This is a genomic window from Streptomyces sp. NPDC030814, assembly GCF_055572155.1.
Window position 1 is genome coordinate 7271 of the sequence record NZ_JBVIDX010000018.1, and the last position, 113881, is coordinate 121151.

94 protein-coding genes and 4 pseudogenes (1 of these 98 only partly in view) are annotated in these 113881 nt (G+C 70.9%); 55 read left to right on the forward strand and 43 right to left on the reverse strand.

Annotation, left to right across the window (positions count from 1 at the left end; genetic code table 11):
- Nucleotides 1–192 precede the first annotated feature (192 nt).
- From ACZ43N_RS30220 to ACZ43N_RS30240, 5 genes are all read right to left on the reverse strand, one after another.
- On the reverse strand, nt 193–1335 hold the full coding sequence (locus tag ACZ43N_RS30220) for a DUF475 domain-containing protein (protein WP_468102094.1): 1143 nt from the start codon (nt 1333–1335) through the stop codon (nt 193–195).
- 152 nt (nt 1336–1487) lie between these two features.
- On the reverse strand, nt 1488–2063 hold the full coding sequence (locus tag ACZ43N_RS30225) for a TerD family protein (RefSeq protein WP_468102095.1): 576 nt from the start codon (nt 2061–2063) through the stop codon (nt 1488–1490).
- A 127-nt stretch (nt 2064–2190) separates the two neighbouring features.
- A complete protein-coding gene (locus tag ACZ43N_RS30230) occupies nt 2191–2766 on the reverse strand; it encodes a calcium homeostasis/redox stress adaptation protein (protein ID WP_159767118.1) in 576 nt (191 codons plus the stop codon).
- Between the two features lie 113 nt (nt 2767–2879).
- On the reverse strand, nt 2880–3338 hold the full coding sequence (locus tag ACZ43N_RS30235) for a peroxiredoxin (protein ID WP_468075654.1): 459 nt from the start codon (nt 3336–3338) through the stop codon (nt 2880–2882).
- A gap of 188 nt (nt 3339–3526) precedes the next feature.
- The gene (locus ACZ43N_RS30240) at nt 3527–3967 is read right to left on the reverse strand and encodes a DUF3052 domain-containing protein (protein WP_468102096.1); all 441 of its coding nucleotides are present in this window, start codon (nt 3965–3967) and stop codon (nt 3527–3529) included.
- A 401-nt stretch (nt 3968–4368) separates the two neighbouring features.
- On the opposite strand from ACZ43N_RS30240, the gene aceE reads away from it, so the two are divergent.
- A complete protein-coding gene (aceE, locus tag ACZ43N_RS30245; protein WP_468102098.1) occupies nt 4369–7116 on the forward strand; it encodes a pyruvate dehydrogenase (acetyl-transferring), homodimeric type in 2748 nt (915 codons plus the stop codon).
- 71 nt (nt 7117–7187) lie between these two features.
- Nucleotides 7188–7943 (forward strand): potassium channel family protein, encoded by a 756-nt coding sequence (locus tag ACZ43N_RS30250; RefSeq protein WP_468102100.1) that lies wholly within the window; start codon nt 7188–7190, stop codon nt 7941–7943.
- A 497-nt stretch (nt 7944–8440) separates the two neighbouring features.
- Here the strand turns inward: ACZ43N_RS30250 and ACZ43N_RS30255 are convergent, their stop codons facing one another.
- On the reverse strand, nt 8441–8746 hold the full coding sequence (locus tag ACZ43N_RS30255; RefSeq protein WP_468102101.1) for a small hydrophobic protein: 306 nt from the start codon (nt 8744–8746) through the stop codon (nt 8441–8443).
- 280 nt (nt 8747–9026) lie between these two features.
- Complete coding sequence (locus ACZ43N_RS30260; protein ID WP_468102102.1) at nt 9027–10652, reverse strand: MFS transporter; 1626 nt, start codon at nt 10650–10652, stop codon at nt 9027–9029.
- A 101-nt stretch (nt 10653–10753) separates the two neighbouring features.
- On the opposite strand from ACZ43N_RS30260, the gene ACZ43N_RS30265 reads away from it, so the two are divergent.
- The 3 genes from ACZ43N_RS30265 to ACZ43N_RS30275 all read left to right on the forward strand — a co-directional run bounded on the left by ACZ43N_RS30265 (nt 10754) and on the right by ACZ43N_RS30275 (nt 13673).
- The gene (locus ACZ43N_RS30265) at nt 10754–11413 is read left to right on the forward strand and encodes a TetR family transcriptional regulator (protein WP_468102103.1); all 660 of its coding nucleotides are present in this window, start codon (nt 10754–10756) and stop codon (nt 11411–11413) included.
- A 124-nt stretch (nt 11414–11537) separates the two neighbouring features.
- Entirely contained in the window at nt 11538–12746 is a 1209-nt protein-coding gene (locus ACZ43N_RS30270) for an alpha/beta hydrolase (protein WP_468102104.1), read from the forward strand.
- A gap of 75 nt (nt 12747–12821) precedes the next feature.
- Nucleotides 12822–13673, forward strand: coding sequence for a DUF4429 domain-containing protein (locus tag ACZ43N_RS30275; protein WP_468102106.1), 852 nt, complete (start codon nt 12822–12824; stop codon nt 13671–13673).
- A 35-nt stretch (nt 13674–13708) separates the two neighbouring features.
- Here the strand turns inward: ACZ43N_RS30275 and ACZ43N_RS30280 are convergent, their stop codons facing one another.
- Together ACZ43N_RS30280 and ACZ43N_RS30285 are read right to left on the reverse strand one after the other, a co-directional pair.
- Nucleotides 13709–14722, reverse strand: coding sequence for an aldo/keto reductase (locus tag ACZ43N_RS30280; protein ID WP_468102108.1), 1014 nt, complete (start codon nt 14720–14722; stop codon nt 13709–13711).
- A complete protein-coding gene (locus ACZ43N_RS30285; RefSeq protein WP_055539661.1) occupies nt 14719–15195 on the reverse strand; it encodes a MerR family transcriptional regulator in 477 nt (158 codons plus the stop codon). The genes ACZ43N_RS30280 and ACZ43N_RS30285 overlap by 4 nt, the downstream gene beginning before the upstream one ends.
- A gap of 149 nt (nt 15196–15344) precedes the next feature.
- Here ACZ43N_RS30285 and ACZ43N_RS30290 point away from each other — a divergent pair, with 149 nt between their 5' ends.
- The 4 genes from ACZ43N_RS30290 to ACZ43N_RS30305 all read left to right on the forward strand — a co-directional run bounded on the left by ACZ43N_RS30290 (nt 15345) and on the right by ACZ43N_RS30305 (nt 19221).
- A complete protein-coding gene (locus tag ACZ43N_RS30290) occupies nt 15345–16166 on the forward strand; it encodes a serine hydrolase domain-containing protein (RefSeq protein ID WP_468102111.1) in 822 nt (273 codons plus the stop codon).
- Nucleotides 16167–16288: 122 nt separating this feature from the next.
- On the forward strand, nt 16289–17137 hold the full coding sequence (locus tag ACZ43N_RS30295) for a helix-turn-helix domain-containing protein (protein ID WP_468102112.1): 849 nt from the start codon (nt 16289–16291) through the stop codon (nt 17135–17137).
- On the forward strand, nt 17097–17294 hold the full coding sequence (locus tag ACZ43N_RS30300; protein WP_468102114.1) for a DUF397 domain-containing protein: 198 nt from the start codon (nt 17097–17099) through the stop codon (nt 17292–17294). The genes ACZ43N_RS30295 and ACZ43N_RS30300 overlap by 41 nt, the downstream gene beginning before the upstream one ends.
- Before the next feature lie 127 nt (nt 17295–17421).
- On the forward strand, nt 17422–19221 hold the full coding sequence (locus tag ACZ43N_RS30305; RefSeq protein WP_468102116.1) for a serine/threonine-protein kinase: 1800 nt from the start codon (nt 17422–17424) through the stop codon (nt 19219–19221).
- A gap of 7 nt (nt 19222–19228) precedes the next feature.
- Here the strand turns inward: ACZ43N_RS30305 and ACZ43N_RS30310 are convergent, their stop codons facing one another.
- Nucleotides 19229–19891 carry a pirin family protein gene (locus ACZ43N_RS30310; protein ID WP_468102117.1) on the reverse strand — a complete coding sequence of 221 codons (663 nt, stop codon included), beginning with the start codon at nt 19889–19891 and terminating at the stop codon, nt 19229–19231.
- A 121-nt stretch (nt 19892–20012) separates the two neighbouring features.
- Here ACZ43N_RS30310 and fasR point away from each other — a divergent pair, with 121 nt between their 5' ends.
- The 5 genes from fasR (at nt 20013) to fabF (ending at nt 25030) form a co-directional block, all read left to right on the forward strand.
- On the forward strand, nt 20013–21215 hold the full coding sequence (fasR, locus tag ACZ43N_RS30315) for a fatty acid biosynthesis transcriptional regulator FasR (RefSeq protein WP_468102118.1): 1203 nt from the start codon (nt 20013–20015) through the stop codon (nt 21213–21215).
- An 89-nt stretch (nt 21216–21304) separates the two neighbouring features.
- Nucleotides 21305–22243, forward strand: a complete 939-nt coding sequence (locus ACZ43N_RS30320; protein WP_468102120.1) for an ACP S-malonyltransferase — start codon at nt 21305–21307, stop codon at nt 22241–22243.
- A gap of 21 nt (nt 22244–22264) precedes the next feature.
- The gene (locus ACZ43N_RS30325) at nt 22265–23296 is read left to right on the forward strand and encodes a beta-ketoacyl-ACP synthase 3 (RefSeq protein ID WP_468102121.1); all 1032 of its coding nucleotides are present in this window, start codon (nt 22265–22267) and stop codon (nt 23294–23296) included.
- A 99-nt stretch (nt 23297–23395) separates the two neighbouring features.
- Nucleotides 23396–23644, forward strand: a complete 249-nt coding sequence (locus tag ACZ43N_RS30330) for an acyl carrier protein (RefSeq protein WP_007381745.1) — start codon at nt 23396–23398, stop codon at nt 23642–23644.
- Nucleotides 23645–23758: 114 nt separating this feature from the next.
- Complete coding sequence (gene fabF, locus ACZ43N_RS30335) at nt 23759–25030, forward strand: beta-ketoacyl-ACP synthase II (protein ID WP_468102123.1); 1272 nt, start codon at nt 23759–23761, stop codon at nt 25028–25030.
- A 158-nt stretch (nt 25031–25188) separates the two neighbouring features.
- Here the strand turns inward: fabF and ACZ43N_RS30340 are convergent, their stop codons facing one another.
- A complete protein-coding gene (locus ACZ43N_RS30340) occupies nt 25189–25683 on the reverse strand; it encodes a DUF3145 domain-containing protein (protein ID WP_468102125.1) in 495 nt (164 codons plus the stop codon).
- A gap of 345 nt (nt 25684–26028) precedes the next feature.
- On the opposite strand from ACZ43N_RS30340, the gene ACZ43N_RS30345 reads away from it, so the two are divergent.
- Nucleotides 26029–26928: an SGNH/GDSL hydrolase family protein gene (locus ACZ43N_RS30345; protein ID WP_468102126.1), complete on the forward strand. Its 900-nt coding sequence runs from the start codon at nt 26029–26031 to the stop codon at nt 26926–26928.
- On the opposite strand, the pseudogene ACZ43N_RS30350 reads toward ACZ43N_RS30345, so the two are convergent.
- A pseudogene (locus ACZ43N_RS30350) lies at nt 26918–27353 on the reverse strand (glycosyl hydrolase); the annotation flags it as partial. The gene ACZ43N_RS30345 and the pseudogene ACZ43N_RS30350 sit on opposite strands and share 11 nt — an antisense overlap.
- On the opposite strand from ACZ43N_RS30350, the pseudogene ACZ43N_RS30355 reads away from it, so the two are divergent.
- Both ACZ43N_RS30355 and ACZ43N_RS30360 read left to right on the forward strand, forming a co-directional pair.
- Nucleotides 27343–27463, forward strand: a pseudogene (locus tag ACZ43N_RS30355) (TetR family transcriptional regulator); the annotation flags it as partial. The pseudogenes ACZ43N_RS30350 and ACZ43N_RS30355 sit on opposite strands and share 11 nt — an antisense overlap.
- 218 nt (nt 27464–27681) lie before the next feature.
- Nucleotides 27682–28953 carry a pyroglutamyl-peptidase I gene (locus ACZ43N_RS30360; RefSeq protein WP_468102128.1) on the forward strand — a complete coding sequence of 424 codons (1272 nt, stop codon included), beginning with the start codon at nt 27682–27684 and terminating at the stop codon, nt 28951–28953.
- Between the two features lie 577 nt (nt 28954–29530).
- Here the strand turns inward: ACZ43N_RS30360 and ACZ43N_RS30365 are convergent.
- The 4 genes from ACZ43N_RS30365 to ACZ43N_RS30380 all read right to left on the reverse strand — a co-directional run bounded on the left by ACZ43N_RS30365 (nt 29531) and on the right by ACZ43N_RS30380 (nt 32818).
- A complete protein-coding gene (locus ACZ43N_RS30365) occupies nt 29531–30400 on the reverse strand; it encodes an EI24 domain-containing protein (RefSeq protein WP_468102129.1) in 870 nt (289 codons plus the stop codon).
- A gap of 159 nt (nt 30401–30559) precedes the next feature.
- Complete coding sequence (locus ACZ43N_RS30370) at nt 30560–30775, reverse strand: hypothetical protein (protein ID WP_468102131.1); 216 nt, start codon at nt 30773–30775, stop codon at nt 30560–30562.
- Between the two features lie 275 nt (nt 30776–31050).
- Complete coding sequence (locus ACZ43N_RS30375; RefSeq protein ID WP_468102133.1) at nt 31051–32226, reverse strand: GDSL-type esterase/lipase family protein; 1176 nt, start codon at nt 32224–32226, stop codon at nt 31051–31053.
- Between the two features lie 13 nt (nt 32227–32239).
- The gene (locus ACZ43N_RS30380) at nt 32240–32818 is read right to left on the reverse strand and encodes a TetR/AcrR family transcriptional regulator (RefSeq protein WP_468102135.1); all 579 of its coding nucleotides are present in this window, start codon (nt 32816–32818) and stop codon (nt 32240–32242) included.
- 242 nt (nt 32819–33060) lie between these two features.
- Between ACZ43N_RS30380 and ACZ43N_RS30385 the strand changes: the two genes are divergently transcribed.
- Both ACZ43N_RS30385 and ACZ43N_RS30390 read left to right on the forward strand, forming a co-directional pair.
- Complete coding sequence (locus ACZ43N_RS30385) at nt 33061–35613, forward strand: M14 family zinc carboxypeptidase (protein WP_468102137.1); 2553 nt, start codon at nt 33061–33063, stop codon at nt 35611–35613.
- A 180-nt stretch (nt 35614–35793) separates the two neighbouring features.
- A complete protein-coding gene (locus ACZ43N_RS30390) occupies nt 35794–36036 on the forward strand; it encodes a hypothetical protein (protein WP_468102139.1) in 243 nt (80 codons plus the stop codon).
- Between the two features lie 101 nt (nt 36037–36137).
- Here ACZ43N_RS30390 and ACZ43N_RS30395 read toward each other — a convergent pair whose 3' ends face one another.
- Nucleotides 36138–37160 (reverse strand): NADP-dependent oxidoreductase, encoded by a 1023-nt coding sequence (locus ACZ43N_RS30395; RefSeq protein ID WP_468102140.1) that lies wholly within the window; start codon nt 37158–37160, stop codon nt 36138–36140.
- Between the two features lie 136 nt (nt 37161–37296).
- Between ACZ43N_RS30395 and ACZ43N_RS30400 the strand changes: the two genes are divergently transcribed.
- Both ACZ43N_RS30400 and ACZ43N_RS30405 read left to right on the forward strand, forming a co-directional pair.
- Nucleotides 37297–37734 carry a MarR family winged helix-turn-helix transcriptional regulator gene (locus tag ACZ43N_RS30400; RefSeq protein ID WP_468102141.1) on the forward strand — a complete coding sequence of 146 codons (438 nt, stop codon included), beginning with the start codon at nt 37297–37299 and terminating at the stop codon, nt 37732–37734.
- A 206-nt stretch (nt 37735–37940) separates the two neighbouring features.
- A pseudogene (locus ACZ43N_RS30405) lies at nt 37941–38432 on the forward strand (hypothetical protein); the annotation flags it as partial.
- 41 nt (nt 38433–38473) lie between these two features.
- On the opposite strand, the gene yjfF reads toward ACZ43N_RS30405, so the two are convergent.
- The 6 genes from yjfF to ACZ43N_RS30435 form a co-directional block, all read right to left on the reverse strand.
- Nucleotides 38474–39502 (reverse strand): galactofuranose ABC transporter, permease protein YjfF, encoded by a 1029-nt coding sequence (gene yjfF / locus ACZ43N_RS30410; protein ID WP_468102143.1) that lies wholly within the window; start codon nt 39500–39502, stop codon nt 38474–38476.
- On the reverse strand, nt 39502–40626 hold the full coding sequence (locus ACZ43N_RS30415; RefSeq protein ID WP_468102144.1) for an ABC transporter permease: 1125 nt from the start codon (nt 40624–40626) through the stop codon (nt 39502–39504). Before ACZ43N_RS30415 ends, yjfF begins: the two co-directional genes overlap by 1 nt.
- Entirely contained in the window at nt 40623–42161 is a 1539-nt protein-coding gene (locus tag ACZ43N_RS30420) for a sugar ABC transporter ATP-binding protein (protein ID WP_468102145.1), read from the reverse strand. The genes ACZ43N_RS30415 and ACZ43N_RS30420 overlap by 4 nt, the downstream gene beginning before the upstream one ends.
- 92 nt (nt 42162–42253) lie before the next feature.
- Nucleotides 42254–43264: an ABC transporter substrate-binding protein gene (locus ACZ43N_RS30425; protein WP_468102147.1), complete on the reverse strand. Its 1011-nt coding sequence runs from the start codon at nt 43262–43264 to the stop codon at nt 42254–42256.
- 147 nt (nt 43265–43411) lie between these two features.
- Nucleotides 43412–44458, reverse strand: coding sequence for a LacI family DNA-binding transcriptional regulator (locus ACZ43N_RS30430; RefSeq protein WP_468102149.1), 1047 nt, complete (start codon nt 44456–44458; stop codon nt 43412–43414).
- Nucleotides 44459–45314: 856 nt separating this feature from the next.
- A complete protein-coding gene (locus ACZ43N_RS30435) occupies nt 45315–46034 on the reverse strand; it encodes an SCO2400 family protein (RefSeq protein ID WP_468102150.1) in 720 nt (239 codons plus the stop codon).
- A 247-nt stretch (nt 46035–46281) separates the two neighbouring features.
- On the opposite strand from ACZ43N_RS30435, the gene ACZ43N_RS30440 reads away from it, so the two are divergent.
- The 3 genes from ACZ43N_RS30440 to ACZ43N_RS30450 all read left to right on the forward strand — a co-directional run bounded on the left by ACZ43N_RS30440 (nt 46282) and on the right by ACZ43N_RS30450 (nt 49554).
- Nucleotides 46282–47445: a mandelate racemase/muconate lactonizing enzyme family protein gene (locus tag ACZ43N_RS30440; protein ID WP_468102152.1), complete on the forward strand. Its 1164-nt coding sequence runs from the start codon at nt 46282–46284 to the stop codon at nt 47443–47445.
- Nucleotides 47442–48464 carry a zinc-dependent alcohol dehydrogenase gene (locus ACZ43N_RS30445; RefSeq protein ID WP_468102153.1) on the forward strand — a complete coding sequence of 341 codons (1023 nt, stop codon included), beginning with the start codon at nt 47442–47444 and terminating at the stop codon, nt 48462–48464. The genes ACZ43N_RS30440 and ACZ43N_RS30445 overlap by 4 nt, the downstream gene beginning before the upstream one ends.
- 121 nt (nt 48465–48585) lie before the next feature.
- Nucleotides 48586–49554, forward strand: coding sequence for a hypothetical protein (locus ACZ43N_RS30450; RefSeq protein ID WP_468102155.1), 969 nt, complete (start codon nt 48586–48588; stop codon nt 49552–49554).
- Between the two features lie 18 nt (nt 49555–49572).
- Here the strand turns inward: ACZ43N_RS30450 and ACZ43N_RS30455 are convergent, their stop codons facing one another.
- Entirely contained in the window at nt 49573–49707 is a 135-nt protein-coding gene (locus ACZ43N_RS30455) for a hypothetical protein (protein ID WP_468102298.1), read from the reverse strand.
- Here ACZ43N_RS30455 and chvE point away from each other — a divergent pair.
- The 5 genes and pseudogenes from chvE (at nt 49700) to ACZ43N_RS30480 (ending at nt 56614) form a co-directional block, all read left to right on the forward strand.
- Nucleotides 49700–50815, forward strand: coding sequence for a multiple monosaccharide ABC transporter substrate-binding protein (gene chvE, locus ACZ43N_RS30460; RefSeq protein ID WP_468102287.1), 1116 nt, complete (start codon nt 49700–49702; stop codon nt 50813–50815). The two genes, ACZ43N_RS30455 and chvE, sit on opposite strands and share 8 nt — an antisense overlap.
- Nucleotides 50816–50853: 38 nt before the next feature.
- Entirely contained in the window at nt 50854–52404 is a 1551-nt protein-coding gene (gene mmsA, locus ACZ43N_RS30465) for a multiple monosaccharide ABC transporter ATP-binding protein (RefSeq protein WP_468102157.1), read from the forward strand.
- Complete coding sequence (mmsB, locus tag ACZ43N_RS30470; protein WP_468102159.1) at nt 52401–53645, forward strand: multiple monosaccharide ABC transporter permease; 1245 nt, start codon at nt 52401–52403, stop codon at nt 53643–53645. The genes mmsA and mmsB overlap by 4 nt, the downstream gene beginning before the upstream one ends.
- A gap of 60 nt (nt 53646–53705) precedes the next feature.
- Nucleotides 53706–54755 (forward strand): annotated as a pseudogene (locus ACZ43N_RS30475) (aldose epimerase family protein); the annotation flags it as partial.
- A gap of 164 nt (nt 54756–54919) precedes the next feature.
- Entirely contained in the window at nt 54920–56614 is a 1695-nt protein-coding gene (locus ACZ43N_RS30480; RefSeq protein ID WP_468102161.1) for a pyridoxal phosphate-dependent aminotransferase, read from the forward strand.
- A gap of 210 nt (nt 56615–56824) precedes the next feature.
- Here ACZ43N_RS30480 and ACZ43N_RS30485 read toward each other — a convergent pair whose 3' ends face one another.
- Nucleotides 56825–57682, reverse strand: coding sequence for a calcium-binding protein (locus ACZ43N_RS30485; protein WP_468102162.1), 858 nt, complete (start codon nt 57680–57682; stop codon nt 56825–56827).
- Between the two features lie 439 nt (nt 57683–58121).
- Between ACZ43N_RS30485 and ACZ43N_RS30490 the strand changes: the two genes are divergently transcribed.
- The 4 genes from ACZ43N_RS30490 (at nt 58122) to ACZ43N_RS30505 (ending at nt 64107) form a co-directional block, all read left to right on the forward strand.
- Nucleotides 58122–59381, forward strand: a complete 1260-nt coding sequence (locus tag ACZ43N_RS30490; protein WP_468102163.1) for an extracellular solute-binding protein — start codon at nt 58122–58124, stop codon at nt 59379–59381.
- A gap of 570 nt (nt 59382–59951) precedes the next feature.
- Complete coding sequence (locus ACZ43N_RS30495; protein ID WP_468102288.1) at nt 59952–60425, forward strand: ATP-binding protein; 474 nt, start codon at nt 59952–59954, stop codon at nt 60423–60425.
- 446 nt (nt 60426–60871) lie between these two features.
- On the forward strand, nt 60872–62149 hold the full coding sequence (locus tag ACZ43N_RS30500; protein WP_468102165.1) for an MFS transporter: 1278 nt from the start codon (nt 60872–60874) through the stop codon (nt 62147–62149).
- A 113-nt stretch (nt 62150–62262) separates the two neighbouring features.
- The gene (locus ACZ43N_RS30505; RefSeq protein ID WP_468102167.1) at nt 62263–64107 is read left to right on the forward strand and encodes a glycoside hydrolase family 15 protein; all 1845 of its coding nucleotides are present in this window, start codon (nt 62263–62265) and stop codon (nt 64105–64107) included.
- Here the strand turns inward: ACZ43N_RS30505 and ACZ43N_RS30510 are convergent.
- The 4 genes from ACZ43N_RS30510 to ACZ43N_RS30525 all read right to left on the reverse strand — a co-directional run bounded on the left by ACZ43N_RS30510 (nt 64061) and on the right by ACZ43N_RS30525 (nt 71420).
- Nucleotides 64061–64852, reverse strand: coding sequence for a methyltransferase domain-containing protein (locus ACZ43N_RS30510; RefSeq protein ID WP_468102168.1), 792 nt, complete (start codon nt 64850–64852; stop codon nt 64061–64063). The two genes, ACZ43N_RS30505 and ACZ43N_RS30510, sit on opposite strands and share 47 nt — an antisense overlap.
- Nucleotides 64853–64859: 7 nt before the next feature.
- On the reverse strand, nt 64860–69359 hold the full coding sequence (locus ACZ43N_RS30515) for an aminotransferase class I/II-fold pyridoxal phosphate-dependent enzyme (RefSeq protein ID WP_468102170.1): 4500 nt from the start codon (nt 69357–69359) through the stop codon (nt 64860–64862).
- Nucleotides 69360–69735: 376 nt separating this feature from the next.
- Nucleotides 69736–70461, reverse strand: coding sequence for a TetR/AcrR family transcriptional regulator (locus ACZ43N_RS30520; protein ID WP_468102172.1), 726 nt, complete (start codon nt 70459–70461; stop codon nt 69736–69738).
- A 146-nt stretch (nt 70462–70607) separates the two neighbouring features.
- Nucleotides 70608–71420, reverse strand: coding sequence for an alkaline phosphatase family protein (locus tag ACZ43N_RS30525; protein ID WP_468102173.1), 813 nt, complete (start codon nt 71418–71420; stop codon nt 70608–70610).
- Between the two features lie 493 nt (nt 71421–71913).
- Between ACZ43N_RS30525 and ACZ43N_RS30530 the strand changes: the two genes are divergently transcribed.
- The 7 genes from ACZ43N_RS30530 to ACZ43N_RS30560 all read left to right on the forward strand — a co-directional run bounded on the left by ACZ43N_RS30530 (nt 71914) and on the right by ACZ43N_RS30560 (nt 79589).
- The gene (locus ACZ43N_RS30530) at nt 71914–73743 is read left to right on the forward strand and encodes a glycosyltransferase (RefSeq protein ID WP_468102174.1); all 1830 of its coding nucleotides are present in this window, start codon (nt 71914–71916) and stop codon (nt 73741–73743) included.
- On the forward strand, nt 73740–74168 hold the full coding sequence (locus ACZ43N_RS30535; RefSeq protein WP_468102176.1) for a hypothetical protein: 429 nt from the start codon (nt 73740–73742) through the stop codon (nt 74166–74168). The genes ACZ43N_RS30530 and ACZ43N_RS30535 overlap by 4 nt, the downstream gene beginning before the upstream one ends.
- 217 nt (nt 74169–74385) lie before the next feature.
- Nucleotides 74386–75138, forward strand: a complete 753-nt coding sequence (locus ACZ43N_RS30540) for a glycosyltransferase family 2 protein (RefSeq protein ID WP_468102177.1) — start codon at nt 74386–74388, stop codon at nt 75136–75138.
- Nucleotides 75135–76433: a glycosyltransferase family 2 protein gene (locus ACZ43N_RS30545; RefSeq protein ID WP_468102179.1), complete on the forward strand. Its 1299-nt coding sequence runs from the start codon at nt 75135–75137 to the stop codon at nt 76431–76433. Before ACZ43N_RS30540 ends, ACZ43N_RS30545 begins: the two co-directional genes overlap by 4 nt.
- Nucleotides 76434–76453: 20 nt before the next feature.
- The gene (locus ACZ43N_RS30550; RefSeq protein ID WP_468102181.1) at nt 76454–77785 is read left to right on the forward strand and encodes a lipopolysaccharide biosynthesis protein; all 1332 of its coding nucleotides are present in this window, start codon (nt 76454–76456) and stop codon (nt 77783–77785) included.
- A gap of 35 nt (nt 77786–77820) precedes the next feature.
- Nucleotides 77821–78777 carry a glycosyltransferase family 2 protein gene (locus ACZ43N_RS30555; RefSeq protein ID WP_468102182.1) on the forward strand — a complete coding sequence of 319 codons (957 nt, stop codon included), beginning with the start codon at nt 77821–77823 and terminating at the stop codon, nt 78775–78777.
- Complete coding sequence (locus tag ACZ43N_RS30560) at nt 78774–79589, forward strand: polysaccharide deacetylase family protein (RefSeq protein WP_468102184.1); 816 nt, start codon at nt 78774–78776, stop codon at nt 79587–79589. The genes ACZ43N_RS30555 and ACZ43N_RS30560 overlap by 4 nt, the downstream gene beginning before the upstream one ends.
- Before the next feature lie 35 nt (nt 79590–79624).
- Here the strand turns inward: ACZ43N_RS30560 and ACZ43N_RS30565 are convergent, their stop codons facing one another.
- The 3 genes from ACZ43N_RS30565 to ACZ43N_RS30575 form a co-directional block, all read right to left on the reverse strand.
- On the reverse strand, nt 79625–80443 hold the full coding sequence (locus tag ACZ43N_RS30565; RefSeq protein WP_468102186.1) for a glycoside hydrolase family 16 protein: 819 nt from the start codon (nt 80441–80443) through the stop codon (nt 79625–79627).
- Complete coding sequence (locus tag ACZ43N_RS30570) at nt 80440–81723, reverse strand: NAD(P)-binding domain-containing protein (protein ID WP_468102187.1); 1284 nt, start codon at nt 81721–81723, stop codon at nt 80440–80442. The genes ACZ43N_RS30565 and ACZ43N_RS30570 overlap by 4 nt, the downstream gene beginning before the upstream one ends.
- 105 nt (nt 81724–81828) lie before the next feature.
- Nucleotides 81829–82878, reverse strand: a complete 1050-nt coding sequence (locus ACZ43N_RS30575; protein ID WP_468102189.1) for an aminoglycoside phosphotransferase family protein — start codon at nt 82876–82878, stop codon at nt 81829–81831.
- Nucleotides 82879–83048: 170 nt separating this feature from the next.
- Here ACZ43N_RS30575 and ACZ43N_RS30580 point away from each other — a divergent pair, with 170 nt between their 5' ends.
- The gene (locus ACZ43N_RS30580) at nt 83049–84275 is read left to right on the forward strand and encodes a carboxylate--amine ligase (RefSeq protein WP_468102191.1); all 1227 of its coding nucleotides are present in this window, start codon (nt 83049–83051) and stop codon (nt 84273–84275) included.
- Here ACZ43N_RS30580 and ACZ43N_RS30585 read toward each other — a convergent pair.
- The 7 genes from ACZ43N_RS30585 to arfA form a co-directional block, all read right to left on the reverse strand.
- Entirely contained in the window at nt 84265–84438 is a 174-nt protein-coding gene (locus ACZ43N_RS30585) for a hypothetical protein (protein ID WP_468102193.1), read from the reverse strand. The genes ACZ43N_RS30580 and ACZ43N_RS30585 overlap by 11 nt on opposite strands.
- Nucleotides 84438–85052: a hypothetical protein gene (locus ACZ43N_RS30590; protein WP_468102194.1), complete on the reverse strand. Its 615-nt coding sequence runs from the start codon at nt 85050–85052 to the stop codon at nt 84438–84440. The genes ACZ43N_RS30585 and ACZ43N_RS30590 overlap by 1 nt, the downstream gene beginning before the upstream one ends.
- 24 nt (nt 85053–85076) lie before the next feature.
- Nucleotides 85077–88172, reverse strand: coding sequence for a putative bifunctional diguanylate cyclase/phosphodiesterase (locus tag ACZ43N_RS30595; protein WP_468102196.1), 3096 nt, complete (start codon nt 88170–88172; stop codon nt 85077–85079).
- A gap of 104 nt (nt 88173–88276) precedes the next feature.
- Nucleotides 88277–89335: a UDP-glucose 4-epimerase GalE gene (gene galE, locus ACZ43N_RS30600; protein ID WP_468102197.1), complete on the reverse strand. Its 1059-nt coding sequence runs from the start codon at nt 89333–89335 to the stop codon at nt 88277–88279.
- A gap of 114 nt (nt 89336–89449) precedes the next feature.
- Complete coding sequence (locus ACZ43N_RS30605; protein WP_468102199.1) at nt 89450–90781, reverse strand: UDP-glucose dehydrogenase family protein; 1332 nt, start codon at nt 90779–90781, stop codon at nt 89450–89452.
- Nucleotides 90782–90811: 30 nt separating this feature from the next.
- Nucleotides 90812–91840, reverse strand: a complete 1029-nt coding sequence (gene galE / locus ACZ43N_RS30610) for a UDP-glucose 4-epimerase GalE (RefSeq protein ID WP_468102200.1) — start codon at nt 91838–91840, stop codon at nt 90812–90814.
- Nucleotides 91841–92463: 623 nt separating this feature from the next.
- Nucleotides 92464–93978: an arabinosylfuranosidase ArfA gene (arfA, locus tag ACZ43N_RS30615; protein ID WP_468102202.1), complete on the reverse strand. Its 1515-nt coding sequence runs from the start codon at nt 93976–93978 to the stop codon at nt 92464–92466.
- A gap of 208 nt (nt 93979–94186) precedes the next feature.
- Here arfA and ACZ43N_RS30620 point away from each other — a divergent pair, with 208 nt between their 5' ends.
- From ACZ43N_RS30620 to ACZ43N_RS30630, 3 genes are read left to right on the forward strand one after another with little or no spacing between them, the layout of a single operon-like run.
- A complete protein-coding gene (locus ACZ43N_RS30620) occupies nt 94187–94819 on the forward strand; it encodes a transcriptional regulator (RefSeq protein WP_468102203.1) in 633 nt (210 codons plus the stop codon).
- Nucleotides 94816–95502 carry a toxin-antitoxin system, toxin component gene (locus ACZ43N_RS30625; protein ID WP_468102205.1) on the forward strand — a complete coding sequence of 229 codons (687 nt, stop codon included), beginning with the start codon at nt 94816–94818 and terminating at the stop codon, nt 95500–95502. Before ACZ43N_RS30620 ends, ACZ43N_RS30625 begins: the two co-directional genes overlap by 4 nt.
- Nucleotides 95499–96854 carry an MAB_1171c family putative transporter gene (locus tag ACZ43N_RS30630; RefSeq protein WP_468102206.1) on the forward strand — a complete coding sequence of 452 codons (1356 nt, stop codon included), beginning with the start codon at nt 95499–95501 and terminating at the stop codon, nt 96852–96854. The genes ACZ43N_RS30625 and ACZ43N_RS30630 overlap by 4 nt, the downstream gene beginning before the upstream one ends.
- 67 nt (nt 96855–96921) lie before the next feature.
- Here ACZ43N_RS30630 and ACZ43N_RS30635 read toward each other — a convergent pair whose 3' ends face one another.
- On the reverse strand, nt 96922–97779 hold the full coding sequence (locus ACZ43N_RS30635; protein WP_468102207.1) for an SMP-30/gluconolactonase/LRE family protein: 858 nt from the start codon (nt 97777–97779) through the stop codon (nt 96922–96924).
- A complete protein-coding gene (locus ACZ43N_RS30640; RefSeq protein ID WP_468102209.1) occupies nt 97776–98549 on the reverse strand; it encodes an IclR family transcriptional regulator in 774 nt (257 codons plus the stop codon). Before ACZ43N_RS30640 ends, ACZ43N_RS30635 begins: the two co-directional genes overlap by 4 nt.
- A 646-nt stretch (nt 98550–99195) precedes the next feature.
- Between ACZ43N_RS30640 and ACZ43N_RS30645 the strand changes: the two genes are divergently transcribed.
- Nucleotides 99196–99840, forward strand: coding sequence for a dihydrofolate reductase family protein (locus tag ACZ43N_RS30645; protein WP_468102211.1), 645 nt, complete (start codon nt 99196–99198; stop codon nt 99838–99840).
- A gap of 133 nt (nt 99841–99973) precedes the next feature.
- Here the strand turns inward: ACZ43N_RS30645 and ACZ43N_RS30650 are convergent, their stop codons facing one another.
- Nucleotides 99974–101215, reverse strand: coding sequence for a PucR-like N-terminal domain-containing protein (locus ACZ43N_RS30650; protein ID WP_468102212.1), 1242 nt, complete (start codon nt 101213–101215; stop codon nt 99974–99976).
- Between the two features lie 3 nt (nt 101216–101218).
- Nucleotides 101219–101413, reverse strand: coding sequence for a hypothetical protein (locus tag ACZ43N_RS30655; RefSeq protein WP_468102299.1), 195 nt, complete (start codon nt 101411–101413; stop codon nt 101219–101221).
- 289 nt (nt 101414–101702) lie between these two features.
- On the opposite strand from ACZ43N_RS30655, the gene pgfA reads away from it, so the two are divergent.
- The 10 genes from pgfA to ACZ43N_RS30705 all read left to right on the forward strand — a co-directional run.
- Complete coding sequence (gene pgfA, locus ACZ43N_RS30660; protein ID WP_468102213.1) at nt 101703–102680, forward strand: cell envelope lipid trafficking protein PgfA; 978 nt, start codon at nt 101703–101705, stop codon at nt 102678–102680.
- 287 nt (nt 102681–102967) lie between these two features.
- A complete protein-coding gene (locus tag ACZ43N_RS30665) occupies nt 102968–104119 on the forward strand; it encodes a glycosyltransferase family 4 protein (protein WP_468102214.1) in 1152 nt (383 codons plus the stop codon).
- 65 nt (nt 104120–104184) lie between these two features.
- A complete protein-coding gene (locus ACZ43N_RS30670) occupies nt 104185–104862 on the forward strand; it encodes a class I SAM-dependent methyltransferase (protein WP_468102289.1) in 678 nt (225 codons plus the stop codon).
- The gene (locus tag ACZ43N_RS30675) at nt 104859–109307 is read left to right on the forward strand and encodes an alpha-(1->3)-arabinofuranosyltransferase domain-containing protein (protein WP_468102290.1); all 4449 of its coding nucleotides are present in this window, start codon (nt 104859–104861) and stop codon (nt 109305–109307) included. Before ACZ43N_RS30670 ends, ACZ43N_RS30675 begins: the two co-directional genes overlap by 4 nt.
- The gene (locus ACZ43N_RS30680; protein WP_468102215.1) at nt 109304–110710 is read left to right on the forward strand and encodes a condensation protein; all 1407 of its coding nucleotides are present in this window, start codon (nt 109304–109306) and stop codon (nt 110708–110710) included. Before ACZ43N_RS30675 ends, ACZ43N_RS30680 begins: the two co-directional genes overlap by 4 nt.
- On the forward strand, nt 110710–111519 hold the full coding sequence (locus ACZ43N_RS30685) for a class I SAM-dependent methyltransferase (protein ID WP_468102217.1): 810 nt from the start codon (nt 110710–110712) through the stop codon (nt 111517–111519). Before ACZ43N_RS30680 ends, ACZ43N_RS30685 begins: the two co-directional genes overlap by 1 nt.
- A gap of 2 nt (nt 111520–111521) precedes the next feature.
- Nucleotides 111522–112448: a hypothetical protein gene (locus tag ACZ43N_RS30690; RefSeq protein ID WP_468102291.1), complete on the forward strand. Its 927-nt coding sequence runs from the start codon at nt 111522–111524 to the stop codon at nt 112446–112448.
- Nucleotides 112445–112684, forward strand: a complete 240-nt coding sequence (locus ACZ43N_RS30695; RefSeq protein WP_468102219.1) for a Trm112 family protein — start codon at nt 112445–112447, stop codon at nt 112682–112684. The genes ACZ43N_RS30690 and ACZ43N_RS30695 overlap by 4 nt, the downstream gene beginning before the upstream one ends.
- Entirely contained in the window at nt 112681–113499 is an 819-nt protein-coding gene (locus ACZ43N_RS30700; RefSeq protein WP_468102221.1) for an FkbM family methyltransferase, read from the forward strand. The genes ACZ43N_RS30695 and ACZ43N_RS30700 overlap by 4 nt, the downstream gene beginning before the upstream one ends.
- A protein-coding gene (locus ACZ43N_RS30705; protein WP_468102222.1) for a hypothetical protein crosses the window boundary here: on the forward strand, nt 113474–113881 show its 5' portion. The gene runs 189 nt beyond the window's last position; only the first 408 of its 597 coding nucleotides appear in the window; the start codon lies at nt 113474–113476; the stop codon falls past the right edge of the window. The genes ACZ43N_RS30700 and ACZ43N_RS30705 overlap by 26 nt, the downstream gene beginning before the upstream one ends.

Sequence of the window (113881 nt, forward strand, 5' to 3'; positions counted from 1 at the left end):
CGATGGGTGTGCGGAAACAACCCCCTCCCCCCCAACCGCCTCTTTGTCTACGCAACAACAGCCGGGGGGGCGGCGGGGGAGGCTCTTTCCTCCCCCCCCGCCCCGCTCAGAGCGTTCCCTCACCTGGAGGGCCGTCACACTCCGGAACCGGTCACACCGGCCCCGGCTTCCGGGTCGGACCCGTCCCCGGGGTCAGACGCCGGACGCCACCTCCTCCTTGGAGGACTCAGCTTTTCCCTCCGCGGCCGCCAGCGCCTTGTTGCGGCGGACCGAGGACCAGAAGGACCAGGCGATCAGGACGACACCGATGAGGCCGGTGATGATCTCGTTGATCTCGTACTGGATGGTGACGAGGAGGATCACGGCGAGGGCGCCGATCGCGTAGTGCGCGCCGTGCTCCAGGTAGACGTAGTCGTCGAGGGTGCCCTGGCGGACCAGGTAGACGGTGAGCGACCGGACGTACATCGCGCCGATGCCCAGACCGAGGGCCATCAGGACGATGTCGTTGGTGATGGCGAACGCGCCGATCACGCCGTCGAAGGAGAAGGACGCGTCCAGGACCTCCAGGTAGAGGAACATGAAGAACGCGGCCTTGCCGGCGAGGGCGACAGCCGAACGCGGCTTGCCGGTGCGCTCCGCCTCCTCCTCCGCCTCGTGCTCACGCTCCTCCTCTTCCTCCAGCCGGTTCTCGAAGAAGCTGGAGAGACCGCCGACGATGAGATAGGTGATGAGGCCCGCGAGACCGGAGATCAGTACGGTCTGCGCCTTGTCGACATGGGTGCCGCCGTGCTGGTGGGCGTGGGTCGCGAAGGTCATCGAGGTGATCAGCAGGACGATCATCGCGATGCAGGCGGACAGCATGTCGATCTTGCCGAGCTTGGCCAGCGGGCGCTCCAGCCAGGCCAGCCACTGGATGTCCCGGTCCTCGAAGATGAAGTCGAGGAAGATCATCAACAGGAACATACCGCCGAAGGCCGCGATCGACGGGTGGGCGTCGGTCACGTACTGCTGGTACTGGTCCTTGTCGGTGAGCGCCAGGTCGACCGCCTCGAGCGGGCCCAGCTTGGCGCTGATCGCGACGATCACGACAGGGAAGACCAGGCGCATACCGAAGACGGCGATGAGGATGCCGACGGTGAGGAAGATCTTCTGCCAGAAGGCATTCATCTTCTTCAGGATCCCGGCGTTGACCACCGCGTTGTCGAACGACAACGAGATCTCCAGGATGGACAGGATGGCGACCAGCCCGAGCGCCGTCCATCCGTCGTAGAGAACCGCTGCAACCAAGCCGAGCGCGGTGACCGCGAACGACCAGCCGAAGGTTTTCAGAACCACTGGCTACCCAATCGTGTGTGTACGGGGTTCCCCCGCGCCGCGCGCGGCTTTACCAAACATTGACTCCGAAGCCGAAGTCTAGTCGGGCACCCCTGGTCCCCCACCAGGCCCCAGGTTTTGCGCATATAGCGCCGGGACCCCTCAGAAGGTCGCTAGGAGACGTTCACCCCGAAATCCAGGGCGATTCCGCGCAGACCCGACGCGTACCCCTGCCCGACCGCGCGGAACTTCCATTCCCCGCCATAGCGGTAGACCTCACCGAAGATCATCGCGGTCTCCGTGGAGGCGTCCTCCGAGAGGTCGTAGCGGGCCAGTTCCTGGCCGTCGAGCTGGTTGACGACACGGATGAAGGCGTTGCTGACCTGTCCGAAGGACTGGCCGCGGTTGTCCGCGTCATGGATGGAGACCGGAAACACGATCTTGTCGACGTTCGCGGGCACTCGGGAGAGGTCGACGATGATCGACTCGTCGTCGCCGTCCCCCTCGCCGGTGAGGTTGTCACCGGTGTGCTTCACCGAGCCGTCGGGGCTCGTCAGGTTGTTGTAGAAGACGAACCACTCGTCCCCCAGCACCCGGCCCCCCTGGCACAGCAGCGCACTGGCGTCGAGGTCGAAAGGGGCTCCGGTGGTGGTCCGGACGTCCCAGCCGAGTCCGACGGTCACCTGAGTGAGGTTCGGCGCGGCCTTGGAGAGGGAGACATTGCCTCCCTTGGCGAGCGTGACGCCCATGGTGCTGGTCCTCCCCGATGTCGAGCTTCGCAGTTGTTCGGTTGTGGTGGTACGAGCGCGTCCGGCGCCGCGGTCGATGATGACTGCGGCGCCGGACCAGTGAGCCGGGTGGTTCTTCCCCGGTGGCTCAGACGTTCACACCGAAGTCCTGGGCGATACCGCGCAGGCCCGAGGCATAGCCCTGGCCGATGGCGCGGAACTTCCACTCGGCGCCGTGCCGGTACAGCTCGCCGAAGACCATGGCGGTCTCGGTGGACGCGTCCTCGGACAGGTCGTAACGGGCGATCTCCGCCTCGCCGGCCTGGTTCACCACGCGGATGAAGGCGTTGCGGACCTGACCGAAGGACTGCTGGCGGTTCTCGGCGTCGTAGATCGAGACCGGGAAGACGATCTTCTCGATCTCGGCCGGGACGGCCGCGAGGTTGACCTTGATCTGCTCGTCGTCGCCCTCGCCCTCACCGGTGAGGTTGTCACCGGTGTGCTCGACCGAGCCGTCGGGGCTCTTCAGGTTGTTGAAGAAGACGAAGTTGGCGTCGCTGCTGACCTTGCCCGACGCGTCCAGCAGCAGCGCGCTGGCGTCCAGGTCGAAGTCCGTGCCGGTGGTGGTGCGGATGTCCCACCCCAGACCGACGATGACCGCGGTCAGGCCGGGGGCCTCCTTGGTCAGCGATACGTTGCCGCCCTTGCTGAGGCTGACTCCCACGAAGTCCTCCCATAGATGTCAGGGGCGGGGAGCCCCGTCGTGCGTTGGTATCGGATCAACGTGTCGATCCTAGTGAGGGGTTCCCGAGAACCGCAGGCCCTGGAGCCGATGAATCACAGGGTGTCGAGAGCGGCGACGTACTCGTTCAGGTCACGGGCGTCCGGCAGGGCGTTGACGACCGTCCAGCGGACGACGCCCTCCTTGTCGATGATGAACGTCCCGCGCACCGCGCAGCCCTTGTCCGCGTCGAAGACGCCGTACGCGCGGGAGACCTCGCCGTGCGGCCAGAAGTCCGACAGCAGCGGGTACTCCAGCCGTTCCTGGTCGGCGAAGACCCGCAGGGTGTGGATGGAGTCGTTCGACACGGCCAGCAGCTGGACGTCGTCGTTGACGAACTTCGGCAGGTTGTCCCGCAGCTCGCACAGCTCGCCCGTGCACACGCCGGTGAAGGCGAACGGGTAGAAGAGCAGCACCACGTTCTTCTCGCCGCGGAAGTCCGAGAGCTTCACCGTGGCGCCGTGGTTGTCCTTGAGCTCGAAGTCGGGTGCCTTGTCGCCGACCTGGATCGCCATGATTTCCTGCGTCCCTTCATGGGGCTGTTCGGGTGGTCCAGCCTACGCAGGGGCCGTCCGGGGAAAGCGGCGCGCCCCTGGACGGGCCCCGAAGGGGCGCCCGTCCAGGGGCGCGGGGAAACTGCGCGGCCGGCCGCGACGACGCCGCGGTGGCGGCGACGCGGAACCGCCGAGTCTCGGGCGAGCCGTTATTTCTTGCCGGACTTCGCCGCCTTCGGCGTCACCAGACGGCTCCCGCTCCAGTCCTTGCCGACGCTGACGCTCTTCGACGCGGACAACCCCGCGGTCGTCGCGGCTTCCGAGATGTCACTGGGCTCCACATAGCCGTCCCGCCCTGTCTTGGGCGTCAGCAGCAGGATCGAGCCACCTTCCTCGATGTACGTGGTGGCGTCCACCAGCACATCCGTCAGGTCGCCGTCGTCGTCACGGAACCACAGCACGACGGCATCGGCCACGTCGTCGTAGTCCTCGTCGACGAGATCGCTGCCGATGACTTCCTCGATGGCCTCGCGGAGCTCCTGGTCGACATCGTCGTCGTAGCCGATCTCCTGGACCACCTGCTCGGGCTGGAACCCCAGCCTCGCGGCAGGGTTCGTCCGCTCCTCCGCGTGGTCCGCGGTCGCGCTCACGGGTTGCCTCCTGATCATGTTTCGGGTGGGGTCGCCCCCGGGGAATCAGCCACGCGCGTACGCGAAGCGTTGGCCGTAGTCCACACGTGCGGGACGGATCGCGCAAGTACCCAGCCTGCGAGACCGCCGAAACGGTGACGATCCGGGCCGTGTCACCGCAACTCCAGGCACCGATTCCGAGCACCACGTGACACACACCACACCATTGTGTCCGTTTTGCGCATTCGGCAACCGTCCGGGGGTACGAGAGCCGCACGTGCTTCCTACTGTGACAGAGCAACCGCCCAGCTTGGTTACCTCTCGGTAGAGATGACGTTTGCGCCCTCGAGGTACACGATGGGGGGCGGTGCAGGCACCCACAAGACCCATGAAGAGTGGCCCTCTGACAGCTAAGGAACAGCGTGGCTTCCGGATCCGATCGCAATCCGATCATCATTGGCGGCCTTCCGAGTCAGGTCCCTGACTTCGATCCCGAGGAGACCCAGGAGTGGCTCGACTCGCTCGACGCCGCCGTGGACCAGCGCGGGCGTGAGCGCGCGCGCTACCTGATGCTCCGGCTCATCGAGCGGGCCCGCGAGAAGCGCGTGGCCGTGCCCGAGATGCGCAGCACGGACTACGTCAACACCATCGCCACCAAGGACGAGCCGTTCTTCCCGGGCAACGAGGAGATCGAGCGGAAGATCCTCAACGCCACCCGGTGGAACGCCGCCGTGATGGTGTCCAGGGCCCAGCGCCCGGGCATCGGCGTGGGTGGCCACATCGCCACCTTCGCGTCGTCCGCCTCCCTCTACGACGTGGGCTTCAACCACTTCTTCCGGGGCAAGGACGAGGGCGACGGCGGCGACCAGATCTTCTTCCAGGGGCATGCCTCCCCCGGTATCTACGCCCGCGCGTTCCTGCTGGACCGGCTCGGCGACCAGCAGCTCGACGCGTTCCGCCAGGAGAAGTCGAAGGCGCCGTACGGCCTGTCCAGCTATCCGCACCCGCGGCTGATGCCGGACTTCTGGGAGTTCCCGACCGTCTCCATGGGCCTCGGCCCGCTGGGCGCGATCTTCCAGGCGCGGATGAACCGCTACATGGAGGCGCGCGGGATCGCGGACACCTCCAAGTCCCACGTCTGGGCGTTCCTCGGCGACGGCGAGATGGACGAGCCGGAGTCACTCGGCCAGCTCACGCTCGCCGCCCGTGAGGGCCTCGACAACCTGACCTTCGTCGTCAACTGCAACCTCCAGCGCCTCGACGGCCCGGTGCGCGGCAACGGCAAGGTCATCCAGGAGCTGGAGTCGGTCTTCCGGGGCGCCGGCTGGAACGTGATCAAGCTGGTCTGGGACCGCACCTGGGACCCGCTGCTCGCCCAGGACCGCGACGGTGTGCTGGTCAACAAGATGAACACCACGCCGGACGGCCAGTTCCAGACGTACGCGACCGAGACCGGCGCGTACATCCGGGACCACTTCTTCGGCGGCGACCACCGGCTGCGCGCCATGGTCGAGAACATGACCGACGACCAGATCCTGCACCTGGGCCGCGGCGGCCACGACCACCGCAAGATCTACGCGGCCTACAAGGCGGCCCACGAGCACAAGGGCCAGCCGACGGTCATCCTGGCCAAGACCATCAAGGGCTGGACGCTGGGGCCGAACTTCGAGGGCCGCAACGCCACGCACCAGATGAAGAAGCTGACGGTCGCCGACCTCAAGGGCTTCCGCGACCGCCTGCACCTGCCGATCTCCGACAAGGAACTGGAGAGCGGACTTCCGCCGTACTACCACCCCGGGCGGAACTCCGAGGAGATCCAGTACATGCACGACCGCCGCAAGGGGCTCGGCGGTTACGTCCCCACGCGTGTGGTGCGCGCCAAGCCGCTGCCACTGCCGGAAGACAAGACGTACGCGAGTGTGAAGAAGGGTTCCGGTCAGCAGTCGATCGCCACCACCATGGCGTTTGTACGGCTGTTGAAGGACCTCATGCGGGACAAGGAGATCGGGAAGCGGTTCGTGCTGATCGCGCCCGACGAGTACCGCACCTTCGGCATGGACTCGTTCTTCCCGAGCGCGAAGATCTACAACCCGCTCGGGCAGCAGTACGAGGCGGTCGACCGTGATCTGCTGCTCGCGTACAAGGAGTCGCCGACGGGGCAGATGCTGCACGACGGCATCTCCGAGGCGGGCTGCACGGCGTCGCTGATCGCGGCCGGTTCGGCGTACGCGACGCACGGCGAGCCGCTGATCCCGGTGTACGTCTTCTACTCGATGTTCGGCTTCCAGCGCACCGGCGACCAGTTCTGGCAGATGTCCGACCAGCTGGCGCGTGGCTTCGTCCTCGGGGCGACCGCGGGGCGCACGACGCTGACCGGTGAGGGCCTGCAGCACGCGGACGGGCACTCGCAGCTGCTGGCGTCCACCAACCCGGGCTGTGTCGCCTACGACCCGGCGTTCGGCTTCGAGATCGCGCACATCGTGAAGGACGGTCTGCGCCGGATGTACGGCGAGACCGCCGACGGCAGGCCCGGTGAGGACGTCTTCTACTACCTCACGGTCTACAACGAGCCGATCCAGCACCCGGCCGAGCCCGCCGATGTCGACGTGGACGGCATCATCAAGGGCGTCCACCGCTTCAAGGCCGGCGAGTCGGGTACCGTCCCGGCGCAGATCATCGCCTCCGGTGTCGCGGTGCCGTGGGCGGTCGAGGCACAGCAGATCCTCGCCGCCGAGTGGGACGTGAAGGCGGACGTCTGGTCGGCGACCTCCTGGAACGAGCTGCGCCGCGAGGCGATCGAGGTGGAGCGGCACAATCTGCTGCACCCCGAGGAGGAGCAGCAGGTCCCGTATGTGACACGGAAGCTGAGCGGCGCCGAGGGTCCGTTCGTGGCCGTCTCCGACTGGATGCGGTCGGTTCCGGACCAGATCGCGCGGTGGGTGCCGGGCACGTACCAGTCGCTCGGCGCGGACGGCTTCGGCTTCGCGGACACGCGGGGCGCGGCCCGGCGGTACTTCCACATCGACGCCCAGTCGATCGTGGTCGCGGTGCTGACCGAGCTGGCGCGTGAGGGCAAGGTCGACCGCTCGGTCCTCAAGCAGGCGATCGACCGCTACCAGCTGCTGGACGTGGCCGCGGCCGACCCGGGGGCCGCCGGCGGCGACGCGTAGCACGGGGCAAACCGTCAAGGGGTGGTGAACCTGCGGGTTCACCACCCCTTCACGTTTCCTACGATGCGCTCATGAAGGAGCGAGTCACCTCGGCGCAGGTCCGTTGGGAACAGAAGACGCAGCGGCCGCTGTTCGGCCTGGCCGCGCTGTTCGCCGTCGCGTACGCCGTGCCGATCGTCCGGCCGGACGCGAGCGCGGACGTGAGGTGGTGGTGCGAGATCGTCGAGTGGGGCGTGTGGGCGGCCTTCGCGTTCGACTACGTGATACGGCTCGGACTCGCCGAGCAGCGGTGGGAGTTCGTGCGGTCGCGCTGGCTGGACCTGTGCGCGGTGCTGCTGCCGATGATCCAGCCGCTGCGGCTGCTGCGGCTGGTGGCGACCCTGCTGCTGGTGGGGCAGCGGGCGCGGATGGCCTCACAGATACGGCTCACGACGTATGTCGGCGGGTCGGTCATCGGGCTGTTGATGTTCGGGTCGCTGGCGGTGCTGTCGGTGGAGCGGGATTCTCCGAACGGGAACATCGACACCCTGGGTGACGCGGTGTGGTGGTCGTTCACGACGATGACGACCGTGGGGTACGGGGACCACGCGCCGACGACCGGGCTCGGGCGGGTGCTGGCCGTCGGGTTGATGCTCTCGGGGATCGCGCTGCTGGGTGTGGTGACCGCGAACATCGCCGCGTGGTTCATAGCGCGGTTCGAGAAGGACGACGCGGAGGAGCGGCGGCAGACCGCGGCGATAGCGGAGCTGACCGAGGAGGTTCGGTTGTTGCGGGCGGAGGTCGTGGCGTTGCGGTCGGGGCAGACGGTGCCGGAGCAGCGGCGCTGAGCGGGGCGCCGGGGCCGTGGGAGCGCCGGGGGCCGTGGGAGCGCCCGGGGCCGTAGGGGCGCCTGTGCGTGGGCGGGTGCGGGTGGGTTGTGGCTGTTCGCGCAGTTCCCCGCGCCCCCAAGGCTCGCTGAGCTTCCCGGGATCGGGAAAGGGGCCCTCGGCCTTCCTCGCCACCCAGGCCGCCGGGCGCCATAGGAGTGCCTGTGCGTGGGCGAGTGCGGGTGCGTCGTGGCTGGTCGCGCAGTTCCCCGCGCCCCCGAAGGCTCCCCCAGCTTCCCGGAATCGGGAAAGGGGCCCTCGGCCTTCCTCGCCACCCAGGCCGCCGGCGGCCGTAAGGGTGCCTGTGCGTGGGCGAGTGCGGGTGGGTTCTGGCTGGTCGCGCAGTTCCCCGCGCCCCAAGGCTCGCTGAACTTGCCGGTGTCAGGAAAAAGGGACCCTCGGCTCGTGGTGCCGAGGGTCCCTGCCCTTTTCCCCTCACTCCTGCGGGAGCGTCCGGATCAGAAGAGTCCGGTGCCGGGAGTGGTGGTGCCGGCCAGCCAGAGGATGGCCAGGAGTGTGTCTATGGCACCCAGAACCACGGCGACGAGGGCGGGGACGGGGCGGGCGCCGGACCAGGTGCGGTTCATGGCCAGCCAGCCGCACACGATCGCGACAGGTCCGAGGATGATCCCCAGGACGAAGAATCCCGCGATCGCGCAGATGAGACCGATGATTCCGAGGGTCGCGCGATCCAGCCCGGTCCGTGACCACGTCCGGCCACGTGAGCGGGGGTGCCTGCGCGTACTGTGTCCGAAACCCGCCATCGTCGACAACTCCTCGAACCTCGCCGTCAGTTCGGGTACGAAGTGGCGAGTAACCCCCCGATGAGGGTTGAAACCGCGAAGTGTTGACGGGCGAGCCTGTGCGCGCTGCCCCCTCCGGCAGCGCGCCGCAGACACCTCGTCCCCTCCGTCGAACATCCATGCCGTGCGGAGGACTTGACTTACTGTGACCTGCGGCGCGTACCAGGTGGAAGCGATCTTCAGTCTTGTCACCCTGATGGGCGAACGCGCGCGGAAACCCGCGCAGGAAGCTCCAGGGCCGTCAGATGTGCGCCGCCCCGGCGCCCGCCTCCGCGTTCTCACCCCGCTTGGTCAGGAACGCGACCAGGACGGCCACGGCGGCCACACCGGCGGCCACGAGGGACGCGAGACCCATGCCGGACATGAACGTGTCGTGCGCGACCGTCGCGATCTTCGCGGCGATCTCCGGCGGGGTGCCCTCGGCGACCGGGGGCACCCCGACCTGGACGGCCTCGGAGGCCTTGTCGAGCTGGGCGCCGGTGAGCGGCGGGAGACCGGCGTCGGCCCAGTTGCCCGGCAGGTCGCCGTCGACCTTGGAGGCCATCACGGCGCCCAGGACAGCCGTACCGAGGCTGCCGCCGATCTGCATGGCGGCCTGCTGGAGGCCGCCGGCGACACCGGACAGCTCCAGGGGCGCGTTGCCGACGATGACCTCGGTGGCGCCGACCATCACCGGGGCGAGGCCGAGGCCGAGGAGCGCGAACCACAGGGACATCACGGCGCTGCCGGTGTCGGTCTCCAGCGTCGACATGCCGTACATGGCGACGGCGGTGCAAGCCATGCCACCGGCCAGCGGGATACGCGGTCCGGCCTTGGTGATCAGTGCGCCGGCCAGGGGCGAGCCGACGATCATCATGCCGGTGAGCGGCAGCAGGTGCAGACCGGCGTCGATGGGGCTCATCCCGTGCACGTTCTGGAGATAGAACGTCACGAAGAACAGGCCGCCCATGAAGGCGATGGCCATCAGGACCATCAGGACCACGCCCGCGGACAGCGGTACGGAACGGAAGAGCCCGAGCGGGATGAGCGGCTCCTTCACCTTCGTCTCCCAGAAGGCGAACAGGGCGAACCCGACGAGGGACGCCGCGACGAACGTCCAGGTCGTGCCGGAGCCCCAGCCCCACTCGGGGGCCTTGATGAGCGCCCAGACGAGGCAGAACATGGCTCCGGAGAGCAGGGCTATGCCGAGGATGTCGAAGGAGCGCGGGGCGTTCTCCGCGCGGTGGTCGAGGAGGATCCCCACGCCCAGCGCGACGGCGAGGACGCCGACGGGAACGTTGATCCAGAACACGGACTGCCAGCTGACGTTCTCGACGAGGAAGCCGCCGAGGATCGGGCCGCCCGCGGTGGAGGCGCCGATGACCATGCCCCAGATACCGATCGCCATGTTGAGCTTCTCGGCCGGGAAGGTGGCCCGGAGCAGACCGAGCGCGGCCGGCATGAGCAGCGCGCCGAACAGACCCTGGAAGACCCGGAACGTCACCACGAAGGCGACCGAGTTCGACAGGCCGATGGCACCGGAGGCCGCGGCGAAGCCGACGACACCGATGAGGAAGGTCTGGCGGTGGCCGAAGCGGTCGCCCAGCTTGCCCGCGGTGATGAGGGTGACCGCCAGCGCGAGGAAGTACGCGTTGGTGATCCACTGCACCTCGGCGAAGCTCGCCTTGAGGTCGTCCGCGATGGCCGGGTTGGCGATGGCGACGATGGTGCCGTCGAGGGCGACCATCATGACGCCCACGGCCACGGTGAGCAGGGTGAACCACGGGTGGCCGCGCAGGCCCCGCCTCTGGCCCGGTGTCGGGTCCGACGGGGCTGCTGGCGCCTTGTCCCCCGGTCCCGTCTTGTCGACAGTGGTCTGACTAGTCATGCCTGCGAGGCTAATGACAGCCACTGACAGTTGACAAACGAGTTCACAAGTCGGTAACTGTCACGTCACTCGGAGCACGGACCGGGTGGAGAAGAGGGTTCATGGAGACGGTGACGGATGCGACGGCGGCGGAACGGCCGGGGCTGCGTGAGCGGAAGAAGCAGCGCACCCACGACGCGCTGCTGCGGGCCGCCCTGGAGTTGTTCACGGCCCAGGGGTACGAGGCGACGACGGTCGATGAGATCGCCGAGGCCGTGGACGTCTCGCAGCGCACCTTCTTCCGCTACTTCGCCGGCAAGGAGGAGGCCGCCCTCGCGGTCCTGGGCCTCACCCAGGAGCACTTCGTCGCGGCGCTGCGGGCCCGGCCCGCCCACGAGGCGCCGCTGGAGGCCCTGCGCAACGCCGTCCTGGAGGGTTGGGACGCCATCGGCGAGGCCGTCGAACAGGTCGTCCCCGTCGACCTCTACCTACGGTGCTACGGGATGATCGAGTCGACGCCCGCGCTGCTCGCCGCGCATCTGCGCCGCTCGGACGAGGTGGCCCGCGAGATCGAGGCGGTCGTCGCCGAACGCGAGGGGCTCGATGTGCGCACCGACCCCCGGCCGCGGGTGGCGGTGGCGGTCTTCGCCGGGGTCATGCGGGTCACCGAGCGCCTGTGGGCCATGGGCGGCGACCTCAGCATGGACGCCATGCGGGAACTGACCGCCGCTCATCTGGACGTCCTGCGGCCCTCCCTGGCCGATAAGTGGCGTACCGACTGAAAACCCCTCATAACGGCATCGCCGGGATGTTCTTTACGCAGTGCACGGAACAGGCGCACCCGAAACGTGATCCCTCTCACTCGGTTAACGCGAGACCCTTCCGTTCTCTTAGTGTGTCCTTCCAGTGACTTCCTTCGACTCCTCCCCGCAACTGAACGTCTGGCGCGCACTACTGGCGCTGGCCGTGGTTTTCGTGATGCTGGCGACCACCGGCTGGACGGCGATCCGCAGCCATCGAGGGGAGTCGCCGCTCCAGGCGTCGCTCTCCGCGTGGCGGCACGGTCAGCTCGACGGGCGTGAGCTGCCCGACGCCGCGTCGGCCCCCCACCGGCTGACGGCCTTCTTCGCCTCGCTCACCGTGCCGCAGCAGCGACGGCTCGCCCACCGCTATCCGCTCGCGGTCGGCAACATGAACGGCGCCCCCGTCGAACTGCGCTACCGGGCCAACCGCATCGCGCTGCGACAGCAGAGCAAGCGCGAGCGGGCCCTGACGCGCGACGAGCGGCTCTCCCCGACCGGCCAGCAGCAGGCGGACCGGCGGATGCACCGCTTCGCCGCGCTGGCCGGGACGGACCGGCAGATCCTCGCCTTCGACCCCGAGGGCAGCGGCCGGGTCGCCGAGGTCTTCGGCGACCTCGCCAAGGCGGAGCGCGTCTCGGTCGTCGTCCCCGGCGTCGACACCAACATCATCAACTTCCAGCGCACCAACCGCAGGTACACGGCGCCCGTCGGCATGGCCGCGGCGCTGTACCAGGCGGAGCGGACGGCGAGCCCCCGGACACGTACGGCCGTGATCGCCTGGGCCGACTACACCGCGCCCGACGGCCTCGGGCTCGACTCGGCCACCGCGCTCCGCGCCGAGCAGGGCGCCGTCCGGCTGAACAAGCTGGTCAGGGCGCTTCCCGGAAGCGCCACCGTCGCGCTGGTGTGCCACAGCTACGGCTCGGTGGTGTGCGGGGTCGCCGCGCACTCGCTGCCGTCGCGGGTGACCGACATCGCCGTCGCGGGCAGCCCGGGCATGCGCACCGAGAAGGTCTCCGCGCTGCGCACCTCGGCGCGGGTGTGGGCCATGCGGGATGCCGACGACTGGGTCCAGGACGTGCCGTATCTGGAGGTCGGCGGGCTCGGTCACGGCGCCGACCCGATGTCGGCGGAGTTCGGGGCGCGCCTGTTGTCGGCGTCCAACGCCGAGGGGCACAGCGGCTACTTCGAGCCCGGGACCGTGAGCCTGTACAACTTCGCGGAGATCGGGATCGGCGCCTACCACCTGGTGGAGTGCGCCCGCAAGAACGAGGGGTGCCGGGCGGGTCTGCCGGACACCACTGCGGCCTGACGCGCGTAGAGGCCGCAAGAGCGCGGTTCGCCATGTGTCGGGACTTCGCCGCGTCGCCCGCATACGATGAGCCGCATGGGTGACGTACTGGCCGGATTTCATGCTGCCTGGGAGTTCGAGTCCGACTCCGTGCTCATCCGCTTCGAACGGGGGATCCGTACGCCGAAGCTGTTCCAGGCACTCGGGGAGCGACGCGTCCCCCTGGAGGCGATTGCGGAGGTGACGCTGACACCCGGGAAGCGGGGCACCGTCGTACTGCGTGCCGTGCCGCGGCCGGGCGCCGACCCCCTGATGGAGGCGGCGGCCGAGCAGCTCAAGGAGGGCTGCGATCCGTACCGGCTGGTGCTGCCGGCCGAGCGGGACGCTCTCGCCGAGTACTACGCGGACGAGCTGCGGGCGCGACTGACCGGGTCCGGCCCGGCCGAGCGGTTTCTGGTGGCGGCGCCGGACGTGCCGTTGCAGTTCAAGGCGTACGACGGGAAGGCGTCGTTCGACGGGCGGTCGGTGTCGTTCCGGTGGTCCTGGACGGGTGCCTCCTCGGCGAAGTGGAAGGCCGGGGACCAGAGCTTTCCGGTGAGTGCGCTGAGCGGGATCGAGTGGCGGTCGCCGGAGGTCTTCGAGGGGTATCTGCGGTTGCTGCGGCGTGACGCCGCCGATGAGCAGCCGCCTCAGCCGGATCATGATCCGGCCTCCGTCGTGTTCGGCCTGGGGTACGGGCCGGTGCACGAGTCGCTGCCGTTCGCCGCGGCGGTATTGGCGGCGGTGCGGGCCGCCGGGCCCGCGGAGGCGCTGCCGGCGGCGGCGCCGCGCCGGGATCCGGCCGACATCGCCGACCGGATCCGGCATCTGGGGGAGTTGCACCAGGCGGGGCTGGTCACGGACGAGGAGTTCAGCGTGAAGAAGGCGGAGTTGCTGGCCGAGTTGTAGGTGCGCGCACGCGCCCGCCCCCCGACTCCGCTGCCCTACTCCCTGCCTGCCGACGTGAACCTCATGTCCGCGTAGCGGTCGCCCGCCACCTTGGCCGCTATCGGCTCCAGTACGGCCATGTCGTCCTCGGTCAGGGCGAGCCCGGTGGCCGCCACGTTCTCCTCGACCCGGCCCGGCCTGCGGGTGCCCGGGATGGGGATCACCGGGAGGTCGTGCACGGACGCCTGGTGGTGGACCCAGGCGAGGGCGACCTGGCCCAGGGAGGCGCCGTGGGCCTCGGCGACCTGGCGGATCGGGTCCAGCAGGGCCACGTTCGCGGCGGCGTTGTCGCCGGTGAAGCGGGGCTGCTGGCGGCGGAAGTCGTCCGGGGTGAGGTCCTCGGCCTTGGCGAAGGAACCGGTGAGGAAGCCCCGGCCGAGCGGGGAGTAGGCCACGAGCGCCACGTCGAGTTCACGGGCCGCGGGGACCACGGTGGCCTCGATGTCACGGCTGAAGAGGGACCACTCGGACTGGAGGGCGGCGATGGGGTGCACGGCGTGCGCGGCACGGAGTTCTCCGGCCGTGACCTCGCTGAGGCCCAGGTGCTTCACCTTGCCCTCGCGGACCAGCTCGGCCATGACGCCGACGGTCTCCTCGATGGGGACGCTCACGTCCCGGCGGTGCATGTAGTAGAGGTCGATCGCCTCGACGTCGAGCCGGCGCAGGCTGCCCTCGACGGACTCGCGGATGTGAGGGGCGTCGTTGCGGATGATCCGCTTGGTCGGGTCGTCCGGGTGCACCGCCAGACCGAACTTGGTGGCGATGACGACGTCGTCACGGTGCGCCTTGAGGAACGGGGACAGGAACCTCTCGTTCTCCCCCGCGCCGTACGCGTGCGCCGTGTCGTAAAGGGTGACGCCCAGTTCCAGCGCCCGCTCCAGGGTGGCCCGGGACTCCGCCGCGTCCGAGGGGCCGTACGCGAAGCTCATGCCCATGCAGCCGAGGCCCTGCACCCCGACCTCGGGGCCGTTCGCTCCCAGTCGTGCCTTCGTGATCGCGCCGTTTGTCATGAGGCCCTCTCCGACGCCAGGGCCTGCCCGGCGTCCGCATAGAAATTGATCTTCCGGTCGAGCACGGCCAGGGTGTCCTGGAGCTCGGCGATCCGGGACAGGACGTCGTCCCGGGTCGACTTCAGCAGGTCGAAGCGCTCGGCGTAGGTGTGGTCGCCCTCGCGCACCAGCTCCGCGTACCGGACCATGTCGGCGACCGGCATCCCGGTGAGCCGCAGCTTGCCCACGAGGTCGAGCCAGTCGAGGTCGCGGTTGCGGTAGCGGCGCTGACCGGTGTGCGAACGGTCGATGTGCGGCATCAGCCCGATCCGCTCGTACCAGCGCAGGGTGTGCGCCGTCAGACCGGTGAGGGTGACGACCTCGCTGATCGTGTACTTGTCCTGCCCGTCCGGCCGCCGGGGCTGCCGCGGCGGTCCGGCGCAACTGTCGGCACTGGCAGTGCTGGTGGTACTCGTGGTCTCCATCACCGTCATGCCCACCACGCTAAAACCTTGGAGTGCGCTCCAAGCAAGCGAATACGGTGAGAAAACCGCTCGCGGCCGTCGTCCGTCCCCGTGCGGCCCCCGGCGTCCGGGGACCCCCTCGGCGCAGGTGGTCCTCCGCCCCGCTTAGGCTCGTCCGCATGTCTTTGCAGAGCCTCGCCCTGATCGAGAACTGGCCGGTTCCCACGGCCGCCGCGGCCGTCGTCCGGGCGGACGGCACCGTCCTCGGGTCGCACGGCCCCACCGGGCACCGTTTCCCGCTGGCCTCGGTCACCAAGCCGCTCGCTGCCTACGCGGTGCTCGTCGCGTACGAGGAAGGGGCGGTCGAGCTGGACGAACCTGCCGGTCCCGCGGGCGCGACCGTACGGCATCTGCTGGCGCACACCTCGGGGCTGGCCTTCGACGAGCACCGGGCGATGTCGGCGCCCGGGGAGCGGCGGCTGTACTCCAACGCCGGGTTCGAGGTGCTCGGGGAGCATGTGGCCAAGGCGACGGACATCCCGTTCGCGGAGTATCTGCGGCAGGCGGTCCTCGAACCCCTGGGGATGACCGCCACCACACTCGACGGGTCACCGGCCAAGGACGGCGTCTCCACCGTCGACGACCTCGTACGGTTCGCGGCCGAGGTGCAGGCGCCCCGGCTGCTCGACCCGCGCACGGTCGCCGAGGCGATGACCGTGCAGTACCCGGGCACGAAGGGCGTGCTGCCGGGCTACGGGCACCAGAACCCCAACGACTGGGGGCTCGGCTTCGAGATCCGGGACTCCAAGTCACCGCACTGGACCGGGACGACGTCATCGCCGGGCACATTCGGCCACTTCGGTCAGTCGGGGACGTTCCTGTGGATCGACCCGGCGGCGGGCCTCGCCTGCGTCGCGCTGACGGACCGGGCGTTCGGGCCGTGGGCGATCGAGGCGTGGACGCCGTTCACGGACGCGGTGCTGACGGAGTCGCGGGGCTGAGGGTACGTCCCTCGCCGGCGGGACGATTGCGTGATTCACATCACCGAGGCGCGACGCTTCGATTACGCTCGGTCACGCAACGAGACGAACGCCGCGAGGCGTTGGAGGCCGGAGGCACCACGGTGGCCAACATCCAATCACTCGATCCCAGCGCTTCCCCACTCGACTACTACGGCTGGGAGCTCCGTCGGCAGCGCGAGGCGCACGGCCTCAGACAAGGCCAGCTCGGCGACATCATCTTCTGCACGGGCTCACTGATCGGCCAGATCGAAACCACGAAGAAGATTCCCACCCGCGACTTCTCCGAGCGGGTGGACGCGGCGCTCGGCACGGACGGTGTCTTCTCCCGGCTGATCGGCCTCGTGCTGCGCAGTCAACTGCCCAACTGGTTCCAGCCGTACGCCGAGATGGAGGCGAAGGCCACATACATCTCCACCTACCAGGCGCAGGTGGTGTACGGGCTGCTGCAGACGGAGGAGTACGCGCGGGCGGTCCTGGCCACCGGCATGCCGGACGACCTCGACGGCCTGGTCGCGGCCCGGATGGAACGCCAGCGCATCCTGGAGAGGGAGCAGCCGCCACTGGCCTGGGCGATCCTCGACGAGGCGGTGCTGCACCGGCCCATCGGTGGCCGTGCGGTCATGCGGGGGCAACTGGCCCGGCTGTTGGAATTCACCGAGCACCGGTGGATGCGGATCCAGGTGTTGCCGAACGCGGCAGGTGAACACGCGAGCCTGGCCGGGTCGTTCAACCTCCTGCGATTCGAGGAGGACCCCGATGTCGTCTATACCGAAGACGTCATCGCCGGTCACATGACCGCCAACCCTGAGACCATCAGGGAGGCCGCACGCCGTTACGCTCATCTCCAGGCCGCTGCTCTCTCCGTTGAGGCTTCGGCGGCATTGATCACACGTGTGATGGAGGAGCGTTATGGCGAACAGCCCCGTCCCGAGGAACGCACGATGGCGTAAGTCCAGCTACAGCGGCAACACCGGCGGCGACTGCGTCGAGGTGGCCGACGGCTTTCCCGGTGCCGTGCCCGTGCGCGACAGCAAGAACGCCGACGGCGCTGTCCTGATCGTCGGCCCTGACGCCTGGCGGGCCTTCGTGGACGGGCTGCGCCGGTAGGAGCGCACCGGACGCGGTGCTCGCCGGGACCGGACCGTAACAGCGCCTCGCGGGAGGGCTGTTGATCCACTCGTATACCCTCCCTCTGCACACACGCCACAGCGAACGCGGAGCCTCGGGGGAAACGATGGGCGAGGTACGAGCGGGCGGGCAGTTCCGTCCGCTGGACGACAACGATCCGAAGGACGTGGCGAGTTACCGGCTCGCGGCCCGGCTCGGCTCGGGCGGCATGGGCACGGTGTATCTGTCGTACACACCCGGCGGGCACCCCATCGCCCTCAAGACGATCCGGCCGGAGCTGAGCGAGGACCCCGAGTTCCGCCGCAGGTTCCGGCAGGAGGTGCAGGCCGCCCAGCGGGTGCAGGGCCTGTACACCGCGCCGGTCATCGACTACGACACCGAGGGCGACCGGCCGTGGCTGGCCACCGCGTACGTGCCCGGTCCGTCGCTGCACTCCGCCGTCGCCGAGCACGGCGCGCTGCCGGTCTCCTCCGTCCTGCTGCTGCTCGCCGGTGTCGCTGAGGCGCTGAAGGTCATCCACTCGGCCGGCATCGTCCACCGCGACCTCAAACCCACCAACGTGCTGCTCGCCTCCGACGGCCCCCGGGTCATCGACTTCGGCATCGCGCGTGCCGCCGACGCCACCGCCCTCACCGGCACCGGCGTCTCCATCGGCACCCCGGCGTTCATGTCGCCGGAGCAGGCGGCCGGGAAGCCGATCACTCCCGCGTCGGACGTGTTCGCGCTGGGCCAGGTGGCCGCCTACGCGGGGCGGGGCAGCGGCGCGTACGGCGACGGGCCCTCGCACGCCGTGCTGTACCGCATCGTCCACGAGGAGCCGGACCTCTCCGGTCTCCCCGGCGAACTCCGCTTCGTCGAGCGCTGTCTGGCGAAGCACCCCGAGGACCGGCCCTCGCCGGAAGAGGTCATCGCGCTGTGCCAGGAGGCCTCGCCCGCCCCGCTGGTCCAGTCCGGCACCTGGCTGCCGGAGGCGATCGGCGCCGACATCACGCGCCGGGTCTCGGCGTCGGCGGAGCTGCTCGCCGCACGGAGCACGGCGGCGCAGGCACCGACCGCGGCGCTCCCGCCGGTTCCGCCCACCGCCCCCGTGACCCAGCTGGACGTCGGGGCCGCCGGCCGGGCCGCGCCGCCGGTGCACGCGGCGCCGACCATGCACGCCGGGCAGTCCGGTCCGCCGGCCCCGCTCCCGCCCGGGCCGCCGTCGACGCCCTACCCGCCGCAGCCGGCCATGGCGTACCGCCCACAGCCGGGGCCGCACACCGTGCCGACCGGGCATCCGGCGCCCTACCCACAGCCGCCGCACACCTGGCATCCGCAGCCGCGCCCGCTTCCCGTCAAGCCGCGCAGGAGCGCGGGCAGCTGGATCGGGATCGGCATCGCGGCCGTGGTCGGTCTGTTCTGGCTCGGCAGCTGCGCGTCGGTCCTCAAGAGCATCGGAGACTCGAACGACAGCGCGAACGGCTCCTCCGGAAGCGGTTCGAGCACCGCGAGCGCCAAGCCGCTGCCCGATCCCAAGCCGGTGACGTACAAGGGCATCGACATCACCGATGGGTATTACGTGCAGTTCGCAGATTCGCCGCCCAAACCAGCAGACGGGGACGAGGACGGCAGCGTCTACAGCCGCGATCTGTACTACTTCGGGGACAAAGTCGGCAGTGGCGGCAGCAAGATCATCCTGCTCAACAACGCCCAGCAGGGCTCCCTGAAGACCTGCCGTGAGGAGACCCGGTTCGCCGAAAGCGTGTCGTTGTCGCAGCTCTCGAAGGGCACGCAGCTCTGCGTGCACACCGACTCCGGACACATCGCACTGGTCACGTACCGGGGCAGCGCCCCCGAGGGCGACCCCAGCGACTACGTCTCGGTGGACCTCACGATCTGGCGCAACGCGGAGGAGCCGGAGAGCTGACCGGGTCTCACTCCCCCAGCTCCCACACCAGCACCTCCACCGGCCCCGACACCCCCACCAATTCCAGCCCCTTCTCGTCCTCCGCCCGCACCGAGTCGCCGGGGCCCAGCTCATGGGGCCCGAGCCGGACCGTGCCGCAGACGACGTGCAGATAGGCGCGCGGTGCGTCCGGTACGGCCGTGCGCTCCCCGGACGTGTCCAGTCGCCGTACGTGCAGCATGGCGCCGGCCTCGGGGACGGCGTACGGCGTGGAGTCGGCGATGCCGCGGACGATCTCGTAGCCGGGGTCGCCGCCGGGGGCCGACGGGGCGAGCCACATCTGTACGAAGGTCAGCGGCCGGGTGCCGTCGTTGCGTTCCACGTGCCGTACGCCGCCCGCCGAGCTGAGCCGTTGGACGTCGCCGGGGCGGACCACCGTCTCGTGGCCGGTGGTGTCGCGATGGGTCAGCTCGCCCTCGACGACCCAGGTGACGATCTCGGTGTGGCTGTGCGGGTGCTCGTCGAACCCGGCGCCGGGTTCGAGCCGCTCCTCGTTGCAGGCGATCAACGCCCCGAACCGGAGATTGCCCGGGTCGTAGTGCGCCCCGAAGGAGAAGGCGTGGAAGGAGGAGATACCGGACGAGGAGTCTCCGCCCGGGTAGCGCTCGTCGGCGCGCCGTACGTCGATCACGCCCCCACGGTAGCCCCGGCCGGCCGCTGAGGGGTCCGGGGCGCGGCCCCCGTTTGACGCGCACCCCAGCTCACGGACCCTACGGCGCAAGCCGGCGCGGCGATAAGGCACTCTTGGTCCCGTGCCCGAACCAGAAGCCAGCAAGTCCGAGACCGCACCGTACGTCCATGCGCACGCCGCGACGTTGAAGCGGCTGGAGAAGTCGTCCGGAAGCCTCGCCGCGCAGGCCATCGCACGGATGGACGAGACGCTGCCCTGGTACCGGGCGATGCCGCCCGAGAACCGGTCGTGGATCGGGCTGGTCGCCCAGGCGGGTATCGCGGCGTTCACTGAGTGGTTCCGGCACCCGGACGCCCCCCAGGCGATCTCGACGGACGTGTTCGGGACCGCGCCGCGCGAGCTGACCCGGGCGATCACACTCCGCCAGACCGTCGAGATGGTGCGGACGACCATCGAGGTCATGGAGTCCGCGATCGACGAGGTCGCCGCCCCGGGCGACGAGAGCGTCCTGCGTGAGGCGCTGCTCGTGTACGCGCGGGAGATCGCCTTCGCCACCGCCCAGGTGTACGCGCAGGCCGCCGAGGCGCGTGGCGCCTGGGACGCCCGCCTGGAGTCCCTGGTCGTGAACGCGGTGCTCAGCGGCGAGGCAGACGAGGGCGCGGTCAGCCGGGCTGCCGCCCTCGGCTGGAACTCGCCGGAGCATGTGTGCGTGGTCCTCGGCACGGCCCCGGACGGGGACAGCGAGCTGACCGTGGAGGCCATCCGCCGGGCGGCCCGGCACGCCAAGCTCCAGGTGCTGACGGGCGTGCTCGGCGACCGGCTCGTGGTGATCGCCGGCGGCAACAACGACCCGTTGCAGGTGGCGAAGTCGCTGATCGGACCGTATGCGGCGGGACCGGTCGTGGCGGGGCCGATCGTGCCCGACCTGCTGGCCGCGACCAAGTCCGCGCAGGCGGCGGCAGCGGGACTCAAGGCCTGTTCCGCCTGGCAGGACGCACCCCGGCCCGTGCTGGCGGACGATCTTCTCCCGGAACGCGCGATCGCGGGCGACCCGAGTGCGCGCGAGCAGTTGGTGGAGGAGATCTACAGACCGCTGGAGGAGGCCGGCTCCGCGCTCCTGGAGACACTCAGCGTCTATCTCGAACAGGCGTCCAGTTTGGAGGGTGCGGCGCGGATGTTGTTCGTCCATCCCAACACCGTGCGCTACCGGCTCCGACGTGTGACTGACGTCACCGGCTGGTCGCCCTCCGATGTACGCTCTGCGTTCACGTTGCGGATCGCGTTGATCCTGGGGCGTCTGGTCGATGGGGATCACCAGCTCTAGGGTTTTGTCGAAGGGCTACAAAAGGCCCTGCTGTTCTTCGTCCCTGTCCTCACGGGCGGCCTCGGCCGTCCCCAAGAGAGAGTGTGAGAGTGCTCGTACTCGTCGCTCCCGGCCAGGGCGCCCAGACGCCCGGCTTCCTGAACCCCTGGCTCGAACTCCCCGGTGCCGCCGACCGCCTCGCCGCGTGGTCGGACGCCATCGGACTCGACCTCGCCCACTACGGGACGCAGGCTGACGCCGACGACATCCGGGACACCGCCGTCGCCCAGCCGCTGCTGGTCGCCGCCGGACTGCTGTCCGCCGCCGCCCTCGGTGACGTCTCCCCCGGTGCGGTCGCGGGCCACAGCGTCGGCGAGATCACCGCCGCCGCCTTCGCCGGCGTCCTCGACGACACGGCCGCGCTGACCCTCGTACGCAAGCGGGGTCTGGCCATGGCCGAGGCCGCCGCGATCACCGAGACCGGAATGTCCGCGCTGCTCGGCGGTGACCCCGAGACGACCGTGCCGCATCTGGAGAAGCTGGGTCTGACCCCGGCGAACGTGAACGGCGCGGGCCAGATCGTGGCCGCCGGCACCCTGGAGCAGCTGGCCGCCCTGGCCGAGGACAAGCCCGAGGGCGTCCGCAGGGTCGTGGCGCTCAAGGTCGCCGGCGCCTTCCACACGCACCACATGGCCCCGGCCGTGGACGCCCTCGCCAAGGCCGCCGAGGCCCTGTCGCCCGTGGACCCGACCGTCACCTACGTCTCCAACAAGGACGGCAAGGCCGTCGCGACCGGCGCCGAGGTGCTCTCGCGACTGGTCGGCCAGGTCGCCAACCCGGTCCGCTGGGACCTGTGCATGGAGACCTTCAAGGAGCTGGGCGTGACCGGCCTGATCGAGGTCTGCCCCGGCGGTACGCTCACCGGTCTCGCCAAGCGCGCCCTGCCCGGCGTGCGGACGGTGGCCCTCAAGACTCCCGACGACCTCGACGCCGCGCGTGAGCTCATCGCCGAGACATCGACACCTGCCGCTGACGCGGCGGGCGCCTGACACCCTAGGAGCCAGACAGAAATGTCGAAGATCAGGCCGAGCAAGGGCGCCCCGTACGCACGCATCCTCGGCGTCGGCGGCTACCGCCCGGTCCGTGTGGTGCCCAACGACGTGATCCTGGAGCGGATCGACTCCTCCGACGAGTGGATCCGCTCCCGCTCCGGCATCGAGACCCGGCACTGGGCGAACGACGAGGAGACCGTCGCCGCCATGTCGATCGAAGCGTCCGGCAAGGCCATCGCCGACGCCGGAATCACCGCCGAGCAGATCGGCGCAGTGGTCGTCTCCACCGTCTCGCACTTCAGCCAGACCCCCGCCATCGCCACGGAGATCGCCGACAAGCTCGGCACCGCGAAGGCCGCCGCCTTCGACATCTCGGCCGGCTGCGCGGGCTTCGGCTACGGCCTGACCCTCGCCAAGGGCATGGTCGTCGAGGGCTCCGCGGAGTACGTCCTCGTCATCGGCGTGGAGCGGCTGTCCGACCTCACCGACCTGGAGGACCGGGCCACCGCGTTCCTCTTCGGTGACGGCGCCGGCGCGGTCGTCGTCGGCCCCTCCCAGGAGCCGCACATCGGCCCCACGGTCTGGGGCTCCGAGGGCGACAAGGCCGGGACGATCAAGCAGACGGTGCCCTGGAACGAATACCAGGTCGGCGACGTCGACAAGCTCCCGCTGGACAGCGAGGGCAACGTCAAGTTCCCCGCGATCACCCAGGAAGGCCAGGCGGTGTTCCGCTGGGCCGTGTTCGAGATGGCGAAGGTCGCTCAGCAGGCGCTGGACGCGGCCGGGATCAGCCCGGACGACCTGGACGTCTTCATCCCTCACCAGGCCAACGAGCGGATCATCGACTCGATGGTGAAGACACTCAAGCTGCCGGAGCACGTCACGGTCGCCCGTGATGTGCGCACCACCGGCAACACCTCGGCCGCCTCGATCCCGCTCGCCATGGAGCGGCTCCTGGCGACCGGCGAGGCGAAGAGCGGCGACACCGCGCTCGTCATCGGCTTCGGGGCGGGTCTCGTGTACGCAGCGACGGTCGTTACCCTCCCCTAGGCAACCGTTCCGGATCTTGTGGTCCGGCGCGGTCAAGCAACACCTGCCGCTGACGCGGCGGACGCCAACCCTCTGGATATCTACGAAGGAGCGCCTGACATGGCCGCCACTCAGGAAGAGATCGTCGCCGGTCTCGCCGACATCGTGAACGAGATCGCCGGCATCCCGGTCGAGGACGTCCAGCTGGACAAGTCCTTCACCGACGACCTGGACGTCGACTCCCTGTCCATGGTCGAGGTCGTCGTCGCCGCCGAAGAGCGCTTCGACGTCAAGATCCCGGACGACGACGTCAAGAACCTCAAGACCGTCGGCGACGCGACCGACTACATCCTCAAGCACCAGGCCTGATCTTCCGGGATCGGGTCCGGTCGCTCCGGCCGCCCGATCCCCGGAATCAGTCCGTCTGCCCCGCCACCCGGCGGTGGCGCCGCTGAATCCTCGTAACCGTTGGAGAACATTCCCGTGAGTTCGACCAATCGCACCGTGGTCGTCACCGGTATCGGCGCAACCACACCGCTGGGTGGCGACGCGACTTCCACCTGGGAGGGGCTGGTGGCCGGCAAGTCCGGTGTCCGCCCCCTGGAGCAGGACTGGGCCGCCGAGCAGGCGGTCCGCATCGCAGCACAGATCGCCGTCGAGCCGACCGAGGTCATCCCCCGGCCGCAGGCCCGCAGGCTGGACCGCTCGGCGCAGTTCGCGCTGATCGCGGCCAAGGAGGCGTGGGCCGACGCCGGTTACACCGAGACCTCCGCCGACGACGGCACCGTCGACGCCGACCGGGTCGGCGCGGTCATCGCCTCCGGCATCGGTGGCGTGACGACGCTGCTCGACCAGTACGACGTGCTGAAGGAGAAGGGCGTACGCCGTGTCTCCCCGCACACCGTGCCCATGCTGATGCCCAACGGCCCGTCCGCCAACGTCGGTCTGTACGTGGGGGCCCGTGCCGGTGTGCACACCCCCGTCTCCGCCTGCGCGTCGGGCGCCGAGGCCATCGGCTACGCCATCGAGATGATCCGCACCGGCCGCGCCGACGTCGTGGTCGCCGGTGGCACCGAGGCGGCGATCCACCCGCTGCCCATCGCCGCGTTCGGCAACATGATGGCGATGTCCAAGAACAACGAGAACCCGCAGGCCGCGTCGCGTCCGTACGACACCGCCCGTGACGGTTTCGTCCTCGGTGAGGGCGCCGGCGTCGTGGTCCTGGAGTCCGCGGAGCACGCCGCCGCCCGTGGCGCCCGGGTCTACGCCGAGGCGGTCGGGCAGGGCATCTCCGCCGACGGCCACGACATCGTGCAGCCCGAGCCGGAGGGGCGGGGCATCGCCGCCGCCCTGGAGCACCTGCTGGAGCGCACCGACCTGGACCCGGCGGAGATCGTGCACGTCAACGCGCACGCGACGTCGACGCCGGCCGGTGACATCGCCGAACTGAAGGCGCTGCGGAAGGTGTTCGGGGACCACGCCGACCACATGGCCGTCTCCGGTACGAAGTCCATGACCGGGCATCTGCTGGGTGGTGCCGGTGGTGTGGAGACCGTCGCGACGGTCCTCGCGCTGTACCACCGGGTGGCTCCGCCGACGATCAACGTCGACAACCTCGACCCGGAGGCCGAGGCCAACGCGGACGTGGTGCGGGGTGAGGCTCGCAAGCTTCCCGTCGAGGGCCGGATCGCCGCGCTGAACGACTCGTTCGGCTTCGGTGGGCACAATGTGGTCCTGGCGTTCAGGACCGTCTGATCACTGACGTGACGGTGGCCCGGCCCCCCGGTGGGGGTCGGGCCACTCGTCGTCGATGGGTCCGTTCCTGGCCCGCTCCCGGTCGGTGGGGGCCGTTCGCGCGGTGCCCCGCGCCCCTGAGGGACCTGCGGCCGGTAGGCGCGGGACGGCGCCCGCTCTCACACCACCTGGTGGAGCCAGCGGACCGGGGCGCCCTCTCCCGCGTAGCGGAACGGTTCCAGCTCGTCGTCCCAGGGCTTGCCGAGGAGCTTGGCGATCTCCGCTTCCAGGTCCGTCTCGCCGCGCTGGGATCTCGTCAGGGCCGCGCGGAGGCGGTCCTCCGGGATCAGGATGTCGCCGTGGATGCCGGTGACTGCGTGGAAGATGCCCAGGTCGGGGGTGCAGCTGTAGCGTTCGCCCTCGGCGGTGGGACAGGGTTCGGCGGTGACCTCGAAGCGGATCAGGTGCCAGCCGCGGAGCGCGGAGGCGAGTTGGGAGGCGGTGCCGGCCCGGCCCTGCCAGGAGAACTCCGAGCGCCAGGTGCCCGGCGCGGCCGGCTGGCGGATCCAGTCGAGGTTCACACGGGTGCCCAGAACGCCCGCGACGGCCCACTCGACGTGCGGGCACAGCGCGCGCGGCGCGGAGTGCACGTACAGAACTCCACGTGTCGTCACCGGGGCCTCCACAGAGCGGGACGTCTTGCAGTTTGACGGAATGGCAGTGGCAGAGCGGCCACGGGCCGAGGCTACCGTGCGGCGGGGCGAGGAGTGTGACGTACCGTCGGAGCCGACGCCGGGAAGCAGCGCGGTTTCACCCGGCGGGACGCGTGTCCGGCCCTTCGGCTGGGCCAACGGGGGGTGGATCTCCGTGCGGACTCGGCCATTTGAGGGGACGTCCGAAATGGCTGGATCGGTTGCGTCGTCCGCCCTATCCGTCCCGGCCCCCTCCGTGTCGGGAACTCTCGCGCGTTGACATGGGTGGGAACTTGCATGGGGAATGACCGAGGAGGGGACCAGGGGATGCGCAAGCGACGACACCGTTCGAGGGCGGTGTCCGGTGCCGTACTGGCGGCCGCTCTGCTGGCGGTGACCGGCTGCGACGACACCGGCGGCAACTCCCCCGGCCCCGAGGGCACCGGCGCGAAGGCCCGGCCCTCCGCGTCGCCGACTCCCACGTGGGACAGCACTCCGAAGTCGTTGGCGGCCGTCGGGGACTCCATCACCCGTGGCTTCGACGCGTGCGAGGTGCTGTCGGACTGCCCCGAGGTCTCGTGGGCGACCGGCGGCAACGCCTCCGTCGACAGTCTCGCCGTGCGGCTGCTCGGCAAGACCGGAGCCGCGGAGCGCAGCTGGAACTACGCGGTCACCGGGGCCCGCATGGCCGACCTGCCGAGCCAGGTGGCCAGGGCGGCGACCCGGAAGCCGGAGCTGGTCACGGTCATGATCGGCGCGAACGACGCATGCCGGGCGACCGCCGAGGAGATGACCCCGGTCGAGGACTTCCGCGCGGACTTCGAGGACGCGATGACCACGCTGCGCGACACCCTGCCCAAGACGCAGGTCTTCGTGGCGAGCGTGCCCGATCTGAAGCGGCTGTGGTCCGAGGGCCGTACGAACCCGCTCGGCAAGCAGGTCTGGAAGCTCGGTATCTGCCCGTCCATGCTGGCCGACCCCGATGTCCTCACCACGGCGGCGACCGAGCGGCGGGAGACCGTCCACAACCGTGTGGAGGCGTACAACGACGTGCTGCGGGAGGTGTGCGCCGAGGACCGCCACTGCCGGTACGACGGGGACGCGGTCTTCGACTACCGCTTCGGGCAGGCCCAGCTCAGCCAGTGGGACTGGTTCCACCCCAGTGTGAACGGCCAGGCACGGCTGGCGGAGATCGCCTACCGGATCATCAGCGGCAAGGAGGGGTGACCTGGTAGGGCTCCCCTTGTAGGACGCCCCCCTGGCAGGACCTCGTCGGGTCTTCCGGGGCGACCGCACCTGTCGTTGCCCCTCGGCCGTTCGGGGGATGCGAGGGCAGGCTCCGGCGCGGCTCCCGCCGTCTCGTGCGCCCGAGGGCGAAGGAACTGCGGGCGATCCCGCGGGCCAGGGCGGCGCCGTCGACGGCCGCGGGCGGCTCGGGGACGACCGGGTCGGCGCCCTCCAGGATGCCGACGCGGGCGACGAGCCGCAGGACGCGGCGGACCGCCTCGTCGACCTGGGCCTCGCTGACCCTCACCGGCGCGTACGGCGGTCGCGAGGGCCTCGCCGTAGACGGTGACCGGGCCGGGCCTGGCGACGTCGAGACCGCCGGTGAGGGCGCCGGTGGTGGAGCGGGCGGCCATCCCCGAGCGGACGGCACCGCAGCCGGTGGCCGTGATGGACGGGTTGCAGTACCAGTGGCTGCTGGACCCGGACGGGGTCGACATGCCGCGCGTTCCGCGGCTTCCTGACCCTGCTCGGGGAGGGCCCGAGGGGCGCGACGGCTGAGCCTCGGGCGGCCCGGCCCTTTCACGGCACGCGGCATGGCGTGTGTCCCTTCCGTCACGCGATACTGCCGCCGTCCGGGCTACACCCCCCACGGCGCGAACGCGCCACAGCTACGGAAGGACTCGAACTTCCTTGCATCGCATAGGACTTGGTTTCAGGCTGGGGCGGCGCGGCAGGGCCGGTGCGCGAGGAGCGGTGGGGCTGGTGGCCCTGGTCGCGGGGCTCGGCCTCCCCGGCTCCGCTTCCGCTTCCGGCTCGGCTCCGGCGCCCGGGACCGTGGCGGCGTCCCCCACCGTCGAGGAGCAGCGGCTCGACCGGGCCGTGCCCCAGGAGATTCTGCGGCGGTCCGGGTTCGACCGCGCGGCACCGGAGTTGGAGCGGGCGCTGGCCGGGGCGCGGTCGTACGCGCAGGCCGAGCGGATCGTCGTACGGCAGGGGTCGCGGCTGTGGACGCGGGCGGTGGACCGGGCGCAGGGGCGGGGGCCGGCGGGCGGTGACCTCAGCCGGGACGACGACCGGCCGCTGTACTGGGCCCGGTTGGGGATGACACGTGAAGTGCGGGAATGGGCACCGGGTTTCGGGCTGAGCGATGCCCAAAGGTCGGCTCTGCTCGACGAGTTGGAGCGGACCTCGCGGGGGCAGGACGCGATCCGCTATCCCCGTGCCGTCGGCGGTGAGGGGCTGAAGCGGATTCTCGTCACCGGGTTCGATCCGTTCACACTGGACCGGGACATCCGCATCTCCAACCCGTCCGGGGCCACGGCCCTCGCGCTCGACGGCACGGTCGTCCGGACCGCCGACGGTCCGGCGCGGATCGAGACGGCCGTCTTCCCCGTCCGCTGGCAGGACTTCGCCGAGGGGACGGTGGAGCGCGCGCTGCGGCGGCAGTTGCCCCGTGTGGACCTCTTCGCCACCGTCAGCCAGGGCCGGGTCGGGCGCTTCGACATCGAGCGGACCAACGGGGCCTGGCGTGGCGGCTTCCCGGACAACGACGACGTCGCGCGCACCGGAACCATCCCGGTGACCGACCCCGCCGCACAGCCGCAGTGGACGTCGACGACCCTGCCGTACGCGGACATCGTCACCGCGGACACGGGGCGCTTCCCGGTGTACGACAACACGAGCGTGACCGAGATACCGGCGGGCGGTTCGGCGGCGGTCGTGCGGCCGGAGGGGCCGACCGCGGGCTCGACCGCCAGGGCCGGGGGCGGCGGGAACTACCTCTCCAACGAGATCGCCTACCGGGCGACGCTGCTGCGGGACCGGCTGGGGCTGCACGACGCGCTGCCGGGCGGGCATGTGCACACGCCGGTGCTGCAGTTCGGGACGGGGAACACCGATCCGGCGACCGGGACGGTCACCGATCCCGAGTTCGTGCGGAACCGGCTGGACATCATCGGGCAGGTACGGGCGATCCTCGGCGCGGCAGCGGACGCGTCGTTCGGGCGGGGGCCGGCGGAGCGGTGAGGTCGGGGACCGACGGAGCAAGGCGGCCGGTGGCGGACCGAGAGTGGCGGCCGGTGGCCGACGCTGAGACGAGGTCGGTGGGCGGCTGCCCATCGGCCGTGTGAACGGCCCTGCGGATCACTGCGCCCGGGGCTTCGTCTCGCGCTCCGACGGAGCAAGGCGGCCGGTGGAGGACGAAGAGCGCGGCCGGTGGCTGAAGGAGCAAGGCGGCCGGTGGCCGACGGAGAGTAGCGAGCGGTGGCCGACAGAGTAGCGGCCGGTGGCTGACGGAGAGTGGCGGCCGGTGGCCGACGGAGAGTGGCGGCCGGTGGCCGACGCTGAGACGAGGTCGGTGGGCGGCTGCCCATCGGCCGTGTGAACGGCCCTGCGGATCACTGCGCCCGCAGCTTCGTCTCGCGCTCCGACGGAGCAAGGCGGCCGGTGGCGGACGAAGAGCGCGGCCGATGGCTGAAGGAGCAAGGCGGCCGGTGGCCGACAGAGTAGCGGCCGGTGGCCGACGGAGAGTGGCGGCCGGTGGCCGACGCTGAGACGAGGTCGGTGGGCGGCTGCCCGTCGGCCGTGTGAACGGCCCTGCGGATCACTGCGCCCGGGGCTTCGTCCAGGGGTCCGCCGGCCGGGCCTGAGGCGCGAGACCACGGCCGTGGCCGTGGCCGTCGTCGTTGCCGTCGCCGGTCCCGTCGTCGTTGCCGTTGGCGTCCGTCGTCTCCTCGCCCAGGAGGTCTCGGGCCATGAGGGTCGCGCCCGCGACCGCGCCCGGCATCAGGAAGACGGCAACGAACGGGACGAGGAAGGCGAGGGCGAGCGGTGTGCCGAAGCCCCACACCAGGGTCCTGCGGGAGCGGAGCAGCCGGAGACGGTCGCGGACTTCGACACGGCGGCGCTGCAGGGCGACCGCCGTCAGCTCCTCGGTGAGGAAGAAGCCGGTCACGAAGAAGCCGATGACGGGGACGACCGTCTGGCCGATGAACGGGACGAAGCCGAGGGCGAAGAGCAGCACGCCCCAGAGGGCCGCCCTGACGACGATGCGGAGGCTGTCGCGGGCCGAGATCCACAGCTCCCGCCAGAACGGCAGGCCGGACTCCGGTGCGGTGCCGTCGGGCGACACGTCGCGGTCGACCTTCTCCGAGAGGTTCTCGTAGAAGGGCTGGCCGATGAGGAGGGTCATGGCCGTGAAGGTGACGACGGAGAGGAGGAGGGCCAGGGCGAACAGGACGGCGGTGAGGAAGCCGCGGAAGAGACCGGCCCAGGGGCTGGACCAGTCGTCGGCGAAGGGGGTGGACCAGGCGACGAAGTCGGGGCCCCAGACGGCCAGGGCGGTGAGGGCGGCCAGGTAGAGGACCAGGGTGATCAGGCCGGGGATCAAGCCGAAGCCGTACTGCCTGCCGTGCCGGGCCACCCACTTCTGGCCCTGGACGAGATACTGGAAACCCACCCCTAGATCGCGCATGGGGGCACTTTATCCGTGGGGCGGGCCGGGCTTCGATTCCGTCATGGAAGAGGAACCTGTCCGACACCCACGGTGATCTGCGCCGGCCGGGCCGACCGCGACCCGGAGGTGGGACATCGCCTTCACACGAGCCTGAAACGCTGACTGAAACGCTGAACGTTACCGTGCGGTGCGCGCCGTCATGGCGTCCGTTGACAACGGGGGCGCCGAGATCAACGCCACTATCGCGACACCGGTCCCGGCCGGCAACGAGGTGACCGGCCGGGTGAACCGGCAGAGCAGGGCGACCGCGGCGGCCAGCAGGCCGATCGCTGTGGCGGGCTGCTCGGGCACGTGGACGGCGCCGGTGACGATGGCCGTGACGGGCCGGAACAACCACAGGCCGGCAGCAACCTGCCCTGTCGGGCCAGGAACTGCCAGGCCGTCACCACCTCGGCGGTGACGACCTCGGCGAGTTTCGCCCAACCGGCCACGGCTCCTCCACGACGACGGCGGTGGGCGGCGAGCCGGGCGGTTGTCGGACCGATGACCGCAGCTGCGTCTGTGCCGCACAGGATGACTGCCGGCCGGGAGGTGCCGTGTCCGAGCGCCATCAGCGCGGGGCCGGGCGCGGCCAGCCGGCGTTGCACCGCACCGGCGGCTGCGCCCCTTCAGGACGCGAAGGGGCCCTCGGCTGTGAAGGCATGGGCGGCGAAGCGGTGGGCCATGAGCCGGTGGGTGGGGGCGTCCGGGTGGAGGTCGTCGGGGAGGGGGTGGGCCTCGGCGTCCGACTCGCCGTACAGGTCCCGGCCGTCCAGGTAGTGGAGGTGCGGGTCGCTCTTCGCCCGGTCCGCCACCAGGCGGGCGAGTTCGGCCCGGATCACCTGGAGGTTCAGTTTGCCCAGGGACACCTCCCCGGGGTCGCCCATGGCGCGGAAGCGCAGGAAGCCCTCTTTGATGCCGGTGAAGTCGGGGGCGCAAGGGCCGGGGGTCGTCTCGTGGATGGGGCAGAGGATGGGCGAGACCACCAGGAGAGGGGTGGTGGGATGGCCGTCGCGGATGGTGTCGAGGAAGCCGTGTACCGCGGGGGCGAAGGCCCGTTGGCGCATGAGGTCGTGGTTGACGAGGTTGATGCCGATCTTGAGGCTGATCAGGTCGGCGGGGACGTCACGGATGGTGCGCGCGGTGAACGGGTCGAGGAGGGCGCCGCCGCTGAAGCCCAGGTTGATGAGTTCGACGCCGCCGAGGGAGGCCGCGAGGGCGGGCCAGACGCCGGTGGGGCTGGTGGCGTCGGAGCCGTGGCTGATCGAGCTGCCGTGGTGCAGCCAGGTCCGGCGGCCGGGGTCCGGGGCCGGTTCCACGGGGGCGTCGGTGCGCAGTGCGACCAGTTCGGTGGTCTCGTTGTGCGGGAGCCAGATCTCGACCGTCTTGTCGGTGTCCGGGAGGTTCGTGAAGCGGACGGTGCCGGGGTCGCCCGGCTCGCTCTCGGTCGTTCCGGCGGTCATGTCGATGGTCAGAGTGTTGCCCGAGGTGACGTTTCCCTGGTCGGTCAGGACACCGTCCACCAGCAGGTCGTAGACGCCGTCCGGGCGGGGCGGGGCCCCGACGTAGTTCCGCTTGGTGGGCAGGGTGTCGAGTTCGACGGTGGTCGCGCGCGTGCGGAACGCCAGGCGTACGCCCGAGGGCTGGGCCTGCGCCATGGCCAGTTGCGGGTCGGCGCATTGGGCGCGGGCCCGTGCGGGGAGCCGGTGCGGGAGCAGGCCGTGCTCGGTGCGCTCGAGGTCGAGGGCGCCGCGCAGCAGGTCGGCCGTGAGGGGGGTGGTGATCCAGTGGTCGTCGGTGTGCATGCCTCACCTGGGGTCAAGGAGCGGTGGGTGCGGGCCAGTTGCGCAGCAGGGCGTCGAGGGCGTCCAGCATCCGGGTCCAGGTCTCCTCGGAGTCGGGGAGGCTGTGGCTGAACCCGCCGCTGAGTTCGAGACTGACGTAGCCGTGGAAGAAGCTGCCGAGCAGCCGGACGGCGTGGGTCTGGTCCGGTTCCTCCAGGTCGTAGCCGCGCAGGATCGCCCGGGTCATCCGGGCGTGCCGGACGCCCGCGCTCGCGGCGGCCGTCTCGGGATCGAGCCGCATCCGGGCGGCGGTGGCGCGGCCGGGGTGTTCGCGGGCGTAGTCGCGGTACACGTTCGCCATGGCGGCCAGGGCGTCCTTACCGGCACGTCCGGCGAGCGCGGCGGCGCCCCGGTCGGCGAGTTCCTCCAGCGCGAGCAGCGCGATACGGGTCCTCAGGTCCTGCGAGTTGCGCACGTGCGAGTACAGGCTGGCCACCTTGACGTCGAACCGCCGGGCCAGCGCCGAGACGGTCACCTCGTCGAACCCGACCTCGTCCGCCAGCTCCGCGCCGGCCCGGACGAGACGTTCCGGGGTGAGCCCCACGCGCGCCATGATCTTCCTTCCGCCGGGTGAGATCGATTATGGAGTTGCCTAAAGCTTTTAGGCAAGAAGGGGTCACCCTTAGGCGGCGAGGTCAGTCGGTGCGAGCATGCCCATCACGCCGACGCCACCGGGCCGTTCGATGCGTCCGTGACGTCAAGGCCCTCTTGTTGCACGGGAGTCGAACATGTAGACCACCTGTGGTCGACACCCGCTCACCGGCCGTCAAGGAACCCCCCACTCCAGGAGGTAGTGTGCGTCCGCCGCAACCCGGTCCGAGATCCACGCTCTTCAGTGCCGCCGTCGTCGCCGTCACGGCAGGCGCGCTGCTGATCGCCCCGTATCCCGCGGGCGCCGACCCCAAGCCGACGGTCCGCGAGGGCACCCCGCTCCCCCGGGGCGCGTCCGACGCTCCCGCGAGCGCGGCCCGACGGGCCCTCACCGCACCGGAGACGGACCTGGCGGACGACGCCATGCGCTCCGTCCGCGGCTACCCCCGTGAGCAGGTCCTGGCCCCGGACCCGGAGAACCCCGCCGACAAGTCCATCAAGCTGGGCCTCACCCCGTACCACGCCATCGCCCCGAAGCTGAACGCCCTCCAGGGGCTCGGCGACCGGGTGAGCGTCGAGATCGCCGGACGCTCGGCCGGCGGCCACCGCCTCTATCTGGTCACCGTGACCGCCCCGGAGACCGCCCGGCAGGCCCGCGCCCAGGCCCGGATGCGCGAACTCATCGAGAACGCGCCGCGGTCGGCGGCCAGGGACCGGGCCCTCAAGAGGACGTACAAGACGCCCGTCTTCTTCAACAACAACATCCACGGCAACGAGTGGGAAGGCACCGACGCGGCCCTGCGGCTCATCGAGCGGCTCGCGAAGGCGAAGGACACGAGGACGAAAGACCTGCTGGCCCACAGCCGTCTGTACTTCAACATCACGGCGAACCCGGACGGCCGTATCGCCGGCACGCGCGCCAACGCGAGCGGCTTCGACATGAACCGCGACTTCGTGACCGCCTCGCAACCCGAGGTGCGCGCGATGCGGCGGATCCAGATCGACAAGCAGCCGGCCGTCATGCTCGACCTGCACGGGTACGTCAACGGCACCCTCATCGAGCCCACCACTCCCCCGCACGGCGAGAACTACGAGTACGACCTCTTCCTGAAGAACACCTACGCCAACGCCCTGCGCATGGAGGCCGCCGTCAACGGCCTCGGCTACACCCCGGACAAGGACGGCGTCGACCCGGCCCAGATCCCCTTCCGTGACTCGGCGGAGGGCTGGGACGACTGGCCGCCGGTCTTCACCCCGCAGTACGCGGCCTTCCACGGCACGGTCGCCGCGCACACCGTGGAGATCCCGCTCCAGGTCAACAACGCGGCGTACGAGTCGCTGCCGGTCGCCGAGTTGCGCCGCCGGGCCGCGATCAACGTGCGGGTGGCGGGGGCGGCCATGGACGCCACCCTCGGCTTCGTGCGGGAGAAGCGGTCCTCGCTCATCGCCGACCAGATCGAGGTGTTCCGCCGCGGCGCCGCGGGCGCCGCCCAGGTGCCGGTGTCCGAGGAGACCGTGCCCGGTGTGCCCGGCATCGGCCCGGAGGACGTCTACACGGCCGAGTTCCCGCGCGCGTACGTCATCCCTGCGGGCCGTGCCCAGCGCTCCGCCACGGCCGCCGCGCGTCTCGTCGACCATCTGCTCGCCAACGACGTGCGCGTCACCCGCGCGACCCGCGGCTTCCGGCTCGGCGGACGGGCGTACGCGAAGGGTTCGTACGTCGTCGACATGCGCCAGGCCAAGCGCGGGCTCGCGAACGCCCTGCTGGCCGACGGGCGGGACATCAGCGACAAGGTGTCGGTGATGTACGACATCTCCGGCTGGAGTCTCGGCCGGCTGTGGGGCGCGACCGTCGTGGAGGCGAGGAGCGGCCGGGTGTCGGCCGTGCCCGTACGTCCGGTGCGTTCCGCGGCCCCGGTCGGCAGGGTGGCACCGCACGGGAGGCTCCGCCTGCGCCTCGACACCCCGCAGGAGATCGCCGCCCTCAACTCCCTGCTGAAGGACGGTGTCCGGATACGGCGGTTGGCCGACGGCAGCGCGCTCGTGCCGTCCTCGGCCCGCCGGAAGGCCGCGGCGCTCGCCCGGTCGTACGACGTGGTGTTCGAGGCGACCCGGGCGAGCGGCGGCACCGTGCTGCGCCCCGTCCGGGTCGCGGCGGCCGTCTCGGCGGGCGAGCTGTTCGCGCTGCGGGAGATGGGCTTCGACGTGGTCCCGGTGTCGACCGCGGTCCTCAACGCGGGCTTCGACTGGTCGCGGGCCGATGTGCTGTTCGTGTCGTCCGGTCTGTCGTACGACGGTCTGAACGCATCCGCGCGGACGGCGCTGACCGGCTTCCTCACCGGCCACGGACTCGTCGGCGGAGGCACGGCCGGCGCCGCGCTGAGCACCGCCACCGGGCTGCTGAAGGCGACGGCGGTCGAGGGCAACGGGGACGCCAACGGCGTGGTGCGCGTGGTGAACGCGGGCGGACCGGTGACGGGCGGCGCGCCCGACCACGGCTTCGTCTACGCGCCCGTCTGGTTCACGGGCCTCGGCCCCGAGGTCACCGTCGAGCAGTCGTACGGCACGGGAAACCCGCTGGTGTCGGGGCACTGGCGGCCGCAGGGCGACGGCACCGGCGGTCCGGCAGCGGCGGCGGGGCAGGCGTCCGTGATCAGCGGCTCACACGCGGTCCTCTTCGGCACCGAGCCACTTTTCCGCGCCCATCCGAAGGGTGAATTCCCGCAGGTGGGGCGGGCGTTGCTGGCCGTGTCCTGAGCGGCCGTCGAACCTGTGGCCGTCGTCGGCCGAGCGAGGAGAGCATGCATGACCGAGGCGAACCGGACGGGTACCGTCCAGGGCGCGTGGCCGTCGGGCTCGAGGAGGTACGGGAGCGCTGGACGGCGTTCGTGGCGGTCGAAAGGCCCGACCGGGACGGCCAGTTGGCTGCCTACGTGCATGGCGCCCCGACGGGGAGGCGACCGCGGACGCGCCGCACGGAGTGTTGTCCTCCACCAAGGGTGCCGCCCCCCTCGCGTCGCGCTCCTCGTCCAGGACGGCGCCCTCGAACTGGACCGTGAAGACGCCCGCCACTGGCCGGAGTTCGCGGCTGAGGGCAAGGGGGTGGTGACGCCGGGCGGGGCGGCACCGGAGAACGTGGGGCTGGTGAGGGCGGTCCACACGGCGGCGCTGAAGGTCTGAGCCCGGGCGGCCGAACGCGACGGAGTCCGCACCCCACGTCCAGGGGTGCGGACTCCGTCGTGTGCAACGAACGCGACCGGGGACGCGTCACGGGGTGGGGCTCAGAGCTTGACGATCATCTTGCCCGTGTTGTCGCCCCGCAGGACGCCGAGGAAGGCCTCCAGGTTGTTCTCGATGCCCTCGACGACGGTCTCGCGGTACTTGAGCTCGCCGGAGCGGACCCAGGCGCCGACTTCCTGGACGAACTGCGGCTGGAGGTCGTAGTGGTCGCCGACCAGGAAGCCCTCGATGCGGCCGCGGGTCTGGATGAGCCGGGCGAGGTTCTTGGGGCCGGGGGCGGGCTCGGTGTTGTTGTAGACGGAGATCATGCCGCAGACCGCGATGCGGCCGTCGCGGTTGAGCTGTCCGATGGCGGCCTCCAGGTGGTCGCCGCCCACGTTGTCGAAGTACACGTCGACGCCGTCGGGTGCGGCCTCGCGCAGCTGCTCGGCGACCGGGCCGTTCTTGTAGTTGAAGGCCGCGTCGAAGCCGTACTCCTCGACCAGGAGCTTGACCTTGTCGTCGGAGCCGGCCGAGCCGATCACGCGGGAGGCGCCCTTGAGCTTGGCGATCTGGCCGACCTGGCTGCCGACGGCACCGGCCGCGCCGGAGACGAAGACGGAGTCGCCCTCCTTGAAGGAGGCGGTGCGCAGGAGACCGGCGTAGGCGGTGAGGCCGGTCATGCCGAGGACGCCGAGGTAGGTGGAGAGGGGCGCGGCGTCGGGGTCGACCTTGACGGCCTGCTTGGCGTCGAAGGTGGCGTACTCGCGCCAGCCGCCGAAGTGCAGCACGTGGTCACCGACGGCGATGCCGTCCGCGGCGGAGGCGACGACCTCGCCCACGGCACCGCCCTGCATGGCCTTGCCCAGTTCGAAGGGGGCGACGTAGGACTTGGCGGCGCTCATGCGGCCGCGCATGTACGGGTCCACGGAGAGGAACTTGTTCCTCACCAGGACCTCACCGGCGGCGGGCTGCCGGATCTCCGCCTCGACCAGGGCGAAGTCCTCGGACTTCGGCCAGCCGACGGGGCGGCTGAGCAGGTGCCATTCACGGCTGGTGGCGGGGAGGGCGGAGGTGTCGGACATGGGGGGCCTTCCTGCGGGTGCGTTCGTCGTACGGGTCATCGGTTCGTCCGTACATACCGTGCGGTTACTTCAGTACCTGAAACAACCATGCTCCTGAATATTTCATGATGTCAAGTAAAGAGGTAGCCTGGAGACCATGGCCACACAGAGGACGACCCCCCGCATCGACCCGCTGACCCTTGAGGTCGTCGAACTCATCGGCACCGTCGTGGCCCGCTATCACGCGGAGTACGAGGACGCCGCGGCCGAGCACGCCCTCACCGGAGCGCAGGCCCGCCTCCTCGGCCTCCTTTCCCTCGAACCGCTCCCCATGCGTCAACTCGCCCAGAAGCTGCGCTGCGAGCCGTCGAACGTGACCGGCATCGTGGACCGGCTGGAGGCCCGGGGCCTGGTCGAGCGCCGCCCCGACCCCAAGGACCGCCGGGTGAAGCTGGCCGCCGCGACGACGGAGGGCCGCCGCGTCGCGCGCAGCCTGCGCGAGTCCCTGGACTTCGCCCGGGAGCCACTGGCGGGCCTGTCGGCGAAGGAGCGGGAGTCCCTGCGGGATCTGCTGCTCCGGATGCTGAAGGCGTAGTCCCGCACGTAGCCTTCACTTACATTCATTGCAATGAATTCCGACCTCGGTCGTTGCGTTAATTCCAGGTCCATTGCAATGATTTCCCGACCCTGACCTGCATATATGTTTCACATGCGCAACACGCCAGTTGCCCCATACCTGAACGCAACGTAGCGTTTCCATCGTTGGAAACGACGGATGGCGAGCGATCAGGGGGCCGGGTCATGGAAGCAGCACAGCGCGGGCAGCGGACCGCGCCGGGAGCCTTCGCGGCCTTCGCCCGGTTCGTGGTCTGCGGCGGCGGGGTGGGGGTCGCGTCCAGCTTCGCCGTGGTGGCCCTCGCCGCCCGGCTGCCGTGGGGGCTGGCCAACGCGCTGATCACCGCGGTGTCCACACTCCTGTCCACCGAACTGCACGCCCGCTTCGCCTTCGGGACCGGCGGGCGCGCGACCTGGCGTCAGCACGCGCAGTCGGCCGGGTCCGCGGCGGCGGCGTACGCCGTGACCGGCGCGGCGATGGTGGTTCTGCGGCACCTGGTGGAGACACCCGGCGCGCTGCTCGAACAGGTCGTCTATCTGTCGGCCTCGGCGCTCGCCGGGGTCGGGCGCTTCGCGGTACTGCGCCTCGTCGTCTTCGCCCGGAACCACACCCGGGGCCCAGCCGCGGCCCCATGTGCGAAGACGGCCGGAGCGGTCCGGCGCACGGGGCTCGCGCGCCGGACCGCTCCGGTGTCGAAAACGGCGGTTCTTCCCCGCGGTCAGGTCTTCTTGCGGGCCGTCATCGCACGCTGGATCAGGATGAACGCGCACAGGAGGACGCCCGTGGCGATCTTCGTCCACCAGGAGCTGAGAGTGCCCTCGAACTGGATGATGCTCTTGATGAGGCCCAGGACGAGGACGCCGAACAGCGTGCCGATGACGTAGCCGGAGCCGCCGGTCAGCAGGGTGCCGCCGATGACGGTCGCGGCGATCGCGTCGAGTTCCATACCCACGGCGTGCAGCGGGTCACCGGACTGGATGTACAGCATGAACAGCAGGCCGGCCAGGGCCGAGCAGAAGCCGCTCACCGTGTACACGGCGATCTTGGTGCCGCCCTGGGGGAGGCCCATCAGCATGGCCGACTGCTCGTTGCCGCCGATGGCGTACACACGGCGTCCGAAGCGTGTGTAGTGCAGCACGTAGAACGCGACGCCGATGACCACCAGGGCCGCGATCGCACCGATCGACAGCTCCCCCAGGCCGAGCGACACCCGCGTCTGGGCCAGGCTGCTCACCGAGGAGTCGCTGATCGAGATCGACTCCTCGGTGATGACCAGGCACAGTCCGCGGAAGAGGAAGAGCCCGGCGAGCGTCACGATGAACGGCTGGATCTCGAAGTTGTGGATCACGTAGCCCATCAGGTAGCCGCCGAACGCTCCGACGCCCAGGGCGAGGAGGACGGCGAGCGGCAGCGGTACCCCCTGGCGCTCCACCATCCAGGCCGTGAACATCGTCGTGAAGCCGATGACGGAGCCCACGGACAGGTCGATGCCGCCGGACAGGATGACGAAGGTCGCCCCGACGGCGGCCACCAGCAGATAGCCGTTGTCGATGAACAGGTTCAGGAAGACCTGCGGTTCGCCGAAGCCGTAGTTCTGGTAGCGGCTCAGGCCCGCGATGTACATCGCGAGGAAGAGCGTGGCGGTCACCAGGACCGGCAGCCGGCGGTCGCCCAGCAGCGTGGCGAGCTTGGACGGCGGCGTCGTACGGCTGTCCGGGGCCGTCGGGGTCTGGGTGGTCGCGCTCATCACGACACCTCCATCTTGGGGGCGGCCTCGGCGGTCGTGACGGTCTTCGCCGGCCCGGCGGCGGCGCTGCCGCCGCTCGCCGCACCGGACTTGGGCCCGAACTTGGCGCCGAAGACCTTCGCGCGGAACTTCGGGGACTGGAGCAGGCAGACGATGATGACGACCACGGCCTTGAAGACCAGGTTCGTCTGGGTCGGGACGCCGATCGTGTAGATCGTGGTCGTCAGGGTCTGGATGACCAGGGCGCCGATCACCGTGCCGCCGATGGAGAACCGGCCGCCCAGCAGCGACGTGCCGCCGATGACGACCGCGAGGATGGCGTCCAGCTCGATCCACAGGCCCGCGTTGTTGCCGTCGGCGGCCGAGGTGTTGGAGCTGATCATCAGGCCGGCGATGCCCGCGCACACGGCGCAGAACACGTACACCATGATCTTGATGCGGCGGGAGCGGATGCCGACCAGGCGGCTGGCCTCGGCGTTGCCGCCGACCGACTCGACGAGCAGACCGAGGGCGGTGCGGCGGGTCAGCATGACGGTGATCGCCACGACGACGGCCACCACGAAGATGGAGAACGGCATCGTCAGCCAGTAGCCGCCGCCGATCAGCTTGTAGGGCTCGCTGTTGATGGTGATGATCTGGCCGTCGGTGATCAGCTGGGCGACACCGCGGCCGGCGACCATGATGATCAGCGTGGCGATGATGGGCTGGATGCCCATGCGGGCGACCAGGAAGCCGTTCCACGCACCGCAGACCACCGCCGCCAGCAGGCCGACGCCCATGGCCAGGAACACCGCCGACAGCGCGTTCTGGTCGGTCTGGTCGCTGATGTACGAACAGGTCAGGGCGCCGGTGATGGCGACGACCGCGCCCACGGAGAGGTCGATGCCGCCGGTGGCGATGACCAGGGTCATACCGACCGCCACCAGGATCAGGGGCGAGCCGAACAGCACGATCGAGACGAGGCTGCCGTAGAGGTGGCCGTCCGTCATCTTGATCGAGAAGAAGTCGGGCGTGAAGGGCACGTTGATGAGCAGCAGAGCCACCAGGACCGCGACCGGCCAGAACAGGTGGTGGTGGGTCAGCGCCCGCCAGCGGGACGTCGTGGCTGCGGATGGGGTGCTCACTGGTGTTCTCCGCTCGCGATGGTCTCCAGGATCTTGCTGGTGGTGATCTCCGGCCCGTTGGTCAGGCGCGCCACCAGCTTGCGGTCGCGCAGCACGCCGATGGTGTGGCTGAGGCGGAGGACCTCCTCCAGCTCGGCCGCGATGTAGAGCACGGACATGCCGTCCTCGGACAGGGACACCACCAGCTTCTGGATCTCCGCCTTGGCGCCGATGTCGATGCCGCGCGTGGGCTCGTCGAGGATCAGCAGCTTGGGCTGGGTGATCAGCCAGCGGGCCAGCAGCACCTTCTGCTGGTTGCCGCCGCTGAGCTGGCCGACGCGGGCCTCCGGGTTGGCGGGGCGGATGTCGAGGGCCTTGATGTACTTGGCCACGAGTTCGTCGCGCTGGGCGGCCGGGATGGGCCGGGTCCAGCCGCGGGCCGCCTGGAGGGCGAGGATGATGTTCTCCCGCACCGTCAGGTCCGGTACCAGGCCCTCGGCCTTGCGGTTCTCCGAGCAGAAGGCGACCCCGGCGCCGATGGCGTCGTTGGGGGCGTTCATCGGGACCTGCTTGCCGCCCACGGTGACCTTGCCGCTGTCGGGCTGGTCGGCGCCGAAGAGCAGCCGGGCGAGTTCGGTGCGGCCGGAGCCGAGCAGTCCGGCGAGGCCGACGACCTCGCCCTTCTTGATCTCCAGGTCGAAGGGGGCGATGCCACCGGTGCGGCCGAGTCCCTCGGCGTGCAGCAGGGTCTCGCCGACGTCCGCACGCAGCTGGTGCTCGTGGAGCTCCTCCAGCTTGTCCAGCTCCTTGCCGATCATGAGCTGGATGAGTCCGACCTGGTCGAGGTCGCTCACCATGTGCTCGCCGACGAGGGTGCCGTTGCGCAGGACGGTCATACGGTCGCAGATCTCGTAGATCTGGTCGAGGAAGTGGGAGACGAAGAGGATCGCCACGCCGTCGTCCTTCAACCGCCGCATGAGGCGGAAGAGTTCGAGGACCTCGTCCCGGTCGAGGCTGGACGTCGGCTCGTCGAGGACGAGCACCTTGGTGCCCTGGCCCTCGCCGTCGCCTTCGCCGGTGCTCACCGACCGTACGATCGCGACCAGTTGCTGCACGGCCAGCGGGTACGCGGACAGCGGCGCGGTGACGTCGATGTCGAGGCCGAGCCGGTCGACGAGCTCCGCGGCCTCCTTGCGCATCCGCTTCCACTGGATGCGGCCGAAGCGGGTGGGCTCACGGCCGATGAAGATGTTCTCCGCCACCGACAGGTTGGGGCAGAGGTTGACCTCCTGGTAGACCGTGTTGATCCCGGCCTGCTGCGCCTGGAGGGGGCTGGCGAACCGTACGGACGTCCCGTCGAGGGTGATCGTGCCGCCGTCCAGGGAGTAGACCCCGGTCAGCACCTTGATCAGGGTGGACTTGCCGGCGCCGTTCTCGCCCATGAGGGCGTGGATCTCGCCGGGGAAGAGCCGGAAGTCGACGCCCGACAGAGCCCGTACCCCCGGAAACTCCTTGACTATGCCCGTCATCTCCAGGACGGGCCGTGGCTCTGCCATGGCAGCGCTCCTCTTGGATTTCGTTCAGGCCCGCAGGGAGCCCCGGGACCGAGGGATCGGTCGGCCGGAGGCTCCCTGCCGGAACGTGCGGGTCAGTACTTGCGGGTGGGGAGGGCGTCCTTGGCCTGGTCCTGCATGAAGTCGCTCTCCTTGGTCTTGATCCAGCGCTCGACCGAGCCGCCGTCGTGGACCGTCTTGACGACCTCCATCAGCTGGGGGCCGAGGAGCGGGTTGCACTCGACGATGGCGTTGATCTTGCCCTCGGACATGGCCACGAAGCCGTCCTTCACACCGTCGACCGAGACGATGAGGATGTCCTTGCCGGGCTTCTTGCCGGCCGCCTCGATGGACTGGATGGCGCCGATGGCCATGTCGTCGTTGTGGGCGTAGAGGACGTTGATGTCCGGGTTGGACTGCAGGAAGGCCGCCATGACCTGCTTGCCGCCGGCGCGGGTGAAGTCACCGGTCTGCGTGACGACGATCTTCCAGTCGTCCTTGTGCTCCGCGTCCATGACCTCCTTGAAGCCCTTGGCGCGCTCGATCGCGGGGGCGGAACCGGTCGTGCCCTCCAGCTGCGCGATCTTCACCTTCCCCTTGTGCCCGGCCTTCTCCAGGACCTTCTCCAGGATCTTGGCCGCGCGCCGGCCCTCGTCCGTGAAGTCGGAGCCCACCAGGGTCACGAACAGGGACTCGTCCTTGGTCTCCACGGAGCGGTCGGTGAGGACCACCGGGATCTTCGCGGCCTTGGCCTCCTGGAGCACCGCGTCCCAGCCGGTGACCTTCACCGGCGAGAAGGCGATGACGTCCACCTTCTGCGCGATGAAGCTGCGGATCGCGGAGATCTGGTTCTCCTGCTTCTGCTGGGCGTCGGAGAACTTCAGGTTGAAGCCCGCCTCCTTGGCCGCCGACTTGACGGAGTCGGTGTTGGCGCTGCGCCAGCCGCTCTCGGAGCCGACCTGGGAGAAGCCGAGGGTGATCTTCTTGTCGCCGCCGCCGCCGGAGGAACCGCCGGTGCCGCCCCCGTCCTCCTTGGCGCAGGCGGACAGGCCCGCCGCTGCCGCCACGCCGACCGCCGCGGTGAGGAAGTTCCGTCTGTTGAGCATGTGTCTTCTCCTTTGAAGAGCCGGTCCGGGGACGGACCTGCTGGTACTCGATGGACCGGCCGCACTGTGTCCAGCCTGTCGATCATTGTTCGAAATGTCGGCCACGCTGATGGCTTTTGAGGGATGGGTCGATCGGGGGGTGACGGGTCAGCCGGGAGCGGTTCCCGGCGGGGAGGCGTACGGGTAGGTACTGGCCCGGACGACGAGTTGGGGTTCGATGGCGATCTGGGTCGGCCCGGAGGGGGCCCGGCCCTCGATGAGGTCCAGGAGCAGGGCGATGCTCCGTTGGCCCACCGTGGAGAAGTCCTGTCGGACCGTGGTGAGCGGCGGTGCGAAGAACTCCGACTCCGGGATGTCGTCGTAGCCGACCACCGCGACGTCCTGGGGAGTGCGTACGCCGGCCTCGCGCAGGGCCCGCAACACCCCCAGTGCCATCTGGTCGTTGGCGACGAAGACGGCGGTCAGACCCCGGCCCACCCAGCCGGCCAGCTCCTGGCCCGCACGGTAGCCCGAGAGCGGGCTCCAGTCACCCCGCAGGGGCATCGGCGGTTCCACGCCTGCCTCTTCGAGGGTCGCCCGCCAGCCGGCGACCCGGTCGGCGGCCTCCTGCCAGTCCTCGGGTCCGGCGAGGTGCCAGACCGTGCGGTGGCCGGCGGCCAGCAGGTGGCCGGTGGCGAGCCGTGCGCCGAGGTACTGGTCGACGTTGGCGCTGGGGACCGTGGAGGCGGACCCCGTGCCCACGGCCACCACCGGGAAGGGGCGGCGGAGTTCGGCGAGCGCCTCGACCGCCGACCGCTGCGGGGCGATGGCGATCACGCCCTCCACCCCGCCGTCGCTGAGGTGGTCCAGGGCCTCGGAGAGGGTCTCCACGGTCAGCTTGCGCAGACTGACCGTCGAGACGAGATACCCCTCGGCCCGTGCCGCCTCCTCCAGCGCGAACAGGGTGCTGGCCGGTCCGTAGAGCGTGGTGTTGGAGGCCACCACGCCCAGGGTCCGGGTGCGGCGGGTCGCCAGGGCCCTCGCGGAGGAGTTGCGACGGTAGCCCATCTCCTCGATCGCACGCTGCACCTTGGCGCGGGTCTCGTCCCGCACGTTGGGGTGGTCCCCCAGGACCCGGGAGACGGTCTGGTGGGACACCCCGGCCAGACGGGCGACGTCAGCCATGGTGGGCGGCCGGAGCGGTGAGTGGGTCACGGCCGCACCTCCTTGGCGGTCGTCTGCCGATAAGACCTCTGTCGCGGGCGGAGCGCTCCGCGTCGTCGGCCTCACTCCGGAGTCCCGGACGTTCCCATGGCACCGACGGGAAAAGCGAGTTGGAACACTGCTGGCACGGCGCTCGTACCTCCTCGGGTGCCGTCGGGAACCGACTGATGAATGCGGAGGTCATTGTGAGCGCTAACAATTCATGGCGGTCAAGAGGGCTGCGTCAGGGAAGTCGTCACGGTTGAATAACGCGCAGTCCCGCCGGGGGCGCCGCGAAGCCTCTCCGGGACGGGCGTCGCGGGCGCGAAAAAGGCCCAGGTCCTGCGGTGTTGACATCGGCGCCCCCCGCTCTCGGGGCATGGGCGCCCCTCACTCGGGCCCGCTCCGTGGACAAGCGCCAGGATGGTGTTCGCGGCACCATCGGGATCACCACGGCGCCCGTACGGGCGCCGTGAGGGGCTTCGGCGGAGAAGTCCGTGGAGGCGCCTCAGGACCGCGTCGGGGGCCACGCATGGCGGGGTCGGGGGTCGACGCAGGGCGTGATCGAGGGTCGACGCATGGCGCCATCGAGAGCCGACGCACGGCGCGATCGGGGGCCGACGCACGGCGCGATCGGGAGCCGATGGATGGCGCGATCGGGAGCCGACGCACGGCACCATCGAGAGCCGACGCACGGCACCATCGAGAGCCGACGCACGGCACCATCGAGAGCCGACGCACGGCGCGATCGGGTGCCGTGGGGTGACGCGATCGGGTGCCGTGGGGTGACGCGGATATCAGCCCAGCCCCACGAGCGCCACCCCGGGCCCCACCCGACGGAGCGCCGCCGGCCAGGAACCCACCCGCCCTACGAGCACCACCACAGGATGCGGGTGCAGGTTTCCGACGGGGAGGGGGCCGGTGTGGGCTTGTCCGTGGTGGGGGCGGGGTCCGGGGTGCCGGGGTTCTCGGGCGCCGCCGTCTCGGCGGGGGACGCGGCGCTCGGACGGGCCGAGGTGTCCGAGGCGGAACGGTTCTTCGGCTTGTCCTCGTCGTCGGCGCCCTCGTCGTCCTCGGGCTTCTCGGACTTGGAGGCGGAGGGCGAGGGGGAGTCGTCCGGCGACTTCCCGGCCGCGTCGTCCGCCCCTTCCGCGGCGTCGCCGCCGTCCGAGCCGTCGTCCGCCGAGCCCGCCGGTGACGGCGTGGCGGCGTCGTCCACGGACGCCGCGTTCGGGTGCGCCGGCGGTGCCTCCATGCCGAGTTCGGCGAGGCTCAGCCCGCCGGCGGCGAGGAGCAGCCCCGCCCCGGCCAGCAGCACCCGCTTGCGCCGGCGGCGGTGCGCCGCCGCCCGGCGGTCCCGTCGTCCCGCCCGGTCGCCGCGCCCGCGCCCCCGGGACCGGGCGGCCCGGCGCCCGTCGGCGTTCGGTTCGTCGTCGCTCTCGTGCGTTTCGTCGTGTTCGTCCACAGACATGTCATCCGGTTCAGGAGACATGTCCGCGTACGCCCGGCTCTCTTCGGCCGGTGCGCCGCACCCGGGACAGGCCAGGGCGCCATTGAGGTGCCGTTGGCACGGGTGGCAGTAGTCCATGACGCCGGAAGATTATTTGGCGCGTCGGTGACGTTCCCAGACGGCCTCGTGAAAGTTGTGTAGGAACCTCGTGCAGTGGCGCGTCAGAACGGCGCCGGCACTGATCATTGCGCGCTTCCGGGTTGTCACGGTGAGACCGTTGTGCGCTCGACCCATTGACACCCAGACCGGGTCGTCCTTACTGTCGCGCCAGCATTTCGAACGAGCGTCGAAATTTCGAACAGACCGATAAAGGACAGGGAGCACCGTGCGCATCACGGGAATCAGCACACACGTGGTCGGAACGCCGTGGCGGAACCTGACCTACGTCCAGGTGCACACCGACGAGGGACTCACCGGCGTCGGCGAGACCCGCATGCTGGGCCACACCGACGCCCTGCTCGGTTACTTGCGCGAGGCAGAGGTCAACCACATTCTCGGGTCCGACCCGTTCGCTGTCGAGGATCTCGTCAAGCGGATGAAGTACGGCGACTACGGCCGGGCCGGTGAGATCGTGATGTCCGGCATCGCCGTGATCGAGATGGCCTGCTGGGACATCAAGGGCAAGGCCCTCGGCGTCCCGGTGTGGCAGCTGCTCGGCGGCAAGGTCACCGACAAGGTCAAGGCGTACGCCAACGGCTGGTACACCACGGAGCGCACGCCCGAGGCGTACCACAAGGCCGCGCGGGGCGTCATGGAGCGCGGTTACCGCGCACTCAAGATCGACCCCTTCGGCACCGGCCACTTCGAGCTGGACCACGAGCAGAGCCTGTACGCCGTCTCGCTGATCGAGGCCGTGCGGGACGCCATCGGTCCCGAGGCCGAGCTGATGCTGGAGATGCACGGCCGCTTCTCCCCGTCCACCGCCGTCCGCCTGGCCAAGGAGCTGGCCCCCTTCAAGCCCGCGTGGCTGGAGGAGCCGGTGCCGCCGGAGAACCTGAAGGCGCTGGAGAAGGTCGCCGCCAAGGTGGACATGCCGGTCGCCACGGGCGAGCGCATCCACGACCGGATCGAGTTCCGCGAGCTCTTCGAGAGCCAGGCCGTCGACATCATCCAGCCGGACGTCGGCCACATCGGCGGCATCTGGGAGACCCGCAAGCTGGCCGCGACCGCCGAGACCCACTACATGCTGGTCGCACCGCACAACGTGGGCGGCCCGGTGCTGACCGCCGCCTCGCTCCAGGTCGGCTTCACCGCCCCGAACTTCAAGATCCTCGAACACTTCAACGACTTCGCGGACGCGGACATCAAGAAGGTCATCAAGGGCGCCCCTCAGGTGAACCCCGAGGACGGCTGCTTCCACCTCTCGAACGAGCCCGGCCTCGGTGTCGAGCTGGACGTGGACGCGGCGGCGGAGTTCCCGCAGCAGCAGGCCCGGTTCGACCTGTGGGCCGAGGGCTGGGAGCAGCGCAAGCCCAAGGGGACCAAGTGACGGCCTCGCCCGGCGCGGCCACCGCCGTCGTCATCGAGGCTCCGGGCGAGCACCGGCTCGTCCCGCACGAGCCCCGGCAGCCCGCGGCGGGCGAGGCCCTGGTCCGCGTCCACGCCTCCGGGATCTGCGGCAGCGACCGCGAGGTCTACCAGGGCAACCGGCCCGAGGGGTACGTCCGGTACCCCTTGGTTCCGGGCCACGAGTGGTCCGGGACGGTGGTCTCCGTCGGCGAGGGCGTACCTTCAAGTCTTGTAGGTCGCAAGGTCGTGGGCGAGGGCTTCCGGAACTGTCAGGTGTGCGACCGCTGCCACGCAGGCGAGACCACGCTGTGCTCGGCGGGGTACGAGGAGACCGGCTTCACCCAGCCGGGTGCCATGGCCACCACATTGACGCTTCCCGCCCGCTTGCTGCACGTTCTGCCGGACGACTGCGACCTGACGGCAGCGGCGCTGCTGGAGCCGGCCGCCTGCATCGCGGCGGCCGCGCTCAAGGCGAACGCGGTCCCCGGGGAGCGGGTGGCCGTCGTGGGCACCGGCACACTCGGAATGTTCGCCGTTCAGTTCCTGAAGGCGGCTTCCCCGGCCGAGCTGCTCGTCGTGGGCACCCGGCCGGACCGTGCGGAGCTGTCCCGGCGGTTCGGTGCCTCGGACTTCCGTACGAAGGACGAGGAGCTGCCCGGCGACTTCGACGTGGTCATCGAGACCGCCGGTTCCGCGGACGCGGCGGTCACCGCCGCCGCGCTGCTGCGGCGCGGCGGACGGCTGGTCCTGACGGGCATCCCGGCGTCGGGCGCGGACGGACTCGACCCGACGGATCTCGTGGTACGGCAGCTGGAGGTGCACACCGTGTTCGGCGCGCCGCCGGACGCCTGGGCACACACGGTGCGGGTCTTCGGGGCCGGGCTCCTCGATCCGCTGCCGCTCGTCACGCACGAGCTGCCGCTGCACGAGTTTCCGGAGGCCATCGAGTTGGTGGGATCCGGCGACCCGAAGGTCGGAAAGGTCCTCCTGCGGCCGTGACACACCCCTGAGCCGTACGCCGGTACGGGGTACCTGACGACTTCGTACCGGCGTACACCCAAGATTTTCTGTGCAAAGAGCCGCGAACCTCGTCCGAAATATCGAATCTGAAGGACAGCTTGTGACCGACACCACCGCTCCGACGCCGCGCCGCCCCGGCGAGCAGGCTCTTGCCGCGCTCGGGTTGAGCGCGCCCGCCCTCGATCCCGCGGACGCCTCTCCGCACACCTTCCCGGGCGGCGGCCGCTGGCGCACCGAGGTTCCCTCCGTGGAGGGGCCGGAGGCGCTCGCCGTGGTCCTCAAGGAGGCCTCGCGGCTCGATGTGCCGATCCACCGGATCAGCCAGGGCAGCGGTGTCTGGATGCTCACCGACACCGAGATCACCGAGATGGTGGAGGCGACGGCCGAGCGGGACATCGAACTCTGCCTGTTCACCGGTCCGCGCGGCACCTGGGACATCGGCGGCTCCACCCGTACCGACTCCAAGGGCGGCGGGCTGCGCGCCCGGGGCCACGACGCGGTCGCCGGCTGTGTCGAGGACGCCGTGCGCGCGACCGAGCTCGGAGTGAAGTGCCTGCTCGTCGCCGACGAGGGCGTGCTCTGGACGCTGCACCGCGCCCGTGTGGCGGGCATCCTGCCGGCCGACACCACCTTCAAGGTCTCGGCGCTCATCGGTCCGGTGAACCCGACCGCGTACGCCGTGTACGAGAACCTCGGCGGCGACTCGATCAATGTGCCGAGCGATCTGACGCTCGATCACCTCACCGAGATCAGACGGGTGTCCGGCGCTCCGATGGACATGTACATCGAGGCGCCCGACGACCTCGGCGGCTACGTGCGGATGTACGAGGTCGCCGAGCTGATCCGGCGCGGCGCGCCGATCTATCTGAAGTTCGGCCTGTCGAAGGCGCCCGGAATCTACCCGTACGGGCACCACATGCGTGACCTGACGCTGTCCACCGCCAAGGAGCGGGTGCGGCGCGGCCGCCTCGCCCTGGACCTGCTCGCGCGGCACGGGGCGGACGGCGACATGGCGCCGCTCGGCTCGCGCATGCCGGGTGACCTGAAGCGATTTAGTAATCCCACATAACGAACCGGCCAACTGTCTTCACAGAAGAAGACGCAGGCACACAGAATCCCCCACATCTTCTTCTGGCGTCATCGGCTCCTCCCTCGCTCGCGAAAGCGCCGTCGTCACCGCCAGAACGTTCCAGGCATTCAAGACATCAAGGATGATGATCATGCGCAATCGTCGAGCCGCTATCGCCGCCATAGCCTCCGCCGCCTCCCTCGCCCTGACCCTGTCCGCCTGCGGCCAGAGCGGGGAGGGCGGCAGCAAGGAGGAGGGCGGCAGCACCAAGGGCGCCACCATCGGCATCTCGATGCCGACCAAGTCCTCCGAGCGGTGGATCGCCGACGGCAACAACGTGGTCAAGGACCTGGAGTCCAAGGGCTACAAGACCCAGCTGGTCTACGGCGAGGACGACCCCGCCAAGCAGGTCTCCCAGATCGAGAACATGATCACGCAGGGCGTGAAGGCCCTGATCGTCGCGGCGATCGACAACAAGTCGATGAACAACGTGCTCCAGCAGGCCAAGGACGCCAAGATCCCGGTCATCTCCTACGACCGCCTGATCCTCGGCACGGAGAACGTCGACTACTACGCCTCCTTCGACAACGAGAAGGTCGGCGAGCTCCAGGGCAACTACATCGTCGACAAGCTCGGCCTGAAGAGCGGCAAGAAGGGCCCGTTCAACATCGAGCTCTTCGCCGGCTCCAACGACGACAACAACACCCGCTACTTCTTCCAGGGCGCGATGAACGTGCTGCAGCCCTACATCGACAAGAAGCAGCTCGTCGTCAAGTCCGGCCAGAAGGAGCTGACCAAGGTCACCACGCTGCGCTGGGACGGCGCCACCGCCCAGCGGCGCATGGACGACATCCTCACCAAGTCGTACAAGAGCGGCAAGGTCGACGCCGTGCTCTCGCCGTACGACGGCATCTCCATCGGTATCCTCTCCGCGCTGAAGTCGGACGGCTACGGCTCCAAGGACAAGCCGCTGCCGGTCGTCACCGGGCAGGACGCCGAGGTCGCCTCGGTGAAGTCGATCATCGCGGACGAGCAGTCGATGACCGTCTACAAGGACACCCGTGAGCTGGCCAAGGTGGCCTCGAACATGGTCGACGCGCTGCTGAACGGCAAGAAGCCCGAGACCAACGACACCGAGACCTACGACAACCAGGCGAAGGTCGTCCCCGCCTACCTGCTGGAGCCGGTCGCCGTCGACAAGGAGAACTACCAGAAGGTCGTCGTCGACTCCGGCTACATCAAGGCGGGCGACCTCAAGTAAGCCGGATCCCCGACCACCACTGATTGGAAGGCACGACCATGGCGGGACCCGTCCTGGAAATGCGCTCGATCGTCAAGACCTTTCCCGGTGTGAAAGCGCTGTCGGACGTCACCCTGACCGTCCGCCAGGGCGAGGTCCATGCCATCTGCGGTGAGAACGGCGCCGGAAAGTCCACCCTGATGAAGGTGCTCTCCGGCGTCCATCCGCACGGCAGCTACGAGGGCGAGATCCTCTTCGAGGGAGAGGAGTGCCGCTTCAAGGACATCAGGGCCAGCGAGCAGCGCGGCATCGTCATCATCCACCAGGAGCTGGCGCTCTCCCCGTACCTCTCCCTGGCGGAGAACATCTTCCTCGGCAACGAACACGCCAAGGGCGGGTTCATCGACTGGCGGGAGACTCTGCGGCACGCCACCGAACTGCTGCGCCGGGTCGGTCTCGACGACCACCCGGAGACCCGGGTCACCGACATCGGTGTGGGCAAGCAGCAGCTCGTGGAGATCGCCAAGGCCCTGTCGAAGAAGGTGAAGCTGCTCATCCTGGATGAGCCGACCGCCGCCCTGAACGACGAGGACAGCGGCAAGCTCCTGGATCTCATCCTGGAGTTGAAGAAGCAGGGCATCACCTCGATCATCATCTCCCACAAACTGAACGAGATCCGCCGGGTCGCCGACTCGGTGACGATCATCCGTGACGGCAGGTCCATCGAGACCCTCGATGTGAAGGCGCCGGAAACCACGGAGGACCGGATCATCAGCGGGATGGTGGGCCGCGACCTCGACCACCGCTTCCCCGAGCGCACGCCGCACGAGGCGGAGGTGGGCGCGGCTCCGGCCCTGGAGATCCGCGACTGGACCGTGCTCCACCCGCTCGACCAGCAGCGCAAGGTGGTCGACAACGTGTCGATCCATGCACGGCGCGGGGAGATCGTCGGTATCGCGGGCCTCATGGGCGCCGGCCGCACCGAGCTCGCGATGAGCGTCTTCGGCCGGTCCTACGGCCGTTACGCGGGCGGCACGGTCCTCAAGGACGGCACCGAGATCCGTACGAAGTCGGTGGCCGAGGCGGTCAAGCACGGCATCGCGTACGTCACGGAGGACCGCAAGCACTACGGTCTGAACCTGATCGACACGATCAACCGGAACATCTCGCTGACCGCCCTGAACAAGGTCGCCAAGCGGGGCGTCGTCGACGAGCACGAGGAACGTCAGGTCGCCGAGCGCTACCGCAAGACCATGAACATCAAGGCACCGACCGTGTTCGAGCCGGTGGGCAAGCTGTCCGGCGGCAACCAGCAGAAGGTCGTCCTCAGCAAGTGGATCTTCGCCGGCCCGGATGTGCTGATCCTGGACGAGCCGACGCGCGGCATCGACGTCGGCGCCAAGTTCGAGATCTACACGGTCATCGACAAGCTGGCCGCTGAGGGCAAGGCGGTCGTCTTCATCTCCTCCGAGCTGCCGGAGCTGCTGGGGATGTGCGACCGCATCTACACCATGGCCGCGGGGCGGCTGACGGGCGAGTTCTCGCGTGCCGAGGCCACGCAGGAATCGCTGATGCGCCAGATGACGAAGGACAAAGAGGTAACCCGATGAGCACGGAAGTGACCGCCAAGAGCCCGGCCCCGGCGCCGCCGGGCGGGACCGGTTCGGCCACCGGCGGCGGACTGCTGCAGCTGATGCTGGACGGTATGCGCCGCAACATGCGCCAGTACGGCATGCTGATCGCCCTCGGCCTGATCGTCGCCTTTTTCGCGATCCTGACCGACGGCGACCTGCTGCTGCCGCGCAACGTCTCCAACCTGGTGCTGCAGAACAGCTACATCCTGATCCTCGCGATCGGCATGATGCTGGTGATCGTCGCCGGCCACATCGACCTGTCGGTCGGTTCGCTCACGGCCTTCGTGGGCGCGTTCGCGGCCGTGCTCACGGTGCAGCACGACGTGTCGTGGCCGGTCGCCGTGGTGCTCTGCCTGCTGGCGGGCGCGGTGGCGGGCGCGGCGCAGGGGTTCTTCATCGCGTATCTCGGCATACCGTCGTTCATCGTCACCCTCGCCGGCATGCTGGTCTTCCGGGGTGTGACGGAGATCCTCCTGGAGGGCCAGACCCTCGGCCCGTTCCCCGACGGCCTGCAGAAGATGGGCAACGGCTTCCTGCCCGAGGTCGGCCCGGTGACCAACTACCACAACATCACGCTGCTGCTGGGCTTCACCATGATCGCCTTCGTGGTCATCCAGGAGATGCGTGACCGGGGCCGTCAGAAGGAATTCGCCCTGGACGTGGTGCCGCGCAACATCTTCCTGCTCAAGCTGGTCGCCATCTCCGCCGCGCTGCTCGCGGTCACCCTGCTGCTGGCCAGCTACAAGGGCGCGCCGATCATCCTGCTGATCCTGGGCGCGCTGGTCGTCGGCTACGGCTACCTGATGCGCAACTCCGTCTTCGGCCGGCACATCTACGCGATCGGCGGCAACCTGCCGGCCGCGAAGCTCTCCGGTGTGAAGGACAAGAAGGTCACCTTCCTGGTCTTCGTCAACATGGGTGTCCTCGCGGCCCTGGCGGGGCTGGCGATCGCCGCCCGGCTGAACGCGGCCTCGCCCAAGGCCGGTCTGAGCTACGAACTGGAGGCGATCGCCTCGGCGTTCATCGGTGGCGCCTCGATGAGCGGCGGCGTCGGCACCGTCCTCGGCGCGATCATCGGTGGTCTCGTCCTCGGTGTGCTGAACAACGGCATGAACCTCCTGAGCGTCGGCACCGACTGGCAGCAGGTCATCAAGGGCCTGGCCCTGCTGGCCGCCGTCGGCTTCGACGTGTGGAACAAGCGCAAGGGCGGTTCCTGACGGACCCGCAAGGGGGGCCTCGCCGGCGGGCGGGGCCCCCTTTTCCTGTGAGAGGAGCATCCGGTGAAGGAAGTCTTCGGCACGCTTGCCGACGGCACCGAGATCCACCGCTGGTCGCTGGAGAACGGCGGCACACGGCTGCGGGTCCTGTCGTACGGCGGGATCGTGCAGTCCCTGGAGGTCCCGGACCGCGAGGGCCGGTACGCGAACGTCTCCCTCGGCTTCGGCACCGTCGAGGAGTACGTCGCCGACTCCCCCTACTTCGGCGCCCTGATCGGCCGGTACGGCAACCGCATCGGCCGGGGCCGGTTCACCCTCGACGACACGGTGTACGAGCTGTCCGTCAACGACGGCGACAACAGCCTGCACGGCGGCGCCGGCGGTTTCGACAAGGCGGTGTGGGAGGTCGAACCGTTCGTTCAGGACTCGAACGTGGGGCTGCACCTGACCCGGACGAGCCCCGACGGCGAGATGGGCTACCCCGGCACCCTGCGGACGGAGGTCACCTACACGCTCACCGAGCGGGGCGACTGGCGTGTCGACTACGAGGCCACCACGGACCGGCCGACCGTCGTCAACCTCACCAGTCATGTCTACTGGAACCTCGCGGGCGAGGGCAGCGGCTCCGCCCACGACCACGAGCTGGACATAGCCGCCTCCCGCTACACGCCCGTCGACGCCGGTCTCATCCCCACCGGAGACCCGGCCGAAGTGGCGGGCACCCCCTTCGACTTCCGCCGGGCCAAGCCGATCGGCGCGGACGTCCGCACGCGTGACCAGCAGCTTCTGTACGCCAAGGGGTTCGACCACAACTGGGTGCTCGACAAGGGCAGAACGGACCGGCCGGAGCGGGCCGCGACGCTGCGCGACCCGTCCTCGGGCCGCACCCTGACCATCTCCACCACCGAGCCGGGCCTCCAGTTCTACTCCGGGAACTTCCTCGACGGCACGCTCGCCGGACCGTCGGGGCGGATCTACCGGCAGGGCGACGCCGTGTGCCTGGAGACCCAGCACTTCCCGGACTCGCCGAACAAGCCGTCATACCCGTCGACGGTGCTCCGGCCGGGGCAGACGTACCGCTCGACGACGGTCCACTCGTTCGGGGTGTGAACGCGGCGACACACAGGTTCTTCACAAATTTCGGCCAACTTCCCAGTGGTTGAACAGCGTCACTCCGCCCTCCGTATGTAGGGGCGGCCCGCGCTCCCCCGCGCGGGCCGCCCTCAGTCGTCGGACCCGGTCGCCCCAACGGGTCCGCCCCCTACGGAGGTTCCATGGCCGACAACGTCACCTCGTTGTTCCGCAGCACGACGGCGCACAGCCCCTCGATGGCGGCGCTGACGCGTGAGGGCGGCGACGGGGTCGGCCCGGTGGACTTCTGCATTCCGTGCAACCCCTACTTCCCCACCCCGGCCATGTTCGACGAGATGGCGAGCAGGCTGAAGGACATCATCACGTACTACCCGAGCAGCGCCGACACCATCACGGCGGAGCTGTGCAACCTGCTCCAACTGCCGCCGCAGTGCGTGGCGATGGGCAACGGCTCGACCGAACTCATCACCTGGATCGACCATCTGCTGGTCCGGGAGTCCCTCGCCGTCCCCGTCCCCACCTTCGGCCGCTGGACCGACCAGCCGATGGAGACCGGCAAGCGCGTCGACATGTTCCCGCTCCAGGAGTCCAGCGGCTTCGCCCTGGACCTCGCCCAGTACGCCGAGTTCATCCGGGCGCGCGGTACGCGGGTCGCCGTCATCTGCAACCCGAACAACCCCGACGGCGGTTTCCTGCACCGGCACGCGCTGGTTCAGTTCATGGACGCGATGGCCGACCTGGACCTGATCGTCATCGACGAGTCGTTCCTGGAGTTCGCCGACGCCGAGTCCGAGCCGAGCACCGTCCAGGACGCGGTGATGCGGCCCAACGTCGTCGTGCTGCGCTCGCTCGGCAAGAACTTCGGGCTGCACGGCATCCGCTTCGGCTATCTGGTCGCCAACCCGGCGCTCGCCGGGAAGATCCGCTCGATGCTGCCGAAGTGGAACCTCAACTCCTTCGCGGAGCACGTGGTGTTCATGCTGAAGAACCACGGTGCCGAGTACCTGGAGAGCCTGCACCAGGTGCGGCGCGACCGCCTGGACATGGCCCGTCAGCTCTCCGCCCTCCCCGGTCTGACGGTCTATCCGTCGCAGGGGAACTTCCTCTTCGTGCGCCTGCCCGTGGGCGCCGAGGGCACCGTGGTCCGCGACCGGCTGCTCACCGAGCACCGGATCCTGGTCCGCGAGTGCGGCAACAAGGTCGGCTCGTCCAGCCGCTTCCTGCGACTCGTGGTCCGGCCCGAGGTCGACGTGCGTCGCCTGGTGTCAGGCCTGGAGTCGGTTCTCTACGGGTCCAGGAGGGGAGCCGCCGTACCCGAGCTGAGCACCGGGACCAGCTACAGCTCGGGTACGGCGGCCGTGGACCGGCTGATGAGCGAGACCAACGGCGCCGGAGTGGCGGGCCTCGCCGCGCAGGCCACCGGCCCGGTCGGCATGCCGGGCATGACCCCGGCTCCCGCTCCGATACCGACCCCGGTCCCCGCCCAGATGCCGACTCCGGTCCCCGCCCAGATGCCGACCCCTGTCCCCGCCCAGATGCCGACCCCGGTCCCCGCCCAGATGCCGACCCCTGTCCCCGCCCCGGCACCGATGCCGGCGCCCGTTCCCGCCGCCGCTCCTCTGCCGCAGGGACCGTCGATCCCCTCCATGCCCAACGTGGCCTCCATGCCGGGCATGACACCCGCTCCCGCCACCGGCCTGGAGCCGGTCGCCCAGACCGGGATGCCCGGTATGGCCGCCGCTGCGGCCAACCGCCGCGCGATGGGTGCCGCCCAGGGCCTCACCGCCGCCCAGGTGCGCGGCCGCACGGCCCCCGAGGAACAGCCGGAGCCCCTGGGCTGGCCGGCGGCGGGGGCGGTCTACAACCAGGTGGGCTGAACCCGCCGACAACGAACCCCATGGGGCGACGTCCCCGACAGGCATGGCCCTGTCGGGGACGTCGCCCTGTCCGCCGGAGAGCTTCCACGGGACGCCTCTTCCGCACGCGCCTCGCCGTCCGGCGCGGGGTGGCCGGTGCGGGGTGGCCGGTGCGGGGTGGCCGGTGCGGGGTGACCGGTGCGGGCCGGCTGCCCGGCCGGTGACCCGGTGTCAGTTCTGGTGGAGCCTGTTCCGCCCCGGCCCGCCGGACAGCGTGTCCCTGCCCGCGCCCCCGTGCAGCGTGTCGTTCCCGCTGTTGCCGTACAGCGTGTCGTTGCCCTGGTCGCCGTACAGCCTGTCGTGGCCCTTGCCGCCGTACAGGACGTCGTCGCCGGCCCGGCCGCGCAGGACGTCGTTCCCGGAGTCACCGAACAGGGTGTTCCGGTCGAGGTCCTCGCTGGGCGCGCCGGTGAGGGTGTCGTCGTCGGCCCCACCGTGGCACTCGTACGCGCAGCCGGTGAGGACGTCGTCGCCCCGCCCGCCGAACGACCCGAGGCCCCACACTCCCCCGCCGCCGTCGATGCGGTCGTCGCCGTTCTCCCCGTGCAGCACGACCGAGCCGTTGCCGCGCAGGACGTCCTTGCCGTCGCCGCCGAAGATCGAGGCGTACGCGGAGTTGCCGGCGGCGATCGTGACGGTGTCGTCGCCGTCGCCCACACCGACGTCGTAGATGTCGGAGTCGTCGGACCCCATCGGAATGGGCACGGTGCACTCCGCGACGGTACGGTCCGCCACCTTCGGGTACGTGCACTCGCGGGCGCCGAGGGTGATCTCGTACCGGTCGTCGAAGGTCAGCACATAGTCCGCCTCCCACTCCGACCGCGGCACGATCCTCGCGGACACGGTCAGCCGGTTCGCCTGCCCCGGGGCGGCCTTGAACCAGAGTTCGCCCTTCTCGTGGACGAGGGAGGCGGTCGCCCTCGGGGCGGCGTGGGCGGCGGGGACGGTGAGTGAGGCGCCGCCGAGGGCGACGGCGCATACGGCGGCGGTGGCGACGGTCCGGTGCGTGGACCTGATGAGCGCGGACATTCAGGAGCCCCTCACGAAACGGGAACGACTACCCGTTACGACCCGGTTCCCGAGCGGCGGGTTGTGCCCACGGCCCGCATCCGACGACTCTCCGGAACGGTTTCATCCCGGGGCCTTCCCCGGGCGTCCCGGAGTTCACCCCCGGGCCACCGCGCGGACGACGAAGCGCGGCGCGCTCCCGGCGGAGTGAACGACAGGGGCGCCCCTTCCGTACTTCCTGTCGTCTGTGGGACGTGCCGGGTCACTTCCGTCACAGCCCTGGAATCAAAACGCAACGCCCACGGCCCCGTACCGCATCGGCGCGCCCCTTACGATCAAGCCCGTCGCGGGCACACACGGGCGAGGTCCGTACGCGTGCCCAGACGCGACCCGGGCTCGGCCGCAGTGCCGAGGTGCGGGAAGTACCGGAAGTGCCGGAAGTGCTGGAAGTGGGGGAACCGTGCGCCACAGGGCCCGGATGATCGTGGCGGCCACGGCCGCGCTGGGACTCACGGCCGGGCTGTCCGGCTGTGGCGGGAACACGGACGCGGAGGCGGGACAGGTCTCCCTGACCGTCGTCGCGACCAACTACGGCGACGACGTCCACAAGAACTCCGAGGGTTACTGGGACCGGCTGGTGCTGGACTTCACCGCCGAGAACCCGGGCATCGACGTGGATGTCGAGGTGTACGACCGGGACGAGGTCGACGAGAAGGTCGCGCAACTGGTCGAGCGGGGCGATGCCCCCGACATCGTGCAGACCGACGGCTACTCCCAGTACGCCGCCGAGGGCCTCCTCTACAGCGCCGACGAACTGCTCTCGGTACCGGTGCAGGCGTCCTTCATACCGAGCCTCGCGAACGCCGGGGAACTGGACCGGGTGCAGTACGGGCTGCCGTTCACCGCGAGCACCCGGCTGCTGTACTACAACAAGGACCTGTTCCGGCGGGCCGGCCTGGAGCCCCCGCGGTCGTGGGACGAACTCCTCGCCGGCGCACGGGCGCTGAAGGCGCTGGGCGTGGAGTACCCGATCGCCGTGCCGCTCGGCCCGGAGGAGGCGGAGGCCGAGACCCTGATGTGGCTGCTGGCGGGCGACGGCGGCTACACCGACGACACCAACAGCTACGACATCGCCTCCCCGGCGAATGTGCGGACGCTGACCTGGCTGAAGGACGAACTGGTCGGGGAGGGCCTCACCGGCCCGGTCCCGCCCGGCGAGTTGAACCGCGAAGACGCCGTGCGGGCCTTCCTGCGCGGTGACGCGGCCATGGTCAACGGCCCGTTGTCGCTGATCCGGCAGATCGACGACTCCTCCGAGTCCGTGAACTACGGCTCCGTCCCGCTGCCGAGCCACGACGGCGCGGCCACGCCCACCATGGGCACCGCCGACTGGGTCATCGCCTTCAAGAACGAGGACCACCGCGACGCGATGGGACGGTTCCTCGACTTCCTCTACGGCGACAAGTACGTGACCGAGCAGGCCGCCGAGTACGAGTTGCTCCCCGTCACCACCTCCGCCGCCGACGGGATGCGCGCCGACAAGGACCACAGGTCCCTGTGGAGCGGCCTCGACACCCTGCAGAACCTTCGGCTCTACCCCGTCGCCGAGACCGACTGGTCCGAGGTGGCCGCGGCGATCCGCAAGCGGATCGGCGGGGCGGTGGCCCCGAACGGCAATCCTCGCAAGGTGCTGGAGGAGATAGCCGACGTCACCGAGTGAGCCGGGTGACGGGACGGTTTCGGAGCCCTCCGCCGATCGGACGCCGCACCGTACTGATCACCACGGGCGCCCCACGGTGGGGTTGGAGTCGAGCTGACGGATGCCCTCCCCGTGGCGCCGGCCCCTCCCGGACCGGGTGGAGCAGGGCCGGCGCCGCCGTGATCGACGGACGTGACAGATCAGCCGATGTCGAGCGGAGACGATCACATCTCGATCGGTTACGTACGGTTCCGACCAGGTGCGATGCTCTCTCGATCTCCTGGGTACTCATCGGGGCGAGCACGGCAGTGCTGTGACCGGAAAGGTTTGCCGGACAGCTCGCGGCGTCCGGTACTGGGGGCACCTCCCACGCCGTTCAGGCAGCGGGGGAGCATCGCAAGGCGGAGCATCACCCGCGTACGGGATGTACGCGGGTGATGCGACAAGGCGCCGAGGTGCCGGGCCGGGCGTCGCGAGCCGGTGAACCTTTCCGGTCACAGCACCGGCGTGGGCGGTGTGCGGCAGTTCGCCTTTGACGCCCAGCGCCCCGTGCCCGGGCCCATCGACACCCATCGACAGGAGGCGGCCGCGATGCCGGGCGGGGAGACAGACCGTGGAAGCGGCGGAACGGGCGGTCCGCTCGGGGGCGCCCTCGACACCCCCGAGCGCGGTCCCGAAACGCTTCTGCTGAAACGGCACTTCACCGGAGAGAACCTGCCCCAGGTACGGGCCCAGGTGGAGGACGCGGCGGCCTCGGCCGGCCTCGGCGGGGTACGGCTCGGCGAGTTCACGCTCGCTGTCAGCGAGATCGCCAGCAACGCGGTCGAGCACGCCGGCGGCCGGGGCCATCTGGAACTGCGCCGCCTCCCGGACGAGCTGGAGTGCCGTATCACCGACGAGGGCCCCGGCTTCGTCCCCGCCCTCCCCGAACTGCTCCCCGGCCTCACGGAGGGCTGCCGCGGCCGCGGCCTCTGGCTCGCCCATCTGGTCACCGACCGGCTGACGGTCACGACGGACACCACCGGGGCGGGGGCCGCGGTGACCCTGGCTATGCGGCTGGGATGAGACCCGGCGGGCACCCCCCGGCGAGCCCCTCGGCGGGCCCCCGGCGAGCCCCTCGGCGGGCCCCCCGGCGAGCCCCTCGGCGGGTACCCCCGGCGAGCCCGTCGGCGGGTACCCCCCGGCGAGCCCCACGGCGGGCACCCCCCGGCGAGCCCCACGGCGGGCACCCCCCGGCGAGCCCCACGGCGGGCACCCCCCGGCGAGCCCCTCGGCGGGCACCCCCGGTGGGCCCTCCTCACGGGCGCACCGATGGCGAGATGCGCCAAGGTGACCTATAAATCGCATTACCGCGGAAGTCGTGTGGGGCCGATGTGCTCGGCCTCCTGTCAGTCCGGACTCCGATCAGTTCGGCTTCCGGTCAGCCCGACGTCCGGTGAGCCCGGCGCGAGGAAGGAGGAGTCCGTGGCCCGCACCGACCGTCGCGGTCTTCCTCCGGCCCGAGGGCCTGCATGAAGATCCGCGACACCGAGGGACGAGCCCGTCGGGTCCGCCTGCTGACACCCCTGACCCATCGCGACTTCCGGATCCTCTGGCTCGGGATGAGTGTCTCCCTGCTGGGCGACGGAGTGCTGCTCGTCGCGCTCGCCTGGCAGGTCTACACGCTCTCCGGCAGCCCCGGCGCGATGTCCGTCGTCGGGGTGGCGCTGGCCGCCCCGCAGATCGCGCTCGTCCTGGTCGGCGGTGTCGTCAGTGACCGCTTCGACCGGCGCAAGGTGATGCTCTGCAGCGACCTGGTCCGTGCGGTGTGCCTGGCGACGCTGGCCGTCCTCGCGCTGACCGGCAGCCTGCGACTGTGGCACGTGATCTGCGTGGTCGCGGTGTACGGCGCGGCATCCGGGTTCTTCCCGCCGGCGTTCGACGCCACCGTGCCCACGCTCGTCCCCCCGTCGGAACTGGTCGGGGCCAACGCCCTCGACCAGTTCGTCCGGCCGACGGCCGTGCAGATCGGCGGAACCGCGCTCGGTGGCGGGCTCGTCGCGGGGGTGGGGCCCGGCTGGGCCTTCGGGTTCGACGCCCTCACCTTCGCCTTCTCCGCCGTCTGCCTGGCCTTCCTTCGTCCCCTGCCGCCCGACGCCGACCAGGAGCGGGACACGCTGTGGAAGGACCTGCGCACAGGTCTGGGCTATGTGCGGGCCAACACCTGGCTCTGGGGCACCTTCCTGTCGGCCACCTTCGCCTACCTGCTCTTCCTCGGCCCGACCGAGGTCCTGCTGCCGTACATGGTCAAGCACGTGCTGCACGGGTCGGCGACGGACCTGGGCCTGGTGCTCACCAGCGGCGGCCTGAGTGCCGTCCTCGCGGCGCTGATCGTGGGGCAGGCCGGACTGCCCGGCCGGTTCATCACCTTCATGTACTGGACCTGGGCCTTCGCCACCCTGGGGGTCGCCGGGTACGGCCTCGCCACCAACAGCTGGCAACTCGCCCTCACCTGTGCCGTGGTCAACGGTCTGGAGACGGCCGGGATCATCGCCTGGGCGACGGCGAAGCAGCGACTGGTACCGACCGCGCTGCTGGGCCGGGTGTCCAGCGTGGACTGGTTCGTCTCCCTCGCGCTCCTGCCCCTCTCCTACGCCCTCGCCGCGCCCGTCGCCGCCGCGATCGGGGTACGCGCGACCTTCATCGGCGCCGGCCTGATCGGCGCGGTGGTCACCCTGGCCTTTCTCTATCTGCCCGGCGTGCGCGCCGTGGAGCGGGGCGGGAGCGGCGGACGTGAGACGACCGCGTGACCGGGGCGGAGAGCCGGACGCTCCAGCCCGCGGGCAGACGTCCGGGTGCGGCCGAGGAGCGCCGATCCTAAAATTGACACCGTGACATCAACTGGTTACGGCGATGTCCCCTCATGGCCGGGCTGATCGAGGACTACGCCATCATCGGTGACCTGGAGACGGCAGCCCTTGTCGGCCGGGACGGGTCGGTTGACTGGCTGTGTCTGCCCCGCTTCGACTCCCCCGCCTGCTTCGCGGCACTGCTGGGGACGCCGGACAACGGGTACTGGCGGGTCTCGCCGGCAGGAGCGGCAACCTGCAACCGCAGGGCGTACCGGGGCAACAGCCTGGTGCTGGACTCCTTCTGGGAAACCGTCTCGGGTGCCGTGAAGGTCACGGACTTCATGCCGCCGCGCACCGGCACGCCCTGTCTGCTGCGCCGGATCGAGGGCCTCGCGGGAAGCGTCGACATGCGGGGAGAGCTGAGACTGCGCTTCCACCACGGGCGCGTGGTGCCCTGGACGCGCTCCGCCGAGACATACACCCTCGCGGTGGCGGGGCCCGACTCCGTATGGCTGGGCGCCGATCAGCGGGTCCGGGTCCAGTCGGCCGACGACCGCACCTACTTCGACTTCCGGGTCTCGGCGGGCGAACACCTGACCCTGATGCTCATCTGGTCGCCCTCCCACCTGCCCGGCCCCGGCTGGGGCGATCCGCACGCCGCGCTCGTCAGCACCCTCGACTTCTGGGAGGACTGGGCGTCCCAGTGCCGCTACCGGGGGCCCTGGCGCGAGGCCGTGGTGCGCTCGCTGATCACGCTGAAGGCACTCACCTACGCGCCCACGGGCGGCATCGTCGCGGCGCCGACGACCTCCCTGCCGGAATGCATCGGCGGTGAGCGCAACTGGGACTACCGGTTCTGCTGGCTCCGCGACGCCACGCTCACCCTGTCCTGTCTGCTGCGCAGCGGGTTCCAGGCCGAGGCGGAGGCCTGGCTGAACTGGCTGCTGCGGGCCATCGCGGGCGATCCGGCGGATCTGCAGGCGCTCTACGGTCTGGCGGGACAGCGACGGCTCCAGGAGTCGGAGGCGATGTGGCTGCCCGGATACCAGGGCTCGCAGCCCGTCCGCTTCGGCAACGCGGCGGTGAACCAGCTCCAGTTGGACGTGTACGGGGAGGTGCTGGACACGCTCCATCTCGCGCTGCGCGCGGGTATCCCCATCCAGCACCACATGTGGAGCCTGGTGAACTCGCTGATGAGCTATCTCGGTGAGCACTGGCGGGAGCCCGACGAGGGCCTGTGGGAGGTGCGCGGGCCCCGGCGTCATTTCGTCCACTCGAAGGTGATGACCTGGGTGGCCGCCGACCGCGCGCTGCGCATGGCACACATGCTGGGAATCAACGGCTCGGCGCAGCGCTGGCGGGCCATGCGCGACGAGGTGCACCGGGAGGTGTGCCGGGAGGGCTGGGACGACCGGCAGCGGTCCTTCGTGCAGTCCTACGGCTCCCGGGCGCTGGACGCCTCGACGCTGCTGATCCCGAAGCTCGGCTTCCTGCCCGCGCACGACGAGAGGGTGCTCGGCACCGTCGAGGCGAGCAGGTCGCTGGCGGAGGACGGGTTCCTCCGCCGTTACGCGGACATCCGGCACGGGGTGCACGGCGTGGACGGGCTGCACGGGCCCGAGGGGACGTTCGTCGCGTGTTCGCTGTGGTTCGCCGACGCGCTCGCCGCGACCGGGCGGCCCGAGGAGGCGTGCGAGACGTTCGAGAGGGTCCTGGACATCCGCAACGACGTGGGGCTGCTGTCCGAGCAGTGGGATCCGCAACGACACCGCCAGCTCGGGAACACGCCGCAGGCGTTCAGTCACCTCGCCCTGGTCGACACCGCCTTCCAGTTGGGGAAGTCGCTCAACTCCCCGGGCGGCGCGTCGGTCAGGGCGCGGTACCTCGACCCGTGGGAGGTGACTGCCGAGTTCTGACGGCTCTCAACAGCACCATGCCGGTGTCTCCGTAGTCGGGCAGGGTGGGGTCGGAGTCGATGCGGGTGACCGTGAGCCGCTCGGTGTACGGGGCGAAGACCCGGCGCACGATCGCGCGGTCCACCGGGCAGCCCGGCCAGCGCGACGCGACGCCTATGCGGTAGGTCGGCATGTTCTCCATGAAGGAGGCGACGAGATGGCCGCCCGGGCGCACGGACATGGCGAAGCAGCGGCAGAAGTCGGCGAACTCGTCCGGGTCCTCGGTGACGCTCTCGGCCACGAAGTTCATGGACGCGAGGTCGTAGGTGCCGGCCGGGACCGATCGGGCGTCGCCGTGCACGACACGTACCCGGGACAGCGCGCCGGTCAGGGTGGGGGGCAGCGCCGGGTCCAGCCGGCGGCACAGCGCGTAGAACGCCTGCCAGCTCTCGTCGGGTCCGGCGCTGAACTGGCGGGCCAGGTAGGCGACGTTCCCGGCGCCCAGTTCGACCGCTTCGACACGGCGGCTCGCCGCGGCGGCCAGCATCAGCGGGTACAGGTTCGGCCCGGCACCGAACTCCAGGGAGCGCTCCATGGATCCGGGGGCGAACTGCCGGTAGAAGCCGGAGTGGTGTGCGATCACCGCGGCGTCGCAGGGATGGAGTTCACGGTAGTTCTCGGTCAGGTACTCCTCGACCGGCCAGGTGTCCCAGTCCACGTCCTGGGTGCGCATCGGCTGCCGGCGCCCGGGGAGTGTGCCGCTCATGTGTGCCTCACTGTCCGGGCTGGAACGTGAACCGTTCGGTCAGTTCGGTCAGTACGTCGTTGAGCCGGTCGATGTCCTCGTCGGTGTTGAGCGCGGTCACCTGGATGCGGAAGCCGACGCGGTTGCGGGGAACGAGCGGATAGGCCGCCAGCGTGACGTAGATCCCCCTGTTCCAGAGGAAGAGTGCCGCCGCGTCGATGTCGGAGGGGTCGGCGAGCGGGAGTTCGATGATGGGCAGACCGGAGACGTTGGGGGTGGCGATGCCCAGCCGGCGCACATGGTCCAGCACTCGGGCCGTCTTGCGGTGCAGATCGGCGCGAATGGCGTCCCCGCGGCTCTCGTTGACGTCGAACCCGGTCAGCACCGTGGCGAGCGAGGCGGTCGGTGAGGGCCCGGAATAGAGATAGGGGGCGGCGGCGACCTTGAGATGCTCCTTCAGCCAGGTCGGCAACGCGATGAAGGCGAGGAGCGAGGAGTACGCCTTGGAGAAGCCGCCGACGAGCAGGATGCCGTCGTAGGTCTCGCCGAGATGGCGCACGATGCCGTTCCCGCGGGATCCGTAGGGGGAGGTCTCCCCCGGGCCGCGCTCACCGACGATGCCGAATCCGTGCGCGTCGTCGACATACAGCATGGCGCCGAAGTCCCGGCACAGCCCGGCGATCGCACTCAGGTCGGGCATGTTTCCCGTCATGCTGTTGACGCCGTCCAGGCACACCAGCCGGGCGGCCGCCGGCGGTACGGCCCGCAGCAGGTCCTTGAGTTCGTCGAGCCGGTCGGCTCGGAACCGTCGCACGGTCGCGCCCTGTGCCCGGGCGACCAGACAGCCGTCGTACACCGTCCGGTGCGCCTCCGCCTCGACGAAGACATGCCCGCCCTCCCCGCTGAGGGCGGGGATCACCGACGCGTGGATCAGGGTGATCGTGGGGAGGAGCAAGGTGTCCTGGGCGCCGAGGAGTTCGGTGAGCCGCTCCTCGATCCGCGGGTAGAGCTGCGGGTTGCCGATCATCCGTGACCAGCTGGGATGGGTGCCCCACTTCCGGACCTGCGTTTCGATCGACGCCATGATCTCCGGGTCGAAGTCGAAGCCGAGGTAGTTGCACGAGGCGAAATCGGTCAGCCAGTGGTCACCGCAGCGGATCCGCCGTCCGTCGACCTCGTCGAGGACCGCGTCGCTCATGGGGCTGGCCTGGCGCAGGCGTTCGAGGTCTCCCCATCGGGGGTCGTGCCGTATGCCTCGTCCTTCGGGGGGCGCTTTGCGCATCTCTGCCTCATTCCCGGTTCCGCTGGTGACGGCCTGCCCGGACATCCGGCCGACGGTCCGGGACGCGGGCGGAGGTCCGCTCGGCCGCCGCGGCGCCGATTCGATCGCCTTCTCGGTGAGTCCGGCGGTCTGGTGCTGCCGCTCGCGCAGCGTGGCGTCCACCTGCTCCGCCGTCAGCGGACGGGCGAACAGATAGCCCTGTCCCAGACGGCAGCCCATGTCGGCCAGCACATCACGCTGTTCCTCGTCCTCGATGCCTTCGGCGATGACCTGAAGGCCGAGTGTGTCGGCGATGCGGACGATCCCGTCCACCAGTGCCACCTGTTGGCTGTCCACGCATATGTCGTCGATGAAGGATTTGTCGATCTTGAGTACGTCGATCGGGAATTCCCTGAGATAACTCAATGACGAGAATCCCGTGCCGAAGTCGTCGATCGCAATGCCGACGCCGAGTTCTTTCAGGATCCTCATGACGTCCTGGATCTGTTCGTCCCGGCGCATCAGGACGCTCTCGGTCAGTTCCAGCACCAGCGAGCCCGGCGCCAGCCCGACGCTCTCCAGTACGCGACGCACCTCGTCGAGGAACCCCGGGTCCCGGAACTGGCGTGCCGAGACGTTGACGTTGACGCAGAGCGGTACCTGCCGCGAGGCCGTCCCCTGCCAGCGGGTGATGTCCTCCGTGGCTTGCTCCAGTACCCAGGCGCCGAGCGGCATGATGTGCCCGGTCTCCTCGGCGAGCGTGATGAACTCCTCCGGTGGCACCAGGCCCCGCCGCGGATGCGGCCAGCGGGCCAGCGCCTCGAAGCCGATGGTCTGGCCGTTGGAGAGCTCCACGATGGGCTGGTAGCGCAGGTCGAAGCCCTGCTGGGACACGGCGGTGTCGAGCCCGGCCTGGAGTTCGTGACGTTGCAGCATGGCGGTGTGGAGGGCGGGCTGGTACCTGCGCCACTGCCGCTTCCCGGCGGCCTTGGCCGCGTACAGGGCGAGGTCGGCGTGACCGAGCAGTTCCTCCGCGTCGGCGCTGTCGAGCGCGGTGGCGATGCCCACGCTGGCGGAGACGCTGACGACGCCGCCGGAGAGCCGGAACGGCTGGTTGAGCGCCTGTATGACCTGGCCGGCCAGTACCTCCGCGTCGAGCGGTTCCTTCGCCCCCTCCATCAGCACCGCGAACTCGTCGCCGCCCAGCCGGGCCGCGGTGTCGCTGCGCCGCAGTGTCGAGGACAGCCGTGCTCCCGCCGCGGCCAGGAGTTCGTCGCCGACCGTGTGACCCATCGTGTCGTTGACGACCTTGAAGTCGTCCAGGTCGATGAAGAGCACGCCGGCGATGGTCGACTCCCGGCGGTCACGTACCAGTGCCCGTTCGATGCGCTCCATGAGAAGCATGCGATTGGGCAGGCCGGTCAGTGAGTCGTGGAAGGCATGGCGGGTGAGTTCCCGCTCCAGCTGGCGCTGCTCGGTCACGTCCCGCAGCGTGAGGACGAGTCCGTGGACCGTCTGTTCCTCGCGCAGATTGCTGCACCGGGCCTCGACGTCCATGCGCCGTCCGGCGGGACTGAGCATCCGCCAGTCCTCGTGCATGTCGTGGCCGCCCGTGAGCCGCATCTCCGCCAGCGCCCGGCACGCCCGCTCCCGGTCCTGCGGATCGACCAGCGTGGTGACCGTCGTACCGATGAGGCTGTTGTGGCCGAACATGCCGTCGGCCGACGGACTCGCGTACCGGACGGCGTTGTCGTCGTCCAGGATGAGGATCACGTCCGAGGCGTTGTGGACCAGCGTGCGGAAGTACGCTTCGCCGTTGCGGCGGTTGACCTCCTGGCTCAGCTGCACCCGCTCCAGTGCCAGCGCCGCCTGGGAGGCCAGGATCTCGAGCGAACCCCACAGCTCCATCAGCGCGGGCTCGGGGCCCGCCACGGCCAGGGCTCCGACGAGCGGTTCCCCGGTCAGCCGGTCGGGCAGGGCGAGGGGGCACAGCAGAGCACACTGCACGTCGTGCAGGTCCTCCACCACACGTCGGTCGAGTTCCCCGAGGGGCACCAGCCGGGCCTTGTGGTCGCTGAGCGCGGCGGCCAGGCCGGGCCCCGTGTCGTCGGCGGGCCCGATCCTCCAGTTCCACTCGTGGGACTCGGTGCGCACCGCGTACAGACCGCCGTCCATCTCCACGGCCAGCAGGACGGTCCTGTGCGGGACGCCGGGCCCGAACAGCGCGCCCACCGCCCGCTCGACGGAGTTGGCCACCTCACGCGGTCTGACCGCCGTCAGCAGCGAGGCAGCGGCCACACGCAGGCCACGTTCCCGGGCCACGGCCTGCCGGTGGACGGCCACTGCGCCCGCGAGCCGCAGCATGACGAGGAGGAACAGGGCGGTGGAGAACACGGCGATGACGCCCGCGTCGCTGACATCGTCGCGCACGGCCTGGTACAGCAGGACGCCGGGCGCGATGAGCGAGGCGGCCGCGAGCAGCGCGAGCCGGTGCCAGGGCGGGGACTCCTGGGAACCTCGCTGGGGCAACTGCTCGGTGAGTGCGCGCATCGACGGATGGAGCGCGGCGAGCCCCCACGCGGTGAAGAAGACCACCCAGCCCAGGTCCATGGGGGTGCCGACCTGCCAGGTGCCCTTCAACTGCAGCAGCCCGTACAGCACGTCGGACACGAGGATGCCCAGGGTGCCGAGGGTGAGCAGCGCGACGCTGGGCGTGATGGCGATGCCCGAGGCGAGCAGCCGGGCAAGCATCGCCAGCATCAGCACGTCGCCGAGCGGGTAGGCGATCGAGATGGCCCGCTGGATCCACGTCATCCCCTCCGCCTGGCTCAGCGGCCCGATCAGGTTGACCCAGAGGAGGACGGCCAGACCGGCGGTGAGGATCAGCGCGTCCAGCAGGCTCGGCAGGTCCCTTCCCGGCCAGCGGTAGTGGATGAACCCGATGAGCCCCGCGGCGAACAGCGGGTAGGTGGACAGGTAGAAGCCGTCCGCCACCGACGGGAACGGGTTGTTCTGGTCGAAGAAGCTGTTGAGGATGTTGTACGCGGTGTCGCCCGCGGTGAAGGCGAGATTCGCGGCGGCCAGCGCCAGCCAGGGCCAGCGATGGGCGGGCCGGTTGATGCGAAGGCCCAGCAGGATGGCGACGACGCTGCTCAGCCCGATGAGGGCCCACATGATCGTGCGTCGGCTCGGATAGGTCAGGTACAGGACCGTGAGGGGAAGCACGAGGGCGAGGTAGCAGGCTGTCAACCGGTGGAGCCGCGTCAAGTGAACCGCCTCCTCACCCGGATCACCCGGAGGGACCGGAATGCGGATGTCGTGCACCCCGCGATGGGGGCGGTCGGGACAGTGGACGGCGGACGAGGTCCGCTCGACGAGAACTGCCCGTGGGTTACAGGGAGTTGTCGCGCGTCTCCGTTTCGAGACTAGGCGCAGACGGTCCGGTGCGCATCTCGAGGCCGACACGGGGCCGGTACGGGGGCCGGTGATTCGCGGAGCCGCCCGCGGGGAGACCGCCGCCGAACAGGGCGTTCGCGAAGCCGCCCGGGCGCGGCGGACACACGGCGACATGTCCGCTCGGGTCCGCCGTTCGGGGGCCGGGCCCTCGGACGGCGGAGGGCGCCCTGGGCGAGGACCCGGCCCGCTACGCCTCGTCCCGCACGAGCCGGTCGAGCAGTGCGTCCAGCCCGGTGGCCAGGCCCTCCGGCCCGCCCTGCTCGGCGAGCGCCGCGGCGGTCTCCCTCAGCGTGGGCAGTTCCTGGGGCGAAAGGCGGTGCAGTCCCATGCGGAAGGCGGGATCCGTCTCGTCCGGGTTGTCCACCATGGGGCGCAGTTCCACGGAGAGGTAACCGAGGAGCCAGGCGGTGTACGCCCGGAAGACGGCGGAGGTCCGGCTCTCGTCGAGCCCTGCCCCCCGCAGCAGTGCGAGCACCCGCTCGTGGTCGCGCAGCACGGCGAGCGGTCGCCGGGCCAGCGGGACCGCGAGCATGCGCGTGGCGAGGAGCGGCACGGCCTGCGGATGGGCGAGGCAGACGTCGTAGGTCGCCCGGGCGAGGCGGTGGAGCCCGGAGCGCCATCCGCCGTCGGCGGCGCCGTCGGTCGCGGGTTCCGCGGCCAGGCGTCCCTCCAGCTCCAGGTAGAGGGCCTCGACCAGGCCGTCGAGGAGGGCGTCCTTGCTCGCCGCGTACCGATAGAGCGCCATCGCCTCCACGCCGAGTTCGGCTCCCAGCCGGCGCATGCTCAGGGCGGAAAGCCCTTCCCGGTCGACCAGTTCCAGGGCGGCGGCCAGGACACGTTCCCGGCTGAGCCTGCCGTACCGCCCGCGGTCGCTGGCACGCCTGGTCGGGTCGGTTCCCGAGGGATTTCCCATCGCCCTGCCTCCTTACCGCCCGGTCGGCGAACGCCCCTGCATATACGACGTAAACATACGCTACCGCCCGTCGTCGGGGACCTGACGAAGGACCAGGCGGACCCGCCGGATGCGCCCTGCGCTCTCAGGGTTCACGGCAACTCCCCTCAATCATGGGTCCACACGTCCAGGGCGTCCGCGTCGGCGCTGTGTCCCAGCGGCTCCAAGTCGTACGCGTCCAGCAGGGTGCGCAGCAGTCCGTACAGGTTGTTCGGCTGGGAATGCTCGCCCGGCTTCACGCGCTCGCCGACGAGAAGGGTGGGAATCCGGTTGGGCAGCTCGCCCCGTGATTCGTCCTCGTCCCAGGTGACCACCAGCAGGCTGTTGTGGGTCATCGCCCAGTCCGCGTAGTCGCCCAGGTTGTCCCGGAGCCAGGTGTCCGCCTTCCGCACGCTGCCGTCGTGCATGTCGTGCTCCAGGTCCGGGATGACGAAGGAGACGGTCGGCAGATCCTTGAAGTCGCGCGGGAAGTCGGTCCACGGGCGGTTGACGGAGGCGGGAAGGTTGCTGAAGTTCACCCAGGGGTTGTGGCGACGCGCGTAGGCACCGCTGTTGCAGCCGGTGTAACCCACACGGGGCATGCTCTGCGCGTAACCGACGAAAGTGAGGTCGGCCTGGAGGAGTTGAGAGCCGAGATTCCGGGCCGTGAGCGTGTGCGGGCAGCTGTTGTCACGCACCCCCAGCGTGGACCCCGCGAACATGGCGAGGTAGTTGGGCTGACTCGGATGGGTGATGGCGTAGAACTCGGTGAGGGAGGCACCCCGTCGGGCCAGTTCGTTGAGGTACGGGGCGTCGGCATTTCCGATGATCTGGTCGTACCCGCGGTTCTCCTGGACCACCACGACGACATGGTCCGGACGAGGGACCCCGGACCGGGACGCCGCGCTGTCGCAGCCCGCCGCCGACAGGACCATCGCCATGACGGCCGCCCAGGCGGCGGCCCCCCTCGCCGCAGGGCGCCCGGGCCCCGGCACCGTCCTCGTCCCTCGCGACCTCATCGCCGTCCCTCCACCACCGTTCGCCGCGCTGCTTTCGTGCCCGCCGGGAACCGCCACTTGCAGTGATCGACAGAACGTTCACAATGAGTACTAATACCTCATATCGGTAGCCGTGGATCGCTGACGTGCAGCGCCGAACCGGATTCCGTCAGCCGGTTTCGCCCATCGGCCCTCCACTGGGGTGACCCGCAGACAATTCCGCATCCGGGGAGTGGCACATGAGTCGCGTCGACACCCCTGATCGCCTCTCCGAGAGGGCGACAGGTCCGCCCCGGGAGCCGGGACCGGGCATCACGGCCCCACACCCGCCCGGCCGGCATCGGCACGGAGCGGGCCCGCGGCGGCCGCTTCGCCCCGGCAGAAGCCCGCGACGGGGCACCGACGTCGGAGCACCGGCTCCCTGGGAGACGCCCTCATGGGCAAGCTCCAGACGCTGACACTCGGGCGCATGGCCTCGATCAGCAGCGCCGTCACACGGCGCCCCGGCACGGCCGACCGACGCCACGCGCACGGAACCACGCCGCGCCAGTGGACCGTACGTGTCGTCCTCCCCCTGGCCCTCGTCCTCTGGCTCGCGTCATTGCGCCATGTGGAACTCGGCGGGATGCGCGACTACGGCCTGCTGCAGGTGCTGCCGGCGCTCTTCTGGGTCGCCCCGGCACTGCTCGCCTTCGGGTTCTGCCTGGCCCTGACGGACCGACGGACCCGGAACGGCTGGCTTGCGGGGTACGTCCTGGGGCTCATCGCGGTCATCCACGCGACCCCCACCCTGCTCTACCCGACACTGCGCTACAGCTGGGCCTGGAAGCACGTGGCGGTCGTCGACGCCGTGATGCGCCACGACGGCGAGGTGCCCCACGCGGAAAAGCTCGACATCTACAACCAGTGGCCGGGATTCTTCGACCTCAACGCGCTCTTCCTGCAGGCCACCGGCCTGGACTCGGCGCTGGGCTACGCGGCCTGGACCCCGCCGGTCTTCAACGCGGTCCTGCTCGTCCCCCTGTTGCTGCTCTTCCGTACGGTGACGCGTGACCGTCGGTTGATCTGGGGCGGAGCGTGGATCTACTACTCGTGCTCCTGGGTGGGGCAGGACTACTTCGCTCCCCAGGCCTTCGCGTTCCTGCTGTTCGTGACGGTGATCGCCCTCACGATGGGTCAGTTGCCCACCTCGACGCTGTACGGCACGAACTCCGGCCGCCTCGTCGGCCGATGGCCCGCCGGGCGTTTCGTGCTGATCGTGCTGATCGAGGCCGTCATCGTCTCGTCGCACCCGCTGACTCCGCTGATGCTGATCAGCGCGCTGGTCGCGCTGTCCTTTCCACGCCGCAACCGACGGGTCGTCCTGCCGGTCCTGGCCGGCGCGGTGGTTCTGACCGCGGCCTGGGGAGCCACCGTCGCCCGGCCGTACCTCTCGGAGAACCTCCACGACTTCCTGGGCGCGCTGCTGCAACCCGACACCAATGTCACCTCCGGGCTGACCGCGCTGGGCTCCGCCGCCCCGGGCCACGTCCTGGTGTCCTGGGTCGACCGGGGACTGTCGGCCGGTGTGTTCGTCCTGGCGGCCATCGCCTTCCTCGTCCGCCCCTGGGTCCGCCGCACCGGCCTTCCCCTGCTGGTCCTGGCCCCCCTGCCGACACTCGCGGCGAATTCCTACGGCGGCGAGATGATCTTCCGCGCCTATCTTTTCGCGCTGCCCGCGGCCGCCCTGCTGATCTCGGCGCTCCTCTTCCAGTGGGGCCGGCGTCCACGCCTGCGCATGCTCGCGGTCGGTCCGCTGCTGCTGATCCTGCTCTCGGGGCTGGTCGTCGCTTACTACGGCAAGGAAGCGGCGAACCACTTCACCAAGGGCGAGGTCGCCGCCGGGCAGTTCGTGGCCGCCACCGCCCCTCCCGGGTCCACGGTCGTCTCCCTGACCTCGGCCGTCCCCGGTCTGTATCTGCGCTACGACAAGAACCCGAGGGTTCAGCTCGACGAGCAGGAGATCGACGACCGGCGACGACTGGTGAGGAACCCGGCAGAGGGCCTGGAGCCGTTGCTCCGAGGGACCACCCCGGAACGGCCCGCCTACATCATCCTGAGCCGGGCCCAGGCCGCCGACCTCTACCTCAGAGGGGTCCTGCCGGCCGACACCGTGCGACGCATGGACGCCGCCCTGTCCAAGACATGGGGCTACGTCCCCGTCTACCGCAACAAGGACGCGGTGGTCTACCGGTATCAGCACGACCGGAGCGGAGGGAGCCGGTGAACCCGCTCCGGTGGTGCCTCGCGCTGTCCGGCTGGGCGGCCCTGGCCGCGGTCGCCCTCCTGCCGGAGGGCAACATCCCGCGTGTCGTGGTGACGACGGCGTTCCTGCTCGTCTGCCCCGGTCTGGCGGCCTCACGGTGGGCCCGGTCGACGCCGGTGCGAGCGACGGACCGGACGGCCGCCGGGGAAAGAGCCCTGCTGGCCCTGGTGCTCAGCCTGTCGCTGGCGGTGCTCGCCGTGGAGCCGATGTTCCTGAGCGGCACATTCACGGCCGTTCGAGCGATGCTGGCGCTCGCCGTCGTCACCTCCCTCCTGGCCCTCCTGCCCCGCCCCGGTGGCGGTCGTCGCCGGCCGACACCGGGCGCCCCGCGGGAGAACGCATCCGGGACCGCTGCCGAGCGGCCCGAGCGGCCCGACGCCGGGTGAGGCCCACCAGCGTCCTTCAGGAGGTCTGACCGCCGGTCCGTCCTGGACGCACCGGCGGTTCCGCACGCCCCTGGGCCACCCGCTCCCGCCTGCAGGGCGGCCCCACTCACCCTTGCCGCACCCCTGGTTCCCACTCCCCGCTTGACGCTGCGGACAAATCGGGCGAAGGTGTACGTATACTTCGTAAACATATGGCGTAGAGCCGGGGAGACCGATCATGTACAGCGATCCGATCAACAGCCGCGAGGGGAACGCCGCGACGCCCGCCACAGTGAGCCTGGTCGTGCCCGCCCGCAACGAGGCCCGGAACATCCCGTGGGTCTTCGAGCAGATCCCGACCTGCGTGGACGAGGTCATCCTCGTCGACGGCGACTCCAGCGACGCCACCGTCCCCATGGCGCAGCACTGCCTTCCGACAGTGCGCCACGTGCGGCAGAGCGGCCCCGGCAAGGGAAACGCCCTGCGTACCGGCTTCCTGGAGGCGACCGGCGACTTCGTGGTGATGATGGACGCCGACGGCAGCATGTCGCCGTCGGAGATCCCCCACTTCCTGCACTTCCTGGAGAACGGCTACGACTTCGTCAAGGGATCGAGGTTCGTCGCGGGTGGCGGTTCCCTCGACATCACCCGCCTGCGCCGGATGGGCAACCAGGTGCTGCTCGCCACCGCCAACCGGCTCTACCACGCCTCCCTGACGGATCTGTGCTACGGCTTCTGCGCCTTCCGGCGCAGCTTCCTGGACCTGCTCGACCTGCACGCCTCCGGCTTTGAGATCGAGGCCGAGATGACCGTGCACGCCCTGCGCTCCGGTCTGCGCATCGCCGAGGTCCCGAGCCTGGAGCTGCCCCGGCGCAGCGGGCGCTCCAACCTGCACGCCATCTCCGACGGACGCCGGGTGCTGCGCACCCTCCTCTCGGAACACGCGAGCCCCCGGCCCGCCGGCCGCCGGCCCGCACGGAACGCGTCATGACCTCCGTCCCGGTGCCCTCCGGCCCCGTTCGGCCTCCGGTGACCGTCGTGGACGTCGACCTCGCTCGTCCGGGCGAGTTCCGGCTCCCCGGCCCCCACGGAGGGATCAGGCCGCAGGGACAGGTCCGGGCCCTCGTCCGGCTGCACGGTCTTCCGCTGGGCATGGTCAGCGCCGCGGACCCCTCCGGCCCCGACGGGCTGTGGCGAGCGGTCGCCGACACCGCCCACCAGGAACTGGCGGACCAGATCGCCCGGCACCGCGCCGCGGACCGGACGGCCCCCGGGGGCGGAGGCACCGAACCGTGGCCGTGCCAGGCCCTCCGACGCCGTCCGCTCCAGCAGCAACCGGCCATCAGCGTGGTGGTGGCCACCCGTAACCGGGCGGAACAGCTGCGTTCGTGTCTGCGCTCGCTGCTGCGGTGCGAGTACCCCGAGTTCGAGATCATCGTGGTCGACAACGCCCCGGCCGACGGCACGACCGAAGCCCTGGTCCGCCAGGCCTTCAGGGGCCGGGTCCGCTACATCCGGGAACCGGTCGCCGGCCTGGCCCGCGCCCACAACGTGGGCCTCGCCCGGGCACGCGGCCCTGTCGTCGCCTTCACGGACGACGACACGCTCGCCGACCCCGCATGGCTGTCCGCCCTGGCGGAGGCGTTCGCGCGCGACCCGCGCGTCGGGTGCGTCACCGGGCTCATCGTCCCCGCGGAACTGGAGACCCCGGCCCAGAGCGCACTGGAGCGGCAGGGCGGCTTCGCGAAGGGATACCTGCCGCGGGTCTGGTCCCTGTCCGATCCCCCCGAGGACCCGCTGTTCCCGTTCACCGTCGGGCGCTTCGGCTCCGGCGCCAACATGGCCTTCCGCACCGACGTCCTGCGCGCCCTGGGCGGTTTCGACCCCGCGACCGGTGCCGGGGCCCCGGGCCTGGGCGGCGACGACCTCCTCTCCTTCTTCGAGGTCCTGACCGCCGGTCACGCCCTCGCCTACCAGCCGAGCGCCATCATCTGGCACCGCCACCGCCGCACGCCGGACGCCGTCGCGGAACAGGCGTTCTCCTACGGCGCCGGACTCGGCGCCTATCTCACCGGCGCGCTGGTCAGGAACCCCCGCCGCCTGCCCGCGCTGCTGCGCCGCCTGCCCCGTGGGGTCCGCTACACCATGGCCAGGTCACGCGACCGCAAGGCCGATCCCGAAGCCGACTGGTCCGGACGCCTCGCCCTCCTCGAGGTGCGCGGGATGGTCTACGGCCCCTGCGGCTATCTCCGCGGGCGTCTCGTCGGCAACCACAGCGGAAACTGACCGGATCCGAGGTGAACGGCATGGACACGGCCTCGCCCACGAAGTCCACAGGCATGCGGCATCGCTCCGTTCCCGCCGTGCTGCGCGCCGGTGTCGCCGCCGCGCTTCCCCGGGAACCCGTACTGCGCACCGGGCACCTCCTCGCGGTCAGTTCACTTGTCAACGCGGGTGTCGGCTTCGTCTTCTGGATCTTCGCGACCCACTGGTACGACGAGCGGACCGTGGGCCTGAGCTATTCGGCACTCTCGGCGTCCCTGCTGCTGACGGGGATCGGGCAGCTGAACCTGAACGACTTCCTGGTGCGGTTCGTGCCGTCCGCCGGCCGTCGCACCCGCCGGCTCGTCCTCACCTGCTATGCGGCGAGCACCTCCTTCAGCCTGCTGGCCGCCACGGTGTTCCTGGCGTTGATACCGGTGATCGCACCCGAGCTCGGCTTCCTGCTGGCCCCGGTGGCCGCGAGCTGTTTCGTGGTGGCGACCGCCGGTTACGCCGTCTTCGTCCTCCAGGACGGCGCCCTCACCGCCGTCCGCCGCCCCGGCTGGGTGGTGGCCGAGAACGCCATCTTCTCGGTGGCGAAGATCCTGTTGCTCGCCGTCGGCGCGGCCCTGGCCCTGTTCTCCGGGATCCTGCTCGCCTGGGCGGGAGCTCTGGTGATCTCGCTGCTCGTGGCCAACGCCGTCCTGCTGCGCCGGGCCGTCCCCCGGCACGAGCAGGAGACCGAGACCAAGCCGCCGCCTCCCCGCCTGCTCGGATACGCCGCGGCGGACTGGCTCGGCTCCCTGTTCCGGCTGGCCGCGTACACCCTGGTCCCGCTGCTCGTGCTGAACGGCCTGGGTGCGGAGCAGAGTGCCTTCTTCTCGGTGGCCTGGAGCGTCGCCTACATGCCCTACCTGCTCGCCCGCAACATGGGGACGTCCCTGCTCGCGGAGTCGGTCCGGCGTCCCGAGCATCTCGTGGAACACGGTCTGCGCGTCCTGCGCCATTCGGGTCTGCTGCTGATCGGGGTCACGGTCGTGCTGGTGGCGGCGGCTCCGCAGATCCTGTCCCTCTTCGGCGCCGCGTACGCGGCCGAAGGCAGCACGCTGTTGCGGCTGCTGGCGCTGTCCGCGCTGCCGAACCTCCTGCTGAGCGTGGCCATCGATGTGGCGCGGGCACGGCGGAGGCTGCGCTGGGCGGTCACCCTCCAGGTGACGCTGTGCGTCCTGGTGCTCGGGCTCTCCGGTCTCCTGATGCCCGTGCTCGGCGTCACGGGCGCGGGCGTCGCCTGGCTGGCCACCCAGTGTGTCATCGCCGTCTTCCTGATCGTCTTCCGGTCCCGCTGGCTCGTCCCCGTCGCTGAGAGGTCGTCATGAACAGCCCGCTCTCCACTGAACACGACGCTCCCAGCATGTCGGTCGTCGTCTGTGCCTACACCCTCGACCGCTGGGAGGACCTGCGGGCCGCGATAGCGTCGCTGCTCGGTCAGTCCCGTACCGTCGACGAGATCGTGCTGGTCGTCGACCACTGCCCCGACCTCTACGAGCGGGCTTCGAAGGAACTGCCCGGTGTCCGGGTCGTGCCCAACGAAGGCCGTCGCGGCCTGTCCGGGGCTCGCAACACGGGCGTGGCGGTCTCCCACGGCGAGGTGGTGGCGTTCCTCGACGACGACGCCGCCGCGGAACCCGACTGGGCGGAACGTCTGCTGGCGCCTTACGGCGACCCCCGGGTGGTGGGCGTCGGCGGCTTCGTACGGCCGCGCTGGTCCACCAGCCGGCCGGTGTGGTTCCCGCCGGAGTTCGACTGGGTCGTGGGCTGCTCCTACCGCGGACTGCCCGAACGGACCGCACCGGTGCGCAATTTCATCGGCGCCAACATGTCGTTCCGCAAGACGGAACTGCTGGAGGTCGGTGGATTCCTGAACAGTCTGGGGCGCGTGGGCGTACGACCGGCGGGCGACGAGGAGACGGAGCTGTGCCTTCGCGTCGCGGCCCGCCACCCCGATGCCGTCCTGCTGTACGAACCCGCCGCGGAGGTGAACCACAGGGTTCCCGAGGCCCGTACCCGCTGGTCCTACTTCCGCTCCCGTTGTTATGCGGAGGGGGGCAGCAAGGCACTGGTGTCGAGCGAACGCGGCACCGGGCCGGCACTGGCCAGCGAGCGCGCCTACCTGCGGTCGACCATTCCGCGGGCCCTCGTACGCAACCTGCGTCCTCGTCCCGGAGCGCTGCGCACGGTCGGCGCGCTGTCCGCGGGGGTGTCCGCCACCGTCGCCGGCTACGTCGTCGCACGGGGACAGCAGTGGGCTTCCCGGCTCACCTGGCGACCGCGCACCGCGGCCAAGCCGTTGGTGAGGGGATCGTCATGAGCGTCGTACCCGTCTTCCTGTACCACGCGGTGTCGGACGACGCACCGCCCTGGCTCGCGTCGTTCACGGTGAGCCCGCGCACCTTCACGGAGCACCTGGACGTGATCGCCGACAGCGGCCTCACCGTCATCCCGCTGCGGCAGCTGGTCGCGACACTGCTCGGCGGCCCTCCCCCGCCACCCCGGTCCGCCGTGCTGACCTTCGACGACGGATACGCGGACTTCGCCTCCACGGTGGCGCCGCTCCTCCTCGACCGGGGGCTTCCCGCCACCTTGTACGTCACCACGGGCGCCCCGGGCGGCTTCGGACGGCCGACGGGGGGCGGGCCCTTCCCGTCCGTGGCCGCCCTCACCTGGGGTCAGGTCAGAGAGCTGGACGCCGCCGGCTTCGAGATCGGCGGACACAGCAGGACCCATCCCCAACTGGACACCCTGCCCCCGGAGTCGGTCAGGGAGGAGGTGGCCGGGTGCAAGCGAGAGATCGAGGACAAGCTCGGGCATCGCGTCGTCTCGTTCGCCTACCCGCACGGTTACTCCAGCCGGGCCGTCCGCGAACAGGTCAGGGAAGCCGGCTGGACCTCGGCCGCGGCCATCCGGGCCTCTTCGGCCTTCAGTACACAGCGGGACGACCCGCTGATGTTCGCCCGGCTCATGGTGCGGGCCGATACCGGCCGGGAGCGCTTCCTGCGCTGGGCCCACGGGGAGGGCGCACCTGTCGCGCCGTTCGCCGAGGGAGCGGCGACCAGGGGCTGGCGAGCGTACCGCCGGACGAGAGCGGCGGTCGGACTGCCGTACCGGGCACTTCGCGCCTGACCGGCCCCCGGCGACGAGGATCGGCCGAGGAGGCGTCAACGCTGCCAGACGCGGACCCAGTCCACGAGCATCCGTGCGGAGTCGGTGGTCCGCGGTGGGGGCACGGGCAGGCCGACGGCCAGGTTGAGGATGACTTCCATCGGCACGTGCGGAATCCGTTCCGGGGCGGTCACCCTGAACCGCTCGACACCGTCCACGTACCAGACGAGTCTGTCCCTCTCCCACAGCACAGCGAAGACGTGGTAGTCGTCGGGGAAGCCGGGCGCCGTGAAGGCTCCCCGCTGTTTCCGCTCGTCTCCCTCGGCGTTCCGCCAGTGCACGTACATGGCCAGTTCGTCGGGGGCGCCGAGGAACTCCATGATGTCGATCTCGGGCGGGGTGAAGCGGCTCGCGGGCATCAACCAGAACGCGGGCGACATCCCGCTCTGTGACGGGATGCGGATCGCCGCCTCGAAGTAGCCGTAGGTGAAGGTCTCCCGCGGCTCGGCGTACCAGTTGTCCCGGCCGGTGGAGATCATGCCGGAGACCCAGGGGTGCAGCCGGCCGTCGCTGCCACGGACCGTACGGCGTTCGGCGGCGAGGGTCAGCTTCCCCCCGTCCACGGAGACCTGACCGGGCTGGTACCACTCCAGTTCCTCGCTGCTGCCGATCGTGCAGCCGTCATCGTTCCAGTCGTAGCAGGTGGTCCAGCGCTCCTCGTCGAGCCGCGAGCCGTCGAAGTCGTCATGGAACTCGAGGCGCCAGTCGCCCGGGATGGAGGGCTCGGCCGCCGGGACCGTCCGGGTGGTGCTGCCGCAGCCGCAGGTGACCAGCAACAGCAGCAGCACACCCAGCATCGCGCCCCGTGCTGTCACGGGCGTGACCGGGTCCCGGCCGCGAGGGAGCCGGCCACCCTGCGCGCGGCGAATCCGGTGCCCGCCACGAACCGCAGGACGGGCCCGAAGGTGGGAGCGGCCGCCAGCCCGGTGAAGAAGAGTCCGGGCACGGAGGACTCGAAGCCGCGGGACAGCCGGGGGGCGCCGCGGAACGTCCGTACCTCCCGTCGCAGTTCGGGCGCCATCAGGCCGAGCCGGTCCACGTCCACCCGATACCCGGTGGCCAGGAGCAGATGGTCGGCGTTGAGCACCTCGGTACGGCCGGCGGGGTCCGCGACCACGAGGCGCACCTGGCCGTCCACGACATCCGCGGACCGCACCGTACGGGAGCGCAGGACGGGGAAGCGGTCCTCCACCCTGTGCCGCAGCCACCATGCGCCGGACGGTCCGAGAACGGTGTGCAGCAGCCGCATCCGTACCCCCTCCGGCAGATGGCGATAGGCGACGCCGCCGTAGCTGCACGCCAGCAGTGACCAGCCGGGGCCGAGCGGTGAACCCGGCTTGGCGATCCTCACCGTGCGGGGCCGCTCGGCGAGGTGGTCGGTGTCCGGGGGGCCGCCGAACGCGAGGCCCTCGGCACGGGCGATCACGAGGGGACGGGCGCCCGACTCGTGCAGGAGCGCGGCGCTTTCCAGTGCCGACTGCCCGGCGCCGAGCACCGCGACCCGCTGCCCCGAGAACTGGGTCAGATCATGGTGCCGACTGGCGTGGGACACCCGGTCGAGGGGGAAGGGGCCGCCCAGTTCGGGGGGCTCGTAGGAGAAGGGAACCTGACCGGTGGCCATCACCACGTTCTCGGCGAGGAACTGCTCTCCGGAGTCCAGGGTGATGGCGAACAGCCCGTCCGTCGCCTGGACGCTTCGTACCTTCTCCCGTTCCAGTTCCGGCACACGCCGTTCCTGGAACCACTTCCCGTACTCGATCATCTCCTCGACGGGGATGGGGTACAGGTCGCCCACGGGTCCGAGTCCTCGTGCCGCCCGGAAGTCCTCGATGCGGTATCCGGGTTCGGGGGCGGAGAGGGAGGAAGCGGCGGGTACCGACTTCAGGTACATCCCGGCGGGCATGTTGGTCCGCCAGCTCTCCATGGGGTCGCCGAACACCCGCTGCGGGATCCCTTTCGCGCTCAGCCAGGCGGCTGTGGAGAGCCCGTACGGGCCGGCGCCGATGACGACGGCGGGTACCCGTCGCCGGGAGTCACGGGCGGTCATGTTCCTGGCAGCTCGGTGCCGTGCCACGAATCCGGTGTCCACTGGCATGGTGATTCCCTCCTCAGGACCCACGTGGGGACTTTTCTGGCAGACGTGCCCGGGTGTCGCCCACAGCCGTGGGCCGCATGTTTCCGTCGTCCAGGGGCGGTGCCGTCATCGTCGGGCACCGGCCCGACGGGCTGACTCCCGCAGGACGGGCGTGACGGTGTCGGTGAGCCACCAGTGGCTGTGGGCGAACCTCGGTGACTTGCGGAGGTTGCTCGCCACATGCCACAGCCAGGTCAGCAGGGGGAGCGCCAGCGGGTCGCCGGTTTCGTGATCCGCCCCGGCGAGTTCCAGCAGGGCACGGTCCTCGTCCGGCACCCGGCCGGCGCGCACCGCTTCGGCGACCAGGCCACCGAGGGAGCGGCCCGTGAGGATCTGGCGCAGGCCCAGCACGAAGGTGTAGGCGTCGATCTCGCACGGCCCGTCCGGATGGCCGTTGCTCCAGTCGAAGACACCGGTGACGCGTACGGGTTGCCCTCCGAGGAGGACATTGCCGGGGTGGTAGTCGCCGTGGGTCCAGCCCTCGGTCAGCGTGGCGCCGGCCAGCGTCGTGTCGAGCAGCCGGCGCAGCGCCTCGAACTGCGCGGCTCTGCGGCCGGATCGGTAGCGGGGGATCGTCTCGGCGAGTTCCGTCAGCCGCGACTGCCACCACGGCAGGGCTCGTTCGGCTGCCGGGCGGCGGCGCCCGGTCGCGGCCCGTAGTTCCGCCAGCAGACGCAGGGCGGGGGCGGCCGCCGAGTACGGGTCGTGGGGGGAGTCCCGGATCGCTCGCTCGGCCGGGACTCCGGTGAGTATCTGCTGGGCGAACGCACCCGAGGGCCCGGTCGAGCCGACCACGCGGGGCAGCACATCGCGCCATGGGTCCAGGCGCGGGTCCGCGTCGAGTCGTCGCAGGACGTCGTGTTCACGGACCGTGATGGCGGCCGCGAACTCGTTCCTGGGGTGCTTCACCACCACGTCCTGGGCGCCGCGGTGGAGCTCGAACACCAGAAGACCGGCCTGGAGACGCGAGGGGCGCCGGACCACGGCGATGTCACAGGGACCGAACCCGCGCACCAGCCGGTGGGCCCTGAGGCGGTCGTCGAGGCCGCCGAGGGCACGGGGGAAGTAGAGGGGGAGCAATCCGGAGAGCGAGGACATCGTGACGGGTGTCTTCATACCAGTCCTTGCCGGGCTGTCCGCGGGCAGGACCCGCGTCGCCCGTCATAATGGACATAACGGTCATATCGCACTTATCAAGTGTAGAGCGTCGCCCGCGTTCGTTCCTTCCGAGAGATCCGCACCGCGAGAACCGCTCCGGGCGGGATCTGCGCACAGAGGGGTCGGTGGTGTCCTTGCTGGACGAAGAGGTGCCCGTGCTCCTGGCCAGGATCGGCAACTACCCGCTGCACCACGGCAGTCTGGGTGTGGTCCGCACCGTGGGACGCCTGGGTGTGCCGGTTCACGCCATCGTCGAGGACCGCTTCACCCCGGTGGCGCTCTCCCGCCACGTGACCCGCAGATACGTGTGGCCGACGACGGGCAGGGAGGACGCGGAGCGACTCGCGGACGGCCTGATGTCCATCGGCCGGGCGACGGGCCGGCGTTGTGTGGCGGTGCCGACGGACGACGAGGCGGCGATCCTGCTGGCAGAGCACGCCGACCGGCTGAAGGAGCACTTCCTTCTCCCGCCCGTGCCGGCTCATCTGCCCCGCCTGCTGGCAGGCAAGGCGAGCCTGCACCGCGTCTGCGCCGAGGCCGGTGTGCCGTCACCGCGGTCGCGTGCGCCGCAAGACCGCCGGCAACTCATCGAGGCCGGACGCGAGCTCGGCTATCCGCTGGTGCTGAAGAACCTGGAACCATTCAGCCGGCTGCGCTCCCCGGCCGTCGGCAGTACGACGATCGTGCGGGACGAACAGGAACTGCTCGACCGCTTCCCGAACAGCGCGCCGCCGCCGGTCCTCATGCAGGAGTACATCCCGAGACGGCAGGCGGAGGACTGGATCACCCACCTCTACTGCGGTCCGGGCGGTGTGCCCCGGGTTCTGTTCACGGGCCTGAAACTGCGCTCCTGGCCGCCGTTCGCAGGGATTACCACCCGGGCGGTGGCACTGCGCAACCCGGAACTGGCCCGGCTGACGGAACGGCTCTGCCGCCGGATCGGCTACAGCGGTGTGGCCGACCTCGACTGGCGGTACGACCGCCGGGACGGGCAGTACAAGCTGGTGGACTTCAACCCGCGGACGGGCGCCCAGTTCCGCCTCTTCGAGAACACGCACGGGGTCGACGTGGTCCGTGCCCTGCACCTGGACCTGACCGGTCGTGAGGTACCCGACGGCCCCCAGGTCGAGGGGCGGGTGTTCGTCGTCGGCCAGTTCGACTTCCCGTCGGTGGCGGCGTGGCTGGCCAAGGAGCACAGCCTGCCGTCGGACCTGCTGCGCGTGCGTCCCACGGAACGGGCGTGGCTCAGCCGGGACGATCCCCTGCCGGCCGTGGCCGAGGCCGTCCGGTTCACCGGTCTGGTGACGCGCCGCCTGGTGCGGGCGACGCGTACCGGGCGTCTCCTCACGCCCTGACCGCGCGTCCCGCGGGGTGCGGGGTGCGGGGTGCGGGGTGCGGGGCCACGATGCCGAACAGGCCTTCCCCGCCGTCGGACGGGCAGATCGGCGTGGGTGCCCGCGCGGTCCCGCCCACCCGGTCCACGAAGCCCTGGTGGGTGCTGATGTCGTCGATGAACATCAGGTCCCCGGGGCGAGCACCCGGCCCATCTGTTCCCTCTCGAACCGGGTGCTTCGGGCGGTGTGCAGGCTGTCGTGCACGAACAGGTCGACCCGGCCGAGGTCCCGCAGCAGTCCCGGCAGCCGTCGCCTGCGGGATCCCTCGACGTACGACCACCTGGACCGCCGGTGAGCGGGTGTCGCGATGCCCGTCCGGGCTCTGAGATCCGGCTCGAAGGGGTGCGGGAGGTCCACTCTCCACAGGTGCCCCTCGCCGTTGCGCGCCGGGCGGGTGTGGAGCACCGTGCACCACAGCGCCCGGCCGCGGGCGGCGTCGCCGTCGCTGTACTGCCCGTAGGTGTGGCGTCCGAAGGCCAGTCCGCGGTCATGGATCTCCCGGGCCACCGCGTCCCAGACCTCCTGGCCGGCCTGCCGCTCGGAGCAGGGCCACGGGACATCGAGCCACTTGTGGAGCCGGAGCTCCCAGAGATCGTCCACGTCGTGGTCCACGGGGTGCTCGAAGCAGCTCGCGAGCCCCTCCGGGACGAGACGTGCCGCCTCGCGGGGTTTCTTCGCGAAGGCCTGCGGCAGACGGCGCAGACGACTGACCGTCTCCCGGCGGAAGTCCTTGTCCATGGTGAATCAATCGCCCTCACCCGGTCATCGGAACGTCGGCGCGTCGTCGTGCCGGCACAGGGCGGTCTCGCTCTCCCCCAGGTCCATCGGCGGAGCGAAGAGGAATCCCTGCCCGAACCCGCATCCCATGGAGGCGAGCAGCTCACGCTGCGCCTGACCCTCGATCCCCTCGGCGATCACCTGGAGGCCGAGGGTGTCGGCCAGGTGAATGATCCCCTCGACGAGGGCGACGTGCCGGGGGTCCTCCGGGATGTCGTCGATGAACGTCTTGTCGATCTTGAGCACGTCGATGGGGAAGTCCCTCAGATAGCGCAGCGAGGAGAACCCCGTGCCGAAGTCGTCGACGGCGATCCTGATCCCCATGTCCTTGAGCGTCCGCAGAAGTGCGTCGATGTGGTCGTCCCGCCGCATGAGCACCGACTCGGTCAGCTCCAGTTGCAGCGATTCGGGCGGGAGGCCGGAGATGTCGAGGGACCTGCGCACCTCGCCCAGGAAGCCCGTGTCGCGCCACTGGCGGGCGGAGACGTTGACGCTGACGTACGGCGGGACCGGCCGTGCCGTGCGGTTCTGCAGCCGGGCGATGTCGGCCGCGGCATTGCGGAGCACCCAGGCGCCCAACGGCGTTATCTGACCGGTCTCCTCGGCCAGCGCGATGAACTGCAGCGGTGAGACCAGACCTCGTCGGCTGTGCGGCCAGCGGGCCAGTGCCTCGAAGCCCACGACCTCGCCCGCGGCAAGGTCCACCACCGGCTGGTAGAGCAGGCTGAACTCCTCATCCTCTATCGCCCGGCCCAGGCGCACCCGCAGGTCGTGGCGTTTGGCCATGTTCTCGCGCAGTTCGGGCCGGAAGCGGCGCCACCGGCGCTTGCCCGAGGTCTTCGCCGCGTACAGGGCCAGATCGGCCAGCGCCAGCAGCTCCTCGGGGTCCGCGCTGTCCATGGCCGTCGCCAGTCCCACGCTGGCGGAGACGTTCACGGAGCCGGCGGACAGCTGGAAGGGCCGGTTGAGGCTCTGGATCACCTGGGCGGCCAGCAGTTCGGCGTCCACGGGCTGCCTCGCGCCCTCCATCAGCACCGCGAACTCGTCCCCGCCCAGCCGGGCCGCGGTGTCGGTGCGGCGCACCGTTTTGGACAGGCGTTCCCCCACCGCGGTGAGGAGCTGGTCCCCCACCGCGTGGCCCAGTGTGTCGTTGACGGTCTTGAAGTCGTCCAGGTCGATGAAGAGCAGACAGGTGAGTGCCGCTTCCCTGCGGCCGCGCAGCAGCGCACGCTCGGTCCGCTCCAGCAGCAGTGTCCGGTTGGGCAGGCCGGTGAGCGAATCGTGGAAGGCCCGCTGGGTGAGTTCGTGCTCCAGCTGACGCTGCTCGGTCACGTCCCGGAGGGTGATCACCAGTCCCCGTACCGTTCGGTCCTGCCTGAGGTCACGGCACCGCACCTCCACCTCGATGCGGCCGTTCTCCTTGCGCACCCACCAGTAGTCGTGGGCCTCGTCCTGCTTGCCGCCGTGCAGGACGGACAGAGTCCGGCGCATCCGGTCGTGGTCCCGGGGATCCACCAGTTCCCGCAGTGCCGTGCCCGTCAGCGCCGTGCTGCCGAAGACGGCCGCCGCGGACGGACTGGCGTACCGCACGGTGGCGTCCTCATCGAGGACGATGACGACTTCCGAGGGGTTGTGCACAAGGCTGTGGAAGGAGGTCTCGCTCTCCATGCGGACGATCTCCCGCCGCAGTTCCGCACGCTCCGCCGCGAGACCCGCGTGCGCGGCCAGCATCCCCAGGGGGCCGCTCAGCTCGGTGAGCTGCCGTTCGGGTCCCGCCGCCAGGAGCGCGCCCGCGAGTCCGTCGCCGCTCGGGCGGCCGGGCCGGACCACGGGGCACAGCAGGGCGGTGGGCAGATCACCGAGACGGGTGGCGAGATGCGGCCCGAGGTCCGCGACGGTGACGACCCGGGCGCCGTCGGCCGCGGCGGCCGTCGGCTCCCCCCTCGGGGCTCCCCCCGGTCCCGAGCCGCGCCGGTCGGCGGGCGCCCGCGCCGGCAGCGCGCACAGCCGTCGGGCCTGCTGGGCCGAGACCAGGACCATCGCGTGCGGGACCCGCGGTCCGAACAGCGACGCGACCGCCGTGACGCACGACTGTTCGATCTCCGTGGCTCCCGTCGCCGCGCCGAGCGAGGCCGTCGCCGCGCGCAGTGTCCGTTCACGCGCCACGGACTCGCGGTGGACGGCCATGAGCATGTGCGCGAGACGGATGATCACGAGCAGGAACAGCAGGACGGCGAAGACCGCGAGGGCCGTCGCGTCGCCGCCCGCGCCCGCCCCGCCCCCGAGGAAGAGGACCGTGGGCGCCGACAGGGTGGCGACGGCGAGCACCGCGATCCGGCCCCACGGTGGGCGGACGGACCGCGGGGCAGTGGCCGGAGCGGTCAGCCTCCTCATCGAGGGGTGCAGCGCGGCCAGTCCCCATGCCGTGGCGAGGACGAACCAGCCCGAGTCCGGCAGGGCGCCGGTCCGCCCTGTCCCCCCGATCCGCATGATGCCGTGGGCGATGTCGAAGCCGAGCAGGGCCACGGCGCCGAGGCCGAGGAGGTGCAGCGAGCGTTCCCGGCCCGAGCCGGGGCCGCGCACCATGAGCAGGATCACGATCGCCAGCACCAGGAGGTCGCCCACCAGGTACACGACGCTTGTCGCGCGCAGCTCCCAGGTGAGGCCCTCCCGTGTGGTGAGCGGCCGGATCAGTCCTGCCCAGAGCGGTACCGCGAGCCCGGCAGTGATGATCAGCGCGTCCAGCAGGCCGGGCAGATCACGGCCCGCCCGGCGGTACCGGACGAAGCCGGTGAGGCCGGCCACGGCGAGCGGGTACAGGGCGAGACGGAAGGCGTCCGCCGAGGCGAGGGGCAGGCCGGCCGCGTGGGCATGGGGAGGGACGGTGCCCGCCGCCAGGGCCGGCAGCACGGCGGCGAGGGCCGGCCACGGCCACCGACGGGCCGGCCGGTTGAGGCGGACGCCGGTGAGAACGGCCGCGACGCCCGCGAGACCCACGAGGGCCGCCATGGGGGTGCGCAGGCCCGGAACGATCGCGTAGAGGCAGACGGCGGCCAGGACCAGGCAGACGTGGACAGCCATCAGCCGGTGAACCGGCGGCACTCGCCCAGCGCCTGCCCGAGTCCGGCGAGGCCGGGCCGCGACGTACGGCTGTGCCTTCGGCTCGATGGTCGGCACGGGGGATCTCAGCGCTCCTTCGACCTGGGCCGCCGGGGAGACCCGGCGTAGCCATGGGGGTTGTGCTGCTGGAAGCGCCAGACGTCACGGCACATGTCGTCGAGGTCGCGCAAGGGGCGCCACCCCCAGGCACGCGTCACAGCGGTGGCGTCGGCGACGAGTTCGGACACGTCACCGGAGCGGCGCGGCTCGATCTCGTACGGGATGTCCCTGCCGCAGGCCCGGGAGAACGCGGCGACGACGTCGAGGACCGAACAGCCCTGGCCGCGACCGAGGTTGTAGACGTGCATGCCCGAGGTACCGGCGAGGCGGTCCAGCGCGACACGGTGGGCCTCGACGGCGTCCATGACGTGGACGTAGTCGCGGACCACGGTCCCGTCGTGCGTGGGGTAGTCGCCCCCGTACACGGGCAGCCGCTCCCGCAGCCCCACGGCCACCTGTGCCACGGTGGGCATCAGACTGTCGGGCGGGCCCTGCGGGTCCTCGCCCAGCAGCCCGCTGGGGTGGCCGCCCACCGGATTGCAGTGCCGCAGACACAGCACGGTCCACTCCGGGCGCCGACGGCAGATGTCCGCGAGGCCCTGCTCGCACGCCCACTTGGAGGCGGCGTAGGGACTGCCCGGCCGGGCGGGGGTGGACTCGTCGAGCGGCCCGGAGCCGGCCTCGCCGTAGACGGAGCAGGACGAGGAGAACACGAGCTGGTGCACCCCGTGGTCCTGCATGGCGCGCAGCAGAGCCGTCGTGCCGCCGACGTTGGTGTCGTAGTACTCGACGGGCATGTTCATCGAACGGTTCACCGACTTGAGTGCCGCGAAGTGGATCACAGCGTCCACCGTGTGCCGGTCGAAGACGGCCGACAGAGCCTGCCGGTCACGGATGTCCAGCTCGTAGACGGCCCCGACGAAGCGGCCGGCGATCCGTTCCACCCTGGTGAAGACCTGCGGTGTGCTGTTGGAGTAGTCGTCGACCACGATCAGCTCATAGCCGTGGTCGAGCAGGTCGACGCATGCGTGACTGCCGATGAAGCCGGCCCCACCGGTGACCAGGACTGTGGAGGGAGCGCTCATGGCCTTGTGCCCCTAACGGCGTACGCTTACATCGTATATATACGACTGTGAACCTTTTATTCTGCCCGGTCAAGTGGAGCGGACGTGACGGGTCGAGACTTCGCTCGGGCGGCCTCACGCGGAGGCGTACGTCCCGTGCGCCGGCGGACGCCCGAGCGCGCTCAGCGTCCAGCCCGCCGACTGCCATGAGGTGGCGTCCAGGGTGTCCCGGGCGTCGAGGATCTTCCGGCTGCGCACCACGGAGGCGAGCCGGTCGGGGGAGATGTCCCGGTATTCGGGCCACGCCGTGAGATGCAGGACGAGATCCGCGTCCTCGCACGCCTTGGGCACGTCGAAGGTGTACTGCAGCTCGGGGAAGCCGCGCCGGGCGTTGTCGAGGGCCTCCGGGTCGTGCACCCGGACCTCACCGCCCTCGCGTTGGATCGCCGACGCGACCTCCAGGGCGGGCGAGTCCCGCACGTCGTTGCTCCCGGGCTTGAAGGCCGCTCCCAGCACCGCGACGCGCCGGCCGGTGAAGGAGCCGCCCACCAGGTTCCGTGCCAGCTCGACCGTGCGCCGACGCTGCCGCAGGTTGATCTCGTCGACCTGATGCAGGAAGGCGATCGATTGACCGACGCCCAGTTCCTCGGCCCGCGCCGCGAAAGCACGGATGTCCTTGGGGAAGCGGCTGCCGCCGAAGCCCAGGCCGGGCTGCAGGAACCGGTGTCCGATGCGTGAGTCCTGGCCGACGGCGTCCGCCAGCGTCACCACGTCGGCGCCCGCCGCGTCGCACACCTCGGCCATGGCGTTGATGAACGAGATCTTGGTGGCGAGGAAGGCGTTCGAGGCCGCCTTGACGAGTTCGGCGGTGGCGGGATCCGTGCTGAAGAAGCGGGCACCGCTGATCAGCATGGGCTCGTAGATCTCCCGCAGGACCATTTCGGCGCGCCGCGACTCGGCACCCACGACGATGCGTTCGGGACGCCTGGTGTCGGACACGGCGAAGCCGTCGCGCAGGAACTCGGGGTTCCAGGCGACCTCGCTGTGCGGGGTGACCGCCCGCAGGCGTGCACCCAGACGGGCCGTCGTGCCGACCGGCACCGTGGACTTGCCGACGATCAGGCTGCCGGGCCGCACCAGCGGTGCCAGTCCGTCGATGACGGCGTCGACCTGGCGAACGTCCGCGGCCTCACCGCCGGGCATCTGCGGGGTGCCCACGCACACGAAGTGGACGTCGGCGAACCGGGCCGCGTCGGCCAAGGAGGTGGAGAAGCGCAGCCGTCCCGAGTCGAGGGCGCGGGCGAGGAGCTCATCCAGTCCTGGCTCGTGGATCGGGGAGCGCCCCTCGGTCAGGGTCGCGATCCGCGCTTCGTCGATGTCCACGCCGAGGACCTCGTGGCCGATGTCCGCCATACATGCGGCGTGCACCACGCCCACGTATCCGGTGCCGATCACTGTCATCCGCATGGCGATCTCCTTGCTCAGGGCACAGCCGGGTCAGTCCGCGTAGCCGAGGGGGTTGATCTGCCGGAACCGCCAGGCGTCCCGGCACATCGCGGCGAGGTCACGGGTCGGGCGCCAGCCCCATTCACGGGTGACCTCACGTGGGTCGGCGACGAGTTCGCCCACGTCGCCGGGGCGGCGGCCCCCGACCGTGTACGGAATGTCCCTGCCGCAGGTCTCGCCGAAGACGGCCAGCAGTTCCAGTACGGACGTGCCCTCCCCTACGCCGAGGTTGAACACCCGCATCCCGGAGGCGTCGTCGAGGTGCTCCAGCGCCACCCGATGCGCCTCGGCGACGTCCATGACGTGGATGTAGTCACGGACGCCGGTCCCGTCCAGGGTGGCGTAGTCGTCCCCGTAGACCGTGACGCTCTGCCGTTCCCCGTCGGCGACCTGGGCCAGGCGTGGCATCAGATTGCCCTCGCCGCCGCGGGGGGACTCGCCGAGCAGACCACTCGGATGCGCGCCCACGGGGCTGAAGTAGCGCAGGGACAGCACGCTGAACTCCGGACGGAGCCGGCACACGTCGGCGAGTATCTGCTCGCACACCCACTTCGACGCGGCATAGGGGTTCGCGGGCCGGGCCGGGTCCTGTTCGCTCAGGGGCGCCTTGTCGGTCTCGCCGTAGACGGCGCAGGAGGAGGAGAACACCATCCGGTGGACGCCGTGTTCGTCCATCGCGCGCAGCAGGGACGTCGTACCGCCGATGTTGGTGTCGTAGTACTCGATCGGCTTGCGCATCGACTCCCCGGCGGCCTTCTTCCCGGCGAAGTGCACCACCGCGTCCACGGAGTGGTGGTCCAGCACATCGGACACCGCGCGGGTGTTGCGCAGGTCCAGTCGGTAGACGGCGCTCAGCCAGCGGTCGGCGATCCTCTGCACACGGGAGTAGACCTGGGGCGAGCTGTTGGAGTAGTCGTCGACCGCCACCAGCGAGTAGCCGTGATCGAGCAGTTCGACACAGGTGTGGCTGCCGATGAAGCCCGCTCCACCGGTGATCAGGATGGTTGACGGAGCCGGCATGAGCCTCTCCTTCACACCTCATGGGGATCGCCGGCCGCCGGGAGTCATGGGCGGAGGGTGCGCCGCGCTCCGGCTGCCAGAGGGAAGCGGCCGGCACCGTGCAGGGCCGACGACCGCGCCGTCGCCGCGGTCTGCCGCCGGGGGAAGGTGAACGGACGCGAGGACCGCCTCGCCGTCACATCCGTATCCATACTTAGTATGTTTATGACGTATACGTACACTTTCCCCCGATGTCATCCCGAGGTCAAGTGCTCCGGGCAGCCGGCATCCGGCTGTGGCGGCGGCCGCCCCGCAGGGGGTGGCGGGAGTACGCGCCCACGGGTTCTCCCGGGCCGCCGGTTCCGCCGCCGGATCTCTCACCGGTTCGGGCAGCGCTCCGGTGCGATGTCGGCGGCGGTGACGCCCTCCAGGATGCGGCGGGCGTCGGCGCGCAGCGCGATCCACAGCGGCGGCAGCGGCCCGGCGGATCATGGCCTCGGCCCGCACCGGGTCGTCGTCCCGCCGTACGGCGGGCTCCGGTACCGCAGGTTCGTCCGCCGTACGGCGTAGTCCGCCCGTGCGGAGATCCTCATGGCCCACGTCGTCGGCCCCACGGGCGGACCGGGAGCCCGCCCCCACGGCCCTCAGCCCAGGCGGATCACGTTCCAGGACAGCGGTTCGAGGACGGACTTCAGGACGCCGCCCTCGATCGAGGTGCCCTCGCCCGCGTGCGGAACGACCCGCTCGGGCTCGGCGAGCGTGTTGCGGGCGTCGGGGTCGGCGTCGGCCAGCACGCTGTGCTCCACCACCCTGGTCAGGCCCAGCCCGTTGAGCGCCGCCTCCAGCGGAAGCCCCTCCGTACGGCTCCGGTTGACGGCGAACACGGTCACCGACCCGTCCTCCGCCCGCACCGCGGTCGCGTGCAGCAGATCCGCCTCGCCGTACTTCCTCGTCTCGTACGTCGGCGAGTCCACCCGTACGTCGAGGACCCGGCCGCGGCCGTACTTGGCGGCCTGGGAGAAGGGGAAGAAGGTCGTCTGCCGCCAGGCGGGCCCGCCGGGCTCGGTCATGATCGGGGCGATGACGTTGACCAGCTGGGCGAGGCAGGCGACGGTGACGCGGTCGGCGTGCCGGAGCAGCGCGATGAGGAGGGAGCCGAAGACGACGGCGTCCATGACGCTGTAGTTGTCCTCCAGGAGGCGGGGGGCTTCCGCCCAGTCCCGCGCGCCGGAGTTCTCGATCTCGTGCCACTTCGAGATGTACCAGACGTTCCACTCGTCGAAGGAGAGGTTGATCTTCTTCTTCGACTTGAGCTTCGCGCCCACGTGGTCGGCGGTGGCGATCACGTTCTCGATGAAGGACTCCATGTCGACGGCGGAGGCCAGGAAGGAGTCGACGTCGCCGTCCTCGGGCTGGTAGTAGGCGTGCAGGGAGACGTAGTCGACGAGGTCGTACGTCTCCTCCAGGACCGTCGCCTCCCAGGCGGCGAACGTCGGCATGGACTGGCTGGAGGAGCCGCAGGCGACGAGTTCGACGCCCGGGTCGATCTGGCGCATCGCGCGGGCGGTCTCGGCGGCGACCCGGCCGTACTCGGCGGCGGTCTTGTGACCGGTCTGCCAGGGGCCGTCCATCTCGTTGCCGAGGCACCAGAGCCGGATGCCGAACGGGTCCTTGTCGCCGTGGGCGGCACGGAGGTCCGACAGGGCGGTGCCGGCCGGGTGGTTGGCGTACTCCTGCAGTTCGAGGGCCTCGGCGACGCCGCGGGTGCCGAGATTGAGGGCCATCATGGGCTCGGCCTGCGGGCCGATCTTCTTCAGGAAGGCGATGTACTCGGAGAGGCCGAAGCGGTTGGTCTCCGTGGAGCGCCAGGCGAGGTCGAGGCGGCGGGGGCGGTCCTCGACGGGGCCGACGGAGTCCTCCCACTTGTAGCCGGAGACGAAGTTGCCGCCGGGATAGCGGATCGTGGTGACACCCAGCTCGCGGACCAGGCCCAGGACGTCGGTGCGCAGGCCCGCCTCGTCGGCCGCCGGGTGGCCCGGCTCGAAGATCCCGGTGTAGACGCAGCGGCCGAGGTGCTCGACGAAGGAGCCGAAGAGTCGGGGACTGACCTCGCCGACCTGGAAGGCGGGGTCGAGGGTGAAGCGGGCTGTGCGGGCCATGGACATCCTTCGCGTTCGACATTACGGATGCTGCTCGTTCAGTCGAACGGGACGCTATGGTCGACGGTGGGGAGAGTCAATGGGGTGGGGCCCGGCCGGGGCCGACCCGCGCACCCGAGCCGCCGCCCGCCGCAACGATCGTTGGCCCGTTTTCAACGATCGTTGGATTTCCGTGGTGTCGACGCCGCCGGGCACGTAGGGTCTGGCCGTGCCCGACCTCCCCCAGCCCCTCCCCCCACCCCTCCCCCGGACCCTCGCCCGCATCGACGCCCTGGCCGCCCGGACCGGGGCTGATCGGGGGCAACTCCTCGACGTACCCACCCTGTCGGAGCGCACCGCTCTCGGCGAGGACGTGGTGCGGACACTGCTCGACGGAGGTGAACCGCCGGGCGACCGGATCGACGACCGGGTGCGCGGGCGGGTGCGGGCGCTGCACACCGCGTATCTCGCGCGCAGCGGGAAACGCACCGTCGACGTGTGCAAGGAGGTGGCGGAGCGGCTGTCGATCAGCCCGGAGTGGGCCCGGCAGCTGCTGCTCGGCAAGAAGATGCCGAACGTGCCCGACCTCACCGAACTCGCCGCGTTCTTCGGGGTCGAGGAGGGCGTCCGGTTCTTCACCGACCCGGCCGCCGCCGTCCTGGACCGGGAACTGGGCCGCGTGCTCCTGGACCTGGAGAGGGACGGGGACGACGGCCCGCTCGTGGAGTTCGCCACCCGGCACGGAGTCGTCACCCTCGCGCTGCGCGGCGGGCGGATGAACCTGACCCGCCGTAAGCAGGAGGCCCTCGCGGTGATGCTCGACGGGTTGCTCGGCGTCGACGAGGAGGAGCCCGGGAGATGAGCCGTCGCGAAACGGGCGGCGCACGGCCGCGCAGGTCCCTCGGGGCCGCCGCCACGGTGACCGGTGTCCTCGACCGGGTGCGGGCCTCGTTGCGGCCCGCCCGGTCCGCCGCCGAGAGGCGCAAGCTGACCGCCGGGCTCGCCAAGGCGGTCCGGGCCCGGCTCGACGGCCCGGTCGGCGTACGGGAGTTGGGGGCGGCGTTGTGCGCGGAGATGAGCGCGCGGCGCGGCGGGCGGCCGGTGGAGCTGCGGTTCGAACGGTTCCCGGACGAGATCGAGGTGACGGGGCTGTGGATGGAGTTCCCCGGCTTCGACCTGGTGATCGTCGAGGAGCGCGCCGCTCCCGTGCAGCAACTGGTGATCCTGGGGCATGAGTTGTGGCATCTGCACGCCGGGCACAGCCATCACCGGGTGCCGGGCGCCGACGCCGCCGCGTTCGGGCTGGCCGGCGGGCCGGGCTGGCCCGGTTCCGCCCTCACGGTCGCCGCCCGCAACGGCTCCCACGCCTCGGCCGAACAGGACGCCGAGGACTTCGGGCACCGGCTCGCCACCGCCTTCCGCGCCTGGGTGGACGCCGGGCAGGGCGGCACCGCCGGTCCGGCCGGCGGCACACCGGCCGACCGGGGGGACTCGGTGCGGCAGGCCATCCAGGCATCCCTCGGCTACCGCGGGCCGCGCGGATGAGGGGGACCGCCGTGTCCGCGACGACGACCGGTGCCATGAACCCCGCCGACTTCTTCGGGGGGCTCTACATCTCGTTCTGGATCCCCACGGCCGTCCTGACGGCCGCGCTGGTGATCAAGCTGCCCAGCATCGTGAAGCTGTGGAAGGACCCGCTGCTGCGGGCGGTCGGCGGTCTGCTGCTGCTCGCGTGCAGTGTGTTCCTGTTCGCGGTGCCGTCGGTCATCGCCTGGACCAACCAGGTCGCCGGCGTGCCGAACATCGCCGCGCCCTGGGTGTACTCCCTGATCACCGCGTACTGCGCGGCCTGTCTGCTGCTGATCGTCGCCTGGCGCAACGGCCCGGCCGACCGCTCGCCGACGACCCGCCGCGCCATGCGCTGGGTCGTCACCGTGTACGCGGCGGTGATCGTCGTCCTGTGGGTGCTGTTCGCGCTGGCGGACGTCCCCCGGGAACGGTTGCGCGACCTGGACACCTACTACGCCACCACGCCCTTCATGCGCGAGGAGATCCTCCTCTATCTGGCGGCCCACACCGCGGCCTGCCTGATCACCTGTCACCTGATCCGCAGCTGGGTCCGCACCGACGGCCTGGACCTGTGGCTGCGCGGCGGTCTGAAGGCCCTCGGGATCGGCTACGCGCTCAACCTGGTGTACGACGCCTCGAAGCTCACGGCGCTGGTCGCCCGCTGGACGGGGCACGACCTGGACTGGCTGAGCACCCATGTGGCGCCGCCGGTGGTGGCCGTGGCGGCGATCTTCATCGCGGTCGGCTTCATCCTGCCGCACGGCGGCCAGTATCTGCACGAGCGCTGGCGCGTGCGGGTCATCCACTGGCGGCTGCGGCCCCTGTACCTGCTCACACGGAAGGTCAACGACTCCGGTGTGCCCTTCACCCTGCGTGCCACGGCGGAGCTGCGACTCACCCGCCGTGAGACCTTCATCCGCGACGCCCTGCTCCAGCTCGCCCGCCACGTCGACGACGACCTGCACCGCCGCGCCCACGCCGCGGCCCTCGCCCTCGGTCACGGCCCCGGTCGGGCACGGGCACTGGCCGGCGCGGTGACGATCCAGGACGCGCTCGCCGCACGGAAGGCCTCGCCCGACACGGGGCCACCGGCCGTCCCCCTGACGTCGGGCCCGCTGATCTTCCCCGACCTCACGACCGCTCCGGGACAGACGCCCTACCCCGAGTTCACCGTCTCCTCCGACCTCAGCGACCTCCTCCAGGACATCGACGCGGTCTCCCGGGTGCTGCGCCGCCCAACGGAGATCGAGGAGGTCCGCGCCCTCGCGACCGGCCCGGCGGACCCGGCGGCCTCCGCCGCGGAGAAGAGCGTGTCCGCGCACGAGTGACGGCCCGTCGGCCCACCGGGTACGGGTGGGCCGACGGGCCGTCGGCGGATCTGCGGTGCCCGGTGGCTCAGCCCGCGAAGGCGGGCTGAGCCAGGCCCTTGCCCGCGCCCGGCACCACCAGCAGCGAACCCGACAGCGGGTGCGGGTTCTCGGTGCCGACACGGGCCGTGGTGATGTACAGGTCGGTCAGGTCGGCGCCGCCGAAGGCGCAGGCCGTGGGTCGGGGCGTGGGCAGTTCGACGACCCGGTCCAGTTCGCCGGACGGGGTGTAGCGGCGGACGGCGCCGCCCTCCCACAGGGCGACCCAGACACAGCCCTCGGCGTCGACGGTGAGGCCGTCGGGGAAGCCGCCGCCCTCCTCGACGGTGACGAACGGCCGCCGGTCGACGGGGAGCCGGACGCCGTCGGTCTCCGCGTAGTCGAAGACGTCGATGCGCCGGGTCGGCGAGTCGATGTAGTACATCAGCTGTCCGTCCGGGCTCCAGCCGGTGCCGTTGCTGACGGCGATGTCGTCGAGGACGGTGTGCGTGAGGCCGTCGGTGGTGAACCGGGCGAGGGTGCCGCCGCCCGGCGCCTCGTCGTAGCGCATGGTGCCGGCGAAGAGGGAGCCGTCGGGGGCGACGGCGGCGTCGTTGGCACGGCGGCCGGGGACCGGCTCGTGGTGCAGCCAGCGGAAGCCGCCGTCGGCGTCGCGCAGCCCGACACCGTCCCGCAGGTTCAGGACGAGGCCGCCGCCCGCGCGGGGCTTGGCCGCGCCGACGTGCTGCTCGGTGACGAGGATCGTGCGGCGGCCGGAGACCGGATCGTAGGTGTAGACCCGGGAGCGGAGGATGTCGATCCAGATCAGCCGCTGGGCCTCGGTGTCCCAGGTGGGGCCCTCGCCGAGGGTCGCGTACTCGCGTACGGCGACGTCGTATGCGCTCATGCCACGCTCCGGTGTCCGAGGCGCTCGGAGAGCTCCGCGGCGCCCTTGACGGCGAGCTGCTCCAGCTCGCCGCGGCGGTCCTCGCTCCACCGGATCATGGGGACCGAGATGGAGAGCGCGGCGACGACCTTGCCGGTGCGGTCGCGGACCGGGGCGGCCACGCAGGAGACGTCGGGGTTGGACTCCCGGTTCTCCACGGCGAGACCCCGCTCACGGATCCGGGCCAGGGCCTCGCGCAGCGCGGCCGGGTCGGTGATGCTGTTGGGCGTCATGGCGACCAGGTCGGCGTCCTCCGGGATCCGGGCGTTCAGCTCGGCCTCGGGAAGGGAGGCGAGGAGCATCTTGCCGACGGAGGTGCAGTGCGCCGGGAGGCGGCGGCCGGCGGCGGAGACCATCCGGACCGCGTGCGTGGAGTCGACCTTGGCGATGTAGATGACGTCCGTGTACTCCAGGATCGCCACGTGCACCGTCTCGTCGCAGGTCTCGGCGACGGAGCGCGCGACCTGCTGGCCCTCGGCGGCCAGGTCCAGCTGCTCGGCGTACCGGCTGCCGAGCTGGTACGGACGGACACCGAGGCGGTAGCGTCCCGGCTGGCCCTGGACGGGCACGATGTACCCTCGGGCGGCGAGCGTGGTGACCAGCTCGTGCACGGTGGTGCGCGGCAGCTGGAGCTTGCGCACGATGTCGGGGGCGGACAGTGTGCCGTCCCCGTCCAGGAAGAGCTCCAATATGTCGAGCGCCCGGGTCACGGCAGGTACTAGGCGTCCCACGGTCGGCCCCCTCCCTTGTCTCTTCGTTCTCTGTAGCGGCTGTGTTCGAAATTTCAACAGTCGATCGGCATGACGAACACAGGCTAATCAACGGTGTGCGGGCGGGCAATGGCCGAGAACACCCCGCGTTTCCCGGCATGTGGGTGAGGACACCCCCTTTCCACACGAAGGGGACGGGGGCGGACCCTGAGGGAAGCCGGCGGAGCGGCCCGGTTCCTGCTCGGCGGCCTGGTCGGCCTGGCGCTCGGAGCGGGGGCTCGTCGGCGGGGCCTGGCTGATCACGGGGACGACGGTGACACGGCGCCGGGGGCCGCGGGGGACCCTCCCCGCGGCCGTATGTGCCGTACACGGACCCGGCAGCGCTCGGTCTGGAGAAGCCGACCGGCGAGAGGGTCACCTTCGGGAAGATGGATTGTGTCCTCCACCACCAGCCGACCAACGCCCGGACCGAACCGGAGCCCGACAGTGTGTCCCCCGTGTCCTGTCAGCGCAGCGACGAGCGGCTGACGGTGCTGGTCACCTGTCGCTCCGCCCGGGACTCGGAGAAAGGTCGAGGGCCGCTGTCGATCCGGCGCCGTCCCGTTCGACGCCATGGTGAGGGGCGCTCCGCCCCACGATGACGCGACAGGGCCTGACGAGGAAACCAGTGGATCAGCTGCTGAGAGTGATGAACTTCAACGTCTCAAGGGACGGAATCGGTGCCGGTGAGGACCAGAGTTTCGAGCGGCCGTTCGGCCACGACCGTCCCGAGAGGCTGTTCGCCTGGGCCGGAGCCACGGCGAGCTGGCCCATGCGCACGGATCCCGGGGGGAGCCGGGGCCTCGACGACTGCTTCACGCGGGACTTCGCACGCAACATCGGTGCCGAGATCATGGGCCGCAACAAGTTCGGGCCCCAGCGCGGGCCCTGGCAGAACCATGAGTGGCGCGGCTGGTGGGGGGAGGAGCCCCCGTTCCACACGCCGGTGTTCGTCATGACGCACCACGAGCGTCCGTCGTTCACGCTCTCCGACACCACGTTCCACTTCGTCGACGGCGAACCGGCCACGGTCCTCGAACAGGCGCGGGAAGCGGCGCGGGGCAAGGACGTCCGGCTCGGGGGCGGGGTCACCACGATCCGGCAGTTCCTCGATGCCGGCCTCGTCGACACCCTGCACGTGGCGGTCTCACCGGTGGAGCTCGGGTCCGGACTACGCCTGTGGGAGTCCCCCGACGAACTGCTGGACCGGTTCCACCTGGAGGTCGTGCCCAGCCCGAGCGGCGTGACGCACCACCTGTTCTGGCGAAGGTGACCCGAGGGCCCACCGGAGTTCCGGCCGCGGTGGCGAGAAGGCGTCCGCCCCACCGGGCGCCCTTCTCGCCGCGGACGCGGGCGCGTTCCTCACGCTGGGCGGCGAGGCTGCGCTTCTGCCGCCGCGCGGGTCGTCACCGTCTGCCGCGCGGGTCGCCCAGCTCCCCCCGGAGCCGCTGCGCCCTGAGGACCAGCTCCAGCTCGAAGCGGCGGTCGGGGTCGTCTATCTCGTCGCCCCACAGTTCCCGGATCTGGCGGAGGCGGTACCGGACGGTCTGCGGGTGGACGCCGAGCCGCGTGGCGATCTCGGGGGCGCCGCCCCGCGTCTCCAGCCAGGCGAGGAGTGTCTCGGCGAGGCGGCGCCCGTGCGTGGGACCGCAGTGGGCGAGAGGTGCAAGGCAACGTAAGGCCAGGTCGTCGATGAGCTCCTCCGGCTGGAGGAGGACCAGGGCCTCGGTGTGCTCGGTGCAGTGCAGCACCTCCCCGGCCGGCAGCAGCCGGCGCTCCATCAGGCGTACCGCGGCCTCCGCCCAGCGCAGCGACTTCGCCGCCTCCGCGAGCGGCACCGGCGGCCCGATCGCGCCGGACCACCCGGCGAGGGCCCGGTGGAGGAGTTCGGGGCGCCCGGCGGCGTCCGGTTCGGGCACGACCATACGGGGCTGCTCGTACTCCATGTCGAGCAGGACGCCCTGGCCGACGGCCGGGGCCATGGCCTCGCGGGCGGGCCGGAGCAGCACACCGACGGCGACCTTCGCGGGCAGGGGCCAGCCGATCCGGGCGGCGCGTTCGGTGAGCGCGTCCGCCGGGTCGCCCCGGTGGTGCTCGACGAGGAGGAGTTCCATGAGGCGCCGCTGGAGCCGGAGCCGTTCCCCGGCCTGCCGGGCCGCCGCCTCGGCGTAGCCGCGCACCGACTGGTCCACCAGGCCGTCCAGATACTCGTATCCGGCGTCCACCAGCTCGTACATGGCGGGCGGCGGGATCTCCACGCGCTGGCCGATCTCCGCGAAGCGGCGCCAGGCGAGGCGTACGCCGAGACGGTAGATCGCCTGGAGGGAGTCCAGGCTGCGGCCGTGCAGGCCCTCGCCCCGGCCGAACTCCTGGAAGACGCCGGGAGGCACCCGCGGGCGGCCCTCCGCGGTCTCCAGGTGCTGGACGAAGACCTCGATGGCACGGCGGATGCCGATGAGGGCCATCGGCTCGCCGGAGTCATCGAGGACGACCGGCAGATGGGGGTACTCGCGGCGGATCTCGCCCAGGATCTCCTCGGCGAGGGCAGGCGCCTCCGCCATGGCGATCGCGGCGAACTCGCGCACCTGGTCACGCGGCACGTCGTGCCAGGCGGAGCGGACTGAGACGGTTCCCGGACGCCCGGTCACCCCTCAGCGCTCCTGACCGGCGTTCTCGTATGTGATGAGCGGGGTGTTCGGCTGGTCCGGGGTCGCCTCCAGCAGCGCGACGACGCCGCGCGCGGCGCCCACGGCGAGCGCGGCGGCGGCCACCATGGTGAGCGCGGCGGCCAGGGCGCGTCGCGAGGCCGGCGGGGCTTTCGGGCCACGCCCTTGCAGTCTGGACATCGCAGGGTCAGCCTCTCGGTCGAAAGGTCGGCCCCACCCAGGGCACCCCCGCCTCGGGACCTCCTGACGGTCCCGGCACCTCGTCCTCGACGGGGCCGGCTGACGGCCCCTCAGCCGGTCGTCCGTCGCGGACGCCGGCTCCGGCCCAGTGTCAGCAATGCATTGACACTGCGTCAAGACTCCGCCTACGGTTCCCGGCCCATACGTCACGCGCACCTTTCCCCCCTTGGCGTCGCCCCTTCCGCACGCCTGCCCGAGTCGCACCTTCCAACGCCCCTGGAGTGCCCGGATGCGCCGTACAGCCTCACCCCTCTCCCTCGTCCTGCTGGGCCTCGGCACCTTCCTGCTGGTCCTCGCACCCCTGCTGGCCTGGTACGTACAGCCACGGGCCGCGGTGAACCCGATCGACATCGACACGACCGCCGTCTACACCGGCACGGGCAGCGTCTTCGACGTGGAGCAGGTGCGGACCGTGCCGGACCAGAAGATCACCGTGACCCAGCGGGTACGCGGCGATGTGGCCGAAAGCGAGCGCAGCGGAGCGGCCGTGTGGGACGTGATCACCAGCGTCGACACGGACACGTCGCTGCCGGCCGCCGACCCGCACGACGCGCTGGACTTCACCCCTCACCGGTGGGTCAGCGACCGGAAGACCAACCGGCCGGTGCACTGCTGCGGGGAGAAGCCGTACATCGAGGGCGAGGCGTACCTGAAGTTCCCCTTCGACGTGCGGGAACGCTCCTACCGCTGGTGGGACAACTCGCTCGGCAGGACGGTCACGCTCCACTACGAGGGCCGCAAGAAGATCCAGGGCTACGAGGGGATGCGGTTCACGGCGAAGGTGCCGGCCACCAGGACCGGCACGCGGCTGGTCCCCGGCGCCCTCGTCGACGAGCCGGGCCGGCCGCAGGTGCCGGCCGAGGAGTGGTACGCCAACCACGGCCTCGAACTCGTCGTCGACCAGGCCACGGGACGCGTGCTCTACGCGCAGACCGGGCCGCGCCGGACCCTGCGGGCGCCGGGCGGCACCGAGGACGCGGCCGTGCTGCTCGACAGCCGGAAGCTGGCGTTCACCGCGAAGACTCAGAAGTTCGCGGTCGACCAGGCGGAGCGGGACAGCGAACTGCTGCGGCTGGTGGGGCGGACGCTGCCGATCGGTGCCGTTGTGGTGGGGTTCGTCCTCGCCGTGACCGGTGCCGTTTTGGCGGTGCGCGGCAGGCAGCGCCCCGAAAGGTCCGAGTCGCCCCAGGAGCCGATCACGATATGACAGGGCGTCAGTTCAACAAACCCCGGAAATTGTCACGTCGGTGAGTAGCAGCTTCGAAACTCTCGGCGAAAACTATCCACCCCACCTGAGCACAGCCCACCCACACCTCGCTCACGACCTCGCTCCCGCACAGCCAGGAGAACCGACCCAGCCCGCCCCACCGGACCCACACCCACCGGCCCCATGGCGACCGGACCGTCCCCCCACACACACCACCGGAACGACCCTCACAGCGATCCTCCTTCTCCCCCGCTGAGTTCCGCACCCCGAGACGAGTTGGAGCACCCATGCCCCAGCACGTGCCGTTCTCGCTGGTCGACGCGTTTCCGCGCGGCGTCCGGCACGCCCCGGCGGGCGCCCCACCGCCACGCCGGATCGTTTTCCTCGCCCGCCGTGACCTCGGCAATCCGGCGGCGGGGGGCTCCGAGCTCCTCGTCCACCGGCTCGCCGAGGGCCTGACGAGACTCGGCCACCAGGTCACCCTGCTCTGCGGGGGCCCGGCGGCCCTGCGCGACTACCGGGTCGTGTCGGCGGGCGGCGACCTGAGCCATCACTTCCGGGCCCGAAGCACCCTCGCCCGTCAGGTCGGCGACTGCGATCTGCTCGTCGAGGTGTGCAACGGCATGCCGTATCTGACGCCGCTGTGGCACCGCGGGCCGACACTGTGCCTGGTCAACCATGTGCACACCGATCTGTGGCAGATGCGGTTCGGCGGGGCGCTGGCGCCCGCGGCCCGGCTCGGCAGAAGCCTCGAACACTGGGCGCTGACGGGCGCGCAGCGCGGCAACCTCGTGGTCGCCGTCTCCTCCTCCACGGCGACGGCGCTCCGCGAGATCGGTGTGGAGCGTGAACGGATCCGCGTCGTCCACAACGGGGTCGAGGAACCGGGGCCGCGTGCCGAACGGTCACCCGAGCCGCTGTTCGTCGCCGTCGGACGGCTGGTCGAGTACAAGCGGATCGATCTGCTGCTGAGGCTGTGGGAACGGGTCAGGCCGGTCACCGGCGGGCGGTTGGTCATCGTCGGCGACGGGCCCGAGCGGCAGCAGCTGGAGGCGATGGCCGGGCCCGGGGTCGAGTTCGCCGGGCATGTCTCCGAGGCCGAGAAGCACCGACTGCTGTGCGCGGCCTGGCTGCTGCTGCATCCGTCCGCCGTGGAGGGGTGGGGGCTCGTCGTCACCGAGGCCGCGGTGCGTCGGACACCGTCGGTCGCCTTCGATGTGCCGGGGCTGCGGGACTCCGTCGTGGACGGGGAGACCGGGGTGCTGGCCCGGGGCGAGTCGTCGTTCGCGGCGGCCTGGTGCGCGCTCGCGCTGTCCGCCGACCGGCGGGAGCTGATGGGGAAGGCGGCGCGGGAGCGGGCGGCGCACTACCGGTGGGGCCATACGGTTCGGCAGTTCCGGGCGGTGGCCGCGGAGGCGGTGCGGGGTGGGGGCTCTTGAACGCGCGACGGGGTGCCCTGAAGGATCCGTCCCTGCGGCGGTCCCTCACCCTCTTCCGGGCCTTCATGCGGGAGCAGGACGATCCCGAGTACTGCTATGCGCTGCTCGCCCGGGACGCCGTCGACCAGGTCGCGGCCTACGGCGGGGCCCTGGAGGGCCGGACCGTCGTCGATGTCGGCGGGGGCAGCGGGTACTTCACCGAGGAGTTCCGGCGGCGGGGGGCGCACGCGTATCTCTTCGAGCCGGATCTCGCCGAGCTGGGGGCGAAGCCGCCCGACGGGGCCGTGGTCGCCGACGGGTATCTGCTGCCGCTGGCCGACGGGGTCGCGGACGTCACGTTCTCCTCCAACGTGCTGGAGCACGTGGCCGATCCCCCGACGTTCCTCAGTGAGCTGGTGCGGGTGACCCGGCCCGACGGGCTGATCTATGTGTCGTTCACGAACTGGCTGTCCCCGTGGGGCGGGCACGAGTGGGCGCCCTGGCACTACCTGGGGGCGGAGCGGGCGCGGGCCCGTTATCGGCGCCGTACCGGGAAGGACGCCAAGCACACGCTCGGCGAGAACCTCTTCGCCGTGCACATCGGACGCACTCTGCGGCAGGTGCGCGAACGGGACGACGTGACGGTCGTGTCGGCGCGCTCCCGCTACTGGCCGTTTCTCGCGGAGACCGTCGTGAAGGCGCCGGGGCTGCGCGAGTTCGCCACCTGGAACCTCCTTCTCATCCTCCGGCGGTGTCCACCATGACGAGCACGGTCCAGGCTCCTCCTCCCGCGCCGGTACGGCCGCCGGGCCCGACCGCGCGCCCCCCCGAGGGGCATCGGTCGCGCCGCTGGCTCCTGGGGTTCTGGGCCGTGGTGTTCGTGTTGCTGGTCGCCGCGCGGCCGGGGCGGCAGACCTTCGACACCAAGCTCGGGGTGACCACCGACCCCTGGCAGTTCGTCTCCGACCTCGGGCAGTTGTGGCACGACCGGGGCGGGTTCGGCGGGATCCAGGACCAGTACGTCGGCTATCTGTGGCCGATGCTGCCCTACTACGGGGTCAGCGATCTCGTCGGGCTGCCCGTGTGGCTCGCGGAGCGGCTGTGGATGTCACTGATCGTGTCGGTGGCCTTCTGGGGCGCGCTGCGGCTGGCGGAACGGCTGCAGATCGGGAACCCGGCGATGGGGGTCCCCCCGGTCGAGCGAAGCCGAGACTGGGGGAGGCTGGTGGCGGCGGCCGCGTACGGACTGTGGCCGGTGTTCACCACCGTCGTAGGGTCGACGTCGGCGGCCGCGCTGCCGGGTGCCTTCCTGCCGTGGGTGCTGCTGCCGCTGACGAACGAGCGGTACGGCGCGCGGGTGGCCGCGCTGCGGTCGGCGCTGTTCATCCCGTTCATGGGCGGGGTCAACGCCGCCTCGACGCTGGCCTCCCTGCTGCCCGTGGGCCTGTATCTGCTCAGCCGGCCGCCGGGGCCACGGCGTCGCGGACTGGTCATCTGGTGGGTGCCGGGGGTGATCCTGGCGACCCTGTGGTGGGTGGTCCCGCTGCTGCTGCTCGGCTTCTACGGGGAGAACTTCCTTCCGTACGTCGAGACTTCGCAGACCACGACGGCCACCATGTCCGCCACCGAGGCGCTCAGGGGCGCCGGGAACTGGGTGGGCTATCTGCACTTCGGTGAGGCCTGGCTGCCGGCCGGCTGGTCCGTGGCCGCGTCGGTGCTGGTGATCCTGTCGTCCTCGCTCGCGGCGGGGCTGGGCCTGGCCGGGCTGGCCCGACGGGACATGCCCGAGCGGCGGTGGCTGGTGCTGACCGTGCTGACGGTCGCGCTCGTCACGCTCGCCGGGTACGCGGGGTCGTTCGGGGCGCCCTTCCACGGGGTGGTCCAGGACCTGCTGAACGGGGCCCTCGTGCCCTTCAGGAACATCTACAAGTTCCAGACGGGCCTGGCGCTCGCGCTGGCCCTCGGGCTGGCGCATCTCGTGGGTGTGGCCGCGCGGGACCGGGGGGCGCGGCGGGTGCGGGGACGCGGGTTCGCGCCGCTGATCGCGGCCGTGGTCGTGCTGCCCGGCCTGCTGTGGCCGTACCTCAACGGGTCGGTGCTGCAGCCCGGTTCGTTCCAGGAGTTGCCGAAGTACTGGCAGGCCACGGCAGACTGGCTGGAGAAGTACTCCCCGGACTCCCGGGCCCTGGTCGTGCCCGCCACCGCGCACGGCATCCACACCTGGGGCTCCACCATCGACCAACCGCTGGACGTGCTCGCCGAGTCCCGCTGGGCGCAGCGCGACTACGTCCCCTTCGGCACGCCCGGCAACCGGCGGGCGATGGACGCCGTCGAGCAGGCGCTGCTGAGCGGCGCCGAGGTGCCGGGGCTCGCCGACTTCCTGAGCCGGGCGGGCCTGTACTACGTCGTCGTCCGCAACGACCTGGACCCCGACCAGATCGGCGCCGTGCCCACCACGACCGTGAAGCGGACCCTGGAGCAGTCCGGGTACCAGCGGGTGAAGGGGCTCGGGCCGGTGATGACCGGCGGGGTGATCGCCGAGAACACCCCGTTGCAGGTGGAGGGGCTGTACGCGCGGCAGCGGGCCGTGGAGATCTACCGGCCGGCCGAGGACGTGCCGCGTCCCGGGCAGGCCGGGCTGAAGGCGATCGCGGACACCGCCGTCGTGTCCGGCGGGCCGGAGTCGCTGCTGCCGCTGGCCGCCGACCCGTCACTGCGGGACCGCGCCACCGTGCTGACCGGCGACAACCACCCCGGTCTCGGCACCCCGGCCGTGCAGGTGACCGGTGACGGGCTGCGGCTCGCGGACACCCGTTTCGGCCTGGTCAACGCCAACACGTCGTACACGTACACGGCGGACGAGCGGAACCCGAGCGGCAGCGTGCAGGACGCGGGCGCGAAACCGAGGCAGATCCTGCCCATGAAGGGGCTCGCCCATCAAACCGTGGCGGAGCTGCGCGGCGCGAAATCCGTCACCGCGTCGACGTCCGGCAACTGGCTGTTCCACCTCCCGCAGTTCGACCCGGTGAACGCCTTCGACGGCGACCCGGCGACGGCCTGGGCGGAGGGGACGGCCGGGTCGGCGAACGGGCAGTGGCTGCGGATCGACTTCGACGGTTCGCAGGACATCCCGTCGACGTTCGAGGTCACCCCGCTGCCCCAGGACGGGGTACGGTCGGCACCCACCCGGATCAAGGTGGAGACCGAGCGGGGGTCGCGGTCCACCAACCTCCAGGCCGACGGCTCCACGCAGACGGTCGGCGCCCGCGCGGGCGAGACCGACTGGCTGAGGATCACCATCCTGGACTCGGCGGAACGGCACGCCGGGCTGGTCGGCGCGGGCTTCTCCGAGATCGAGATCCCCGGGGTCCGGGTGACCCGGACCCTGCGGCTGCCGACGGACGCCCAGGGCCCGGACAGCACGGGCGCCGCCGCCGAGACGGTCTCGCTGCGGCGGGCCGCCGACCCCACCGGCCTGTCCCCCACGGGCACCGAGCCGGGCCTGCACCGCGTCTTCGGCACCACCGCGGCGGGGACGTACGAGGTGAGGGCGAGCGCCGTGCCCGTGCCGGGCAAGGAGCTGGACAAGCTGCTGTACGAGGTCGCCCCGGAGCAGGAGAACCGCATCACGGTGACCGCCGACTCCACCGCCTCCCTCGGGGCCGGACTGTCGCCGCGCAACCTGACCGACGGGGACCTGACCACGGCGTGGATCGCGGGCGACGACCCGACGATCCATCTGAGCTGGAAGGGCAAGCAGCCCATCGGCTCGCTCGTACTCGCCCCGGCGGGCGGACTGTCGACCCGGGCGACCAAGGTCGCGATCAGCTCGCCGGACGGCGCGGCCGTCGCCGGCGTCGACGAGAACGGCTGGGTCCGCTTCGAGCCGATCACCACCGACCGCCTCGACATCACCATCACCGAGACCGCCCGGCTCACCGTCCACAACCCGGTCGCCGGCGACGACCTGCGCCTCCCGGTCGGCCTGATCGAGGCGTACGTCCCGGCGCTCGCCCCGTACCGCACCCCACAGCCCGCCCCGACCCGCGACTTCGACCTCCCGTGCGGCGAGGGCCCGGTCGTCGAGGTCGACGGGACACGGTACGAGACCAGCGCGAAGGGGACCGTACGGGACCTCACCGAGCGCCGCCCGGTCGAGCTGACGCTCTGCCAGAAGGACCGCCCCGACGCGGCGTTGGAGCTGGGCGCCGAGGAGCGGCACACCGTCGACTCCGAGGACTCGGGCGCCCTCGCCGTCACCGAGGTCACGCTCACCCGCGGCACGGTCACCGCACCCGCGGCCACCGGACGTGAGCTGCGCGTACGGGACTGGCTGGGCGACCGACGCGAGGTGTCCGTCGGCGACGGCGCGGCCTCGTACCTCACCACCTTCGAGAACTACAACGACGGCTGGAAGGCCACCCTGAACGGCCGCGAACTCACGCCTGTACGGCTCGACGGCTGGCAGCAGGGCTGGCGGGTCCCCGGCGGCGCGGGCGGCGTAGTCAAGCTGTCGTACGAGCCGTCCGTGACGTACGAGGCCGGGCTGATCGGCTCCGGGGTGGGCCTCGCCGCCCTCGTCGGGCTGACGCTGTGGCGGCGCCGGGAGCCCAACGCGGACGCGCCGCAGCCGGCACCGCCAGGTCCCGGTCCGTGGCTCGGCACGGTCGCCCTCACTCTCGTCGGCATCGTGATCGCGGGCTTCCTCGCCCTGCTGGTCCCGCTGCTGGCGCTCCTCGCCCGCGCACGGCACGCCCTGCTGGTGCCGATCGCGTTCCTCGCACTCGCCGGGGCGGGCATCGCGGCGGCGGCCGGAGCGGGCGAACCGGTGGCGGCGGACCAGGGGGCCTTCGGGCCGGTGGCCCAGCTCCTCGCACTGATCGGTCTGTTCGCGGCGCTGGTGAGCGCGGGGTCCGGGGCGGAGCCGCCCCCGGACCGGCCCGGCTCGACGCGGGAGTTCCAGGTCCCGCCGGGTGCCGAGGAGCCGACGGAGCCGCTGCCGCGGCGAATTCGGACCATCGGGCCCGCCGCGAGCCAGACGATCTCCGCCCGCGGCCCCGGCGCGCCCTACCAGGAACCGGACACGCCGACCCGCCGGATCCCGCTCACCAAGCCGAAGCCGGGGGCCGCCGCACCGGCCGACGGCATGGGCGGTGGGGGCCGTGTGGACGACAACGACGGCGTCACCGGGAAGGGCGACCCGACATGACCGCACTGGACCATCCGGCCCGTGACGACGCCGCGCGCGGCCCCGTCCGCATCCCGTTCCCGGTCGTCGACGAGATCTCCCGCCACTGCCTCCAGGAGGAGGAACCCGAGACCGTCCACATCGAGGTCCACCTCCCGGGCTCCCTCGAACCCGGCCGCCTCCGCGAGGCGTTCACCGAGGCCCTCCACCGCCATCCCCGCGTCCTCATGCGCGAGGCCCCCGCGCACTGGTACAGCCGCCGCTACGAGTGGGAGCTGACCGACGAGCCGGAGGTGGAGGTGGTGAGGTTCTCTCCGCCGGGGCCGCACGCCCTGCCAGACGCCCGCACGAGGTCCCTGACCGAGGCCCCACCGCTGTCCCTGTCCCCACCGATCCGCCTGGAGGTGGTGGCGGACGCCGGCCCGGTGGTGGGTGGCGAGGCGTCGGACGGGGTCGGCGTGACAGCCACCCCACGGGCAGCCACGAGCAGCCCTGGCCCCGCGCACCCGGAGGGCAACGGCACCGTCCTCCTCCTCACCATCAACCACACCGCCCTGGACGGCCCCGCCTGCCTCCGCATCCTCGCCACCGCGGCGGAGCTGTACGGCGGCGCGGACAACTCCCCCGCCGCACCCCCCGTCCGCGCCACGACCCCCGACCTGCCCCTGGCCGGCGCCGAGACCCCGTCCACCTGGGCCCCGCCGGCCAGGGTCGCCCCCGGCACCCCCGAAGCCTCCCCGGGCAACGGTCTGCTCGTCACCGAGCTCCCCGTGCCCCGCCGCCCCAGATCCGCGCCGTACACCGTGAACGACCAGCTCATGGTCACCACGGCCCTGATGCTCGCCCACTGGAACCGGGAACACGGCGCCCGTCCCCGCCCCCTGCGCATCACCATGCCCGTGGACGACCGGCCCCGGGACGCGGGCATGCCCATCGGCAACGGCACCCGTCTGGTGGACGTCGCCTTCCTCCCGGAGGAGTTGGACCAGAGCCGCACCCCCACGCCCGTCCTCCTCCGGCGCACGGCCGACCGCACCCGCGCCCTGAAGGCGCTCAGCAGACCCCAACTGGGCCACGGCGCCTCGCTGCTGACCTCCCCGGTCGTCCCCGTCTCCTGGCGCGCGGCCCTCACCCGGGGCCTGCGCCGGGCGGTCGCCCCCTGGACGTCGACCACGCTGCTCAGCAACATCGGCCGCATCCCGTACCCGCTGGACTTCGGGGAGCAGGCCGGCCGCGCCCACGCCGTGTGGTTCTCCGCGCCCGCCCGTATGCCCCGCGGCCTCACGGTCACGACCGCCTCCACGGCCGGCCGTCTCCACCTGGCCCTGCGGTGGTCCCGTGCCCTGCTCAGCCATGGCGACGGCGCCCACCTCCGCGACCTCTTCGAGCACTATCTGCACGCGACGGCAGAGGACACCCGGTGATGTCCACGCAGACACCCAGGACGAACACCACGACCGGCACGACGGACACCGCGAACACGACCAACACCACCGACACCACCCCCGGCCTGCGCGACTTCTACGAGGACCCGGCCGTTCCCGTCGCCTCGGGCACGCCCCGCAGTCTCCGTCAGGCCCGCATGCTGGCCCAGGCGCTCGGCCCGGCCGCCACCCACGGCGCCCGGACGGTCCTCGACATCGGCTGCGGCGACGGCACGGCCGCCGCCACGGCCGCGCCCCTCCTCCCCGGCCACCGCCTGATCGGCGTCGACTGGTCCCAGGACGCCCTGCGCCGCGCCCGCGCCCGTCTGGTGCACGCCGTCCGCGGCGAACTCACCGACGGCGGACTGCCGTTCCGGTCCGGGTCCGCCGACGCCGTGCTGTTCAGCGAGGTGATCGAGCACCTCGTCGACCCGGACGCGGCGCTCGACGAGATCCGCCGCGTCCTGCGCCCCGGCGGTCATCTGATGCTCTCCACCCCGAACCTCGCCGCCTGGTACAACCGGGCCCTGCTGCTCGCGGGCGTTCAGCCGGTGTTCTCGGAGGTAAGTCTGCGCGGCATCCACGGGCGCCCGGGCACAGAGGTCGTCGGCCATCTGCGGCTCTACACCGCCCGCGCGCTACGGGAGTTCGTGGCCGCGTCGGGCTTCGAGGTGGTACGGCTGCGGGGCGCGCCCTTCCACGGCGTGCCGCGTCCGATGCGCCCGCTGGACCGGCTGGCGTGCGCGGCCCCGTCGGCCGCCTCGATCCTGCTTCTGCACGCGCGCAGGCCGCCGGCCCGGGGCGCGTGAGCATGTGGTGGGGGGTGGCCGCGGCCCTGCTGGCGAACGCGCTGTACAGCACCGGGTTCGTGCTGGAGAAACGGGCGCTCGGCGCACTGCCCGAGGTGTCGGTGCGGCAACCGCTGAAGCTGCTGCGGCTGGTCCTCGGCAGTCCCCTGTGGATCGGGGGATCCCTGTCACTGGCCGCCGGGTTCGCGGCGCAGCTCGCCGTGTACCGGACGCTGCCGATCGCCGCCGCCCAGGGCATCTTCGTCTCCGGGCTGGTGCTGCTGGTCCTGCTGTCTGCGCGGCTGCTCGGCGAGGAGACGACGGGCCGGGAACGGTACGCGCTGGGCGCCATCCTGGCCGCGCTGCTGATGGTCGTGCTGTCGCTGGACGAGGGCTCCGACACGGTCAGCCGCGAGGCGCCGTACGCGTTGGTCCTCACCATCTGTCTGCCGTCGCTGGCGCTGGGCGTGTGGCTGTACCGGTCGGCGGAGCGGCGCGCCCGGCACCGTCACCGGCTGCCGACCACGGGCGTCGAGTACGGGGTGGCCGTGGGGCTGCTGTACGGCGTCAGCTCCCTCGCGATCAAGGGCGTGTCGAGCTGTCTCACCGCCGGCGGGATCGGGGACGCGGTGGTCGGTGTGCTGCGCTCCCCCTACCCGTACCTGCTGCTGTTCACCGGCGCGTTCGGCCTGGTCATGTCGCAGGCGGCGCTGCAGCGCTGCCGGGCCTCACTGATCGTGCCGGTGTGTACGACGGTGACCTGCCTGTTCACGGCCGTGCTCGGCACGCTGTCGTTCGGCGAGTCGCTGCCCGACGATCCGGCCCGGCTGGCGCTGCGGCTGTCCGGCACGGTCCTGGCGGTCGGCGTCCTGCTGAGCATGCCCAAGCACGACGCGCCACCGTCGGCGCCCCGACCCCCCGCCCCGGCCAAGGAGTTGACACCCCCATGACCCCCGACGACCCGTTGCTGCAGATCCTGGCGTGCCCGCTCGACAAGGGCCCGCTGCATCTGGTGGTTCCCGAGGAGGGCCCGGACAAGGCCCCGGGGGCGCCGGAGTCGCTGTACAACCCGCGGCTGCACCGCCGGTACCCGATCGTCGACGGCATCCCGCAGCTGCTGCCCTCCTCGGGCGAGCAGGTCTCGGAGGACGAACACGAGGAACTGCTCAGGAGGATGCGCTCATGACCACGCTCGCCGCCCGGCTCGCTCCGCTCCTGCCCGACCGGGCGGTCGCCGCGACCGCCCGGTTCGTCTACCCCCGGTTCGAGCCCGAGCTGACCCGGCTCGACGAGCTGTGCCCGCCCGGCTGCGGTACGGCCGTGGACGTCGGCGGCTGGTACGGCCCGTGGACGCACCGGCTCGCGCGACATGCCGCGCGGGTGGTGACCGTCGAGCCGGTGCCCCGGCTGGCCCGGCTGCTCGTCGCGGGTGCCCCCGGCAATGTCCGTGTCGTCCAGGCCGCCGCCTCCGACCGGCCGGGCACCGCCCGGCTGTGGCTGCCGCCGGGCGACGACGGCGGACGGGGTGTGTCGTCCCTGGTCCGCCGGGACATCCACGCTCGCGCCCTCGACGTCCCGTGCGTCACTCTCGACGGCCTCGGCCTGACCGGGGTCGGCTTCGTCAAGATCGACGTGGACGGCAACGAACTGGCGGTGCTGCGCGGCGCCTCGGGGATCCTCGCCCGTGACCGCCCCGCCCTCTTCATCGAGCTGGAGTCCCGTATCCAGCCGATCGCCCCGGTCGTCGACCTCCTCACCGGCCTCGGCTACACCGGCTGGGTGCTGCCCGCCGGGACCTGGCACCGGCTGATCCCGGCCGTGCTGGAGGCCCACCAGGCGCGGACGTCGTATGTGGCGTCGCACGGGCTGCTGCGCCGCGTCCTGCCGTTCGGGGGGCCGCGCTACGTCAACTCGGTGCTGTTCCTCCCGGACGGGCGCCGCCCGGGTGAGCGGGGTGTGCGGGAGCATGGCTCCCATGCCCTCCGCGAAGCGCCCCGGTAGGCCCTCGGGGCCGTTCACCCCGCTCGACTTCCAGCTCGTCCTGCTGCGGCGCATGGCCGACCACAATCCCGGGCTCGTCGAGGAGGCCCGACGGGAGCTGGGGGTGTCCATCGCCGAGATGCGGGAGGCGAACAGGCAGTGGCAGGCGATGGTCCGCTCGCCCCGCGCGCGGGGCGCCGCCGCGCGCTACCGGTCCGTGCTGGGGGCGCCGGAATCCGTGGTTCCGCGCCGCGTCGGCGACCTGGACTGCGAGGCCCGGCTGTGGCCGGTGCCGCTCTGGGCGGACCTGCGGTTCGAGGTGCTGGTCGGGCCCGACGGGGCGGTGTGGAACGAGTGGCTCGTCCGGGCGCCGGGAGCCCCCGGCCCCGGACCGGTCACGCTG

What these genes read in the sequence shown, in the direction of transcription:
- ACZ43N_RS30545 (WP_468102179.1), top strand. Translation starts at nt 75,135, where the DNA reads ATGACCTCCGTCCCGGTGCCCTCCGGCCCCGTTCGGCCTCCGGTGACC.
- ACZ43N_RS30510 (WP_468102168.1), bottom strand. Translation starts at nt 64,852, where the DNA reads ATGAGCGGCACACTCCCCGGGCGCCGGCAGCCGATGCGCACCCAGGAC.
- ACZ43N_RS30625 (WP_468102205.1), top strand. Translation starts at nt 94,816, where the DNA reads ATGAGCCGTCGCGAAACGGGCGGCGCACGGCCGCGCAGGTCCCTCGGG.
- ACZ43N_RS30455 (WP_468102298.1), bottom strand. Translation starts at nt 49,707, where the DNA reads ATGATCATCATCCTTGATGTCTTGAATGCCTGGAACGTTCTGGCGGTG.
- ACZ43N_RS30555 (WP_468102182.1), top strand. Translation starts at nt 77,821, where the DNA reads ATGTCGGTCGTCGTCTGTGCCTACACCCTCGACCGCTGGGAGGACCTG.
- mmsA (WP_468102157.1), top strand. Translation starts at nt 50,854, where the DNA reads ATGGCGGGACCCGTCCTGGAAATGCGCTCGATCGTCAAGACCTTTCCC.
- ACZ43N_RS30395 (WP_468102140.1), bottom strand. Translation starts at nt 37,160, where the DNA reads ATGTCCGACACCTCCGCCCTCCCCGCCACCAGCCGTGAATGGCACCTG.
- ACZ43N_RS30290 (WP_468102111.1), top strand. Translation starts at nt 15,345, where the DNA reads ATGTCTTTGCAGAGCCTCGCCCTGATCGAGAACTGGCCGGTTCCCACG.
- ACZ43N_RS30425 (WP_468102147.1), bottom strand. Translation starts at nt 43,264, where the DNA reads ATGCTCAACAGACGGAACTTCCTCACCGCGGCGGTCGGCGTGGCGGCA.
- ACZ43N_RS30255 (WP_468102101.1), bottom strand. Translation starts at nt 8,746, where the DNA reads ATGGCGGGTTTCGGACACAGTACGCGCAGGCACCCCCGCTCACGTGGC.
- arfA (WP_468102202.1), bottom strand. Translation starts at nt 93,978, where the DNA reads ATGGCCCGCACAGCCCGCTTCACCCTCGACCCCGCCTTCCAGGTCGGC.
- ACZ43N_RS30560 (WP_468102184.1), top strand. Translation starts at nt 78,774, where the DNA reads ATGAGCGTCGTACCCGTCTTCCTGTACCACGCGGTGTCGGACGACGCA.
- ACZ43N_RS30575 (WP_468102189.1), bottom strand. Translation starts at nt 82,878, where the DNA reads ATGAAGACACCCGTCACGATGTCCTCGCTCTCCGGATTGCTCCCCCTC.
- ACZ43N_RS30675 (WP_468102290.1), top strand. Translation starts at nt 104,859, where the DNA reads ATGACGAGCACGGTCCAGGCTCCTCCTCCCGCGCCGGTACGGCCGCCG.
- ACZ43N_RS30680 (WP_468102215.1), top strand. Translation starts at nt 109,304, where the DNA reads ATGACCGCACTGGACCATCCGGCCCGTGACGACGCCGCGCGCGGCCCC.
- ACZ43N_RS30570 (WP_468102187.1), bottom strand. Translation starts at nt 81,723, where the DNA reads ATGCCAGTGGACACCGGATTCGTGGCACGGCACCGAGCTGCCAGGAAC.
- ACZ43N_RS30485 (WP_468102162.1), bottom strand. Translation starts at nt 57,682, where the DNA reads ATGTCCGCGCTCATCAGGTCCACGCACCGGACCGTCGCCACCGCCGCC.
- ACZ43N_RS30520 (WP_468102172.1), bottom strand. Translation starts at nt 70,461, where the DNA reads ATGGGAAATCCCTCGGGAACCGACCCGACCAGGCGTGCCAGCGACCGC.
- ACZ43N_RS30390 (WP_468102139.1), top strand. Translation starts at nt 35,794, where the DNA reads ATGGCGCCCCGACGGGGAGGCGACCGCGGACGCGCCGCACGGAGTGTT.
- ACZ43N_RS30670 (WP_468102289.1), top strand. Translation starts at nt 104,185, where the DNA reads ATGCGGGAGCAGGACGATCCCGAGTACTGCTATGCGCTGCTCGCCCGG.
- ACZ43N_RS30365 (WP_468102129.1), bottom strand. Translation starts at nt 30,400, where the DNA reads ATGCGCGATCTAGGGGTGGGTTTCCAGTATCTCGTCCAGGGCCAGAAG.
- ACZ43N_RS30480 (WP_468102161.1), top strand. Translation starts at nt 54,920, where the DNA reads ATGGCCGACAACGTCACCTCGTTGTTCCGCAGCACGACGGCGCACAGC.
- ACZ43N_RS30690 (WP_468102291.1), top strand. Translation starts at nt 111,522, where the DNA reads ATGTGGTGGGGGGTGGCCGCGGCCCTGCTGGCGAACGCGCTGTACAGC.
- ACZ43N_RS30530 (WP_468102174.1), top strand. Translation starts at nt 71,914, where the DNA reads ATGGGCAAGCTCCAGACGCTGACACTCGGGCGCATGGCCTCGATCAGC.
- ACZ43N_RS30420 (WP_468102145.1), bottom strand. Translation starts at nt 42,161, where the DNA reads ATGGCAGAGCCACGGCCCGTCCTGGAGATGACGGGCATAGTCAAGGAG.
- ACZ43N_RS30495 (WP_468102288.1), top strand. Translation starts at nt 59,952, where the DNA reads ATGCCGGGCGGGGAGACAGACCGTGGAAGCGGCGGAACGGGCGGTCCG.
- ACZ43N_RS30595 (WP_468102196.1), bottom strand. Translation starts at nt 88,172, where the DNA reads ATGGCTGTCCACGTCTGCCTGGTCCTGGCCGCCGTCTGCCTCTACGCG.
- ACZ43N_RS30285 (WP_055539661.1), bottom strand. Translation starts at nt 15,195, where the DNA reads ATGACGGTGATGGAGACCACGAGTACCACCAGCACTGCCAGTGCCGAC.
- ACZ43N_RS30605 (WP_468102199.1), bottom strand. Translation starts at nt 90,781, where the DNA reads ATGCGGATGACAGTGATCGGCACCGGATACGTGGGCGTGGTGCACGCC.
- ACZ43N_RS30635 (WP_468102207.1), bottom strand. Translation starts at nt 97,779, where the DNA reads ATGAGCGCATACGACGTCGCCGTACGCGAGTACGCGACCCTCGGCGAG.
- ACZ43N_RS30695 (WP_468102219.1), top strand. Translation starts at nt 112,445, where the DNA reads ATGACCCCCGACGACCCGTTGCTGCAGATCCTGGCGTGCCCGCTCGAC.
- ACZ43N_RS30380 (WP_468102135.1), bottom strand. Translation starts at nt 32,818, where the DNA reads ATGGCGCGCGTGGGGCTCACCCCGGAACGTCTCGTCCGGGCCGGCGCG.
- ACZ43N_RS30375 (WP_468102133.1), bottom strand. Translation starts at nt 32,226, where the DNA reads ATGCACACCGACGACCACTGGATCACCACCCCCCTCACGGCCGACCTG.
- ACZ43N_RS30400 (WP_468102141.1), top strand. Translation starts at nt 37,297, where the DNA reads ATGGCCACACAGAGGACGACCCCCCGCATCGACCCGCTGACCCTTGAG.
- ACZ43N_RS30275 (WP_468102106.1), top strand. Translation starts at nt 12,822, where the DNA reads ATGGGTGACGTACTGGCCGGATTTCATGCTGCCTGGGAGTTCGAGTCC.
- ACZ43N_RS30235 (WP_468075654.1), bottom strand. Translation starts at nt 3,338, where the DNA reads ATGGCGATCCAGGTCGGCGACAAGGCACCCGACTTCGAGCTCAAGGAC.
- ACZ43N_RS30260 (WP_468102102.1), bottom strand. Translation starts at nt 10,652, where the DNA reads ATGACTAGTCAGACCACTGTCGACAAGACGGGACCGGGGGACAAGGCG.
- ACZ43N_RS30225 (WP_468102095.1), bottom strand. Translation starts at nt 2,063, where the DNA reads ATGGGCGTCACGCTCGCCAAGGGAGGCAATGTCTCCCTCTCCAAGGCC.
- ACZ43N_RS30345 (WP_468102126.1), top strand. Translation starts at nt 26,029, where the DNA reads ATGCGCAAGCGACGACACCGTTCGAGGGCGGTGTCCGGTGCCGTACTG.
- ACZ43N_RS30540 (WP_468102177.1), top strand. Translation starts at nt 74,386, where the DNA reads ATGTACAGCGATCCGATCAACAGCCGCGAGGGGAACGCCGCGACGCCC.
- ACZ43N_RS30505 (WP_468102167.1), top strand. Translation starts at nt 62,263, where the DNA reads ATGGCCGGGCTGATCGAGGACTACGCCATCATCGGTGACCTGGAGACG.
- ACZ43N_RS30435 (WP_468102150.1), bottom strand. Translation starts at nt 46,034, where the DNA reads ATGGACTACTGCCACCCGTGCCAACGGCACCTCAATGGCGCCCTGGCC.
- chvE (WP_468102287.1), top strand. Translation starts at nt 49,700, where the DNA reads ATGATCATGCGCAATCGTCGAGCCGCTATCGCCGCCATAGCCTCCGCC.
- ACZ43N_RS30685 (WP_468102217.1), top strand. Translation starts at nt 110,710, where the DNA reads ATGTCCACGCAGACACCCAGGACGAACACCACGACCGGCACGACGGAC.
- ACZ43N_RS30500 (WP_468102165.1), top strand. Translation starts at nt 60,872, where the DNA reads ATGAAGATCCGCGACACCGAGGGACGAGCCCGTCGGGTCCGCCTGCTG.
- ACZ43N_RS30590 (WP_468102194.1), bottom strand. Translation starts at nt 85,052, where the DNA reads ATGGACAAGGACTTCCGCCGGGAGACGGTCAGTCGTCTGCGCCGTCTG.
- galE (WP_468102197.1), bottom strand. Translation starts at nt 89,335, where the DNA reads ATGAGCGCTCCCTCCACAGTCCTGGTCACCGGTGGGGCCGGCTTCATC.
- ACZ43N_RS30325 (WP_468102121.1), top strand. Translation starts at nt 22,265, where the DNA reads ATGTCGAAGATCAGGCCGAGCAAGGGCGCCCCGTACGCACGCATCCTC.
- yjfF (WP_468102143.1), bottom strand. Translation starts at nt 39,502, where the DNA reads ATGAGCGCGACCACCCAGACCCCGACGGCCCCGGACAGCCGTACGACG.
- ACZ43N_RS30630 (WP_468102206.1), top strand. Translation starts at nt 95,499, where the DNA reads ATGAGGGGGACCGCCGTGTCCGCGACGACGACCGGTGCCATGAACCCC.
- ACZ43N_RS30265 (WP_468102103.1), top strand. Translation starts at nt 10,754, where the DNA reads ATGGAGACGGTGACGGATGCGACGGCGGCGGAACGGCCGGGGCTGCGT.
- ACZ43N_RS30300 (WP_468102114.1), top strand. Translation starts at nt 17,097, where the DNA reads ATGGCGAACAGCCCCGTCCCGAGGAACGCACGATGGCGTAAGTCCAGC.
- ACZ43N_RS30305 (WP_468102116.1), top strand. Translation starts at nt 17,422, where the DNA reads ATGGGCGAGGTACGAGCGGGCGGGCAGTTCCGTCCGCTGGACGACAAC.
- ACZ43N_RS30700 (WP_468102221.1), top strand. Translation starts at nt 112,681, where the DNA reads ATGACCACGCTCGCCGCCCGGCTCGCTCCGCTCCTGCCCGACCGGGCG.
- ACZ43N_RS30330 (WP_007381745.1), top strand. Translation starts at nt 23,396, where the DNA reads ATGGCCGCCACTCAGGAAGAGATCGTCGCCGGTCTCGCCGACATCGTG.
- ACZ43N_RS30250 (WP_468102100.1), top strand. Translation starts at nt 7,188, where the DNA reads ATGAAGGAGCGAGTCACCTCGGCGCAGGTCCGTTGGGAACAGAAGACG.
- ACZ43N_RS30525 (WP_468102173.1), bottom strand. Translation starts at nt 71,420, where the DNA reads ATGGCGATGGTCCTGTCGGCGGCGGGCTGCGACAGCGCGGCGTCCCGG.
- galE (WP_468102200.1), bottom strand. Translation starts at nt 91,840, where the DNA reads ATGCCGGCTCCGTCAACCATCCTGATCACCGGTGGAGCGGGCTTCATC.
- ACZ43N_RS30550 (WP_468102181.1), top strand. Translation starts at nt 76,454, where the DNA reads ATGGACACGGCCTCGCCCACGAAGTCCACAGGCATGCGGCATCGCTCC.
- ACZ43N_RS30585 (WP_468102193.1), bottom strand. Translation starts at nt 84,438, where the DNA reads ATGTTCATCGACGACATCAGCACCCACCAGGGCTTCGTGGACCGGGTG.
- pgfA (WP_468102213.1), top strand. Translation starts at nt 101,703, where the DNA reads ATGCGCCGTACAGCCTCACCCCTCTCCCTCGTCCTGCTGGGCCTCGGC.
- mmsB (WP_468102159.1), top strand. Translation starts at nt 52,401, where the DNA reads ATGAGCACGGAAGTGACCGCCAAGAGCCCGGCCCCGGCGCCGCCGGGC.
- ACZ43N_RS30655 (WP_468102299.1), bottom strand. Translation starts at nt 101,413, where the DNA reads ATGTCCAGACTGCAAGGGCGTGGCCCGAAAGCCCCGCCGGCCTCGCGA.
- ACZ43N_RS30665 (WP_468102214.1), top strand. Translation starts at nt 102,968, where the DNA reads ATGCCCCAGCACGTGCCGTTCTCGCTGGTCGACGCGTTTCCGCGCGGC.
- ACZ43N_RS30280 (WP_468102108.1), bottom strand. Translation starts at nt 14,722, where the DNA reads ATGACAAACGGCGCGATCACGAAGGCACGACTGGGAGCGAACGGCCCC.